This window comes from Photorhabdus noenieputensis, from assembly GCF_018448935.1.
In the GTDB taxonomy this organism is placed as follows: domain Bacteria; phylum Pseudomonadota; class Gammaproteobacteria; order Enterobacterales; family Enterobacteriaceae; genus Photorhabdus; species Photorhabdus noenieputensis.
Window position 1 is genome coordinate 230,686 of record NZ_RCWC01000001.1, and the last position, 115,343, is coordinate 346,028.

The 115,343-nt window shown below is 41.9% G+C and carries 123 protein-coding genes, 2 tRNA genes, 1 other RNA gene and 1 pseudogene; 88 read left to right on the forward strand and 39 right to left on the reverse strand.

All coding sequences use genetic code 11. The features are described 5' to 3' along the window. Positions 1 to 60: 60 nt before the first annotated feature. Entirely contained in the window at positions 61 to 1,380 is a 1,320-nt protein-coding gene (locus EAE91_RS01005; protein WP_214086878.1) for a collagen-like protein, read from the forward strand. 343 nt (positions 1,381 to 1,723) lie between these two features. Here the strand turns inward: EAE91_RS01005 and EAE91_RS01010 are convergent, their stop codons facing one another. Continuing rightward, a complete protein-coding gene (locus tag EAE91_RS01010) occupies positions 1,724 to 2,329 on the reverse strand; it encodes an HD domain-containing protein (RefSeq protein WP_214086879.1) in 606 nt (201 codons plus the stop codon). A gap of 14 nt (positions 2,330 to 2,343) precedes the next feature. Then, positions 2,344 to 3,333 (reverse strand): tRNA-modifying protein YgfZ, encoded by a 990-nt coding sequence (gene ygfZ / locus EAE91_RS01015; RefSeq protein ID WP_214086880.1) that lies wholly within the window; start codon positions 3,331 to 3,333, stop codon positions 2,344 to 2,346. Between the two features lie 176 nt (positions 3,334 to 3,509). Here ygfZ and sdhE point away from each other — a divergent pair, with 176 nt between their 5' ends. Both sdhE and EAE91_RS01025 read left to right on the forward strand, forming a co-directional pair. After that, complete coding sequence (gene sdhE, locus EAE91_RS01020; protein ID WP_214086881.1) at positions 3,510 to 3,776, forward strand: FAD assembly factor SdhE; 267 nt, start codon at positions 3,510 to 3,512, stop codon at positions 3,774 to 3,776. After that, on the forward strand, positions 3,757 to 4,173 hold the full coding sequence (locus EAE91_RS01025) for a protein YgfX (RefSeq protein WP_214086882.1): 417 nt from the start codon (positions 3,757 to 3,759) through the stop codon (positions 4,171 to 4,173). Before sdhE ends, EAE91_RS01025 begins: the two co-directional genes overlap by 20 nt. A gap of 21 nt (positions 4,174 to 4,194) precedes the next feature. On the opposite strand, the gene fldB is transcribed toward EAE91_RS01025, so the two are convergent. After that, positions 4,195 to 4,713 (reverse strand): flavodoxin FldB, encoded by a 519-nt coding sequence (gene fldB, locus EAE91_RS01030; RefSeq protein ID WP_214086883.1) that lies wholly within the window; start codon positions 4,711 to 4,713, stop codon positions 4,195 to 4,197. A gap of 231 nt (positions 4,714 to 4,944) precedes the next feature. Here fldB and xerD point away from each other — a divergent pair, with 231 nt between their 5' ends. From xerD to EAE91_RS01075, 9 genes are all read left to right on the forward strand, one after another. Next, positions 4,945 to 5,856 carry a site-specific tyrosine recombinase XerD gene (gene xerD / locus EAE91_RS01035; RefSeq protein ID WP_247982963.1) on the forward strand — a complete coding sequence of 304 codons (912 nt, stop codon included), beginning with the start codon at positions 4,945 to 4,947 and terminating at the stop codon, positions 5,854 to 5,856. Between the two features lie 23 nt (positions 5,857 to 5,879). Continuing rightward, positions 5,880 to 6,578 (forward strand): bifunctional protein-disulfide isomerase/oxidoreductase DsbC, encoded by a 699-nt coding sequence (gene dsbC, locus EAE91_RS01040; protein ID WP_110086730.1) that lies wholly within the window; start codon positions 5,880 to 5,882, stop codon positions 6,576 to 6,578. Between the two features lie 5 nt (positions 6,579 to 6,583). Next, on the forward strand, positions 6,584 to 8,317 hold the full coding sequence (recJ, locus tag EAE91_RS01045) for a single-stranded-DNA-specific exonuclease RecJ (protein ID WP_214086884.1): 1,734 nt from the start codon (positions 6,584 to 6,586) through the stop codon (positions 8,315 to 8,317). A gap of 157 nt (positions 8,318 to 8,474) precedes the next feature. Continuing rightward, a protein-coding gene (gene prfB / locus EAE91_RS01050; protein ID WP_214086885.1) for a peptide chain release factor 2 occupies positions 8,475 to 9,573 on the forward strand; the annotation gives its coding sequence in 2 pieces (ribosomal slippage) (positions 8,475 to 8,549 and positions 8,551 to 9,573; 1,098 coding nt in all). 9 nt (positions 9,574 to 9,582) lie between these two features. Next, complete coding sequence (gene lysS / locus EAE91_RS01055; RefSeq protein WP_214086886.1) at positions 9,583 to 11,097, forward strand: lysine--tRNA ligase; 1,515 nt, start codon at positions 9,583 to 9,585, stop codon at positions 11,095 to 11,097. Positions 11,098 to 11,240: 143 nt separating this feature from the next. After that, positions 11,241 to 11,314: transfer RNA gene (locus EAE91_RS01060), tRNA-Gly, on the forward strand. A gap of 246 nt (positions 11,315 to 11,560) precedes the next feature. Beyond that, entirely contained in the window at positions 11,561 to 12,184 is a 624-nt protein-coding gene (locus tag EAE91_RS01065; RefSeq protein WP_214086887.1) for a CatB-related O-acetyltransferase, read from the forward strand. 202 nt (positions 12,185 to 12,386) lie between these two features. Next, on the forward strand, positions 12,387 to 13,382 hold the full coding sequence (locus EAE91_RS01070; protein WP_214086888.1) for an Rpn family recombination-promoting nuclease/putative transposase: 996 nt from the start codon (positions 12,387 to 12,389) through the stop codon (positions 13,380 to 13,382). 99 nt (positions 13,383 to 13,481) lie between these two features. Further along, positions 13,482 to 13,727, forward strand: a complete 246-nt coding sequence (locus EAE91_RS01075) for an RpnC/YadD family protein (protein WP_214086889.1) — start codon at positions 13,482 to 13,484, stop codon at positions 13,725 to 13,727. Between the two features lie 400 nt (positions 13,728 to 14,127). On the opposite strand, the gene EAE91_RS01080 is transcribed toward EAE91_RS01075, so the two are convergent. Next, positions 14,128 to 14,895, reverse strand: a complete 768-nt coding sequence (locus tag EAE91_RS01080) for a DJ-1/PfpI family protein (RefSeq protein ID WP_214086890.1) — start codon at positions 14,893 to 14,895, stop codon at positions 14,128 to 14,130. A gap of 302 nt (positions 14,896 to 15,197) precedes the next feature. Here EAE91_RS01080 and EAE91_RS01085 point away from each other — a divergent pair, with 302 nt between their 5' ends. Beyond that, positions 15,198 to 16,169 (forward strand): GlxA family transcriptional regulator, encoded by a 972-nt coding sequence (locus EAE91_RS01085; RefSeq protein WP_214086891.1) that lies wholly within the window; start codon positions 15,198 to 15,200, stop codon positions 16,167 to 16,169. On the opposite strand, the gene prpR is transcribed toward EAE91_RS01085, so the two are convergent. Then, a complete protein-coding gene (gene prpR / locus EAE91_RS01090; protein ID WP_214086892.1) occupies positions 16,170 to 17,831 on the reverse strand; it encodes a propionate catabolism operon regulatory protein PrpR in 1,662 nt (553 codons plus the stop codon). 310 nt (positions 17,832 to 18,141) lie between these two features. Here prpR and prpB point away from each other — a divergent pair, with 310 nt between their 5' ends. The 4 genes from prpB to EAE91_RS01110 all read left to right on the forward strand — a co-directional run bounded on the left by prpB (position 18,142) and on the right by EAE91_RS01110 (position 23,729). After that, positions 18,142 to 19,032 carry a methylisocitrate lyase gene (prpB, locus tag EAE91_RS01095; protein WP_214086893.1) on the forward strand — a complete coding sequence of 297 codons (891 nt, stop codon included), beginning with the start codon at positions 18,142 to 18,144 and terminating at the stop codon, positions 19,030 to 19,032. 60 nt (positions 19,033 to 19,092) lie between these two features. Then, positions 19,093 to 20,259, forward strand: coding sequence for a bifunctional 2-methylcitrate synthase/citrate synthase (prpC, locus tag EAE91_RS01100; RefSeq protein WP_214086894.1), 1,167 nt, complete (start codon positions 19,093 to 19,095; stop codon positions 20,257 to 20,259). A gap of 61 nt (positions 20,260 to 20,320) precedes the next feature. Next, the gene (locus EAE91_RS01105; RefSeq protein WP_214086895.1) at positions 20,321 to 21,772 is read left to right on the forward strand and encodes a bifunctional 2-methylcitrate dehydratase/aconitate hydratase; all 1,452 of its coding nucleotides are present in this window, start codon (positions 20,321 to 20,323) and stop codon (positions 21,770 to 21,772) included. Positions 21,773 to 21,779: 7 nt separating this feature from the next. After that, the gene (locus EAE91_RS01110) at positions 21,780 to 23,729 is read left to right on the forward strand and encodes a propionate--CoA ligase (RefSeq protein WP_280520260.1); all 1,950 of its coding nucleotides are present in this window, start codon (positions 21,780 to 21,782) and stop codon (positions 23,727 to 23,729) included. 255 nt (positions 23,730 to 23,984) lie between these two features. Here EAE91_RS01110 and EAE91_RS01115 read toward each other — a convergent pair whose 3' ends face one another. Next, positions 23,985 to 25,616 (reverse strand): glycoside hydrolase family protein, encoded by a 1,632-nt coding sequence (locus EAE91_RS01115; RefSeq protein ID WP_214086897.1) that lies wholly within the window; start codon positions 25,614 to 25,616, stop codon positions 23,985 to 23,987. 990 nt (positions 25,617 to 26,606) lie between these two features. Here EAE91_RS01115 and EAE91_RS01120 point away from each other — a divergent pair. Together EAE91_RS01120 and EAE91_RS01125 are read left to right on the forward strand one after the other, a co-directional pair. Further along, a complete protein-coding gene (locus EAE91_RS01120) occupies positions 26,607 to 27,068 on the forward strand; it encodes a DUF2946 domain-containing protein (protein WP_244868585.1) in 462 nt (153 codons plus the stop codon). A gap of 144 nt (positions 27,069 to 27,212) precedes the next feature. Then, the gene (locus EAE91_RS01125; RefSeq protein WP_214086899.1) at positions 27,213 to 29,306 is read left to right on the forward strand and encodes a TonB-dependent copper receptor; all 2,094 of its coding nucleotides are present in this window, start codon (positions 27,213 to 27,215) and stop codon (positions 29,304 to 29,306) included. A gap of 62 nt (positions 29,307 to 29,368) precedes the next feature. On the opposite strand, the gene EAE91_RS01130 is transcribed toward EAE91_RS01125, so the two are convergent. Both EAE91_RS01130 and EAE91_RS01135 read right to left on the reverse strand, forming a co-directional pair. Next, positions 29,369 to 30,163 carry a glycoside hydrolase family 16 protein gene (locus EAE91_RS01130; protein WP_214086900.1) on the reverse strand — a complete coding sequence of 265 codons (795 nt, stop codon included), beginning with the start codon at positions 30,161 to 30,163 and terminating at the stop codon, positions 29,369 to 29,371. Positions 30,164 to 30,472: 309 nt separating this feature from the next. After that, positions 30,473 to 31,747 (reverse strand): bifunctional O-acetylhomoserine aminocarboxypropyltransferase/cysteine synthase, encoded by a 1,275-nt coding sequence (locus EAE91_RS01135; RefSeq protein ID WP_214086901.1) that lies wholly within the window; start codon positions 31,745 to 31,747, stop codon positions 30,473 to 30,475. A 566-nt stretch (positions 31,748 to 32,313) separates the two neighbouring features. Between EAE91_RS01135 and EAE91_RS01140 the strand changes: the two genes are divergently transcribed. The 8 genes from EAE91_RS01140 to EAE91_RS01175 all read left to right on the forward strand — a co-directional run bounded on the left by EAE91_RS01140 (position 32,314) and on the right by EAE91_RS01175 (position 42,919). Continuing rightward, a complete protein-coding gene (locus tag EAE91_RS01140; protein WP_214086902.1) occupies positions 32,314 to 33,672 on the forward strand; it encodes an MATE family efflux transporter in 1,359 nt (452 codons plus the stop codon). A 434-nt stretch (positions 33,673 to 34,106) separates the two neighbouring features. Beyond that, positions 34,107 to 34,568, forward strand: coding sequence for a hypothetical protein (locus EAE91_RS01145; RefSeq protein WP_214086903.1), 462 nt, complete (start codon positions 34,107 to 34,109; stop codon positions 34,566 to 34,568). A 24-nt stretch (positions 34,569 to 34,592) separates the two neighbouring features. Next, positions 34,593 to 35,363 carry a hypothetical protein gene (locus EAE91_RS01150; protein ID WP_214086904.1) on the forward strand — a complete coding sequence of 257 codons (771 nt, stop codon included), beginning with the start codon at positions 34,593 to 34,595 and terminating at the stop codon, positions 35,361 to 35,363. Further along, the gene (locus tag EAE91_RS01155) at positions 35,323 to 35,916 is read left to right on the forward strand and encodes a tetratricopeptide repeat protein (RefSeq protein WP_214086905.1); all 594 of its coding nucleotides are present in this window, start codon (positions 35,323 to 35,325) and stop codon (positions 35,914 to 35,916) included. The genes EAE91_RS01150 and EAE91_RS01155 overlap by 41 nt, the downstream gene beginning before the upstream one ends. 718 nt (positions 35,917 to 36,634) lie before the next feature. Next, positions 36,635 to 37,381, forward strand: coding sequence for a Slam-dependent surface lipoprotein (locus EAE91_RS01160; protein WP_214086906.1), 747 nt, complete (start codon positions 36,635 to 36,637; stop codon positions 37,379 to 37,381). Between the two features lie 95 nt (positions 37,382 to 37,476). Then, entirely contained in the window at positions 37,477 to 38,964 is a 1,488-nt protein-coding gene (locus tag EAE91_RS01165; RefSeq protein WP_214086907.1) for a surface lipoprotein assembly modifier, read from the forward strand. Between the two features lie 52 nt (positions 38,965 to 39,016). Further along, the gene (locus EAE91_RS01170; RefSeq protein ID WP_214086908.1) at positions 39,017 to 42,013 is read left to right on the forward strand and encodes a TonB-dependent receptor domain-containing protein; all 2,997 of its coding nucleotides are present in this window, start codon (positions 39,017 to 39,019) and stop codon (positions 42,011 to 42,013) included. Between the two features lie 81 nt (positions 42,014 to 42,094). Beyond that, positions 42,095 to 42,919, forward strand: a complete 825-nt coding sequence (locus EAE91_RS01175; protein WP_214086909.1) for an energy transducer TonB — start codon at positions 42,095 to 42,097, stop codon at positions 42,917 to 42,919. A 66-nt stretch (positions 42,920 to 42,985) separates the two neighbouring features. Here EAE91_RS01175 and EAE91_RS01180 read toward each other — a convergent pair whose 3' ends face one another. Next, complete coding sequence (locus EAE91_RS01180) at positions 42,986 to 43,441, reverse strand: acetyltransferase (RefSeq protein WP_214086910.1); 456 nt, start codon at positions 43,439 to 43,441, stop codon at positions 42,986 to 42,988. Between the two features lie 427 nt (positions 43,442 to 43,868). Between EAE91_RS01180 and EAE91_RS01185 the strand changes: the two genes are divergently transcribed. Further along, positions 43,869 to 45,818, forward strand: coding sequence for an autotransporter outer membrane beta-barrel domain-containing protein (locus EAE91_RS01185; RefSeq protein WP_214086911.1), 1,950 nt, complete (start codon positions 43,869 to 43,871; stop codon positions 45,816 to 45,818). 112 nt (positions 45,819 to 45,930) lie between these two features. Here EAE91_RS01185 and EAE91_RS01190 read toward each other — a convergent pair whose 3' ends face one another. Together EAE91_RS01190 and EAE91_RS01195 are read right to left on the reverse strand one after the other, a co-directional pair. Continuing rightward, on the reverse strand, positions 45,931 to 46,386 hold the full coding sequence (locus EAE91_RS01190; RefSeq protein ID WP_214086912.1) for a GNAT family N-acetyltransferase: 456 nt from the start codon (positions 46,384 to 46,386) through the stop codon (positions 45,931 to 45,933). 205 nt (positions 46,387 to 46,591) lie between these two features. Next, a complete protein-coding gene (locus EAE91_RS01195; RefSeq protein WP_065389050.1) occupies positions 46,592 to 46,867 on the reverse strand; it encodes a FaeA/PapI family transcriptional regulator in 276 nt (91 codons plus the stop codon). Between the two features lie 536 nt (positions 46,868 to 47,403). On the opposite strand from EAE91_RS01195, the gene EAE91_RS01200 reads away from it, so the two are divergent. The 6 genes from EAE91_RS01200 (at position 47,404) to EAE91_RS01225 (ending at position 52,553) form a co-directional block, all read left to right on the forward strand. Then, a complete protein-coding gene (locus tag EAE91_RS01200) occupies positions 47,404 to 47,799 on the forward strand; it encodes a fimbrial protein (RefSeq protein ID WP_214086913.1) in 396 nt (131 codons plus the stop codon). 832 nt (positions 47,800 to 48,631) lie between these two features. Then, positions 48,632 to 49,117, forward strand: a complete 486-nt coding sequence (locus EAE91_RS01205) for a bactofilin family protein (RefSeq protein WP_244868587.1) — start codon at positions 48,632 to 48,634, stop codon at positions 49,115 to 49,117. Between the two features lie 319 nt (positions 49,118 to 49,436). Continuing rightward, positions 49,437 to 49,973, forward strand: a complete 537-nt coding sequence (locus EAE91_RS01210) for a GNAT family N-acetyltransferase (protein ID WP_214086915.1) — start codon at positions 49,437 to 49,439, stop codon at positions 49,971 to 49,973. Positions 49,974 to 50,052: 79 nt separating this feature from the next. Continuing rightward, entirely contained in the window at positions 50,053 to 50,535 is a 483-nt protein-coding gene (locus EAE91_RS01215; protein ID WP_214086916.1) for a YhfG family protein, read from the forward strand. Between the two features lie 7 nt (positions 50,536 to 50,542). Beyond that, on the forward strand, positions 50,543 to 51,130 hold the full coding sequence (locus EAE91_RS01220) for a putative adenosine monophosphate-protein transferase Fic (protein ID WP_214086917.1): 588 nt from the start codon (positions 50,543 to 50,545) through the stop codon (positions 51,128 to 51,130). A 1,135-nt stretch (positions 51,131 to 52,265) separates the two neighbouring features. Beyond that, positions 52,266 to 52,553, forward strand: coding sequence for a gp53-like domain-containing protein (locus EAE91_RS01225; RefSeq protein WP_214051970.1), 288 nt, complete (start codon positions 52,266 to 52,268; stop codon positions 52,551 to 52,553). Between the two features lie 648 nt (positions 52,554 to 53,201). On the opposite strand, the gene EAE91_RS01230 is transcribed toward EAE91_RS01225, so the two are convergent. The 4 genes and pseudogenes from EAE91_RS01230 to EAE91_RS01245 form a co-directional block, all read right to left on the reverse strand. Continuing rightward, a complete protein-coding gene (locus tag EAE91_RS01230) occupies positions 53,202 to 53,411 on the reverse strand; it encodes a hypothetical protein (RefSeq protein ID WP_244868588.1) in 210 nt (69 codons plus the stop codon). Positions 53,412 to 53,747: 336 nt separating this feature from the next. Then, entirely contained in the window at positions 53,748 to 55,955 is a 2,208-nt protein-coding gene (locus tag EAE91_RS01235) for a DEAD/DEAH box helicase (RefSeq protein WP_214086918.1), read from the reverse strand. After that, entirely contained in the window at positions 55,952 to 57,268 is a 1,317-nt protein-coding gene (locus tag EAE91_RS01240; protein ID WP_214086919.1) for an ATP-binding protein, read from the reverse strand. Before EAE91_RS01240 ends, EAE91_RS01235 begins: the two co-directional genes overlap by 4 nt. 3 nt (positions 57,269 to 57,271) lie before the next feature. After that, positions 57,272 to 59,543, reverse strand: a pseudogene (locus EAE91_RS01245) (tellurite resistance TerB family protein). A gap of 357 nt (positions 59,544 to 59,900) precedes the next feature. On the opposite strand from EAE91_RS01245, the gene dinQ reads away from it, so the two are divergent. Beyond that, positions 59,901 to 59,972: a damage-inducible type I toxin DinQ gene (gene dinQ, locus EAE91_RS24870; protein ID WP_376744740.1), complete on the forward strand. Its 72-nt coding sequence runs from the start codon at positions 59,901 to 59,903 to the stop codon at positions 59,970 to 59,972. 557 nt (positions 59,973 to 60,529) lie between these two features. Here dinQ and EAE91_RS23990 read toward each other — a convergent pair. From EAE91_RS23990 to EAE91_RS01260, 3 genes are all read right to left on the reverse strand, one after another. Further along, positions 60,530 to 60,679, reverse strand: a complete 150-nt coding sequence (locus tag EAE91_RS23990; protein WP_247982962.1) for a helix-turn-helix domain-containing protein — start codon at positions 60,677 to 60,679, stop codon at positions 60,530 to 60,532. Positions 60,680 to 61,397: 718 nt separating this feature from the next. Continuing rightward, complete coding sequence (locus tag EAE91_RS01255) at positions 61,398 to 61,583, reverse strand: hypothetical protein (RefSeq protein WP_214086920.1); 186 nt, start codon at positions 61,581 to 61,583, stop codon at positions 61,398 to 61,400. A 45-nt stretch (positions 61,584 to 61,628) separates the two neighbouring features. Continuing rightward, positions 61,629 to 61,904: a hypothetical protein gene (locus EAE91_RS01260; RefSeq protein ID WP_214086921.1), complete on the reverse strand. Its 276-nt coding sequence runs from the start codon at positions 61,902 to 61,904 to the stop codon at positions 61,629 to 61,631. A gap of 312 nt (positions 61,905 to 62,216) precedes the next feature. Between EAE91_RS01260 and EAE91_RS01265 the strand changes: the two genes are divergently transcribed. Genes EAE91_RS01265 through EAE91_RS01275 form a run of 3 tightly spaced genes read left to right on the forward strand, consistent with a single transcriptional unit; the run spans position 62,217 to position 63,326 of the window. Further along, positions 62,217 to 62,870, forward strand: coding sequence for a 6TM ABC transporter family protein (locus tag EAE91_RS01265; RefSeq protein ID WP_214086922.1), 654 nt, complete (start codon positions 62,217 to 62,219; stop codon positions 62,868 to 62,870). Between the two features lie 30 nt (positions 62,871 to 62,900). Beyond that, on the forward strand, positions 62,901 to 63,110 hold the full coding sequence (locus EAE91_RS01270; RefSeq protein ID WP_214086923.1) for a hypothetical protein: 210 nt from the start codon (positions 62,901 to 62,903) through the stop codon (positions 63,108 to 63,110). A 24-nt stretch (positions 63,111 to 63,134) separates the two neighbouring features. After that, entirely contained in the window at positions 63,135 to 63,326 is a 192-nt protein-coding gene (locus EAE91_RS01275; protein WP_214086924.1) for a hypothetical protein, read from the forward strand. Between the two features lie 88 nt (positions 63,327 to 63,414). Here the strand turns inward: EAE91_RS01275 and EAE91_RS01280 are convergent, their stop codons facing one another. The 4 genes from EAE91_RS01280 to EAE91_RS01295 form a co-directional block, all read right to left on the reverse strand. Further along, positions 63,415 to 63,753 (reverse strand): hypothetical protein, encoded by a 339-nt coding sequence (locus EAE91_RS01280; protein WP_214086925.1) that lies wholly within the window; start codon positions 63,751 to 63,753, stop codon positions 63,415 to 63,417. Positions 63,754 to 63,776: 23 nt separating this feature from the next. Then, positions 63,777 to 64,064, reverse strand: a complete 288-nt coding sequence (locus EAE91_RS01285; protein ID WP_214086926.1) for a hypothetical protein — start codon at positions 64,062 to 64,064, stop codon at positions 63,777 to 63,779. 14 nt (positions 64,065 to 64,078) lie between these two features. Continuing rightward, on the reverse strand, positions 64,079 to 64,657 hold the full coding sequence (locus tag EAE91_RS01290) for a recombinase family protein (protein WP_214086927.1): 579 nt from the start codon (positions 64,655 to 64,657) through the stop codon (positions 64,079 to 64,081). A 540-nt stretch (positions 64,658 to 65,197) separates the two neighbouring features. Further along, positions 65,198 to 65,788, reverse strand: coding sequence for a hypothetical protein (locus tag EAE91_RS01295; protein ID WP_214086928.1), 591 nt, complete (start codon positions 65,786 to 65,788; stop codon positions 65,198 to 65,200). 102 nt (positions 65,789 to 65,890) lie between these two features. Here EAE91_RS01295 and EAE91_RS01300 point away from each other — a divergent pair. Further along, a protein-coding gene (locus tag EAE91_RS01300; RefSeq protein ID WP_214086929.1) for an IS1182 family transposase occupies positions 65,891 to 67,284 on the forward strand; the annotation gives its coding sequence in 2 pieces (ribosomal slippage) (positions 65,891 to 66,458 and positions 66,458 to 67,284; 1,395 coding nt in all). A 97-nt stretch (positions 67,285 to 67,381) separates the two neighbouring features. On the opposite strand, the gene EAE91_RS01305 is transcribed toward EAE91_RS01300, so the two are convergent. The 11 genes from EAE91_RS01305 to EAE91_RS01355 form a co-directional block, all read right to left on the reverse strand. After that, positions 67,382 to 67,792, reverse strand: a complete 411-nt coding sequence (locus EAE91_RS01305) for a hypothetical protein (protein ID WP_214086930.1) — start codon at positions 67,790 to 67,792, stop codon at positions 67,382 to 67,384. Between the two features lie 68 nt (positions 67,793 to 67,860). Beyond that, entirely contained in the window at positions 67,861 to 69,564 is a 1,704-nt protein-coding gene (locus EAE91_RS01310) for a site-specific integrase (protein WP_214086931.1), read from the reverse strand. 82 nt (positions 69,565 to 69,646) lie between these two features. After that, a tRNA-OTHER gene (locus EAE91_RS01315) sits at positions 69,647 to 69,749 on the reverse strand. A 2-nt stretch (positions 69,750 to 69,751) separates the two neighbouring features. Continuing rightward, positions 69,752 to 70,936 (reverse strand): site-specific integrase, encoded by a 1,185-nt coding sequence (locus EAE91_RS01320; protein ID WP_054480590.1) that lies wholly within the window; start codon positions 70,934 to 70,936, stop codon positions 69,752 to 69,754. Then, the gene (locus tag EAE91_RS01325) at positions 70,888 to 71,103 is read right to left on the reverse strand and encodes a hypothetical protein (RefSeq protein ID WP_046975048.1); all 216 of its coding nucleotides are present in this window, start codon (positions 71,101 to 71,103) and stop codon (positions 70,888 to 70,890) included. The genes EAE91_RS01320 and EAE91_RS01325 overlap by 49 nt, the downstream gene beginning before the upstream one ends. Positions 71,104 to 71,107: 4 nt before the next feature. Beyond that, the gene (locus tag EAE91_RS01330; RefSeq protein ID WP_011147665.1) at positions 71,108 to 71,278 is read right to left on the reverse strand and encodes a hypothetical protein; all 171 of its coding nucleotides are present in this window, start codon (positions 71,276 to 71,278) and stop codon (positions 71,108 to 71,110) included. A gap of 569 nt (positions 71,279 to 71,847) precedes the next feature. Next, on the reverse strand, positions 71,848 to 72,036 hold the full coding sequence (locus EAE91_RS01335; protein ID WP_011147664.1) for a hypothetical protein: 189 nt from the start codon (positions 72,034 to 72,036) through the stop codon (positions 71,848 to 71,850). A 51-nt stretch (positions 72,037 to 72,087) separates the two neighbouring features. After that, complete coding sequence (locus EAE91_RS01340) at positions 72,088 to 72,585, reverse strand: siphovirus Gp157 family protein (protein ID WP_011147663.1); 498 nt, start codon at positions 72,583 to 72,585, stop codon at positions 72,088 to 72,090. Next, positions 72,582 to 74,234, reverse strand: coding sequence for a hypothetical protein (locus tag EAE91_RS01345; RefSeq protein ID WP_312148887.1), 1,653 nt, complete (start codon positions 74,232 to 74,234; stop codon positions 72,582 to 72,584). The genes EAE91_RS01340 and EAE91_RS01345 overlap by 4 nt, the downstream gene beginning before the upstream one ends. A 121-nt stretch (positions 74,235 to 74,355) precedes the next feature. After that, positions 74,356 to 74,607, reverse strand: a complete 252-nt coding sequence (locus EAE91_RS01350; RefSeq protein ID WP_214086933.1) for a hypothetical protein — start codon at positions 74,605 to 74,607, stop codon at positions 74,356 to 74,358. 15 nt (positions 74,608 to 74,622) lie between these two features. Continuing rightward, the gene (locus EAE91_RS01355; protein WP_214086934.1) at positions 74,623 to 74,967 is read right to left on the reverse strand and encodes a hypothetical protein; all 345 of its coding nucleotides are present in this window, start codon (positions 74,965 to 74,967) and stop codon (positions 74,623 to 74,625) included. Positions 74,968 to 75,264: 297 nt separating this feature from the next. Here EAE91_RS01355 and EAE91_RS01360 point away from each other — a divergent pair, with 297 nt between their 5' ends. Beyond that, the gene (locus EAE91_RS01360) at positions 75,265 to 75,471 is read left to right on the forward strand and encodes a hypothetical protein (protein WP_214086935.1); all 207 of its coding nucleotides are present in this window, start codon (positions 75,265 to 75,267) and stop codon (positions 75,469 to 75,471) included. Between the two features lie 521 nt (positions 75,472 to 75,992). Here the strand turns inward: EAE91_RS01360 and EAE91_RS23995 are convergent. Continuing rightward, on the reverse strand, positions 75,993 to 76,364 hold the full coding sequence (locus EAE91_RS23995) for a hypothetical protein (protein WP_244868589.1): 372 nt from the start codon (positions 76,362 to 76,364) through the stop codon (positions 75,993 to 75,995). A gap of 141 nt (positions 76,365 to 76,505) precedes the next feature. Between EAE91_RS23995 and EAE91_RS01370 the strand changes: the two genes are divergently transcribed. From EAE91_RS01370 to EAE91_RS01430, 13 genes are all read left to right on the forward strand, one after another. Further along, a complete protein-coding gene (locus EAE91_RS01370) occupies positions 76,506 to 76,733 on the forward strand; it encodes a transcriptional regulator (RefSeq protein WP_041380257.1) in 228 nt (75 codons plus the stop codon). A 57-nt stretch (positions 76,734 to 76,790) separates the two neighbouring features. Beyond that, positions 76,791 to 77,240, forward strand: coding sequence for a toxin YdaT family protein (locus EAE91_RS01375; RefSeq protein WP_214086936.1), 450 nt, complete (start codon positions 76,791 to 76,793; stop codon positions 77,238 to 77,240). A gap of 14 nt (positions 77,241 to 77,254) precedes the next feature. Continuing rightward, entirely contained in the window at positions 77,255 to 77,482 is a 228-nt protein-coding gene (locus EAE91_RS01380) for a hypothetical protein (RefSeq protein ID WP_214086937.1), read from the forward strand. Between the two features lie 2 nt (positions 77,483 to 77,484). Further along, positions 77,485 to 78,237, forward strand: coding sequence for a helix-turn-helix domain-containing protein (locus tag EAE91_RS01385; protein ID WP_214086938.1), 753 nt, complete (start codon positions 77,485 to 77,487; stop codon positions 78,235 to 78,237). An 8-nt stretch (positions 78,238 to 78,245) separates the two neighbouring features. Continuing rightward, on the forward strand, positions 78,246 to 78,830 hold the full coding sequence (locus tag EAE91_RS01390) for an ATP-binding protein (protein ID WP_011147653.1): 585 nt from the start codon (positions 78,246 to 78,248) through the stop codon (positions 78,828 to 78,830). 1 nt (position 78,831) lies between these two features. Continuing rightward, positions 78,832 to 80,199 (forward strand): replicative DNA helicase, encoded by a 1,368-nt coding sequence (locus EAE91_RS01395; protein ID WP_214086939.1) that lies wholly within the window; start codon positions 78,832 to 78,834, stop codon positions 80,197 to 80,199. Between the two features lie 426 nt (positions 80,200 to 80,625). After that, the gene (locus EAE91_RS01400; protein WP_046975052.1) at positions 80,626 to 81,297 is read left to right on the forward strand and encodes a hypothetical protein; all 672 of its coding nucleotides are present in this window, start codon (positions 80,626 to 80,628) and stop codon (positions 81,295 to 81,297) included. 15 nt (positions 81,298 to 81,312) lie between these two features. Beyond that, positions 81,313 to 82,512, forward strand: a complete 1,200-nt coding sequence (locus EAE91_RS01405) for a helix-turn-helix domain-containing protein (RefSeq protein ID WP_046975053.1) — start codon at positions 81,313 to 81,315, stop codon at positions 82,510 to 82,512. Between the two features lie 100 nt (positions 82,513 to 82,612). After that, the gene (locus EAE91_RS01410; RefSeq protein ID WP_214086940.1) at positions 82,613 to 83,206 is read left to right on the forward strand and encodes a DUF1367 family protein; all 594 of its coding nucleotides are present in this window, start codon (positions 82,613 to 82,615) and stop codon (positions 83,204 to 83,206) included. Between the two features lie 15 nt (positions 83,207 to 83,221). Next, positions 83,222 to 83,482, forward strand: a complete 261-nt coding sequence (locus tag EAE91_RS01415) for a hypothetical protein (protein WP_312148875.1) — start codon at positions 83,222 to 83,224, stop codon at positions 83,480 to 83,482. Between the two features lie 24 nt (positions 83,483 to 83,506). Further along, complete coding sequence (locus EAE91_RS01420) at positions 83,507 to 84,022, forward strand: antiterminator Q family protein (RefSeq protein ID WP_214086941.1); 516 nt, start codon at positions 83,507 to 83,509, stop codon at positions 84,020 to 84,022. Positions 84,023 to 84,201: 179 nt separating this feature from the next. Next, positions 84,202 to 84,402 (forward strand): hypothetical protein, encoded by a 201-nt coding sequence (locus EAE91_RS01425; protein WP_011147645.1) that lies wholly within the window; start codon positions 84,202 to 84,204, stop codon positions 84,400 to 84,402. A gap of 100 nt (positions 84,403 to 84,502) precedes the next feature. Beyond that, on the forward strand, positions 84,503 to 85,546 hold the full coding sequence (locus EAE91_RS01430) for a DNA-methyltransferase (protein WP_214086942.1): 1,044 nt from the start codon (positions 84,503 to 84,505) through the stop codon (positions 85,544 to 85,546). A gap of 44 nt (positions 85,547 to 85,590) precedes the next feature. Here the strand turns inward: EAE91_RS01430 and EAE91_RS01435 are convergent, their stop codons facing one another. After that, positions 85,591 to 85,992 carry a YjaA family stress response protein gene (locus EAE91_RS01435; protein ID WP_046397427.1) on the reverse strand — a complete coding sequence of 134 codons (402 nt, stop codon included), beginning with the start codon at positions 85,990 to 85,992 and terminating at the stop codon, positions 85,591 to 85,593. A 160-nt stretch (positions 85,993 to 86,152) separates the two neighbouring features. On the opposite strand from EAE91_RS01435, the gene EAE91_RS01440 reads away from it, so the two are divergent. The 35 genes from EAE91_RS01440 (at position 86,153) to EAE91_RS01610 (ending at position 113,130) form a co-directional block, all read left to right on the forward strand. Beyond that, positions 86,153 to 86,335 carry a phage holin family protein gene (locus tag EAE91_RS01440; RefSeq protein ID WP_011147597.1) on the forward strand — a complete coding sequence of 61 codons (183 nt, stop codon included), beginning with the start codon at positions 86,153 to 86,155 and terminating at the stop codon, positions 86,333 to 86,335. After that, a complete protein-coding gene (locus tag EAE91_RS01445) occupies positions 86,319 to 86,855 on the forward strand; it encodes a lysozyme (protein WP_214086943.1) in 537 nt (178 codons plus the stop codon). Before EAE91_RS01440 ends, EAE91_RS01445 begins: the two co-directional genes overlap by 17 nt. A 92-nt stretch (positions 86,856 to 86,947) precedes the next feature. Then, a complete protein-coding gene (locus EAE91_RS01450) occupies positions 86,948 to 87,397 on the forward strand; it encodes a lysis protein (RefSeq protein WP_214086944.1) in 450 nt (149 codons plus the stop codon). 130 nt (positions 87,398 to 87,527) lie between these two features. Continuing rightward, positions 87,528 to 88,046, forward strand: coding sequence for a hypothetical protein (locus tag EAE91_RS01455; RefSeq protein ID WP_214086945.1), 519 nt, complete (start codon positions 87,528 to 87,530; stop codon positions 88,044 to 88,046). A 19-nt stretch (positions 88,047 to 88,065) separates the two neighbouring features. Then, positions 88,066 to 88,965 carry a Kiwa anti-phage protein KwaB-like domain-containing protein gene (locus tag EAE91_RS01460; protein WP_214086946.1) on the forward strand — a complete coding sequence of 300 codons (900 nt, stop codon included), beginning with the start codon at positions 88,066 to 88,068 and terminating at the stop codon, positions 88,963 to 88,965. A gap of 493 nt (positions 88,966 to 89,458) precedes the next feature. Then, positions 89,459 to 90,300 (forward strand): IS5 family transposase gene (locus tag EAE91_RS01465; RefSeq protein WP_149617651.1). Its coding sequence is split into 2 segments (ribosomal slippage): positions 89,459 to 89,801 and positions 89,801 to 90,300, totalling 843 coding nucleotides; the frame shifts between segments, so codons are not numbered across the junction. Between the two features lie 56 nt (positions 90,301 to 90,356). Then, positions 90,357 to 90,674, forward strand: coding sequence for a hypothetical protein (locus EAE91_RS01470; RefSeq protein ID WP_011147592.1), 318 nt, complete (start codon positions 90,357 to 90,359; stop codon positions 90,672 to 90,674). 78 nt (positions 90,675 to 90,752) lie between these two features. Then, complete coding sequence (locus EAE91_RS01475; protein WP_214086947.1) at positions 90,753 to 91,472, forward strand: terminase small subunit; 720 nt, start codon at positions 90,753 to 90,755, stop codon at positions 91,470 to 91,472. Between the two features lie 8 nt (positions 91,473 to 91,480). Next, a complete protein-coding gene (locus EAE91_RS01480) occupies positions 91,481 to 92,716 on the forward strand; it encodes a PBSX family phage terminase large subunit (protein WP_214087041.1) in 1,236 nt (411 codons plus the stop codon). Beyond that, positions 92,716 to 94,221 carry a DUF1073 domain-containing protein gene (locus EAE91_RS01485; RefSeq protein ID WP_214086948.1) on the forward strand — a complete coding sequence of 502 codons (1,506 nt, stop codon included), beginning with the start codon at positions 92,716 to 92,718 and terminating at the stop codon, positions 94,219 to 94,221. The genes EAE91_RS01480 and EAE91_RS01485 overlap by 1 nt, the downstream gene beginning before the upstream one ends. A gap of 85 nt (positions 94,222 to 94,306) precedes the next feature. After that, entirely contained in the window at positions 94,307 to 94,999 is a 693-nt protein-coding gene (locus EAE91_RS01490) for a phage head morphogenesis protein (protein ID WP_214087042.1), read from the forward strand. A gap of 17 nt (positions 95,000 to 95,016) precedes the next feature. Continuing rightward, positions 95,017 to 96,342: a DUF2213 domain-containing protein gene (locus tag EAE91_RS01495; protein ID WP_214086949.1), complete on the forward strand. Its 1,326-nt coding sequence runs from the start codon at positions 95,017 to 95,019 to the stop codon at positions 96,340 to 96,342. Between the two features lie 2 nt (positions 96,343 to 96,344). Beyond that, positions 96,345 to 96,821: a structural cement protein Gp24 gene (locus tag EAE91_RS01500; RefSeq protein WP_214086950.1), complete on the forward strand. Its 477-nt coding sequence runs from the start codon at positions 96,345 to 96,347 to the stop codon at positions 96,819 to 96,821. Then, positions 96,821 to 97,855 carry a major capsid family protein gene (locus EAE91_RS01505; protein WP_011147585.1) on the forward strand — a complete coding sequence of 345 codons (1,035 nt, stop codon included), beginning with the start codon at positions 96,821 to 96,823 and terminating at the stop codon, positions 97,853 to 97,855. Before EAE91_RS01500 ends, EAE91_RS01505 begins: the two co-directional genes overlap by 1 nt. Next, positions 97,856 to 98,182 (forward strand): hypothetical protein, encoded by a 327-nt coding sequence (locus EAE91_RS01510; RefSeq protein ID WP_214067735.1) that lies wholly within the window; start codon positions 97,856 to 97,858, stop codon positions 98,180 to 98,182. Positions 98,183 to 98,186: 4 nt separating this feature from the next. After that, entirely contained in the window at positions 98,187 to 98,636 is a 450-nt protein-coding gene (locus EAE91_RS01515; protein WP_011147583.1) for a DUF4054 domain-containing protein, read from the forward strand. Next, complete coding sequence (locus EAE91_RS01520) at positions 98,636 to 99,094, forward strand: hypothetical protein (protein ID WP_214086951.1); 459 nt, start codon at positions 98,636 to 98,638, stop codon at positions 99,092 to 99,094. The genes EAE91_RS01515 and EAE91_RS01520 overlap by 1 nt, the downstream gene beginning before the upstream one ends. Continuing rightward, on the forward strand, positions 99,091 to 99,462 hold the full coding sequence (locus tag EAE91_RS01525; protein ID WP_214086952.1) for a hypothetical protein: 372 nt from the start codon (positions 99,091 to 99,093) through the stop codon (positions 99,460 to 99,462). Before EAE91_RS01520 ends, EAE91_RS01525 begins: the two co-directional genes overlap by 4 nt. Beyond that, a complete protein-coding gene (locus EAE91_RS01530) occupies positions 99,462 to 100,004 on the forward strand; it encodes a phage neck terminator protein (protein WP_214086953.1) in 543 nt (180 codons plus the stop codon). Before EAE91_RS01525 ends, EAE91_RS01530 begins: the two co-directional genes overlap by 1 nt. After that, the gene (locus EAE91_RS01535; RefSeq protein ID WP_214086954.1) at positions 99,985 to 101,472 is read left to right on the forward strand and encodes a DUF3383 domain-containing protein; all 1,488 of its coding nucleotides are present in this window, start codon (positions 99,985 to 99,987) and stop codon (positions 101,470 to 101,472) included. The genes EAE91_RS01530 and EAE91_RS01535 overlap by 20 nt, the downstream gene beginning before the upstream one ends. Further along, a complete protein-coding gene (locus EAE91_RS01540) occupies positions 101,472 to 101,909 on the forward strand; it encodes a phage tail fiber protein (RefSeq protein WP_214086955.1) in 438 nt (145 codons plus the stop codon). The genes EAE91_RS01535 and EAE91_RS01540 overlap by 1 nt, the downstream gene beginning before the upstream one ends. Next, positions 101,909 to 102,316 (forward strand): hypothetical protein, encoded by a 408-nt coding sequence (locus EAE91_RS01545; protein ID WP_054480095.1) that lies wholly within the window; start codon positions 101,909 to 101,911, stop codon positions 102,314 to 102,316. The genes EAE91_RS01540 and EAE91_RS01545 overlap by 1 nt, the downstream gene beginning before the upstream one ends. Positions 102,317 to 102,524: 208 nt before the next feature. Next, entirely contained in the window at positions 102,525 to 104,636 is a 2,112-nt protein-coding gene (locus tag EAE91_RS01550) for a lytic transglycosylase domain-containing protein (RefSeq protein ID WP_214086956.1), read from the forward strand. Continuing rightward, entirely contained in the window at positions 104,636 to 105,457 is an 822-nt protein-coding gene (locus tag EAE91_RS01555; RefSeq protein ID WP_214086957.1) for a phage baseplate protein, read from the forward strand. Before EAE91_RS01550 ends, EAE91_RS01555 begins: the two co-directional genes overlap by 1 nt. Then, on the forward strand, positions 105,454 to 105,759 hold the full coding sequence (locus EAE91_RS01560) for a phage baseplate plug family protein (RefSeq protein ID WP_011147574.1): 306 nt from the start codon (positions 105,454 to 105,456) through the stop codon (positions 105,757 to 105,759). The genes EAE91_RS01555 and EAE91_RS01560 overlap by 4 nt, the downstream gene beginning before the upstream one ends. Next, a complete protein-coding gene (locus EAE91_RS01565) occupies positions 105,756 to 106,652 on the forward strand; it encodes a baseplate hub protein (RefSeq protein WP_214086958.1) in 897 nt (298 codons plus the stop codon). Before EAE91_RS01560 ends, EAE91_RS01565 begins: the two co-directional genes overlap by 4 nt. After that, positions 106,612 to 107,304, forward strand: coding sequence for a Gp138 family membrane-puncturing spike protein (locus EAE91_RS01570; RefSeq protein ID WP_214086959.1), 693 nt, complete (start codon positions 106,612 to 106,614; stop codon positions 107,302 to 107,304). The genes EAE91_RS01565 and EAE91_RS01570 overlap by 41 nt, the downstream gene beginning before the upstream one ends. Before the next feature lie 4 nt (positions 107,305 to 107,308). Beyond that, on the forward strand, positions 107,309 to 107,764 hold the full coding sequence (locus tag EAE91_RS01575; RefSeq protein ID WP_214086960.1) for a hypothetical protein: 456 nt from the start codon (positions 107,309 to 107,311) through the stop codon (positions 107,762 to 107,764). A gap of 313 nt (positions 107,765 to 108,077) precedes the next feature. Further along, on the forward strand, positions 108,078 to 108,638 hold the full coding sequence (locus EAE91_RS01580) for a hypothetical protein (protein ID WP_214067741.1): 561 nt from the start codon (positions 108,078 to 108,080) through the stop codon (positions 108,636 to 108,638). 3 nt (positions 108,639 to 108,641) lie between these two features. After that, positions 108,642 to 109,079: a type II toxin-antitoxin system YafO family toxin gene (locus EAE91_RS01585; RefSeq protein WP_036777850.1), complete on the forward strand. Its 438-nt coding sequence runs from the start codon at positions 108,642 to 108,644 to the stop codon at positions 109,077 to 109,079. Between the two features lie 70 nt (positions 109,080 to 109,149). Then, positions 109,150 to 109,506 carry a contractile injection system sheath initiator gene (locus EAE91_RS01590; RefSeq protein ID WP_214086961.1) on the forward strand — a complete coding sequence of 119 codons (357 nt, stop codon included), beginning with the start codon at positions 109,150 to 109,152 and terminating at the stop codon, positions 109,504 to 109,506. Beyond that, complete coding sequence (locus EAE91_RS01595; protein WP_214086962.1) at positions 109,506 to 110,747, forward strand: baseplate J/gp47 family protein; 1,242 nt, start codon at positions 109,506 to 109,508, stop codon at positions 110,745 to 110,747. Before EAE91_RS01590 ends, EAE91_RS01595 begins: the two co-directional genes overlap by 1 nt. Continuing rightward, on the forward strand, positions 110,748 to 111,353 hold the full coding sequence (locus EAE91_RS01600; protein ID WP_036777848.1) for a DUF2612 domain-containing protein: 606 nt from the start codon (positions 110,748 to 110,750) through the stop codon (positions 111,351 to 111,353). After that, positions 111,340 to 112,683, forward strand: a complete 1,344-nt coding sequence (locus tag EAE91_RS01605; protein ID WP_244868592.1) for a phage tail protein — start codon at positions 111,340 to 111,342, stop codon at positions 112,681 to 112,683. Before EAE91_RS01600 ends, EAE91_RS01605 begins: the two co-directional genes overlap by 14 nt. After that, complete coding sequence (locus EAE91_RS01610; protein WP_105397921.1) at positions 112,684 to 113,130, forward strand: tail fiber assembly protein; 447 nt, start codon at positions 112,684 to 112,686, stop codon at positions 113,128 to 113,130. It abuts the gene before it with no gap. A 136-nt stretch (positions 113,131 to 113,266) separates the two neighbouring features. Here the strand turns inward: EAE91_RS01610 and EAE91_RS01615 are convergent, their stop codons facing one another. The 4 genes from EAE91_RS01615 to smpB form a co-directional block, all read right to left on the reverse strand. Beyond that, complete coding sequence (locus EAE91_RS01615; protein ID WP_011147564.1) at positions 113,267 to 113,551, reverse strand: SymE family type I addiction module toxin; 285 nt, start codon at positions 113,549 to 113,551, stop codon at positions 113,267 to 113,269. 142 nt (positions 113,552 to 113,693) lie between these two features. Then, positions 113,694 to 113,879, reverse strand: coding sequence for an XRE family transcriptional regulator (locus tag EAE91_RS01620; RefSeq protein ID WP_244868593.1), 186 nt, complete (start codon positions 113,877 to 113,879; stop codon positions 113,694 to 113,696). A gap of 464 nt (positions 113,880 to 114,343) precedes the next feature. Beyond that, positions 114,344 to 114,707: a transfer-messenger RNA gene (ssrA, locus tag EAE91_RS01625) on the reverse strand. Positions 114,708 to 114,757: 50 nt separating this feature from the next. Further along, complete coding sequence (gene smpB, locus EAE91_RS01630; RefSeq protein ID WP_214051973.1) at positions 114,758 to 115,240, reverse strand: SsrA-binding protein SmpB; 483 nt, start codon at positions 115,238 to 115,240, stop codon at positions 114,758 to 114,760. Between the last annotated feature and the right edge of the window lie 103 nt (positions 115,241 to 115,343).

Consider the following 115,343-nt stretch of genomic DNA (forward strand, 5'->3'; position numbering starts at 1 on the left):
ATGGATAATTAATATATGAAGTTATTCTAAACGTATAAATTTAAACTTAGGAGAGTTCTCATGGATAAAATAAGAACGGTTGCTGAGACGTTGGCAATATTACATCAATATCATCACCCGTTTGGCTTGGAGCGACAGCCAAAGCAACTTAAGACCTCTGACTTTGACGGGTCGGTAATATTCTCTAACGATCTGAAAACGGCTACTGTGCCGCCTGCATTTTTTACAGTACAAACGATACAAGAGCTAAAAGCACTCAACGGCGTGCCTGACAGTCAGTATAGCTCTGGAAAAATGGAATCCCATCATCCGTTACCTGAACCGTTTTCTGCTGAACGGCTGGCAAACGTCCCGGCTAATCATATTGATTTGTGCAAGGCATTTAGTGCTTATATCTATGGTGATTCTGCTTTGGTCAAAGATTATGAAGAAATGCTCAATGCTAAGCGTTTTCCGATGAAAGTTGCGCTCTACAGTGGCGACGAGATTACTATAAGTAAAAATAATCCTTTGATTATTAAAGATAAAGATGACTGTGGCGAACCGGTTGTCTTAGTGTACAGCAAGATAACTATTGAACCGGAAGGCAAAGTGATTTGCTACACCAATGGCAGGATTGAAGCAAATGTTATTCAAGGTAGCTCATATGACCTTACCAGTAGAGGGAAAGATGGAAAAGATGGTGCTGTTGGTACAAATGGAAACAGTGGCGCTGATGGCTCTAAGGGTACTCCCGGGCTTCAGGATAAGCATAAGTGTATAACGAACCCTTCGCCAGGTTTTGATGGAACTCATGGTTCTTCGGGAGTGCGGGGAACGAATGGCGAATCGGCTAAGGCGGGGGATAAACTAACTATTGCGTGTCCTTATGTGAGAGGAACAGTAAATTTGTGGTCGGCGGGTGGTAATGGAGGTAATGGGGGTGATGGCGGTCATGGAGGTGATGGTGGTAAGGGGGGAGATGGGGGTTATGGCAGTTTCTTTGAGGTTATTGACTCTAATCATCGTCATATTACTACTAACTCACTGTGTCAGCAGTCTGGGCTTGGAGGGAACGGAGGAAATGGAGGCGATGGAGGAGATGGGGGTAATGGAGGTCATAGTGGGGATGGGGGAGACATATATTTTAGCTATTCCGAAGGCGATCCGCGCATCAATTGTGGGGCATTCCAAGGTTTTGCGGGAGCGGGTGGTAGGCCGGGATGGAGAGGGAAAGGCGGTGATGGTGGTTCTACATTAACTAATACTGGGAATGGAGGTACAACGTCGAATATTACCGGAAAGTTCGGTCAAGCGGGTATTGATGGAAAGTCGGGGGAGCCAGGAGAGCGAACAGGAAATGCGGGACGGATATATGTTAACGGCAAATTGCAAAACTGATTGCGATAAAGAAAGTTTGTTTCCGTTTCCTAAAGACAAACTGTTTGGAAACGAGGGAGCTAGAGTTTTCGCCTGTATCGCATTAGCTTATTGGGGATAGCGAGGTTGACTACTATACCCGTCATCTTTCAAGTTGCCTCTTTGTTGGCTGCACTCTCTCACCCCGGTCACATATTGAGGTGAATAATTTGGATGATGCTGTCAGAGTGTTAAGTTGGTGTTGGAACGTGCATTGTTGATTACCTGTCTAGTGTTAAAACGACCGTAGTTTGTAGTTAATTCAGTGCACTATGTGGTTAATGTGTGCACTGAATTCTGAACGCTCTCAAATTTTCGAGAAAAGTTATTTCAACCAACCTTTCTTCTGTGCGGTTTCCAATTGTGGCAGCAGATATTGCCATAATTCAGGATAGACATCGGCAATAAATTTATTGCGGTTAATTACTTGCTCAAAACGAATACCATCTTCTACCCAACTTTGCCCTTTATTATACAGATTCATCAGCATCGGCATTAGTCTATCCAGTGTAAGAGCAAAGCGGGCATCTTGGCTTTCTTCTGCTTCATACTCTTGCCAAAGTGACATAAAATGATTTTTCTGTGGCTCAGGGAGTAAACCAAAAAGACGGTCGGCGGCTTTAATTTCTTGTTCATGAATGGCTGCACGGGCTGCTAAATCGTAAACCATCACATCACCTGCATCAATTTCTACAATATCGTGAATTAATGCCATTTGAATAACCCGCTGGATATCCACCCCTTTTACATAAGGAGCAAAACTCATGGCGGCGATAGCAAAATGCCAACTATGCTCGGCTGAATTTTCCTGGCGATGGTTATCCAGTAACTTAGTTCGCCGTTGAACTTTTTTCAGCTTATCCAACTCCATCAAGAAACCGATGACATTCGTAAAAGGACCAAAATCAACGGCAGGTACTGCTAACGACATATAAACCTCATCAATTATTTTTCTTCATCGAGAGAATAAGGCAGAGGCTGAATGGTGAGTGAATGCCCTTCATCGTCACGGACACGGAATACACTATGACTTTCCATACCATTATTCATGACAACTTGTACCCAGACACTATTATCATTCAGCTTAACGGCAGCCAAAACGGTGCCTGTTCTCCGCCATTTATCTCCTAATTGCCATTCCAAATCGTCTCCAGCCATAGGAGTTTTGGTGGCATTGCCTGCCAGCCAGTACATGGCGCGTTTATTGGCACCGCGATATTTGGCGCGGGCCACCATTTCCTGACCGGTATAACACCCTTTTTTAAAACATATACCTCCTGCCAATGCTTGGAGGTTAGTTGCTTGAGGAATAAATTGCGCACTATTTGCGGCATCAATGACTGGGAAACCTGCTTCAATATCCAGAGCTAACCACTGTTCGCTGTTATTAAGCGGAGCTTGAAGTTTTTCTGTTAACTGTTCAGCGGTTGCGGTGTTTGTTATTAAGAGGAAACGTTCAGACGGCAAGGTAAAATGGAGCAAAGTCGTCGTTTCATGTGCAACGACAGCGTTATCAGCATCCGGCAAAGTTGGGAAGAAGTTGCTTAATGCTTCCCGGCAGTTTTTACCTGCAACACCGAGCAGTACCGCGTTTTCATCCTGAACGAGTGTAATTTTGGCGAATACGGCATATTTTTTCAGTTCTGTAAGCTGATTTTCCAGCACACTGCGACGCTCAAGATAAGCAAGTCCTTCACCACGATGGAAGAGGCGCAGATTACTCCACATTTTGCCTTTTGAGTCACAATGCGCACTAAGCACATGCTGATTCGTTGCAAGTGCGGAAATATCTGCTGTAACCTGACCTTGTAGATATTTTTCTGTATCCGCTCCAGTTGCGGTTACTAGGCCCCAGTCATCCAGTGATATTAATGTCAGGGGAAGGGTTGATGAAGACAATGGAGATTGTGAAGAGAACGGAGTTTTATAAGCCATGACACATCCTGCCAGTCAGATATTTGAGCCAATGATGCATAATGGTAAAAGAGCTGAAGCACAATGCAAGTAGTTATTATTGCTATTAGCTGGCATGATGCATGAGTTTGCCGGGCGACTCAATGGCTAATAGCGTTAAAACTAACAATGAGAATTAAAAAGGGGATTCTTTGAACATGGATATTGATAATAAAGCACGTATTCATTGGGCATGTCGGCGTGGAATGCGTGAGCTGGATATTTCAATTATGCCGTTTTTTAAGTATGAATATGACTCACTCAGTGATGATGATAAACGACTTTTTATTCGCTTGCTTGAATGTGCTGACCCTGATCTATTTAATTGGCTGATGAATCATGGACGCCCAGACGATGAAGAGCTATTTCGCATGATTAAACTTATTCAGAATAGAAATAAAGATCGTGGTCCTGTGGAAATGTGATCTCAGGGTATCTTGGCATACCCAGTTAATTTCCACCTGTGTTCATGGTGCAATCGCACTTATAGTGCTACTTGCTCCGTGGCCTGCGGATGATGCTATTTTCTGGATTTTCTGGCTTCCTTTAGTACTGTTGATTATTGCCAGTTGGGGGCGTAGCCAGAAAAATATCCGTAAATCACAAGGGCTTTTAGTTGTGCTCAGTGATAATAAGTTGCAATGGAAGAAGCATGAGTGGCGAATTATCCGACGACCGTGGCTGTGTCGTTATGGCATATTAATTACTGCTCAATCTTTTTATAACCAGAAAAAAATCTGTTTATGGGTCGCATCCGATGGTATGTCACAGGATGAATGGAGGCATATTAATCAACTGTTGTTGCAATATCCTGATATCTGATTGAGCTGAAATTTTCCTGATTTAAAGCAGAGGCTCCATTTCTTGCAGGATTTGCATACACCATTGCGATAAACGATCATCAGTTTGTTCATACTGGTTTACGTCATCTAATGCCAGCCCGACAAATTGTGAGCCATTATCCGTTAATGGTTTCGGGCTGGTAAATTCATAACTTTCGGTCGGCCAGAAGCCAATGAAATGTACACCTGAAGGGCGTAAATGGTGATATAGCATACCGAGAGCGTCAAGAAACCAATCGCTATAATCAATTTGATCGCCCATACCATACATGGCGACAATTTTCCCCTGTAAATCGAGGGAAGGAATTCGCTCCCAAATAGCCAGCCAATCTTCCTGTAATTCACCAAAATCCCATGTTGGGATGCCAAGAATCAGTACCGAGTACTCTTCCATTAATTCAGGTGCTGTTTCTTTGATATTGTGGAGATCAACTAAATCTTCACCGAGGATATCGCGAATTTTCTCTGCTACCATTTCGGTGTAGCAGGTGCTGGAGCCGTAAAAAAGACCAATCTTCATCATTAATCATTATGGTTTTTGAATATCTGGATTGGCATTGTAACAGAATAATTGCTTTTTCAGGCATATACTCGTCATCTTTCAAGTTGCCTCTTTGTTGGCTGCACTCACTACCCCGGTCACATCGTTTTCTATGCTCTCGGGGATTCGCTCCCTTGCCGTCGCGATGCATCTTGAAATCCATAGGGTATAATAGCCGGCAGAGATGTGAAGATTTAAGGAAAGTGTTTCGTGTCAAAACAACCAACTCAGTTGACTAATCCACTGATAGAACAATTTCTTGATGCTATCTGGTTGGAAAATGATCTCGCGGAAAATACGCTTGCTTCTTACCGGTTGGATTTACAAGCACTGGATAACTGGTTGATACATCATGGTCATAATTTATTATCTGTCCAGACGATAGATTTGCACTCTTTTCTGGCGGAACGCATGGATGGAGGGTATAAAGCCAGTAGCTCGGCGCGTTTACTCAGTGCTATGCGCCAGTTGTTTCTCTATTTTTATCGGGAAAAAATGCGGGAAGATGATCCGACAGCGCTTTTGTCCGCACCGAAATTACCAAAACGATTGCCTAAAGATTTAAGTGAAAAGCAAGTAGAAGATCTACTTCATGCACCCTGTACCGATCAACCGGTGGAGCTAAGGGATAAAGCCATGCTTGAAGTGCTTTATGCCTGTGGTTTGCGAGTATCTGAGCTAGTAGGGTTGACACTTTCCGATGTCAGCTTGCGTCAAGGCGTGGTGAGAGTGATTGGTAAAGGGAATAAAGAACGGTTAGTGCCTTTAGGGGAAGAGGCGATTTACTGGCTAGAGAATTATATGGAGTATGGGAGAGCCGAGTTGCTGAATGGTGCAACGTTGGATGTCCTTTTTCCTAGCAAACGGGGGCGACAAATGACCCGGCAGACTTTCTGGCATCGTATTAAACATTATGCGCTGCTGGCTGGAATCGATGCTGAACGGTTATCTCCTCATGTTTTGCGTCATGCATTTGCTACACATTTGCTTAATCATGGCGCTGATTTGCGAGTTGTACAGATGTTATTGGGGCATAGTGATCTATCCACAACACAAATATATACTCATGTAGCAACAGAACGGCTCAAATTGCTACATCAACAACATCATCCGCGTGGGTGAGCACGGATTTAAAGGAACCGAAAATGAAAAAAAGCGTGTTATGTTTCCCTCTTTTGCTGGCCTGGTTTAGCGGAAATGCACTTGCTGATGATGCTGTCCATAGAACAATGCAGAAACTAGGGATAAAAGCAGAAAACATCCAGCCATCACCTATTGTTGGTTTAAATACGGTAGTGACCGAGCAAGGGATCATCTATCTATCTGATGACGGGAAATATTTATTGCAAGGGCCAATTTATGATGTCAGTGGTAGCTCTCCTGTGAATGTCAGTAATCAATTGTTGATGAAAAAGCTGGAAGCAATGACAGATCAGATGATTATCTACAAAGCGCCAAAAGAAAAGCATGTTGTTACCGTTTTCACGGATATTACCTGTGGTTACTGCCATAAATTGCATGAAAACATGCAAGAGTACAATAAACTGGGTATTACTGTGCGCTATCTGGCGTTCCCCCGTCAGGGTATGCAGCACCAATCTGCTAAAGATATGCAATCTATCTGGTGCAGCGCAACACCGCAGAAATCATTAGATGCTGCGTTTAAAAACGAAGATGTTTCGCCAATTAAGAGCTGTAAAGTGGATATTGCTAACCATTACAAATTGGGTCTCCAGTTTGGCGTCCAAGGAACGCCAGCGATGGTCCTTAAGGATGGCAGTCTGTTAGGTGGATATATGCCGCCAGAGGCTTTGGCAGCGGCATTGGCGCAACGTGGTAAATAAGTTTAGTGAATATTGAAACACAACTCCGCCGCCGCCCGGTGGTGGATGACAGTCATCTTCCTCAACAGATTCATCCATTACTGCGTCGTTTATATGCTATTCGTGGTATCCAGCAAGCGAATGAATTGGAACGTGGCGTTCAAGGGTTATTGAATTACCAGCATTTGAGCGGTGTGGAACAGGCGGTGGCGCTCTTGTTGACAGCACTTCATGAACGTTGGCGTATTGTTATTGTCGGTGATTTTGATGCTGATGGGGCAACTAGCACGGCATTGGCGATCCGATCATTACGCTCGATGGGATATCGGCATCTGGATTATCTGGTGCCAAATCGTTTTGACGATGGTTATGGCTTAAGCTCGCAGGTAGTAGAAGAGGTCGTCAAAAAAGGCGCTGACCTAATTATTACCGTGGATAATGGTATCTCTTCCCATGAAGGGGTTGCGGCTGCCCATCAGCACCATATGAAAGTGATCGTCACGGATCATCACTTGCCGGGTGACGTTTTGCCGGCTGCTGATGCCATTATTAATCCCAATTTGCCCGATTGCTCGTTCCCATCTAAATCACTGGCAGGGGTTGGCGTCACATTTTATCTGATGTCGGCTTTAAGGGCGGCGTTGAGAAAAGATCAGTGGTTTGAAAAGCAAGGAATTGCTCTACCGAATCTGGCAGAAATGTTGGATTTGGTTGCGTTAGGCACGGTTGCCGATGTTGTACCTTTGGATGCCAATAACCGGATTCTGGTTTATCAGGGATTGAATCGTATTCGTGCAGGGCGTTGTTGCGCGGGGATACGTGCATTATTGGAAGTTTCCAAGCGTGATGCTTATAAGCTGACAGCCAGTGATTTGGGGTTTTTTCTGGGGCCAAGACTGAATGCCGCCGGTCGCCTCGATGATATGTCCATTGGCGTCACGTTATTGCTAACTGATGATATGGCAAAGGCGCGTCAGATAGCTTGTGAACTGGACGGTCTTAACCATACCCGTCGTGAAATAGAGCAGGGAATGCAACAAGAAGCACTGCAAATCTGTGACAAACTTGAACGTACCAGTACTGAGTTGCCTTATGGGCTAGCGCTTTATCATCCAGAGTGGCATCAAGGGGTAGTCGGAATTCTGGCTTCTCGTATTAAGGAACGTTTTCATCGGCCTGTTATCGCTTTTGCGCCAGCAGGGGATGGTATTTTGAAAGGTTCTGGTCGTTCAGTACAGGGGTTGCATATGCGTGATGCGCTTGAGCGGCTTGATACCTTGCATCCGGGATTGATACTCAAGTTTGGTGGTCATGCAATGGCAGCCGGTTTGTCACTTGAACAGGATAAATTTGAACAATTCCAGCGTCACTTTTCTGCATTAATGGCGGATTGGCTGGATATTTCGCAACTTGAGGGTGTTATCTGGAGTGATGGTAAATTAACGAATAATGAACTGTCATTGGACATTGCAGAGATGTTGCGTGATGGCGGTCCTTGGGGGCAGGCGTTCCCGGAACCAGTTTTTGACGGTAAATTCAAACTATTACAGCAGCGCATTGTTGGAGAACGTCATTTAAAAGTGATAGTGGAGCCATTAAACGGTGGACCGATGCTGGATGGGATCGCGTTCAACATCGATCCTACCCGCTGGCCGGATAACAGTGTCCGCGAAGTAGAACTTGCCTATAAACTGGATGTTAATGAATTTCGTGGCAACCGTAATGTACAGCTTTTGATCCAGCATCTCTGGCCTTATTAATCGTTTGATGGGCAGATAGTCAGTCACTGTCACGTACTCTTGTATGAATACGTGACAAATCTGTTGAAGTGCTATAAACCCGGTGTCGAATCCGTTACAATACGCGGTTCGAAAATTATCCATTTATCTACGACTACACAACGTAAGACACGAAAATATGTTTGAAATTAATCCGGTAAAAAACCACATTCAGGACCTGTCTGAGCGGACAACGGTTCTGAGGGGGTATCTTTGACTACGATGTCAAAAAAGAGCGTTTAGAAGAAGTTAATGCTGAATTAGAACAGCCTGATGTTTGGAATGAACCGGAGCGGGCACAGGCTTTGGGTAAAGAACGCTCCTCATTGGAAGAGATTGTTGAAACGATTGATCAGCTTGAGCAGGGACTGGAGGATGTACAAGGTTTACTGGAACTGGCAGTAGAAGCTGACGATGAAGAGACTTTTAATGAAGCTGTAGCAGAGCTGGAACAGCTTGAAGAAAAATTGGGTCAGTTAGAGTTTCGCCGCATGTTTTCTGGTGAGTACGACAGCGCTGACTGTTATCTTGATTTGCAGGCAGGCTCTGGTGGCACCGAGGCTCAAGATTGGGCAAGTATGCTGATGCGTATGTATCTGCGTTGGGCTGAATCCAAAGGCTTTAAAACGGAAATCATTGAAGAATCAGATGGTGAAGTTGCTGGCCTGAAATCAGCGACCATTAAGATCATGGGCGATTATGCTTATGGTTGGTTGCGTACTGAAACCGGTGTTCACCGTTTGGTGCGTAAAAGCCCATTTGATTCTGGTGGCCGTCGCCATACTTCATTCAGTTCTGCTTTCATCTATCCCGAAGTGGATGATGATATTGATATTGAAATTAATCCGGCAGACTTACGTATCGATGTTTATCGCGCGTCTGGTGCGGGTGGTCAGCACGTTAACAAAACAGAATCTGCGGTGCGTATTACCCATATTCCAACCAACATTGTGACTCAGTGTCAGAATGATCGTTCTCAGCATAAAAACAAAGACCAGGCGATGAAACAGCTAAAAGCGAAGCTGTATGAACTGGAAATGCAAAAAAAGAACGCCAATAAACAGGAAATGGAAGAGAATAAATCCGATATTGGTTGGGGTAGTCAAATTCGCTCTTATGTTCTGGATGACTCACGCATCAAAGACTTGCGCACCGGCGTTGAAACTCGCAATACACAAGCGGTGCTGGATGGTGATCTCGATAAATTCATTGAAGCAAGCCTGAAAGCTGGCTTATGAGGAACTAAAATGTCACAACAACAACAGGGCGCGGAACAGGCTCCCGATTTAAATAATGAACTGCAAACCCGCCGCGAAAAACTTGCCGCTTTACGGGAGAGTGGAATTGCATTCCCGAATGATTTCCGTCGTGAAAATATTTCAGAAGATTTGCACGCGAAATACGACGACAAAACTCAGGAAGAGCTGGAAGCACTGAATATTGAAGTGACGGTTGGCGGTCGTATGATGACACGTCGCATTATGGGTAAGGCTTCTTTCGTAACGCTACAGGATATGGGCGGCCGTATTCAGTTATATGTTGCCCGTGACGATCTGCCGGAAGGTATTTATAACGAACAGTTTAAAAAATGGGATCTGGGAGACATTCTGGGGGCTCGTGGCAAACTGTTTAAAACCAAAACCGGTGAACTTTCCATTCACTGTACTGAATTGCGTCTGCTGACAAAAGCGTTGCGTCCATTGCCGGATAAATTCCACGGTTTGGCTGATCAGGAAACTCGTTATCGCCAGCGTTATCTGGATCTGATCGCCAATGAAGAATCGCGCAAAACTTTCCAAATTCGCTCTCAGGTCTTATCAGCTCTGCGTAGCTTTATGGTCAGTAAAGGCTTTATGGAAGTGGAAACACCAATGATGCAGGTAATCCCTGGTGGTGCGGCGGCTCGTCCATTTATTACTCACCATAATGCGCTGGATATTGATATGTATCTGCGTATTGCGCCGGAGCTTTACCTGAAACGTCTGGTTGTTGGTGGTTTTGAACGTGTATTTGAAATTAACCGCAACTTCCGTAACGAAGGCGTATCTCCGCGCCATAACCCTGAGTTCACCATGATGGAACTCTACATGGCGTATGCGGATTACAAAGATCTGATCGTCCTGATAGAAGAGCTGTTCCGCACGCTGACGCAGAATATTTTGGGGAATACTCTGGTTAAATATGGCGAGCAGGAATTCGATTTCGGTAAACCATTTGCCCAAATGACCATGAAACAGGCTATTTGCAAATATCGTCCTGAAACCAACATAGCTGATTTGGATGATATGGATAAAGCGGTGGCTATCGCTGAATCTCTTGGTATTGAAGTGGAAAAAGGTTGGGGCCTTGGTCGTGTTCAGTGTGAAATCTTTGAAGAAACGGCGGAAAGCCACCTGATTCAACCGACATTTATCACTGAATACCCGGCAGAAGTTTCTCCGCTAGCGCGTCGTAATGATGCAAATCCGTTTATCACCGACCGTTTTGAATTCTTTATTGGTGGACGTGAGATTGGTAATGGCTTCTCGGAATTAAATGATGCCGAAGATCAGGCAGAACGTTTTGCTGAGCAGGTTCGCCAGAAAGACGAAGGTGATGACGAAGCCATGTTCTACGATGAAGATTATGTAACGGCTTTGGAACACGGTATGCCACCAACCGCTGGTTTGGGTATTGGTATTGACCGCATGATTATGTTGTTGACAGATAGTCATACCATCCGTGATGTCATTCTGTTCCCGGCAATGCGCCCGCAGAAATAACAGATTGAATTAAATTTCAACTCCCCTGTGGCATAGCTGTCAGGGGAGTTTTTATTTTCAACCGCTTGAAATATAGACAACTTAAACAGATATTGGCTTGCTGATGCCAACGAAGTCGCTATAATAATTTATGTTACCCCTAAGCGAGCGTAGTTCAATGGCAGAACGAGAGCTTCCCAAGCTCTATACGAGGGTTCGATTCCCTTCGCTCGCTCCAGTTTTGCATTCTTTCTAAAAAATGCTATCGTATTGAAAATATCTCTTTTGATATGATGTAAATTAAATCAAAAGAATTTACGAATGATAATCAATATAAGTTAATAATTAACTCATTGTCTAATATGAAAAGAATCCCGTTATTAAATCAACCCCGAATCAGCTAGGCGTGATGTATTTTGAATGTGGATACATCACCATAGAAAGCATTCTATGGTAAATGAATAATTAATAGAGACTATTTACCATGAAAGAAAAACATTGGTCAAAAATTCAATTTTTACATGAAGCTGTAACTAATCCGAATATTGTCATCAAAGGAATTCATAGCTATTATAGCGATTGCTGGAGCGGCGGTTTTGAAGAATCTGTCGTTCGCTATTTATACGGTGATAAAATCAGTCTTCAATGGGAGTCTAAATGGCCAATTGATAAATTGTATATTGGCGATTACGTTTGCATAGGTGCTGAAACTATCATTCTTATGGGTGGAAACAATACGCACAGAGCGGATTGGTTCTGTTTATATCCATTCATGGAATATATCGAAGAGGCGTATGTAGGCAAAGGTGACACGCATATTCATGATGGCGTGTGGCTTGGTATGCGTTCAATGATTATGCCCGGCGTTACTATTGGAGAAGGCGCTATCGTTGCTGTTAATAGCGTTGTCACTAAAGATGTTGAGCCATATAGTATTGTTGCTGGAACGCCTGCGAAATTAGTTAAATATCGCTTTGAGCCGCACATTATCAATGAGCTACTTGCGTTAAAAATATATGATTGGTCAGAAGAGAAATTTAATGCTTTAAAACCCTATCTCTGTGCTTCGGATATTAAGGCATTAAGATCTGCTGTAAGATCATATTGATGGGAATAGTTAATTAGTTCCGTAGAATAATTAATTAGGCTTGATTGGACTAATTAAATGTGATTTTTAAAACGTTCTATTATTGAATTATTTAACTGAAATGCATTAATTGTTAGTTTAAATACCGTTTCGGCATTCAAGCCGCAAACGGTATTTATTTAATATTACTTCAATATAAAAGAAAATATGCTACTATCCTCTTATGAAAAGAAAAAATACACCGACGCCACATGATGCTATTTTTAAAAAGTTTTTAAGTCATATTGATACCGCCAGAGATTTTCTAGAGATACATTTACCTGCGACATTACGGGCAGTTTGTGATCTTGATACACTGCGATTGGAATCGGGGTCATTTATTGAGGACAATCTGCGGGTACATTATTCCGACATCCTGTATTCACTAAAAACTACGCAGGGTGAGAGCTATGTGTATTGCGTGATTGAACACCAGAGTTCCCCGGATAAGATGATGGCATTCCGGCTGATGCGTTACAGTATTTCAGCAATGCAATGGCATCTGGAGCAGGGACATGAAAAATTGCCGCTGGTTATTCCAGTGTTGTTTTATCACGGAAAAATACGGCCGTATCCGTGGAGCACCAACTGGCTCGACTGCTTTGATGCTTCGGCTCTGGCGGAAGAGATCTATTCCAGCGCGTTTCCGTTGGTAGATGTGACGGTAATCCCGGATGATGAAATCCTGACGCACAAACGAGTTGCACTACTGGAAATAGTACAAAAACATATCCGGCAACGTGATATGGCGGAGTTACAGCAAGAGCTGACCATGTTGTTTGCGTATGATTATTATACATATGAGCTGCTAAAAAGCATGCTAAACTACATATTACTGGTGGGAGATACCGCCGATCCAGAAGGTTTTATCCGGCAACTGGCAGAACAGTTCCCGAAGTATGAGGAGGTACTGATGACAATAGCGCAAAGATTGGAACATAAAGCACGTCAAGAAGGGCTTAAGGAAGGGCTTCAAAAATGTCAAGAAGCACGCGAAGAAGGGCTTCAAGAAGGATTACAGAAAGGTGAAAAAAAAGGTGAAAAGAAAGGTGAAGAGAAAGGTGAAAAACGGGCGAGTCTGAAAATCGCGCGTGCATTGATGGATAATGGTATCGATCGTGAAACGATAATGAAAAGTACAGGGTTGAGCCAGAACGAACTTGAACAAATACATCACTGATTCGTGCTGAGAGCCTTAATCGGTATTTAAAGATTCGTGTTAGAAGAGGGGCTTGTCTGGTAACTGGCAGAACAGTCCCTGAAATATGAGGAGGTATTGATGACAATAGCGCAAAGATTGGAACATAAAGCACGTCAAGAAGGATATCAAGAAGCATGCCGAAAAGCATATCGAGAAGCATATCGAAAAGCATATCGAGAAGGATACAGAAAAGGATTACAGATAGGTAGAAAACTGGCGCTTGTGAAAATCGTGTATGCAATGATAGACAATGGTATAGACCATGAAACGATAATTAAAATCATTGTGATGAGCCGGAATAAGATTGAACAAATAGCTGATTAACTTATGCTGACACTTTATTGGCATGAAAATTCGTGTAAATAAGTGGGCAAAATTTCACATATAAGCGGTATATTATTTGGATAAGTTTGAAATCATACTTTTTCTGTCGGGTATTAAGCTTTTTAATTGAAATAGTATTTGAATAATTAAAGAATATTCCTCAAATAGAATATTCGAAACATCGTAATCCAATAAATTTTCTCTTGGAAGCGGCAACCGGATTGGTTGCCTATACCGTTTAATCTAAAAAAATAAATCTGGATTTATGCACCTATGAATTAGTCGTTCTTGGAACAGAAAGTATTGCCGTTATTGGTAAACGATCGATCGCTGAAATAAATCTGTTTAAGTTGTTGGCAAGGATAAAACAGATTAATTAAGCCATCATACGAAAATAGATTCAGTAGATATCTGATATTCTTTTGGCGCTTTTAATTAAGATTTCTTTGTAATCAGGTGTCTGTTTTTCCACATTGGAAAATATAGCTTGAAGCATGGCATGAGTTATTTCGTTGTCGGCGAATTCTGGCATGCCGCTATTGAACGGTGGTTCTGGGCTATATTGCATCGCTAGTTGGACTGCTTGGGCATATTTTTCACCTTTGATTTCAGCAAGCAATGTTAAACCGAAATCAATACCTGCGGTGACTCCACCTCCAGTAACCCGGTTCCTATCAATAACGACTCTTTTATTAACCGGTATTGCCCCGAATTCGTTGAGATCGTCTATCATCGACCAATGAGTTGCCGCCTGATACCCTTTTAGCAAGCCTGCGGCCCCTAACAGGATAGATCCTGTACACACGCTGGTGACCCAAGATGCTTTACTTCCCACTTTATGTATCCAATCAAGCATGTCTAATTCGGCAAGCAAAGCATAAGGATTTCCTGTACCGGGAACACACAAAATATCCACTTTATCTAACTGCTCAAACGTAATGCTTGGTGAGAATGATATGTGTGTCAGCTCAGTACGTACCGGAAGTAAATCGCGCCAGACATATTCAATATTTAACCATCCTCCTACTTCAAGAACTGTCGCGGGACCAATCATATCAAGTGGCGTCATGCCTGGGAAAATGACAAAAGCGAGAGTGGGTTTTTCTCCAGACGATGTATTCATTAATGAAGATAATGCCGCAGGATATTCCTTAGATGTGTTTTTCATGGAGAAGTTTTCCTTAATCGAGATTGAAAAGAGAACTGAAATTCATATGCCGCTATTGTTAGCGATCGCTGAATATCTGTATTCCCGGTAGTAAATTGATATACCCGTCATCTTTCAAGTTGCCTCTTTGTTGGCTGCACTCGCTCACCCCGGTCACATAGTTTGCTATGCTCCCGGGGATTCACTCCTTTGCCGTCGCGATGCATCTTGAAATCCATAGGGTATAGAACAACTGTAACCGTAAACCAATTGGCGTATATGCCAATATTGCGACGATTTACGCCAAGTGCCATAATTGCCTTATGGACATTAAAACTCTCTATTTTCTGATTTTCCCCAACGTAAATCTGCTGGACTTCTCAGGACCATTGCAGGTTTTTACCACAGCCAATGAGCTGGCAGAGAAGTTTGGTTACAGACGGCCCTACGCCATAAAAGTCGTGGCTTGTGATCCCGGACAGGTAATGACGCAGGCCGGAATAACTGTGCAGGCAGAACCTCTACCTAAGTTGGATTCTCCCGCCGATACTCTGATTGTTGCTGGGGGCATTGGCGTTGAGTCAGCGGCGAACCATCCGCCATTGCGTAATTGGTTAAAGGGACATGCATCGCTGACTAGGCGTATTGTGTCTGTATGCAGTGGGGCATTCATTCTGGCTGCTTGCGGGTTGCTTGATGGCCGCAGAGTCGTTACGCATTGGAGCAATTGCGCTGAATTGGCCCAACGTTACAGTAAATTGCGGGTAGAATGTGATCCTATTTTTATTCAGGATGGCCCGGTGTGGACTTCTGCCGGTGTCACCGCAGGCATCGATCTGGCTCTAGCCTTGCTGGAGGAAGATCTCGGTCATAAACTGGCACTGGATGTTGCGAGGAATCTCGTTATGTTTCTCAAGCGTCCTGGTGGACAGGAACAGTTTAGTGCTCCATTGGCATTACAAAGCAGTACGAGTAAATTTGCAGATCTGCACGCTTGGATGACTAACAATTTGGCGGGAGACCTTTCAGTGGCGGCTTTGGCCGCTCGTGCCAATATGAGTGAGCGTAGCTTCGTGCGTCACTACAACCAACATGCGGGGATTACGCCAGCCAAAGCGGTGGAGCGATTCCGCCTGGAAGCGGCGCGTCACCTTTTGGTTGAATCTACTCTGTCGCTCAAGTGTATAGCCTCCCGTTGCGGTTTTGGCTGTGAAGATACTTTACGCCGCAGTTTCTTCCGGGCGTTCAGTTGCACTCCACAGGACTACCGTAAACACTTCAAGACGACATTTTAGTTATTTATTCTCTTTCTCTGCCATCTCCTTCTTCAATCGTCGCCACAACGTAGTACGGCTAATCCCCAGATATTCCGCGGTTGCATGGTGATTACCAGAAAACCGTTTCAAGGTTTCATGAGCTGAAAGTGGTGCAACAAGTGAAGATTGTTGAGTTAAAGAAGGGAAATACTTCGTACTTTTTTCTGCCAGCTTGAGTGTAGATTGGCGCTCCGGTGAAAGCGCTAATATCAATTTTGGTGTTAAGGTATGCTCTGGATGAGCACTGAGGTATAACGTGAGCCGCTCCATAAGATTACGTAGCTCCCGGACATTGCCGGGCCAGTGATAGGCTTGCAATGTCTCCTGACAGGCAGCAAGCTCTTGCACTCTTGATTGTGATACCGGCAAATTTAATGCAGCAAATGCTCGTCGCAGATATTCCAGCGCCAATATACCAATATCGTGACCTCTTTCTCTGAGGGCTGGAATGTTGATCCGCAATACGCTCAGGCGATAGAACAGGTCTGTTCGAAAACGCCCTTCTTGAACCCAAGTATCCAAATCGCAATGTGTGGCGCAGATGATCCGAACATCAACGGCAATGGGGCGGTGTCCTCCTACTCTGACAACGGATTTTTCTTCCAGTACCCGCAATAGTCGTGTTTGAAGAGGCAGTGGCATTTCACCAATTTCATCCAGAAATAGCGTGCCTCGATGCGCAACTTCAAAAAGACCTGCTCGCCCTCCACGTCGTGAACCGGTGAAAGCCCCTTCTTCATAACCAAACAATTCAGCTTCCAATAGGGATTCAGCAATGGCACCACAGTTAACGGCGACAAACGGGCGTTGATGTTTACCTGCAATCTGACCATATCGCAGAGCGTATTCATGGTGAATAGCTTGTGCCACCAGCTCCTTCCCTGTACCACTTTCCCCTTGTATTAGCACTGTGGCAGGCGAGCGGGCGTATAGCATAATAGTGTTGCGCACATGTTCCATTACCGCTGAATCTCCCCGGATATCATTGAGAGTATGGCGGGTACGTAAACTATTCTCGGTTGAATAGGCAGAAATTGAAGCTTGGTTGAGCTTGGTCATTCTGGCGATATCCAATGCATCATGGAATGCCTGGCGAATAGAATCAGCAGAGTAGACGAAGACACCCACCAATTCAGCTTCATAGGCGAGATCGGTAATTAGCCCGGGACCGACAATTACTTTAATGCCGATGGCTTTTAGTGCATTGACTTGGGCCCGTGCATCTTCTTCCGTTACGTAACTGCGTTGTTCAATACGTAAGTTGAACCGTTGCTGAAATTCTTCTAGCGCAGGTAATGTATGCTGATAGGTGATAACACCAATACGTGAACTGATTTGTCGTGCACGGGCCAATGCCTGCATAAAATCAAAACCGCTGGCCTTAGCAATGATGACGGGTACTGACAAACGGCTTTTAAGATAGGCACCATTAGAGCCGGCACAGAGCACGGCATCACAACATTCAGTTGTTAACCGTTGACGAATATGTTGAACCGCATTTTCAAACCCAAGTTGGATCGGCGTGATATTGGCCTGATGATCGAACTCTGGTGTGATATCACGGAAGAGATCAAAAAGACGGGAAACAGATACTGTCCAAATGATCGGTTTATCACGTTCTGCTGATGGTGTTTCTGCCATGCTATTCCTCTATCTATATGCCTATATGATGTTTTCGCTTTTCCCACCACAATAATTCAATGTTTCGCAATTGTTTCGTTAATGTTTCATGGAAACGTAATTGATTCATTATGAAACAGATGGATTTCTCTATCAATGGTACTTTTCCACAAGCTAATAAATATCTTTAGTACTACTTTTCAATTAAAAAACAAAATATTAACTTTTTATTTTGTTTGTTTTTTTAAAGCCGCCAGCCATTTTTTATTTTATTGGTACGAATATTGCTAGATAACAAATGCGTTTCATTATAATAACAATGAGGTCATGTATGACGTTTTCCTCGGCCGGTTTGGCGTTTCGTCAGGCTATAGAAGCTGAATCCCCACTACAGGTTGTTGGTGCCATTAATGCGAATCATGCGTTGCTGGCGAAACGGGCGGGCTATAAAGCTATCTATCTTTCTGGTGGCGGTGTATCGGCAGGTTCGTTGGGTATGCCTGATCTGGGAATTTCAACGCTGGATGATGTGTTAATAGATATCCGTCGTATTACAGACGTATGCGATTTGCCATTGTTGGTGGATGCTGATATCGGTTTTGGCTCTTCTGCCTTTAATGTGGCCCGTACAGTGCGCTCAATGATCAAAGCAGGAGCTGCGGGGTTGCACATTGAGGATCAGGTCGGTGCGAAACGCTGTGGTCATCGCCCGAATAAAGAGATTGTATCCAAAGAGGAAATGGTTGATCGCATCAAGGCCGCAGTCGATGTCCGTACTGATAAAAATTTTGTCATTATGGCTCGCACCGATGCTTTGGCTGTTGAAGGATTAGCAGCGGCCCTTGATCGGGCGCAAGCCTATATCGAAGCCGGGGCAGATATGCTATTCCCTGAGGCGATCACTGAGTTACACATGTATAAAGCATTTGCGTCAACAACCAGGGTTCCTGTACTAGCCAACATCACTGAATTTGGTGCGACACCACTTTTCACGATTGAAGAATTGAAAAGTGTGGATGTCTCCATTGCCCTTTACCCACTTTCTGCTTTCCGGGCAATGAATAAGGCAGCCGAGCAGGTTTACACTACACTCCGCCGCGAAGGGACACAGAAGAGTGTGATTAGCATGATGCAGACTCGCAACGAGTTATACGAAAGCATCAACTACTACGATTTTGAACAAAAACTGGATCTGCTTTTCTCCCAGAAAAAATCTCAATGACGGACATCCCCACCTAATTTCGTCGTTTTATATGGCATAAAAACAGTAGAGGTGATACCCATGAGCGAACAGAACACGATGACTGAGTTAACCACTTTCAAGCCTAAAAAATCTGTAGCCCTTTCTGGCGTCAGTGCGGGTAACACGGCACTTTGTACAGTAGGAAAAAACGGTAATGATCTGCACTACCGTGGTTACGATATTCTTGATCTTGCAACCCAGTGTGAATTTGAAGAAGTTGCATACCTGCTGATCCACGAAAAATTGCCTTCCTACGCTGAATTGGCTGCCTATAAAGCGAAATTAACCGCATTGCGAGGTCTGCCGAGTAGCGTAAAGGCAGCACTGGAAGCATTGCCCGCCGCCGCTCATCCGATGGATGTTATGCGTACAGGCGTCTCCGTTCTGGGTTGTACGTTGCCAGAGAAAGACGATCACAACCTTGCGGGAGCGCGTGATATTGCTGACAGATTACTAGCTTCTCTCAGCTCCATGTTGCTCTATTGGTATCACTATAGCCACAATGGACGCCGCATTGAGGTAGAAACTGATGCTGAGTCGATAGGCGGACATTTTCTGCATCTTCTGCATGGTAAAAAGCCCAGTGAATCGTGGGAAAAAACCATGCATACCTCTTTGATCCTTTATGCGGAACACGAATTTAATGCCTCGACATTTACCAGTCGGGTTATTGCAGGAACTGGCACAGATATCTACTCCGCCATCATCGGGGCGATTGGAGCGCTGAGAGGGTCAAAACATGGCGGAGCAAACGAAGTCTCTTTTGAAATTCAACAGCGCTATGAAAATCCTGATGAAGCAGAGAGTGATATTCTGGCTCGTTTGGCGAGAAAAGAGGTCATTATCGGCTTTGGTCATCCGGTTTACACCATCTCTGATCCCCGTCACAAAGTGATTAAAAATGTGGCTCTGCAACTTTCTAAACAGGCAGGAACCACCAAAATGTTTGATATTGCGGATCGAATAGAAGCGGTGATGTGGGCCAATAAGAAAATGTTCCCGAACCTTGATTGGTTCTCAGCGATTTCCTATCACATGATGGGTGTGCCAACTGCAATGTTTACACCGTTGTTTGTGATTGCCCGCACAGCAGGATGGGCTGCTCACATCATTGAACAGCGTATTGATAATAAAATTATTCGTCCAGCAGCCAACTATACCGGACCAGAAAATCAAGTATTTACGCCAATTAGTAAACGTGGGTAACGCTATTTTTGATGCAGAAATAGAGATCCCTGTATGGGTGCTTTTTTAACAAGGAATTATTATGTCTACCTCTGTTGCAAACAATCGCCCTGAATATGATCAGGTCATTGTAGATATTGTGGATTATGTTATGGAATACGCCATCACATCATCCGTCGCCTATGAAACGGCTTATTACTGCTTTCTGGATACGTTAGGTTGCGGGTTAGAGGCCCTGGAATACCCGGCCTGTAAGAAATTGCTAGGGCCGATTGTGCCGGGGACAGTAGTACCCAATGGTGTACGTGTGCCGGGAACCCAATTTCAACTCGATCCGGTACAGGCGGCATTTAACATTGGTACGATGATCCGCTGGTTAGATTTCAATGACACATGGCTTGCCGCTGAATGGGGACATCCATCCGATAACCTCGGTGGTATTCTGGCAGTAGCTGATTGGCTATCAAGAAATGCCATTGCTGGTGGGAAAAAGCCTCTTACGATCAAAGATGTTTTGACGGGTATGGTTAAAGCGCATGAAATTCAGGGATGTCTTGCACTGGAGAATGCATTTAATAAAGTCGGTTTAGATCATGTCGTGCTGGTAAAAGTGGCTTCGACGGCTGTTGTTGCTGAAATGTTGGGGTTGAATCGGGAAGAGATCTTGAGCGCGGTATCGCTGGCTTGGGTTGATGGTCAATCACTGCGAACTTACCGTCATGCTCCTAATACCGGCTCACGCAAATCTTGGGCTGCTGGCGATGCAACATCCCGCGCGGTGCGTTTGGCTTTGATGGCGCAAAAGGGTGAAATGGGATATCCCTCGGTATTAACCGCAAAAACGTGGGGATTCTATGATGTTCTGTTCAATGGTCAGCCTTTTAAATTCCAGCGTGCCTATGGCTCTTATGTGATGGAAAACGTGCTGTTCAAAATCGCTTTCCCGGCGGAATTTCATGCACAAACTGCTGTGGAAGCGGCAATGAGCCTGCATCAACAACTGAAAAATGCGGGTAAAACGATCAATGACATTACAAAGATCACCATTCGTACCCATGAAGCTTGTATACGGATTATCGATAAGCAAGGCCCATTAAATAATCCTGCGGACCGAGATCACTGTATTCAGTACATGGTGGCGATTCCTTTGATCTTTGGTCGCCTTACTGCGGCGGATTATGAAGATAGCATTGCGGCAGATCCTCGCATTGATGCACTGCGGGAAAAAATAGTGTGTGTTGAAGATCTGGATTTTACCCGTGATTATCACGATCCGGAAAAACGCTCTATTGCTAACGCATTAACTGTTACGTTTACAGATGGCAGCCAGCTTGATGAAGTTAAAGTTGAATTCCCCATCGGCCATGCTCGTCGCCGTAAGGAAGGCATTCCATTATTGCTGAAAAAATTCAGCACTAACCTGGCACGTCAGTTCCCTGAAACACAACAGAAAAAAATCCTGTCTGTTTCCCTTGACCGTCCGTTACTGGAAAACATGCCGGTAAACGAATATCTCAATTTGTACGTTATTTAGATTTGTCATGCTATTGGCGGCCGCTCTCCCAAGTGCCGCTCTATCATCTACGGCAGCACTAGGAGAGATTATGTCATTCAACGCTTTTTATCAGCAATCTATTGATGATCCCAACACATTCTGGGCTGAACAGGCGCAACGTATTTTCTGGCAACACCCTTTTGAGCAAGTGCTGGATTATAACAATCCTCCCTTTGCTCGTTGGTTTTGCGGAGGAAAAACCAACCTATGTTACAACGCGCTGGATCGCTGGCTGGAAAGCCAGCCTGATGCTAAAGCGCTCATCACCATCTCAACAGAAACCAATAGTGAGAAAATATTTACTTTCAGGGAATTACATCAGGAAGTGAATCGAGCGGCTGCCATGATGCTCTCTTTGGGGGTTAAAAAAGGCGACAGAGTTCTGGTTTATATGCCGATGATTGCCGAAGCGCTGTTTGTTTTGCTTGCTTGTGCCCGTATTGGCGCTGTTCATTCTGTTGTCTTCGGTGGTTTTGCTTCCCAAAGCCTTGCTACTCGGCTGGATAATGCTGAGCCAGTGTTGGTGGTGTCTGCTGATGGAGGATCGCGCGGCGGCAAAGTCATTCCTTACAAGCCATTGTTAGATGAGGCTATTGAGCTGGCGAATCACAAACCCCGCCATGTATTGATGGTTAACCGTGGGTTGGCGGAAATGGTTTGGGTGCCGGAGAGAGATGTTGATTTCGCTACATTGCGGCAGGAGTACTTTGATGCTGACATTCCCGTAACTTGGCTTGAATCAAATGAAACCTCTTGTGTGCTCTATACTTCCGGCACGACGGGCACGCCGAAGGGGGTACAGCGTGATGTTGGTGGTTATGCTGTCGCACTGGCAACATCTATGGATATCATTTTTGGTGGTAAAGCGGGGGAGGTGTTTTTTAGCACCTCAGATATCGGCTGGATCGTTGGGCATTCTTATATTGTTTATGCTCCTTTAATTGCAGGAATGGCGACGATTATGTATGAGGGGCTGCCGATACGGCCAGATGCGGGCATTTGGTGGAAAATAGTAGAGAAATATCGAGTAACACGGATGTTTTCAGCACCTACAGCTATTCGTGTACTGAAAAAATATCCAATTGAATGTATTGGTAAATATGATATTTCATCGCTTAAGACATTGTATTTGGCGGGAGAACCGCTAGATGAGCATACCGCTCGCTGGATTGCTGAGGCTATTAATGTTCCGGTCATAGATAATTACTGGCAGACGGAAACCGGTTGGCCAATTATGGCGATTGCTCGCACGCTGGATGACAGGCCGAGTCGATTTGGCAGTACAGGCTTCCCGATGTATGGCTTTCATGTCAAGCTCATCAATGAACTGACTGGCGAGGCGTGCGGTGATAACGAAAAAGGGATGCTTGTTATTGAAGGGCCTTTACCTCCGGGTTGTATTCAAACTATCTATGGTGATGATACACGTTTTCTCAATACCTATTGGCGACACTTTGAGCATGCTGTTTATTCCACATTCGATTGGGGTATCCGTGATAGCGATGGCTATTATTTTATTTTGGGGCGTTCGGATGATGTGATTAATGTGGCTGGGCACCGTCTGGGAACGCGGGAGATAGAAGAGTGTATCGCCAGCCATGAAGATGTTGCCGAAGTGGCTGTTATTGGCATTAAGGATGCTATCAAAGGGCAAGTCGCGGTTGCTTTTGTTGTCCTCAAGGATGGGAAGGAGATCCAGAATGCCGAGCATTTTGCTGTTTTGGAAAAGGTTTTGATGGATTTGGTCAATAAACAAATTGGTAGCGTAGGCCGCCCGGCACGAGTCTATTTTGTTTCTCAGATTCCCAAAACACGTTCAGGAAAAATGTTGCGTCGAACCATGCAGGCAATATGTGAAGGGCGTGAGCCCGGTGATCTTGCTCTGATTGAAAATCCTACTGCACTGGAGGTCATTCGAGAGGCTGTTTTTTGTTAACAGACCTTGAAATTTGTAGCTCTAAGCCAAGAGAAAAGCTTGGTAGGTTTAATGATGGATATGCTAATGGAATTAAACGATTTAATAGTTAAACTTTTCGTTATTGGTTTGTTGGTAATTTGAAAATTTTATCCCGAAATTCATCTTCGCAGAACATGGTCGTAAACGTTCTAATGTCGCGTCTACGACCATGATGTAGTATAGAAAACTCAGCATATTAATAAGTTGCTGTGTTTGACTCAGCTAGTGAAATAATTATTGCACTAGGTAAAGTGGGTATTTTGTTGGATAGGAATCGTATTCAGCTAACGGAACCATCTTAATAGATGATTTATTATCTCTGATTATCTTTATTCCATTTACTGGCCATTTAGCGGAATCAAGAAGAAACGCGGCAGGTTGTCCAGTTGCGCCAATAACGGGAGCGCCGGTTTTTAATGAAGCGCCATATGGAATAGCATGGAAAATCTCAGGTGTAACTTCAACGAAGTTCTTAGTTAAAAATTGAATTGATCGAATGGAATCAGCTTGCAAACGTGTTCCAGATACAACAAATGTCAAAGGTAAACCGGCCGCTTTAATTCCATAACCTTCGTAGATATTCGCGACCTGACTAGGACGCATATTTTCACAGTTCATTCCAGCACTGACGTCGATACCAATATGCGCTAAGTCTGTAGGCGACCTACGAGGGAAATTACGCGCAGTCGCATTGATAACATCGATTGGCAGCGTACTGCACTGTCCGGTACTTGAGACAACTGAGTGCTTATCTGGTCTTGATACAATACCGGGACCTTCTACAGTGGAGGTGCTTAATTGGACATCATTGTAGATTTTCGTAGAGAAGTCTGGAGGATAAAAGCTTAAAGATAGTCTGGAGCCATCATTGTGGGCCACAATCCATGCACTGAGTGCATCAGAAAATTGCATATCGACGCTTACCCAATAGTTTTGCTGGTATCCGGTGTGATTCTCTTCCGTTTTTGTGACGAAGCCATTAGGAGTAAGTTCTTCCACTTCACTTTGAAAGGTTGGATCGGGAGATCTTAAGACATATTGCCCTCCGCCGCCGTAAATTTTATCTAGGGAATCTGCTCCGGTCGTATCGGTGTACATAAGGTAAAACATACCATTGAGATAGGATATGGATGGTTGCCCTGCTCCATAAGGATTTCCATCTAGCTTCTTGTTAGCGGGTAAGATTATCGGATTACCATTATTTGCACGTGTCCAGTTAATTCCGTCAGTACTTGTTGCGAGGCCAATTTTTGTTATACCTTCAGCATCAACGCGAACGCTGTTCCATCCACCATAATACATATAATATGTGCCATTAACTCGTATGACAGAGGGATCGCAAGTATGGACTTTATCGAATGCGGTCGCTTCCTTGTTAGGGGAAAAAACAATCTGGTAGGGGGCGCTACTTCCACGTGCGTGGAAAGGGCCATCAAGAGATGAAGATTCGGCATAGAAAATATGATCACCGGGATGAGTGCGATCGGAACCACACCACCACATCCGATATACCCCGTCCAACATCACGGAAGGCGCATAGTTGTATACCCCCCCCTTAACTACAGGACCGATAGAAGTTCGAATACCTGATGTTATTAAAGGTATTTCTGTTTGTGCTAATGATGGAGGAACCAATAATAATCCGCAGAGAATAGCCAAGCTTAAGGTGGCCAATAAAACATTTCGATAAATCACACGTAAATGGCGAAACAGCAATCCACAATAATGCAAGGAGCAAACTAAAGCATCATTTAATGTGGATCTGCGATTATTTGCCCGATCTGACATTTTAAGTACATAGTTATTGATATTTAATTGCTTGATGATGCCCCAAATTTTGGGGGCTTTTTTGATACACAAAGTCACAATTTTCTCCAGAGTTGTAAGTTGAAGTCACGGAGCGAGAAAAGTTCTTAGTAAAACCTCCCTCAAATATGCTCCTAAAAAAGATGCAATGGCTATTAACCCGCATTCGTCTCACTAAATTCAGTCGGTGATTGGTAACTTAACCTGTTATGCAACCGTGCTTTAGTTAGTGCATTGCATAATTAGTGCTGGTTTATGCGAGCAGTTCTTGTGCTGGTCTTCTGGCGTGCCTTTATAGGCATCTTCTTACCAATGTCACTATGACAAAACATTGTTTATCAGCGCTGATGTAGTGCAGAAATCTGCTGTCACATTGGTAGTTATAAAGGTAAATTTTTGTATCTTCATCCTTCCATCATCAAATCATTAGAGTTAAATAAATCAGTATAAAAAATCATATGGTCATTATTTGTTTGGTGGTGAATAACTGTTCAGGACAAAAAATGTTACATGAATCACAAAAAATATCAATGAGTTTATTTTTAAGACTATTCCTAATGAATCAATCAGAAAAATTCTGACTGAGGACTGACTCTCTTATTCTGTTTTATCGTGTGTTGTATTTCAGCCATAGAAAACGTAGCCTGCGTGTTCACAACCGTAAAAAGTTGCATAACTTAAGGTTCTTCTAATGAATGTTTTTTGTGGAGGATAAAAAATGCGGCTGTAATATGCAGGTCTATGGGTTATGTGGATAAGAGTTGATATGGAAACGGTATTATGTAGACATATTTGAGCCAAGTCTGCCTTATTTGCACGTGGGGAAATACTTTTGTTCGTGACGTTAATCTCTGCGATTTTACTCGATGTGCATGAAAATAACCCCGCAGATTTTAGAAAAACAACAAATTTTGCCGCTAAAACGACATTCCTGCATAAAGTGTTTTAACATTTGGTCATTAACTTCGTACAATCCCGTCCCTGAATGTGTTCTCTACGGAAAATAGGCTTAGTTTGTCACTGATCCAATTTTATACATCGCGGAGTCGTTTGCCAGCTTGGCTCGGTATATTCGCGATACTGATGTTGTTCATTGCGCCAGTGATCTCCCGGTCACTGGAACATGCGCGCATTGGTGAGGCTCATTCATCGAAAGTGGTCGATTGCCATAGGGTGATGTCATCTAACGATGATATACCTCGCAATATGTCTCATTTTGATGCTTTTTCCGCATCACATGCTACTAAGTCATATAGCACTAACCATCATGATGGCATGCAGATGGGTATGCATGCGGGTGGTGGTATGTCGATGTTGGAGGATATTGCCTGTGGATACTGCGTTTTTCTGATCCATATACCCATGCTGGATTTGGCGAATACACCGCTATTTTGGTCAACTTCGCTGACTTCACGGCCACCGCCGATTCAAACCGTAGCTTCATTTCTGCCGCACTTCATCTTTTCTGATTCGTTGCCTCGTGCTCCGCCTGAACAGCTCTCATCTCATTGATTTAAACATAATGAAATGTCCTGCTCATTGTTGAGTTAGGAACAGTTTGTTCATACCAAAAATGATTTGGTTGGATTCTATAACCTATTCCGTTGTTGATAGAAATATCACTTTGGAAGGTGGGTTTACATTTAAGGCAAGATGATGATGTTCGAAAAAAATATTTCTCATAAAAAAAATATGCTATCCCATTGTATCTGTTCGGCAATGCCACTTTTTCTACTCGCCGCTTTTAATGGCTATGCGGCTGAAACCGCATCAGATGCACACGACCATGTAAAGGGTGCAAAAACCAATGATGGGGATGTGATTACCGTAACCGCGCCTTTGTACTCTCCTTTGGCGATTGTCACCTCGCCAAAAACCCCCCGTCAGCCCGTTCCGGCAAGTGACGGTTCTGATTATTTAAAAACCATACCCGGATTTTCTCAAATCCGTAACGGGGGCACCAATGGCGATCCGGTATTTCGGGGAATGTTTGGTTCGAGGATTAAGCTCCTGACTGATGGTGCGGAAATGTTAGGCGCTTGCCCTGGCAGAATGGATGCCCCTTCATCCTATATTTCACCAGAGAGTTATGATTTGCTGACAGTCATTAAAGGGCCTCAAACGGTATTATGGGGGGCTGGTGCTTCCGCAGGGACCGTAAGATTTGAACGTGAGCATCCGCGCTTTGATCAGCCAGGGGTAAAAATCAATGCTAGTGGACTGACGGGTTCGAATGACCGTTGGGATGGTAATGTTGATGCTAGCATTGGTAGTGAATTGGGATATTTACGTTTAATGGCAAATAAATCCCGCTCGAATGACTACAAAGATGGTGGTGGGTATCGCGTTCCTTCACGTTGGGATAAATGGAATAGTGACCTGGCGTTAGGGTGGACGCCGGATAAAGATACGTTGCTTGAGTTCACCACAGGGAAAGGGGATGGAGAAGCTCGTTATGCTGGACGTGGTATGGATGGTTCACAGTTCAAACGTGAAAGTCTTGGTGTCCGTTTTGAGAAATCTCACATTGGTGAGGTGCTTGATAAGGTTGAAGCCCAAGTTTATTACAACTATACCAACCATATTATGGACAATATCACGCTGCGTTCCCCGAATAGCCCCATGTCGATGGGGATCTCTTCTTCGGGTTGTAAGCATGGATGTGGTATGCATATGAATATGAACCACGGTATGTCGATGCAACTGGATCGTCGCGTTGTCGGGGGGCGAGTTATGGGCACTTGGCTATGGCAAGACTTTAAATTGGAAAGCGGCGCAGATACACAAACCAATACCCACCGTAATAAAGCAGGTAATGGCTGGCAAAAGGATGCGCAATTCTATAATTATGGCCTATTTAGTGAGCTAACTTGGTATGCTACAGAACAGAGCGAATTAATAACCGGTGCTCGTCTTGATCGCAGCCGAGTAAAGAAATTTACGAGTAATAGTGAAAAAGAGCGTAATGATACTTTACCGAGTGGTTTTATGCGCTTAGAGCATACTTTGGCTGATATGCCAATGATGTTTTATGCCGGTATTGGTTATACCGAACGTTTCCCTGACTATTGGGAACTGTTCTCGCCTACCTATGGTCCGGCGGGGAGTGCCAGTGCTTTTGATGGGGTAAAAAGTGAAAAAACCACGCAGCTTGATATTGGTGCTCAATATACCGGGGAACGTTTTAATGGTTGGGTATCCGCCTATATAGGGCGTGTAAATGATTTCATTTTATTTAGATATAGCCCGACAAACGCCCGTATTAGCCAGGCTGATAATGTTAATGCCAATATTATGGGGGGAGAAATGGGCTTCGGTTATCAATTGGCAGATCATTGGAAAACGGATGCCAGCCTTGCTTATGCTTGGGGAGAAAATAGGACGGATAACAAGCCGATGCCTCAGATCCCACCTCTGGAAGCTCGCTTCGGATTGACCTATGAGCGTGGTGATTGGAGTAGTACCGGCTTGTGGCGATTGGTGAGCAGCCAGCATCGGATTGCCGTGGGGCAGGGGAATGTTGTCGGCAAAGATTTTCAAGATAGTTCAGGTTTCGGCGTGCTTTCTGCCAACGTTGCCTATAAGGTTAACAAAGATATAAAAGTGAGTGCTGGCATTGACAATATCTTGGATAAAGAATACAGCGAACATCTCAACCTTGCCGGTAATAGCACCTTTGGTTATTCAGCGAATACCTCAGTGAATGAACCCGGCCGGACGGTGTGGGCGAAAATAGGTGTAAAATTTTAATGATAAAGTGGCACCCAATAATTGGGTGCCAATTATTTATTTGCCCTTTTCCATATCGATGACTATTTCTTATTACCGATATATGGATAAACTTTTACATAATCAACATCGAATGTTGCGGTTGTTGTATTTATCGGGCCATAACCTTGTGCTGGATAACTGCGCGGTACTTCGGAGCTCAAAATAATATATTGGTTGGCGATTGAGATAGGGACTTGATTTAACCCTGGCAAATTTTGGGGAATATCATCAACATAAAATGTATAGCCACTCGGTGTCCATGCCACAGCAAATTTGTGGAATTGACCATCGGTAAGTTTACTGGTAGACAATCTCTTTGACCACTCCTTATGAGCGCTGCCATAACCATTCCAGTGAATAGCGTGATCATATTGATCCTGTGTCGCTTCGGCTAAATGTTCAAATACATCAATTTCGACACCTGATTTTTCTGGATTTGTTAAATCGAGGCCCATTGTCGGTGACTGGACCCAGAATGCAACTTGATTACCTTCTGCACGATTAAATCTGATAGCGGCTTCCCAATAGCCATATGATTGTAGAAAACTTTTTTGTGTTGAAATCATGCCACAATAATTCTGTAGCTTACCGGAAGAACTATCGGAATAGGTTTTTATGGTTAAATGGCCATTTTGTACAATAACCGCTGATTGAATATTAATACAATTTTTTCTGACACCCAGGCCACGGTAATCCCATTTTTGCGTATTAAGCGTTGTGCCATCGAAATTATCTTCAAATGACGGTGTGGGGCTGAATTCATTGGGGATTTGTGCTAGAGCATATCCACTAAACAATGTGCTTAATAACAACGTATAGGCTAACTGAATTTTCATCTATTTTCCTTGTATATTTGATGTGAATAATCGTTATTTATCCGAGAGCTATTATTGATTTCCTCTTGTCACGGAGATATGAGTTACTTTATCGAATATTGGCGACAGCGTTACCGATTTAATTTATTACCCCCATGCTTTTCGTTTTAGTTATTCAGTATGGTGTTAATATTGGTTGATAAAAATGAAAGGTAATTAAAGTCGGCAACATGGGTTGGGAAAAAATAATTGAGATAGGTAGAATAAAAAAACAGTGAATATCGATGAATAAAACCCCGTTCGTCAGAACGGGGTATATGACAATTTAAATTATTTCGATGCATCCAGAGCTTGGGCAAGATCGGCAATAATATCGTCGATATGTTCAATGCCGATTGATAAGCGAATCATATCCTGTGATATGCCGGCTTTAATTAACTCCTCATCATTTAATTGGCTATGCGTTGTTGACGCTGGATGACAGGCGAGTGATTTAGCATCGCCAATATTAACCAGCCGCACAATCAATTTTAGTGCGTCAATAAATTGCGCACCGGATTGTTGCCCGCCTTTAATACCAAAAGAGAGGAGCGCTGATGGCTTCCCACTTGCATATTGTTGAGCCAGTTGATGTTCTGGGTGGTTTGGTAACCCGGCATATTTCACCCAACTCACTTGAGGATGATCTTGCAAATAATGAGCGACTTTCAGCGCATTTTCAGTATGACGCTCCATTCTTAATGCCAGTGTTTCCAATCCTTGCAAGATAAGGAAAGCGTTAAAAGGCGACAATGCAGCGCCCATATTACGTAGCGGCACCACACGGCAATGCCCGATAAATGCTGCCTTACCGAATTGCTCGGTATAAATGACGTTATGATAGGAGGGATCTGGGGTAGTCAATATAGCAAACCGTTGCTGATATTTTTTCCAGGGGAAATTGCCGGAATCCACAATGATGCCGCCAATAGAGTTGCCATGTCCGCCCATATACTTGGTTAAAGAGTGAATAACAATATCAGCGCCATGCTCGAAGGGGCGACAAAGCACAGGCGTAGCGACGGTATTATCAACAATTAAGGGGACGCCATGACGATGAGCGACTTCGGCAAATTTTTTCAGATCAACAATATTACCGGCCGGGTTACTAATAGATTCACAAAATACCGCCTTGGTACGATCATCAATCAGTGACTCCAAGGCTGCAATATCATCGTGTTCAGCAAACCGAGTCTCAATCCCGAATCGCGGCAGTGTGTGAGCTAGCAGATTATGAGTGCCGCCATATAACTTAGCAACAGATATAATGTTATCTCCAGCGCTGGCAATGGATTGAATCGCACAGGTAACAGCCGCCATGCCAGATGCAACCGCCAAAGCAGCGATTCCTCCTTCGAGTAAAGCAACCCGTTTTTCTAATACATCATTAGTCGGGTTCATAATGCGGGAATAGATGTTGCCCTCAACCTTTAAATCAAATAGGTCGGCACCGTGTTGGGTATCGTCAAATGCATAGGATGTCGTTTGATAGATAGGAACGGCGACGGCTTTGGTGGTTGGATCAGGGGAATATCCGCCGTGGATAGCAAGAGTTTCTGGTTTCATTTTCGATCTCTTTTTTTACGGTAAGATGACATATATCTTTAATGAATAGGTGTAAGCGGCTTTTGTTAAAACAAGCCTTACTTACTATTGTTCATAAGGAATTGCTCACAAAAAACTTGATTTATCTCTCTTTTAGATTGATGAACTATTAGAATAGATATCTGTATAGACATGATATTTCCGTTAATTCTTTATCAATTAAAGAAATAATTTGAAAAAGTTATTAATTATCTGCTTTACTATGCTGGTATCTTTATTTTTTAATAATGTGGATGTTATCACATAATACTTCAATAGTTTCAGCCAAGTAACATTAACTATTAAAATATAAAATTGGAACAAAATACTTAAATAAATATTCAATCTTTTATAAAGATCACAAAAATTTCTGTGAAATAGTTAGTTTTCGTTAGATTGCTTTAATTTATTTATTCACTGTTGCCTGAGAGAAAATAGAAGGTATACTCGTGACTCTAATTTTTTCAGACTTTTTTAAATGATTTTGGTCGTAATTTATTGTTAGTATGATCAATATTGGCACTAACCAATAAATTAATGGGATTCTTATGGCTAAGTTTTCAAACCGGCGGGAGTTAAAACAACTTTTATTTTTCTCTTTCCCTATCATCGTTAGTCAGATAGCACGCACAGCAATGAGTTTTGTTGATATTGTGATGTCTGGTCACTATGCTACGGCTGATTTAGCCGCGGTAACATTAGGAAGTAGTATTTGGTTTCCTATATTTGTATTAGGATATGGGACGATTATCATGCTGGCGGCAGATGTAGCCAAGCAAAAAGCACAACATGATGACGAAGGGATTAAAGCCAGCCTTAAAAATTACTTGTTTCTGGCGGTGATACTTTCGATACCAATAATTCTTTTATTGATGTTAGTTAGCTGGTTACTTTCGTTCATCGGTATTGATGAGCATATGTTAAAAATTACACAAGGCTATGTTATTGCTCTGGCCTGTGGTGTGCCTAGTGTTATGATATTTAATGTTTTTCGTTCATTTCTACAAGGATTGGAAGACACAAAAATCGCAATGTATTTGTCTGCGGGTTCCTTATTATTGAATATACCATTAAATTACATATTTATTTATGGCAAACTGGGTTTGCCAGCAATGGGGGGCATTGGCGCGGGTATTACCACTGCAATTATTAATAATCTAATTGCTGTATTCCTGATTATCTATTTCTTGCTAAAGAAAGAATATCGTCGATATAGGATAGATTTTAGTTTACCGAAATATAATGATTTGATTAAGACTTTTTATATTAGTATGCCAAGTGGATTGGCTCTTTTTGTTGAAATGGTTTTTTTAGATGTGATTGCGATAACCGCTGCTCCTTTAGGCGCTCAAGTCATTGCTGCGCATAATATTATGCTGAATATTACCTCTATCATCTATACCATAACTGGGGGGATTGCAGCCGCTGTGACGGTGAAAGTGGGTTCCTATATTGGGAAAAGAGATAGAACAGCATTAACAGGGACTATAAAGATCTCAATTGCTTTAATTTTATCTATTTCCGCCGTTATTGGCGTTTTAATCTACTATTTCGCAGGTTCATTTATTTCGCTCTATACGAACGACAATGGCGTCATAATAATTGCGCTAAACATAATCTTTCTGTTATGCCTGTTCCAATTCTTTGACTCTTGTCAGGCGGCTTTATCCGGTATTTTACGGGGTTTTCATGATACCCGATCGGTATTTTACGCGCCGTTATTCGGTTATTGGCTAGTGGGTTTGCCATTAGGGTTTGTTTTGGCTTTGACAGACTGGGTAACCGAGCGTATGGGAATTATAGGGTTTTGGTATGGATTGGTTTTGGGCCTTCTGGTGAATGCTATTTTGCTGTTTATCATTTTAAGGGTTAGACAGAGAGGAATGATTTCTCGGTTAATTTCCTAATTTACACATGATATAGTACATTGATCATAAAATTTATACATATATATTTATTTAAATGAAAATGTTTCTGTTCTAAATTAATTTGGTTATTTTTTATTTTAATTTGTAATATAAATATAAATATAAATATAAATATAAATATAAATATAAATATAAATATAAATTGACTGATTTGTTATTTGGATGATTATATTATTATGGAATGATTTTAATGTTATTGAAAGTGATGAATGGACAGTAAAACTGTTATTCAAAATAAATGTAATACATATAGGAGTTATTATTATGATATAAATAAAGTTCGTTATTATGCTAATAGATAATTTTGCATGAAAAATTATCTATTAGCTTAAAGTTATAAATAGATGATAGTGGATTCATTACAAAATTACTCTGTTAAATAATAATCTAATGACTAAAGAGACTCATTGAAAATGAAAAATTATACCCCTAAACATTACGTTGTTAAGAAAATAGAAGATATGTCTATGACCACACAGATAGACTCAGATTCTCTGAGTCAAGCTATGTATTATCCTAATTCAGTTACTATCCATGCAGCCCCAAGAGGATCTGCAATACTTAATGATGCTCCGTCGAAATTTGGTCACGTTTTTATGACGGTTACAAGTTATGATAAGGATACTGGTAGATTGGGATCAATTACTATAGGGTTAAGTATTGGAGATAGTATTTGGACGCCAAAAGATAATCTTTCTTTTAATGACTTTATTAATTATCCAGAGGCATCTAGTCTGACTATTATCTCAGGAAATTATCCACATTATCAGAATGTGGCTAGACTTTACCAAACAGTTAAAGATTATAAAGAAGGAAAGATAGCTCCTCCAGATTATCATCTTGGAGCTTTTAACTGTATTCATTTTATTAAATAATTGACTGAAAATGCTGGAATAAATTTGAGCTTGGGATCTACTCCTGATAGTGTTGCTGAATACATAGAACATATTGCTAATGGATATAGAACACCTATAGTAATAGATCTTGATGGAGATGGTGTTAAGACGATTTCCATTGATTCAGGTATAAAATTTGATTTTGAAGGTAACGGAGATAAGGTTAAGACTGGTTGGGTAAATGAAAATGATGGTTTTTTAGTTCTTGATAGGAATAATGATGGTATAATTAACAATGGAAGCGAGCTATTTGGAGAGGAAACCATACTTTCTTCTGGTGAGAAAGCGAAAAATGGTTTTGAAGCTTTACTAGACTTGGATTCTAATAAGGATGGTATATTGGATGCTAATGATTTATGGTGGTCTTCTCTAAAGATATGGCAAGATAAGAACCGGGATGCTTATACAGATCAAGGTGAATTGAAAAGTATGGAGGAAGTTGGAATTGAATCTATTAATTTGAACTATAAAGAAATTGAGTATTTTGATTCTGAAGGGAACTATCATGGTTTGGCGTCATCTGTTAATTGGAAGGATGGCAGAAATACAGATATTGTTGATGTTTGGTTTACACAAGGTGAAAGTAGTCACTTTTCTCAGGATAATAAAATTGATAAATTAATCAGCTCTTTGGAGAGTTTTACAGAACAAAATAGTGATGTGGTCATTGAAAATATTCAGGGTGATCTCATTCAGCCGCAGAATATTCTAGTAAATAATTTAGGACAATATCATGAAGTATATTATTTTGATGATGGTTTTATTGGTTTCTAATGCATATGCTGAAAATATAGAAAAATATATTCCGAAAACAGTGTTTACAGGAATGAACTATGAGGATAAGGAAATTACTCTGAAAACACCCAGAACCGTCGAGGAGTTTCATAACTTAGAAAAATTGGCAGAAAAAGGAAGTGCAGATGCTAATTTTTTGCTTGGCCGTTTATATAGCGATAGTGCATTAGCAAGATCTGAAAGAGATTATAAAATGGCTAAGTATTATTATGAGGAAGCTTTGAGATTAGATAGAAATCATATGTTGGCTTTATATTGGTTGGGTGGAATTTATAAGTATGAAGGTAGAGATAAACAAGATGTGAAAAAAGCAATAGAACTTTATGAAAGAGCAGGTAGTTTGGGTCTTATAAGGGCATATAACAGTATTGCTGTCACTTATTTACATGGAGATGGTAACGTTCCACAAGATTTAGAGAAAGCGAAAATATATTTCCAAAAAATAGCTGACATAGGGGATAAAGAAGCTATATTTTCTTTAGAGCATTGGGATATCATACTGATACAGCTAGGATACAAAGAACCTGAATGATGTTCGTATTACAGTATCATATTTATATAAATTCCCTGTCGAGAGATAGGGGATTTTTCTGAGTTTATTTAAATGACTTATTTAATCCTTTCATGCTAGATTAAAATAGTATCAATATTGTCATTTAATAGTTTATTTGGCAAAAAATTGCTCTCCAAGATCGTGGTTATTCAATCTTCATCAATGGTAGATGATATTTAGTTGAAATTTAAATCATATTGATAATATGTTTTCTTTAGTGAAAATATATTATCAATTTTTTCTATTCTTCATAATGATTTCTATATTTAAATCATTTAGGTAATAAATGGTTTTTTTATTTTCTCTTCTCATTGTTAAATATTAATTAATGTGAAATAGCTAATTTTATACCATATAGTAACTATTTAAATAATAACTATTAAATTAATTTTTTATTGAAATAATTTCTTATTCATCTATCTATGTGTATTGATATTTTTACACTCATTATTGGGTGGTTCATCTAAGATTATATCCATTATTTCATTAAGGTTATTGTGAATATTTATTTAATAATTAAATAGTTATCTATATTAATTGCCATTCTATACAAATAGATACAATTGCTTTATGATAATGATTATCATTTCATTTTTTATTAAAAGTACGTTAATATGCGCGCCAGTCTTCGGACGGTACTAAAACTATGTAATTAAGCAATCTCTAACATTTAATTAGTTAACATAAGGAATATGCTATGAACAAAGTTAAAGTGTTAATTGCAGTATTAGGTACATGTGGGTTAGTAACACAGGTAATGGCTGATCCAGGTTTTGGGCAAACTCAAGATTTTAATGAGCAGAAACAAAGTATTCGGGTAGGTGTGACTGATCCACGTGGTGGCGGTCATCCGACTCCGGGTGGAGAACCGGGAATAGGGGTTCAGTCTATTGCGGGTGGTAAGATTACTAGCTTCTCAAATCTTGTAAGTTATGCCGCAGCGGATGCAAATGGAATTCACAAAATTTCTATGCCTGGATCGGGCAGCCATAGTGGGATGGGGGTATTTAATTTTAGTAAAGTGGCTAACGCTGATGTCTATTTTGGTGAATGGTCACAAACTGGCAAGGTGGATGATACTACTCATACCGCCTATTATTCCGGTAAAGATGTCACGACTAATTTACCTACCGGTGGTATTGCAACTTATACGGTTAAAGGAATTAACCAATATAGTGGTAGTAATGCCCTACATGGGACATTTACTGCTGATTTCGGTCAGAAAAGGCTTACTGGTTCAATAGCAAATAGTGCATTGACTGTTGATATTAATTCCAGAATTAGAACAGATGGTTCATTTTCGGGTAGAGCAACTGCTGGAAATGTTGTCGGTACAAACAGCGGGCATTTCTTTGGTGATAATGCTGCTAGTTTAGCAGGGGCTGCTACGTTTGCTTCGGACCATAGCAAAGATACTGCCTTTGGCGGAACTAAGAACCCATAATATGAGTTTGTGGTGACTGGATAAGACAAAGTTCATATGGGCTTTGTCTTATTTTTGTTTATTTTTGGTTCGACAATTAAGCAGTGATATTAACGATGTTAAATACCCCAATTGTTCGTTTTACTTTACTCATTAGTTGTTTGTTTATAAAGCCATCTCTGGTGTTGGCAGATGAAGATACCGGTAGAAGATTGTGGCATAACGTACAGCGGAATTTACAGGATCAAGAAAAAGCGCTGGTTACGGATGAAACCGTGGATAAAAAAACGGATCATTTATCGATAGTACTCAATGGTCAAACGTTTAGTGTTGAAAATAATGTGAATGATATTGGCCAGGCGCTCTATTTAGCCATTAATCATCAACAAGTGAAGGATGTCGAGCGCTTTTTGTTGATATACCAGAAGTTACCTGGACATGATACTCAATTGGTCCATTTTGCGCAGGCAAATCTGGCGCGTTCTCAGGGGGATTTGGTAGCAGCAGAACTGCATTATCAGGCCATCTTGCAGCAACAACCTGATTTTACCCGGGCTAAATTAGAGTTAGCCAGGGTCTATTATGAGAATCAAAAAAATAGGGAAGCCAGTTTACTATTTAATGAGATTTCAGCAGTTAGTCGCGATAATGAAAATAAATTACCACCAGCAGTCATTAAGAATATAACTAATTATCAGGAGGCGATTAATTTGCGTAATTCCTGGCGTGGATCTTTCTCCGTGGGATATATCTTTAACGATAACACGAATATGTCGCCGGATAAGCCTCCTGTTTGCACTATCTATCATGAAAATGGTAAGTGCGCGGTTGAACGTAATTTACCTATGGCAAAGAAAGCAAATGGTATTAGTTATGACGCTACGTTGCGTAAGATATATCCACTAAGTGGTCACCACGGTGTTTTTTTACGTTCGATGACTTATGGGGAAAGTTATCGTCATCACAGTGAGGAAAATGAAAATACCACTTCTACTTATTTAGGTTATAGCTATAAAGCACAAAAAGATGATTTCCTAATAGGGCCAGTAGTTGAGTTTAATTATATTGGTAATGATTCCCGTTATCGTACTACGGGAGTGAAAACCGAATGGATGCATATTCTATCTAAAAATCTGGCATTAAATTTGGAAGGTGAATATAAGCAGTTTCGTTATCATAAACTTTATAATCATAATGACGGTAATATGACTTCTGTTTATGCTACCTTATCTTATTATTTAACTGATCAAACCATTACCTTTGCGGGTGGTGATTGGGTTAATAAAACCAGTGTTGAAAAAGCGGATGATTATCAGCAAAAAGGCGTGCGAGCAGGCATTTCTACTCAATTGTATCCGGGAATTAATGCAGTAGTATTTACTGCATTGCGCCAACGGCAATTTGGTGATTACAGTGTACCTTTAAATGCGCGTCGTAAAGATAATGAACAATTCTATGCGGCAATTGTGAGTATGCCTAAATTTGAGATTTTTGGTTTAACCCCAGTAATTACTTATCGATTTAGAAAAAATAGTAGTAATGTTGATTGGCTCTATTCCTATAATAAGAATGAAGTGTTAGTCAAGTTTGAAAAGTATTTTTGATACTGGTTGAAGTAATAAGTTATTTCAATCCACACTATGGCAGATAATGATTATGTATAAATTAAATAATAAATATAGCAAAATAACATTCATGCTGGCATTGGCTTACAGTATGATGCCTTATTGCTCTGATGCAGAAACACTAATAACTTCGGCTCAGTCATCTAAACAGCCTGCTGAAAATAAGGCTGACCTTGGTAAAATTAACGTTTCAGCTACCAGTGAAAAAGATGAGGCAGGTTATGATGCGGTTTATGATAAAGATATTACCAATATTTACTTGGGTAAGGACTTGGTAGAACGCTATAAGGGGGCTTCACCGGCGGATGTTTTAAAAAGCGCGGTCGGCGTATTTAGTGGTGATTCGAGAAACAGTGGCGCATTAGATCCTAATATTCGAGGTATTCAGGGGCAGGGACGGGTGCCTGTTACCATTGATGGTACTGAGCAGGCAATTACCACTTGGCGTGGTTATAACGGTGCGAATAATCGTAACTATATTGATCCTAACCTGATCAGCAGCATTGAAATAGAAAAAGGCCCATCACTGACACGTGGAGTAAAAGGTTCGATCGGTGGGGCGGTAATGATCAAAACTTTGGGTATTGATGATGTGGTACCAGTAGATGAACGATTTGGTATTAACTTGAAATTAGAAACCAGCAGTAATGCTGTTAAGGAACGAGTGCCGCACTTGGAATTGGGACAAGATTATCGAGATATTCCCGGTTTTACTAAGGGATTTAATTATGTTGATCCGGCATTAGAAATTACCCCCAAGACTTCGAAAGATAATAAATTATTGGGTCTGAAAGATAATGCGATACGTCTGGCGATAGGTACCCGGCAGGAATATTTTGATTTAATGGCAGCTTATAGTTACCGCAGTAAAGGAAACTATTTTGCCGGCAAGGGTGGCGCTCATCGCTATGATGATCCCATCAGTAAAGAGGATATAGAGATCCTTGATGGTGGTACCCGGTCATATGATCCTTATTTGCCTTTTGTCGCACGTATATATCGTCCGGGAAATGAAGTGCCGAATACCTCCAGTGAAATGGAATCTTGGTTGCTTAAAAATAACTGGTACCTGGCTAATCAACAGACGATTGGGTTTGGTATTCGCAATACTAAAACGATTTATGGGGAGATTATGCCTTCGCGTCTGGGGTGGGTTAGGGCTGAAAATAATGTTGTACCACAGTGGCCGCTGGCGAATGTACATCAGCAGGCATTTAATCTGGATTATAAGTGGAAACCTGACGGGAACAAATGGGTTGATTTTGATATGAAGTTTTGGATTACCCGTACTATCAGCGATACCAATACTGCCGGGGGATATCCACGTGAACCGCGAGAGCGGGATGAAGCTTGGGATGTGGGTAGTCAGGAAAGAAATCCGAATAAAGATGGTCGTCTGGTCGATACTGCTTCTACCAATGCTCATAATAATCGTTGGGGTGTTGATCTCTCTAATGCTTTCCAATTGACTTCAAATTTAGATTTAACCTTGTCAGCCAGCCTGCAACAGGAACGTTTAGGTTCTCATGATGATTATGAAGGGAAGAATTTTTCTAGTTTTCGGTCGCCACCAAGAAAAGGGCGCCGTCAGGAAAATAATATTGCCTTTAATTTTGACTGGCGTCCTACTCCGTGGCTGGCATTAAGTGCCGGTGCTAGACGGGTAAGCTATTGGTCTAAAGATGATTTTTTAAATGAACGTTTAGCTGCCCGTGATATTGGTTATAGTAAGGATAAAAAGCTGGTTGGCCAAGGGTTACGATATTTGAGAACACTTACTGACCGGGAAGCTGAACTATATAAAAAGTTTGATGAATGTTTTGAGTGTCTAACTGATGATGAATTTGACGAATATAACTCAAAGAATTTTACAACATCAAAAGAACGAGATTCAATTCTGCGTCCTATGGTACCGGTAGAGGTGCTTTGGAAATATCATGGCGATGGTAAGTTATATAAGCAAGATAACCCTTATTTCAATGGGGAACTTGATATGAATGAGCGTCTTATTGATCCTGTGACGAATAAAGAAGTGTATAAATATGAATACAGTGCTGCTCAACAGAATAGCCGTTATATTGATGATTCTGGAGAAATATTGAGTACTGGTGATAGTGGCATTTATAAAGCAAAAAGTGAACAGGAACGTTGGTCTAAACAACCTAAACGTAAGGATCATGCTTGGGCACCGGTATTTTCCGCAACGGCCTATGTGAGTGATAATGCACGTATTTATACCCGTTATGCCGAAGCAGTACGTATGCCGAGTATCTTTGAAGATACTGTTGGCTTTTCTTCCGGCTTAACTGATAAACCTACACGTGCCTTTAAACCTGAACGTAGTAAAACAGTGGAAGTGGGTTATGTGCATGATTTAAGTCAGTTATTGGGTGCGGAACGTAATGCGGATATTAGATTCGCTTATTATAATACCATCATTGAGAATGTTTTTGACCGTGACAGTAACTTTGTATTTACTCAATTAGATAAACAGAAATTATCCGGTTTAGAAGTACAAGGACGTTATGATAACGGTAGTTTCTTTACCCATTTTGGTCTATCTTATAATCTTAAAAATAAAGTTTGTGATAAAACCGCATCGCTTATGTTAGATCTAAGAAACCAATTTGGTGTTCCTGAATGTATTGATGGCGGTTTTCCCGGTGGTTTTTTAAGGACAACTATTCCACCTCGTTATTCTCTTAATCTGAATATCGGTGGCCGGTTATTAGATGAAAATTTAGAAATCGGCAGCCGAGTGTTATACCACAGTAGCGTGGAGAATAAGGATGAAAAATGGTTAATGAGGAAAATGCCCGCTGTTTATAAAGGGATAAATAATAATCCGATGCACTGGAATTCAGTGATGACTATAGATGCTTATATTAATTATCAGGTTACGCCAGATGTAGTCGTTGAATTATCTGGCACGAACTTAACCGATCGCTATTATCTGGACCCGTTAACACGTTCCATGATGCCAGCACCTGGGCGGACGTTTAAGCTTAGTGTCACCAGTCGGTTCTGACTCTTTAAAGGAGATTTGTCGGTTGCCGTTAAGCGCGCTGGCAATCTCCATAGATAACGAACGGAAAGATGGCTTGAAGTTATGATGAAAAATCGTTTTTATATTGGCTTGTTTGCTTCCTTACTGTTACATGCGGGTATTGTTGGGTTTATGGCGCGGCATTTACTGCGTGATGACAGTGCGAATAATCAATCAGTGAATTCGCCAATAATCAGTATGTCAATAGAAATGGTTGCTTCGGCAGCACCGGCAGGACAGGAACAACCTGTAGAACCGGAACCTATTCCGCCCCCGTTACCGCCAGAGATAGTGGTAGCGGAATCACCACATGAGGCAAAAATAGTACTCAATAAGCCAGCGAATAAGCCACGGAAACAAGAACGCCTGAAGCCACCGCCAGAAAAACAGGCAGATGCTAAACCGAAGAGCAAACCTCAGCCACAGAAAGAACCGGTAGAAGATCCTCAACCAAAACTGGCAGAGCGTGGGCGTAAACTGGGAGCAGAGCAAAATCATCCAGAGCAAACGGAAGGCAACTCTCAGTTAGCGGGGAGAGATACTGCGGATTCACAAGCTGGTGCCCGTCAAGCGACGACCAGCCAACCGATGACTGGCGTGGGAGCTGATGAGTTACAAAGCTATCAGGCGGCCTTGCGTCGTGAAATTGAAAAACATAAACGCTATCCGCGTCGGGCTAAGAAGATGAAGCAGCAGGGGATAGTTCAGGTCAGGTTTAGCTTGCTGGATAGTGGCGATTTGACGAATCACCAATTAGTGCAGAGTTCAGGCGCTGATGAATTGGATCGGGCTGCTCTTGCGGCTATCCAACAAGCTCGGTCAGTAGGGCTGAAACCGGCTGGTTTGCCAAGGGAGCTTACTTTAGCAATAGAATTTAATTTGAAATAAATAAGGGCTTGGGCAGCGAAGATACTATTGCTGCCCTGATAATAGTGGCGTCATATGAGGGGGAAGTTAGATCGTTTCGGCGTTCGGCCGTTCAATTCGCATATGTAATAACGGAAATGGATTACCTTGACCATCAATTTCTGATCGACTGAAAACTTTGAATCCTTGGTGCTGATAGAAACCCACTCCCTGAGCATTTTGTTCATTAACATCGAGTTCATTGACACCTAATTCGGTGATAGCAAAATTCAGCAGTGTTTTGCCGATGCCTTTACCACGGGAATTTGGTGAGATAAACAGCATTTCAACCCGATGCTGATCAACACTAATAAAACCCTCAATTTCGTGTTTGTCATTTATCGCTTTATAAACAGTCAGCGCCGGTAAATAGGTATGCAGAATTAATGGGCGTAGTTGATTAATATATTCGTCAGATAAAAAGTCATGTGTTGCTCGTACCGAGGCTTCCCAGATTTCTATCAATTTATTGAAGTCGGCCTTTATTGCTTGCTGAATTCTCATATTTATTCTTCTTAATCTTTTATTTCTCTAAACCGATGATGAATTAACACTATCACGTTTGTTGTGATGGATCGCTTCAGATATTACTCAGACTTAGCCATTATTCTTATCAGAATCTTCTTCTGTCTGTTTTGTGATCTATTTCATGAAACTAAGAGGAGAATAAAATCAAATTGGTCTAATATTACTTTTTATAGATAGTTGAATTTTAACCAATTTGGTTAGTTGAACAATCAAACAACACTAAACATTAAAACCTAAAAAAACAATGTGGGATTCTCTCTATAACTAACTATAATGAGGTATTGGTTAATCAAAAAGGGGATTGCGTCATATCTCATTAACGTAGTTTCTATTTAGATTGATCATTTCAATTGAACGGCTAGTTCAATGATAAATATAAAATAACTTCTTGAGGATCATATTAATGAAAAGGGCATTTATATTTACACCAGGCATGTTAGCACTTTCGATAAGTGCAATTTCGAATGCACACACTTATGACCATCTATATGTTTTTGGTGATAGCTTGAGTGATGGTAGAAAAGGTCATCGATACATGATAAATGGTAAAACCAATGAGTTGTATAATGATCTTATTGCTCAACATTTAGGGACTAAACTGTTGCCTTTCGATGAAGGTGGGACTAATTACGCAGTGGGTGGATCGACTGCTGTTCCTGATTTAAACAAAGATAACAATACTCAAAATCAAGTAGATAATTATTTGGCAAGCCACGGTGGCCGTGCTGATCCTAATGGCATGTATATTCACTGGATTGGCGGTAATGATCTTAAAGCTGTCATGTTAGGGGGAGATCCGAGAATTGTTGGAAGTAGCGCGATGGAAGCCTCGGCACAGGTGCATAAACTTCTTGATGCGGGAGCTGGGATCGTTATTGTACCTACTGTTCCTGATATCGGTAAAACACCAATGATTATGAAAGCCGTCGTTTCTCAGGGACTCACTAAGCTCCCGATTTCTCTCACTCCTGGCCAGGTTGAGGAATTAAATGATATGATCCGTGCGGGCATGAATGAATATCCAACCATAAATGAAGATACTCGTTCTCAAGTTATCCAAGGTATCTTTGAAAAGCTTGCGGCCAAGGCTTCAAATGGAGATGCTAAAACAGCGGAAGAATATAAGCGACAATTACTTGATAAGTATAACGAAACGAGCAGCAAAGCCTCAGGATTGGTTAACGAGTACAATAAATTAGAAGATACCGCACTTAGCAAGAAGGGCGGCAATATTGTTCGGGTTGATGTTAATGCGCTTTTGCATGAAGTCATTGATAATCCTTTACGCTACGGTTTTTCCAATACTTTAGGCTATGCTTGTGTTCGGGATAGGGAGGCTAATTCCTGTAGTTCTGATGATACCGGTTTTGATGCCAGTAAATCCTTTTTGTTCTCTGATGATTTTCATCCAACTCCAGAAGCACAGCGTATGGTCGGTCAGTACACTATTTCAATCCTTAATGCTCCACATCAGGTCATGTCACTGACGAATACCAACAATGTGCCGGTGAAAGGAGCGCTTGCCTCTCTTGACAACCGTTTGCAACAGCTACGTAGCGTAGGTAACGAGCAGGGTAAAATAGGCGTATTCGGTGGTTATAGTGGTAATCACAACAGTACACTGACACTGGGTAGTGACTATCAACTTACGGATAATATTCTGTTAGGGGGAATGATTTCGCGTTATCAGGATAAGCGCTCAGTGAATAATTTCCGCGCTGATGGTCGTGGTTACGTATTCACCACTTATGGCTTATGGCGTTACTACGATAAAGGTTGGATTAGCGGCGATCTTCACTATTTGGACATGAAATATGAGGATATTACGCGCGGTATCGTGCTCAATGAGTGGTTGCGCAAGGAGCATGCTTCGACTACCGGCCATCAGTGGGGAGGACGCATTACCGTGGGTTGGGATATTCCGCTGACATCTACGGTTATGACCAGCCCGATTATCCAGTACGCTTGGGATAAGAGTTATGTTAAAGGTTATCGTGAATCAGGTAATAGCAGTACGGCTATGCATTTCGGTAATCAACGTTACGATTCTCAGGTCGGAACATTAGGCTGGCGTCTGGACACCAATTTCAGTCGTTTTAACCCCTATGCTGAAGTTCGGTTTAACCACCAGTTCGGCGATAAGCATTATCAGATTAGTAGTGCCATTAACTCAACTCAGACATCTTTCGTTAGTAAAAGCCAAAAGCAGGACACTAACTGGCGTGAATATGTAATCGGTATGAATGCTGCTATTACAAAAGATTGGGGCGCTTTTGCGTCAATATCGCGCAATGATGGTGATGTTCAGAATCACACTTATGCTTTCAGCCTAGGTGTTAATGCCAGTTTCTAATTTCTGATTAATAAAACAGTAGCTTCCTGCTTATTGCGATAGTGTGGCTATTGTCGTAGTTATGCCCGATCACCTCGTCGGGCATTTTTCATGACTAATTGATATGACTATTTTATCGCTTGGGCTGTTTGTAAATATCTGGTCGAACAATTTGCCAAACAAAATTTTCTTCGTTTATCGGGGAATAACCCATTTTTTCATACAGCCACGGTGCCAAAGAAGTGACTAGCATAATATGACGAAGCTGTGCTATTTGGGGATGTTCCTGGCAACATGTCATTAACCAACGCCCTAATCCCAATCCGCGATAATCCTCCAAAACAAAAACATCAATAAGATAACCAAAGGTTGTGAAGTCAGTCACAATACGAGCAAATCCTATTTGCTGAGTATTGTTATACAGACCAAAGCTCAAGCTATTTTCGATCGACAACTTAACGGTCTCCTTGTCGATTCCTTCTGCCCAAATGGATTTCGTCAGAAACTGCTGTATGATCGTGATATCTAATTTATTCTTATCTGTAGAGACAACATATCCATCCTTTTCCCAACGATGCAATTTTTCCATTCTGACTTCCTCTGAAATAAAATGATAATAATTGATTATGATATCTCTGCGCTTGAATGCGTTGTTGAGATGTTTGTAATGGAAAGAATATAGCGATTTGAATGAATAACACCATAGGGCCGTATGTTGTCTCTTCAAGTTTTCGACTATATAGACAGGCCCTACTGTACAGAACAGACATCCATTTATTCAGATTTGCTTGACATTAGATAGACTTAATTTTGTCTTCCGGTATATACCACCGGAGAGAGTTCTTAATGGGAGATGGAGTTACCATAACTAATCCTTTGTTAGCCAGTTTCAATAACAGATAACGCGCTTTGTAGATGGTGAAATCGCATTGTTCTGCTACATCACGTGTGCTAGGCCATGATTCTGGTGGGGGAGCCGCTTGCATTTTCCGAATAGTACATAATTCGGATATGACATTGAGTACTTGATCCGTCTGGGAAGGTTGAGTCGAATCTTTCCGGTTTTCCATATTAACTCCAGGCTTTATTGAACCCAGTTGGATATCTTGGGCAATTCGGATAATCCAACGGTTAATTTCAACACATGAGGGCAATCTGAATGCTCTCCAGCCATAAAGAATTGCCGGATATATCCTGTTTTGTCAAGGTTGGTTTTTGTACGATGTAGATCAATTATATCGAAAAATTGAAATTTTAGATCTTTTAATTTGAAAAACAAACTGCATAAAGTATTTTATACTTATATAGATATAATTTGCGACACTATAGATCGCAAATGATCGTATTGAAATGTTATCTAAGTGTTTTGTTGTGAAATTATTTGAATTTGTATTTTTTGTTTTTATTAATTGAATTATTCTGTAATACTTGAAAGGTCGATAAGGTCATTGTTCATATGTAAATATTTTTTATGATTTATTCCTTGTGCCAAATTTTTCTAATCTTCATAAGATTAAAATAGGATTGACAATGAAATTATTTATTTAAAATATGTTTTTGTTTTATGCTGATATTAATCGTTATTAGATAATCGTAATAATTAGAAATGAAACTGAATAAAATTATAATAGCGACCATATTAATATTGGGTATTGTGTCTATTATAAATAAAGCCGATCGAAGTTATATCACAGTGACCTTTAATGGTGCTATTATTGCTGTACCTTATTCTACCGATCAGGATCTTCTTGGTAAGACTATCAATCCAGGAAGAATTTCCGATATAATATTGAAAAAGGTGAGAGCTTCAACTCGTAAAAGTCTTGAGAATCATTTGGTAAATTGCAAATTACAACCAGTAGCTCATCAGTTATTATCCCGGGCAACATTGAAAATATTGCTGGCCTTACCTTGGATGACTAACAAGGCTGATAAATCGCCGAAATTGTGTCAGCGAAAGAAGCTTCATGTATTCAGATTAATGATAAATTTTACTTTCTAATGGTTATTTTTTGATTATGAGACACGTGAAATCTGATTATTTTCAATAAAATTTTGGTGTTTAAGTTATTCCTACTATATAATTTTTCATTCATTATATCTCCCAATATTGAATTATTTTCATATCAATCTTATCTCTTTTTTATATTAACCATTTTTTATAGTGATATAATTTAAATGAAGAAGTTAGGATTATTGCTCCAATCTATAATTCATCTTATAAACTTGTAATGGAATCATTTATTCATAAAAATGATTAATTTATCGGATATTAATTGTGTTTTTATCGTGCAATAATATTGATGTTATTAATAAATCAATTTATTTGTATAAATAAAATGCTTATTAGATAAATATCAGTAGATATTAATTGAGAAAGATTCTTATAACATATCATTTGTAAATAAAATTCAACATTAATGGCGTGACTTTATTATTGATTTATGTTAACAATTATAGAAATAAGGTTTCTATTTTAATGTTAATTTTTCCTTATTAATGGTTATCGAAGAATGAATATAGGTTTTTAACCGTTTAATAACGTTGTAAATACCTGCTTTCCTTTAGCATTGATTGTTATCTGCTCTGTTAAAATAGTGATTTTGGTTTTGTATTTTCTAACGAAAAAAGCATGAAAAATAACAAAAACGTGAACAAACATGGCAAAACATCGTTTTTCGGACAACATTTTTTTGAGCTGTATATGGATCATGTGGAGCATTGCTCTGGGGTTCTATCTGGCTGGTAACCTTTTTGGCTGTGCAGTAACAGCGATTCTCTCTCTTTTGGCGTTAATATTTTGCTTTATTCACATGAGGTCGAGATTAAAAACTATGTTTGGAAAAAAATCAGAGGCAGTGGCTGTTGAGTCTGTGTCTCAATCGGTTGATGATAAAAAGAACGCTAGTGCGGAAGCTCGTCGTTGTACTATTGTTGCCAAAAGCTCGGTATTTAAGGGCGATATTGATGTAGAAGGTGATATACAGATCTGGGGCAAAGTGATTGGCAATATCCGGGTGAAAGAGGGGGCGATCCGCATTATGCATGCAGGACGGGTTGAAGGTGAACTTAGTGCGCCGGAAATCATTATTGATGGTGACGTTGAAGGGACCTGTTGTGCTGCGACGTTGGATATTCTTGAACATGGTGAGCTGCGTGGAATCAGTCGTTGCAGCAGTATGTCCATCAAGCGTGGAGGCTTGTTTTTTGGACAATCGGAGCAGGTTGAAAACAAAACAGCATCGGAACGTGTTGTACCGATAAAAGATACCAATAATGATAAATCTAAAGATAAGGCCACAGTAAAAACAAGTGCCTGATAAACCGGGCCCGTGTGACATCTGATTCAGATCCTTCCGGCACGGGCCACTTCCTTGTTAGTTTTTAACGAATTGCTCTATTTCCTCTTTAGTTTTGTTTACTATAGTAATCTATTTATACCCTATGGATTTCGAGATGCATCGCGACAGCAAAGGAGCGAATCCCCGGGAGCGTAGCAAACTATGTGACCGGGGTGAGAGAGTGCAGCCAACAAAGAGGCAACTTGAAAGATGACGGGTATAATTACTCTGATTAAAGTATGTGGTTTGTAGCATGATAGGTACCCTGTTTGTTAATTAATATTGGGAAGAGAAGAAGATGACTGTGGTGTTGGAAACGGACAGATTAATCATGCGTGCATGGAGAGAAGAAGACAGATTACCATTTTGCCATTTGAATAATAGCGCAGAAGTTATGGAATATTTTCCTGCTACTTTGACGGCTGAACAGAGCAATACGATGGTGGATACGATTATCCAGAGATTTGAGCAACAGGGAGGTTGGGGATTATGGGCTGTGGAGCTGAAAGAAACCGGGGATTTTATTGGTTTTGTCGGTTTGAATATTCCTGTGGCGGAATTACCGTTTTCACCTTGTGTCGAAATTGGATGGCGTCTTGATAAGCCATTTTGGGGTAAAGGTTATGCCAGTGAAGCCGCGCGTAAAGCTTTGGATTTTGCCTTTACCCAATTAAAACTTGAGGAAATAGTTGCATTTACGACAATTTCTAATTTTCGATCTCAAAGAGTTATGGAGCGTCTTGGTATGGAAAAGGATGAAAATACTTTTTTACATCCTTTATTACCGGATGGACATCCGTTGCATGAACATGTGCTTTACCGGATTCGTCAATAATAGCGCGATTCTCTTTTCTGGTTCTCGTTACTTTGATGTTTTATACTATCATTGCATAGATTGTATCTTGGAAATTCAAATGAAATATGAATTAGCTGTTATGGCGGCCTTGACTAAGTTAAATCATCCTAATACGCGTTCAATTGTAGAAGCGACAGGGATATCTGAACGTAAGGTACAACAGGTTTTGCAAATATTGCAACAAGACTTAGAAGTAAAAATTAACCGTATTAGGGATGGGAAGGTCAGTTATTTTGAAGTTATTTCTTGGGGGATATTTGAAAGCGGTCAGGCGATTAACTGTAAATTGAGCGATTTGGATCTGGCTAAGTTTAAATATTCCCGTCAGCAAGAGAAAGGTATTAGAAATCAAAAGAATAGAAAAACAATAATGACAACTTATAATGAAAAAAAACATTATTTTGACAGTGTAAAATTAAAAAATTATAGAGAGAGCATGCGTCTTGAAGGGATAAATATTGTTATGAATAATTTGCCTGAAACACCGAAAGAGCAAAAAAATCTTAAAGATAAACTAATTAGAAAGTATAGTTTACAATGAGGTAATTATGATAGATAAATATGGAGCAGGGCAAGATCCTTACACATACCCGGATATCGACACACTTATTAATAAATTAGGTATTCGTGATCCTGTTGTGCTTGAACAGGCAGAACGGGAACTTACTGAACTTGCTATATTGAATATTTCATTCCAGGAACCGCCTTACGATTTGGTCTTTTGGTGTCAACTTCATAAACAGATATTTTTTGATTTATATGATTGGGCTGGTCAGCTAAGGATAATTGATATATCTAAAGGGGATACCCGTTTCTGTCATGCCAAATGTATTGAGATGGAAGGAAATAGAATATTTAATATGTTAGAGAATGAAAACTATCTTGTGGGATTAAATTATCAGGAGCTTATTAAAAAACTTGCTGAATATTATGCGGAACTAAATGTGATTCATCCTTTTAGAGAGGGAAATGGGCGAACACAGCGGCTATTATTTGAATATATTGTTATAAACTGTGGATATAAAATCTCTTTTGAATCAATAAATGCTAAGCAGTGGATTGAAGCTAATATTTCTGCTTATCAATGTCGCTATCAACCATTAATAAAAATTTTCGAAGATTGTGTTTCTGTTTAATATTTCTGGCTGTGTTATTGATTATTTATAAATATGGATTTAAGAAATAATAAACTTAAATAGGCAGAAAAATAGCTTTAATTATGGCCTTATGTTAGTTGCTATTAGATTATATCTTATTAACGAAATTTTCTCATCTAAAATAGTTCCCTGTAGATAATTTTATATTTTATTCGATTTAATAATTGTGCAAATCACTTAATTTTGATTAGATTTATTTAGTGTGCTGGACGATTAGAATAATTGAATTGTGTAAAGATATATTATTATGAATAAGAGTGATAACCACATGATAAAGTGACAAGAATAGAATTATTCCTGTCACTTTTGCTTGCTATTGGTTGATTTAAAAGCAAGCCATTGAGAAAAAAATACTATAAAGAGCTATCGGTCCACATATTTGAGTACATTTGATCAGTGGCTTATCGCTTTGCAAACAGATAGTTGCGAACACCGGATTGGAGGAGAAAGTGGTAATACTTAACGCTAAAAGGCAAGCTGATAACTTCTTCATCGTTGGTACCTCATCAGGGGTTTATTAGAGTCAAATAATTTATCTGAGTTACTAATTATTGTTCAATAAAAGATAATAAGTTCCCTTTTCGTATAATTTTTTATTGTTTTGTTGAAAATCTGTTGAAGTAGCACGGGTAGATTTGTGACAAAAGATGGGTAAATAACTGCTATTGATTAATAATAATGAATTATTCAATGTTGATTTTTTGCTATTTTATCTTTTAATGTATTGTTTTTATTATTTTTTGAATGGCGATACATTCATTTCATATTAATATTGTGAAGGTTGAAATAAAAATTTTTATTTATACTATTGCATCCATATTTATATGACAGATGCAGCGGAGCATCACATAAGAGAAACAGCAGGAAGTGGGAAGGTAGGTTTCTGATATTATTAATAAATAACTTTGTATATTTTTTGTCTTCAAAATTATTTATTAATATTAATTGCTCGGTAAAGGATTGTCACTATTAGCGATAAAAATAACTTATCATACTTTATTTAAGATCTACTATAGTTAAAGAGAATCATCAATGCATGATTTATGTAATTAAATGATTTAGTCGGTAGATCTCTTTTGAAGAAAATATTAATTATTAACCTTAAGGAGAGTCCATGATTAATATCACTGAAAATACCGCTCTAAAAGCCGTAAACGGTTGGTGGAAATGTGGCGATACCGGAATAATTTATCAATGGGGATATAATCCGAAAGGAGGCCCTGGGCAAATTACAATAACATATCCAATCCCGTTTCCTACAGCATGCTTATCTATGCAAGTTAGTGTCTATACCAATGGTACTCCAGCGGATAACTACTCGACAGTTTATGAATTTAATGCTGCCGGTGCTGTAATTGGGCGTGACGTTTTAGGTTCATATTGGTTCGCAATAGGATATTAAGTAATATGTTATTACAGAGGGGATTAATATATTCTAGCTTTGGAATTGAAGAGAAGTCATATTGAAAGCTACTTAGTGAACTGCTCCCATAATATTGGATATCAATCGATACATAGGGAGCGGTTTTTATAGAATGTTCGTCGGAAATTAAATTAACCATTGTCTGTTATTATCCGGTTGAATATGAAGGAAAAAAGATTACGACTGGAAAGATGGTGGATAATAAACACGTAAAATACGCTTATCTCTGAATAGAGCATTATATCAAATGTTATCTATACACTTTAAGGCGTGAATTTATTAATCCAGAGATAAAATGTCTGATTAAGGCGAGGGAGATAGATAAAACCATTCGCAAGCTCAGCTTAGTACGCAATGGGTTGAAACATATCGCAAATTGTACTGCACCTGAGTATATGCAGTGTCCTGAATTTCAGAAAGTCTTAGCTAAAGCCCAATTTCTGTCGCGTTTTGAAGTGTACTCCTCTAAAAGCCATTCAGAGGTAACCAACGAAGCATCTTCTAGTGTGGGTTTAGCTTATTCTTCGAAAAAATCTTTTTTCGATTTACTGTTCATTTGGTGGTTTTTATCTTTATTTTTATAAAGATACACGGTAAGTAAATGATGAAGGGTGAACAATGGATTTTTTACCCTTCGAGATAGTTTGAATATCTATGGGATTGAATTTCATCACCATTTATTATTGCGTAATGATATTTATTATCGTAAGTCTTAACGTCAACCCCTGTTATATTTTTCACCGTTTCTAATAACTTGTTAATATCATGCCAGCCTTTAAATCCTAGCGCTTGACCAAGTGTAGTTAATGTAAAGGGATAATTAGCATTGAAAGCCATTCCGTCAGAAGAGTTTGAGATTCCATATAATTTCGCTAGTTAGCCTTCAGACTGACTGATGTTAGATAAAACTCTATAATCAACTTGTAATGAACAGGCCGTGGAGTTGCTCCCGCTAAAACGGACGCGTTAATTCACTAACCGAGCGTTGTATTTAATCCTAGGGGCAGGTCATTCGGTAGTGAAATGCCACCAAGAATAAATTATCAGTATTTCATTATGTTAAATGTCAAGAGTGTTGGAGGTGCAAAGTAGCTATGTGATGATAATTTGTTCAGATTCGTTGGCCCGAGCGGATGTGTGAGAGTTATATAATCTCTTTAGGCAACCAATCTTTCATAGAGCCTTTTGGATTTGTTCTTGTATCCACTGAGCAGTCCCTTCAATATCGAAAGCTCTTAATCCGTATCCCTGAGTGAGCAATGCTTCGGGTAGATATTGGTCATATTTCTCAAGGTATTTCTCTGGAACACTTTCGGCAAGACGGGTTTCGGATGGTAGTCCTTCACGAAGCATGCTGGTTAACGCTTGCATGACCTCCGTCACCGTGGTCTTTTCAACCTCAATAACACCAGAAAACGCTCCAGCTTTGAAACCCCGATGAATCAGCAATGCCGATAACGTGTTTACGATTCGATCTCCTAGCCAAGGGAAAATGCAAACATTCTGCCCTTGCTGAATAAGACATTCTGATGCAAGGTTGTTGCTACAGAAACTATACAGACCTTCGTCAAAGAGATTTCTGGCAGCGGTATCGGCAAAGTCGGCTTTACGTTCACCAACTGTAATCCGGTAGTCGCCCTCCCGGTAGATGGTGAGCATTTCCTGCCGGACGACATCATGTATGGACATGCCTTCACCGCCAAATAGAGGCGGCTGTCCTCCTTTCGTCGCTTCGACGTAAATCACCTTTTTATCGCTGTCGATATCAGTCACTTTCCAGCGTCGTCCACCGAAAATAATATGCTGTTCAGGTATTAATGGCGAATCCACAGGAATCGAACCTAACGTTTTATTGCCTGCGACAATACGAAACTCTTCAGGTGTGCGGAACACGGCATAGAAAGTGTACTGATTAACCTGTTGTTCGCCTTCAAGACCTAGCACTAACTCGCCGCTGGAGAGTTGTGTTAAAAACTTGTGTTCCCCCATATGCCGCAACAGCATTTTAAAATCATTAGTACTGATGTTCTGAAACGGTCCGTGCTGGCAGAGCTGCGACCAGAGCTGATCCGCGCGTACGCCACCCCACTGCGCGACGATGGCCAGAATCTGATGAAACAGCGTGGAATAATGCATCTGTCGGGTATCGGCTGGTTCAAACCATTTGCTGCCGATGAGTAAACGTATCATTGCCAGCGACTGGACTAGCTGTAACCTCAGTTGATCAATTATGCCTGACGTCGGCGTCAGTTCATGTTCAGGAATCAACATTCTCAGCACTGCGGCAGAGCCACGCCTGCCAGAACGACCCATGCGCTGACGCAGGCTGGCAACAGAATGTGGTGCAGTGACCTGTACTACAGAGCTGACTTTACCGATGTCGATGCCCAGTTCCAGCGTCATCGTACAGATGGCGGTGGTGGGCAGGTTGCCTTTCTGAAGCCGTTGCTCAAGTGTTTCGCGCAGATCTCTGGACAGGGAGCCGTGGTGAGGAAAGAACTCGTTGGGAACGATGTTCGCTTCACTGAGATCGCTGAGCGTAGCGGCAATACTTTCGGTACGCTTACGGCTGTTGGCGAACACCAGATGGGAATCACCACGGCAGAATCGAAAGATATCGTGACAGATTTGTGCCTCTGCCGAAGGTAGTTGTTCTTTCCCGATGGTTGACAACGGCTCCTGATACCCCTTGACTTGCAATTGTAAAGTGGCATGGCTCTGAGTGTCGGTGATGATATCACAGGGCAGGCACTGATTCGGCCGCAGGGATAATGGCACTTTTCCCAGCTCTCCCAGCGTTGCGCTTAACGCTACTCTGGGAGCCGGATTGTTCACCCTTCCCAGTAAATGATCGATCCGGTTCAGCAGAGAGAGGAGTTGCATACCTCGCTCAGAGCCGATGAAGGCGTGGAATTCATCAATGACTATATAGGCAAGAGGCGTGAAAGCTTGTTTTACCCAGCCAGCGTTGCGGATCAACATCGCTTCCAGCGACTCCGGGGTAATAAGCAGAATGCCGGAAGGATTTTTCTTTGCTTTTAGTTTTTTACTTTGTGCCACATCGCCGTGCCAGGGCGTGACAGGCATCTCCAGCGCATCGCCCAAGCTTTCCAGTCGCCGGTGCTGATCGTTAATTAAAGCTTTAAGCGGGCTAATGTATAAAATACCGAAACCGTTCTGGATATCCGCGATAGCAGAGCAGGCGGGCAGGAAAAAGGCTTCCGTTTTACCCGCGGCGGTGGCGGCGCTGATCAGCACGTCCCGATCCCCCGCTAATACCGGTGGGATTGCTTTTTTTTGCAGAGACCGGAGGTCAGCCCATCCCTGTCGATATATCCACTTCTGTATGCGTGGATCCAGCCGCTGGTATTCACTCATCATAATCTGAAATCGGCCAGACCGTCCTCGTCAGTATCATTTCCTGAAGATATCTCATCCATATCACTGGGTTTTTCTTCTGAGATAGCTACGTTGGTAATTAGCTGCGACCAGTGAATGTCCGGGTTTTGTTCCAGCACGGCGAGCATATCTAGAAATGCTTTAATCGTATTTCTCGGTGTGCGGAAATAGGCATCGCCGATGGTGTTGCTACAGTGGCGTAAAAATGCTGTCAGCGCATCGTCGGGAACCAGATAGTTATCCGTTTCACCGCTTGCATAAACGTGGCGAAGATTTTTCAACAGAATGTAGAGTTCCTCTGGCGTCAGGTTGGCTAAATGCAGAGAAGGGGATGAATAGTCAATCACGCCTGCTCGTTGGGCAAAGCTGTTTTCCGCCAGCCGCGACTGGAGCGCTTCGTAGCTGTATAATCCTTTACGCGGATCAAATAGGAACTCCGGTGTGCCGCCAAGCAGAAAACCAATATGCTCTGCGGTTCCCTGAAGGCAATCATTCAGGATACGCAGTATCTGCTCATAGTTAGCGACCCGGGCCTGTGTGTTATTGAGCTTGTACAGATTCACCATTTCATCCAGATTGACCAGCAGACCGGCATATCCGGCCTGGCGGACAAACAGGCTCATCAGCTTTAACGAATCGTAGAAAGAGGCGTCAGAAATAATAGTGCGTACGTTCAGATCGTTCCGTGCGTCGGTTTTTGTGGTGTATTCGCCTCGCAGCCAGCGAATAGCATTCGATTTTAAAACCTCATTATCCTGCTCATGACCCTGCCAGTAACACTCGATTACTTTAGCGAAATCATAACCGCCAACCATTTCGGACAGTGCGGTGAGTTTTTGATGAATAATGACAGGAACCGGTGTGTTTGTGCTTTCTGCTTCCTTTCGAGCTTTCGTAATAAAGCGCTCGACCACGCTTAGTAAAGCATTGCCATCCGGTTTATTTCGGGTGGATAAATTTTTCATCAGTTCAGAGTAGAGGCTCCGCGCCTGCCCGCCTGAAGCATGGATACGGCGATCCGGGGACAAGTCGGCGCTTACCGTCACCAGCTTTTTTTCTAAAGCAATTGCTCGAACGACGCTTAAAAAGAATGTCTTACCTGAACCATATTCCCCGATAATCAGACGGAATCCTGCACTGCCATTGGCGATGCGTTCGATATCCTGATACAACGCTTTTATCTCGTTGACCCGGCCAACCTGAATATGCTGAATACCTATTTTAGGTGTAACACCTGACTTCAGTGACTGAATAATAGCGTCTCTTTCTTTAAGACGGATGCGAATGCCAGACATAAATTATCCTTTGAGTTCTTGTGCGATTTCCAGGTCAACGTAAATATCATCATCGTCATCGAGAACCGGGGCGTCAACCAGTTCATATGACCAGTCATTAATGACTTCAATTGCGCCGCCCACCATCAGGTTAAATTGCTGGCATAGCTCGGCAACTTCGTTTCGCGTCCAGCGTTCTTTTTCCAGCAAACGTTGGTACAGCCGGTTATGCGCTTCATCAAGGCCAGTGGTCGAGTGTGTCGGAATGTCTACTGGTGGTACTTCTTCGGGATCATCTTCGGCAAAGATTGTGTTCAGCAACTGACGAACGTCTGTCGTGTCCGATTCATGGCGGGCAAGAACATTCTCATTGAGAGAAAATGTACTCTTCACACTTGATGTGACCTGCATGGTGGCCTGCGATGTTTTTTCTGCTGTTGACAGACGATGGATATCACTGGTAACGGTACTGCTGTCCAGCCCAAGGCTGGAGTAAATTTTTTCCAGCTGTTTAATTTCTCCCGGATCAATTTTACCGTCGGCGCAGGCGACGTTGATAATAACGTTGCCGATAGCTGATTTCTCTTTATCGTTAAGCTGCTCGATTCTGGCTTTCAGGCCCGCCATACTGGCAGGCGTATTAAGTCGCCAGATCAGGTAAGCGTGCAGCGAGCGTTTTTCTGTTGGCGACAACGTGTTGCGCAACCATTGCGCCTAACCGGAGCGCCACAGAAACGGACATGAATTCTGTGGAAGGTGTGAAGAATTCACCGTGTCCTTCTGCAAATAAAACAATATTACCGTCTGGTCCCGGTTTGACATAGTGATAACGCATATCTGGTACTATGCCGTAACCTGCCCGCTGAGCGAAATTCTGCATCAACTCCGCTTCTTTTTTATTGATCTTGTCTGGCACTGACATATCCAGCCGGGCCCAGAAGCTTGCAACCGTTGCCAGTCCTGAATTTTCCAGAATCCTTTCGTTAGCCCAGCTTTTAAAACCAGCGAACATTTGTTCTGCATCTTTAGTAAGGATCTCATCGGGAAGGAGCATAATGGCGGCGACATCGCTACGTGAGGTGTCCTTTTTACCAAGATAGCGGCTGTAGGCATCCAGAGCGTTGGTACAGGATTCCGCGATTTGTATCAGTTTTTTTACCGGAGCTCTTAATACACTGGGATCGGGTAGGTCAGGAAGCTCAATACGAATCCCCCGGAGCGTACTGTTTGCGGAGGCATAATCCAGTTTCAACCGGGTCTTGTTCGGTTTAACCACAAGACCCTCACCAAATTTTTTGACGTAGCGTTGTTTAAACAGGGCGGCAAATTCTTCTGCACAACGGCGCGCCGGAGTTCGTAGCGTATATTCGGTATAATATTTTACCCATGCCAGAGCCAGATCTGCTGAAATAGGCCCTCCCTGAGCAACAGTTGTGGCCAGATGAAACCGAAATAGCAGCGAGCTTCCCGAGGCAAAGTATTCGTTTTCATTTTGTATGAAGATGACATCAGGCCGGAGAAGCGACATTGTTTCTATTAATTGAGTCGAATAACGACGGAAGGAGTTATTTGGCTGAAATATGGCCCTCAGGCGCGATACCTCTTCAAATAACGCTCTGAATTCATTATCAGAAATGGCTTCCTGCATCCCGTCAGCCAGTATGCGACGCTCAAGACCGTAAAAATAGATAAAAACATAGCCTATGGGGCAGCTCGCATCGCTTCGGTCGCTTGCCAGCCAGTCAAGATAAGCACCGCGGCAGAGTGGAGATAGTGTTGAAAAGCTAGGCCAGTATCCCAGCGACTCATCTTCGTAATGTCTTGTTATGGACTGGATGGGCAATGCTTCGTTGACCAGAGAGGCATCTGAACCATCATTATAAAAATATCCATATTCTCTTGATGAATATGTTTTTAACTGTCCGCCAAAATAAAAATTACCGTTATTAATGACGATATTTTGAATGGTGATGCTTTCTCCCGGTTTGATCCACCGCGCTGGCGTCGTATTACGTCGGGCTGCGGTTTCTCGCGGCTGCTCGCAACTGGTACTGTATTCAACAGTTATCCCATTAACGAGAGTGAAGGTTGCCAGTTCGTCATCGTCGGATGCTTGTGGATACCGAGAAGACATATTTGTCACATTATTGGCTGGTTTATTAGGAAATTTTTGCTGGGATGAGTTATTTGATTTACTGATGTTTCTGCCGTTCGATCTGGTTGAAGTTGATTTTTTCTTTTTAGAATACAAAAGACAGATAACAACTAGTGTAATAAAAAATATCCAGAAGCTCATTCCTGCACCCATCATCGCGGATGACACTTCCACATGTAGCTTTTTAATCGGGGGAAAGCGTCAGCATAAATTGAAAGACATTTAGCAGAATCATACCGTTTCGTCGTGGGAGTACAAGCAAGAACGCCACATTATCTAAAGAATGTTGATCACCTACTCTAAGGAATGCAGTATAAATCGAATGGATTGAAACAGAAGTATTCTCCTGTGATTGGGTGAATATCATCCCATTTGTATGAGCTTTTTTACGCTATGACATAGGTTGATAACACAGATGAGGGCCAGTCGGACAGGCAGCGTAAAGGCAATGGCTGGTTAAGTCGTGCTCCTAACGGGAGCAAACGGGTGAAAGCATTTATTGACATTGCTATCATCGTTCTCAAAGCGTTAATCGCGCTTTTAGAGCTGATCCGTGCATTTCTGAAATAGATAACGGAAACGTAGCTAAGGCCATCGAGGCCACCTCCCGGTGGCCTTTAACATTTACCGCCTTTGATAAAGCAAGTCATTTTTGTTTAAGTGACCTAATATACTGATCTAACAGCTTAAATTTGGTAATTCCTATTGGATTTGAATCCGTGTTTAAGTGATTATTGCTTCGGTAGTATGGGAGAATAGCCAACAGAATTAGTGTAGTTTATTGCAAGTCATACACATAATAACATTGGGGTGCCTTTTTAAATGCGATATCAATTAGTGCTACGGGGTCGTGTTCTGATGGTCTGAAATATAATTATCTCGCCCACAACATGCGGGCTTTTTTACACTTTCATAGAGCTTGAATACAATTCTGATATTAAAGCATGGGCAGTGAGTGTAATAAAAAACTGATAATTCAGCGTGTTATATTAGTTTGGTGGTTTAAAAGTTGTCGTTACATTTTCGGATATAGAAATAACTTATGTGATATCAGGATTGTTTGGTAAATCATTTCGGACGGTTCGTTTGATAGGCTGCTTATTTTCATCAAAATACCGACTGGGCCATCATATCTCAGCAGGTGTGACACCAATTTCCTGAGCAATCAGTAATTCCCCTTTAGGCCAGGAGTGAGTTAAAGCATTTGCTAATGTTGAAGAGCTTAAGCCGTGCTTTATGATAGAAATTAGAATAGAGCGCGGCTTTACAGGATACACAGAACTGAAATTATTTTCTCCTTTAGCATTAATGGCAAGGAGAAAGTGAAAGCTTAAAGTGTGCTTAACTCATTAATATGCGCCGGGTTACGTTCAAGCATCTTAAGTAGTTTCAATGATGAACCAGAAGGCAGAAGGAATGCGACGGTGCAGGTAGTGTCCATTGATGCCCATAAAATTAAAACCAGTGGACGCAAGGTGGACATTGGGCAAACAAAAAGGGCTACACTTTAGTGTAACCCCTTGATTTATTTGGTGGAGCTGGCTTGAAGCGACACCAAATACTAACTGTCTGATTCTTTGAGCAATGTAGCGGGAATCAATGTCACACCACTATGTCACATGTCCAATACAAAAATCAAGACATCGGCTTAATCACGTGGGTGCAATGGGGATGATCAGGAATTTTAGGCGTTTTGTCCCAGTTGCCATCCTCATAAGAGGTAACTAATAATTTGAGTAGATGACTGACGTCATGAGAACGGCCTGCAAGAACTTGTGAGCACGGTGATGATGCTTGCTCCTGCGACGATGGGGGAACAAAGCATTCGTTGTGTCCCTTTGCTATCTCGATTTCTAATACGGCTTGGTTGTAGAACCGACTAAACTGTGTTCTGGTTAAACGTCCTGCCCAGCCACTAGCAAAGACTCTGTTATCCCCTGAATGGATTGATGTATAACGTGGAATACGAGCTTCAACAGCTCTAATCGCTTCATCTCAGCGCAATTCACCTTTTGTGAGCTGAGATAAAATTGCTCTGAACTCTTCTACCCTGCCTGCTCCTTCGGTCGCTTTGCCCGGAATCTTTTTACTGGCAATAAGAGATAACATTTTTTCTTGGAGTTCTTGGTTGTTGCCTAAAGCACTAGGTATTTCATTAAAATCAGAAGCATAAGTGATCATGTAGGATTCCTTGCTAAATTAATGAAAGTTACAGAGTGTGGATGGTTATCCACGAGGGTTTTGGAGGTAATACTCGTTCAGACCATCGGTGTAACCTTGGTAATAGGCTACTCTTGGGCTTCTATGGCGAACTTCAGCCGCTTGGCTTTTTAATATGGAGTCAATAGCCGTAGCAGCGCTAGGCTCTTGGTTTGATACCCCCGCCTGAAATCCCAGTTCGTATACACATCCGGCACATTTATGACGGAATGGATAGCTCTGATCCTCTGGAAGAGCGGCAAACATTGTGTCGTAGCGGTGTGGTGCTTGGCAGGTAGACATGAAAAACCTCATAGGCTAAAAACAGTACTCTTGATATGAGTATGGTTTCTTTTTCATTCAAGATGCTGCGGTTGTATCTCTCCTCTTCTTTTACAAAATGTGAGGCTAGTCACTTTTAACAGATGATACTAATGTTGTTAGTTAATCATTTATTTTGCAAGCAACTTACTGTTGTTTAAGGTGAAAGGACTTGAGTAATACATCACTGGTGATGGACTCTTGAAGCTCTGTTTCATGTTGTTTTTATGAGACAATATATGTAGCGTTTATACCCACATTATTCCAGAGTGTTGCTTTCTTAGGGAGAATGAGTTGAGTAGGACTGACGAGGAAATAAAGCAAGCAACTGCGATTTTCGCGGTTTACAAAGCGGAGATTGATAAGCGTGAACTATCAAACACCGACAATTATGACAAAAATATTCTCACTTTGTCTTCAGCCGGGCTAGCTATATCGCTGACCTTACTAAAAGATATTGTCAGTAAGGAAGGGCCTACACTTGTGGCTTTTCTTTACTTGTCGTGGACTTTTTTTGGGCTTGCTATCCTATCAACCATTGCTAGTTTTCTCATTAGTAACAAGGCATTAACTAAACAGCTGTCTATAGCTGAACGATATTATATTGATGGAGATCAAAATGCGTTCAGTGAAAAAAACAGCTGGGGAAAATTCACGTCGCTGTTGAACTGGCTTTCAGGTAGTTTCTTCATATTGGCTATCATTTCGGTGATTGTATTCGGTTTAACTAATTTTTCTAAGAGGTTGGTAGTGGACATTGATAATTCAAAAAAATGCGTGGTAAGCGATCTTAATGAAGAACAAGTAGTACCAAGAATGCAACAACTTCCTATTGATAAGGGGGCTGCAATTCCTGCTATGCCAAAAGTTCCAGCACCCAATCCCTCTCCGGTTAATCCCGTAGTTGCACCAAACTCACCAGCAACCCCCACGACGACAAAGCCGTGATAACCAACATTAAACCTCTGGAGTTAAGTTATGAGTGATAAAGACAACACTAATTTGAACCTTGTAGTTAGCATGGAAGGACACAGCGTCCCAACAATGCAGCGTGTGTTTGTTGGCAATGGAGCTAGTGTTCCTGTTATGCAAGCTGTCCCTTCCACCGGGCAACAGTCTTCGTCATCAACTGGTCAAAATATCCCTCAAAATGATAATAGTTCTCAAAAGAATTCAACCTCTTCTTAATATCAATGCGTTAGAAGGAAAAGCATGAGCAAGAGAATTAGTAATACAATTCGCATGGTTGTTGGAGATGGCGCTATCATGCCTAAGATGGTGAAAACACAGTCAGCGAATACTGAAAAACATGGTGCAACAATACCCAAGATGCAGCCAACACCAGCACAGAGTACGGGTACTTCGTCGAACGCTCAAAAGTCGTCAGGCGACGCTAAAAAATAGCCATGCTATTTGGCTGTATGAATTACAGCAAGTTAATCGGACGTGAATTCAACTCCCGAACTGGAGCTGAATTCGCGTCATGTTATTGCTACTGCCAGTCGCAAGACCTCCAGTCGCCCTGATCCCACAGATAGAAGTGAATGGCGTTATCCTTGACCCATGTCCGAATTTTGGCTCTCACATCACCGTTACTGAACGTAAGCACGGCCCGCTCGCGGTCCTGTTGTTCAAATGATCTAAGGGCAAGTGTGCCGAAGCCTTGAACCTTGAAGTAGCCATCCTGCCAAGAATTATTTATATGAAGTGTGCCTTTCACATTGCTTGGACAGCTCAGATCAATGACTTGGTCTTCCAACGATGATGCTGTGGCGAGACTGGATGCAGAGAGCAATAATGCAATTGTTAAAGCCTGTGTCGGTGTTCTCATCGTATTTTCCTTAAAGTGGGCAGTTAGGGTATTTTTGTCGCGATACATGGAGCCCATCTACCATCCGTGTCTCTGAGATAGAATGCTGGTTCGCTATACCTGATCTGTATTTTTGCTTCCGTATGAGCATCGGAGAAGACTAACGTTATCTGTTGGTCGGTTTCGTTTTCCGTGTGCTCAAATGGCAGTGTCATCACTCCCTCGGCAGTCAGTACGTCATCTTTAATCGTTGCATGAATGCCATTCGCACAACGGAGCCAGACATTGATGGTCGGTGCTGCGAAGGTGTTCACGTTATAAAGTAAGGCCATCAGTAAGCACCCCTTTAGTCGCTGCAATGCTTGTTCTCCAGTAAGTCGGGTCTATTAGCCCGGACGATGCGATAAATGCTAGTAATGCCTATTCCTAACCGATGGGATATTTCCGGCTTACTCAGCCCCTTTTCTAGCAGCTCAATAACTTCCAGTGCTTTACTGCGAGCAGTTGCTTTGCGGCCTTTGTACTTGCCCTTGAGCTTTGCCAGAGCTATCCCCTCGGCCTGACGTTCCAACATCATTTCACGCTCGAATGTGGCAATAGCCCCGATCATCGTCAGCATCAGCTTTCCTGTAGGTGTGGCTGTGTTGATGCCAATATTGAGGATATTCAGGGCCACCCCTTTACCCTGAAGGTATTCCGAGACTTCCAGTAGATGGCGGGTATTACGGGCAAGGCGATCCAGTTTTGTTACCTGAACCACGTCGCCCTCACGAACAAACTCCAACATTGCATGTAGTTCTGGACGGTCATCTTTTGCCCCGCTGATTTTCTCCCTGAATATCTTTTCGCATCCGGATAGCGCTTCGAGTTGTGTATCCAGACTTTGCCCGGTAGTAGACACACGGGCGTAGCCAACTGTAGCCATATGAGCTCCTTACCCTGCCAATAGACCATGCTATGCTGCAAAGACCTGCCAAAACACCAAAACAACCCAGTGGCATGACCTCAACGGGCATTCCATCATTGCAGTGGTGGCAGATCTTTAGGGCATGGTTACTGGCAGGGAGAAAGTGGTTGGTTAGATTGAGGAAACGTCTCGGGGAGTGAGCATGTTGATGATTGTTTCAAGTAGAGCTGTGGTAAAGGCAACCAAGCCAGTTATCAGTGCCGGGACAATTACATCACGTATAAACATAGTGCCTCCTGTTGTGGTTAACACGTTGCTTATACCGACGATAGGTTGACCTGTTGACCGAGGGCGGTGACACTTTTCAAATGATGTGAGATCTGCCAAAAGGTTGATGCTGTAAGCCATTACTTTAAAGTAACTCGCCTATGGCAACTGAATCCCTATACATTTAAAGAAGCTATAGGGCTGTATTGCGGTGGGTTTCGGGGGTTACGGCGTTTAAACCCACTGCAATCCCCATGCTATCAACGTTTCGATGTAACCTTGTTCAAACGATTAGCTTGATTTCAGGTTACTAAGGATGTGCTCGACGTTTTTGGCTGGCAGCCAACGGTGAAGAGCTGTAGCGAATGATACCAGTGGCACCTGTAACTGGCGTTGCTTCTTTGTTCTGCCGTCATTACAACGTATGCCACATTTTTTCAGAGCCTCTTTAATGCCACGCAGCGGCTGTTTCTCGTGAGTGAGCATATCTGCATTCATGTTCTTTCTAGAATCATATGCATTCATTGCCGAGTTTGAATCAATGATGAGTGAATCGCCTTCGACGGTACGACAGGCGGTGATGATTCCGTCCAATAAAGCTGATTCAAAGCCAATAAGGCGATTGTTATCACGCACTAGATCGAACCAATCATCGCTTTCATCATGTTTGACCCTGATGATTGTCGTGTGAGGAGCCTCTTTTTTGATTTCTGTATATCTAATCAGATCGGCTGCCTTGTTTGGTGCTAAAGCGTGCTCTTCTTCGTCAAACTCAATGAGGTACAAGTGGTAGTTTGAACTGTCCTCATTACCATTCCAGTAATGTTTTACGGCAAAATCAACGTAGTACTTGCCATTGCACATGCGATGCTGGGAATACAATTCATAATCACCGTAGGTGATGCAGATTATTGACAAAGTGCTGGTTTTTTATCCGACACTTTGTTTTAATTAAGTTCCGTTCACTCAACGGAGCTTGCCACCATGTTAAGAACACCCCCTCTCCAGACTTTCCCGCCCGAAACGCTCTCGCTTGACGAGCTGGTCCCTAAAAATCATTTAGTCCGTCAAGTCGATGCGGCCATTGATTTCGAATTTATCCGCGAATTAGTCGCCCCGTTGTATTGCCACAATAATGGCCGTCCTGCTATCGATCCGGTCATGCTGATTAAAATGATGTTACTCGGCTACTTGTTTGGCGTCCCCAGTGAACGCCGTCTGGTACAGGAAATTCAGGTTAATGTGGCTTACCGCTGGTTTCTGCGCCTCGGACTGACAGAAAAGGTCCCTGATGCCTCAACCCTGAGCCAGAACCGCCGCCGCCGTTTCAATCATACCGCGGTCTTCCAACAGATTTTTGACCACATTGTTGAACAGGCGATAGCCAAAGGATTTGTGGGCGGACACGTACTCTATACCGACAGCACCCACCTGAAAGCCAGTGCCAATCCGCATAAATCGGAGAATGTCATGCGGTCGGTTCCCCCCGGTGCCTATGTTGATGCCCTGGATAAAGCCGTCACTCAAGACCGGGCGGCAGCCGGAAAAAAAGCCTGAAGCCAGCCCTTAAGGAACGGCAGAGAAAGACGAAGGTCAGTACCACCGATCCGGAAAGCGGGTTTATGCACCGGACCAACAAACCCAAGGGGTTCTTTTACCTTGACCACCGTACCGTGGATGGGCAAGTCGGTATTATCACCGATACCTACGCCACACCGGGTAATGTCCACGACAGCCAGCCTTTTATCAAACGTTTGACGCGTCAGTTAGAGCGTTTTGCTCTCAGTCCCCTTGCGGTTGGGTTGGATGCGGGCTATTTTACGGCCCCGGTTTGTTATCTGACGGAACAGTTAGGCATGACGCCCATTATCGGTTATCGCCGCCCAAACAAGGGACCGAACACCTTTCAGAAGAAACATTTCACCTATGACAGGCAGCAAGATTGCTATGTCTGCCCGCAGGGCGAAAACCTGATTTATACCACAACCGACCGTCAGGGATACCGGCATTATCAAGCGCCGGCAACTCTCTGCCAGAGCTGTCCGCAGCGTGATGCCTGCACTCACGCGAAAGGCGGAAAAATGCTAACCCGCCATGTCTGGGAGGCCAGTAAAGAGCAGGCCAGAGAAAACCGATTAACCCCGTGGGGGAAGACGCTCTACAAACGAAGAAAGGAGACGATAGAGCGTAGTTTTGCGGATGCGAAGCAGCATCACGGGCACCGCTATGCCCGTTTTCGTGGGTTGCAGAAAGTGCAAATACAGTGTCTCCTAGCGGCAACAGCCCAAAATATCAAGAAGATAGCCTTGCTGGTCGCAAAGCTATGTTGTTTTTATCTCTGGAGAGCGAGTATTTTATTGCAGGAGAAGCGAAAATAGCGCCCTGGCGGGGGATTAAACCGGGTTAATGAGGAAAATGGATGGCATTATGATTCATAATGAAAGGAACAAACCTCGTTAAAAATAACGAGGTTTGTCAGCGGTCTGAATCACCGTAGGTGATGCTTGTAAGTTCGGCATCAATAAATTCACGGAGTTTGTGACCAAAGACAACCTCTCTCCGACTTAGCCCTTTTGGACGAGAAAGCCTGATACCAGTGTATTGTTCGACCTTCTGAGCAACTTCTAGATGCTTGTGATTTCGGGAACCGTAAGTCAGTAAGACTAAGGCTGAACGGGCTGAAATCCACGTATCTTTGCCGATTTGGTCATGTAGAACGGCACCTATCTCACGAATTTCACGCTCGAAGATGTCACTGGGTAATTTTTGAACCATGCTCTGGCTGGTTTTATACCAAATAGCCCTTGAACCACGGGGCTTCGGTAGGTTTTTAAACAGCATATAGAGGTTTAATTGCCATTTCCGATCCTCGGTCTGGCGAAACATTCTGTGACGAGGATGGGGGCGATCGAGCGGCGTATAAAGTTTGTTATGGCTAGTAATGTGATTCATCGTTATGCCCTCCCGTTCAACTGGTGGAACATGCTTAACAATGTGTAAGGCTTCACGTCTGAGACGATCTCACGAAATTCAATCGAGTTAACCAACCCCTGCATAACTTGTTGTTCTTGATGCAAAGAATTTCCATAATTGCTGGTTTTGTGGCCCATCAATCTGCAAACCCTCTCGTCAGACTCAGTTAGAGCTGCGATCTTATCTCTGAAGGTATGTCTAAATCCATGTAATGTAACGTGTTTTGGCTGATTAAGCTCTTTTCTGAAATTTCGGATAAACCATTCACTAGGTTTGGCAGAGTATCCATCCTGAATGACAGGAATGTTTGGAAACAAGCGAGCGTCACTACCTGTTTTTTCTTTCAAGTCATTGACGAATCTTAAGAAACCAAATCTGATTAGTTCATTGTGCAAGGGGATGTACCGTTTTGCATTAGGCGTTTTAAGCCATTGATCATCGTGTCGTTTATCAATTCGGATACACGGAACTTCACCAACTGTTTCAATATCATCAATGTACAGCTGAGCAATCTCTCCGGCACGCATCCCCGTAAATAGGCAAATCAAAGGTAAGAAGAAATGGTGTGGGTGCTGAACTTTGCTGGTCTTGATCCCAATATGATCAGTAAACAAAGGCTGACTGAATACCTTTTTGGCTTCGTCATCCGTAGCGGCAGGGCGATCATCTTTGTGATTTTTCTTTGGCTGGGGGATGCCCTTGCTTGGAAATGGGCTCGTGTTGATATGTTTTCTGTCTACAACCCAATCAAAGAACTGAGCGATTTTTCCTTGATGCCCGCTGGCGGTAACTAAGCTAATCGGTGAGCCGTCATTAGCTTCAATGAGTTCGCGTAGATTGGATTGCAGTAGCACCTCTTTTTTAAGCCCTAGCGGGAGTTTTGACAGGCTTTCGTAGAGTTCTCTCCCCATCGAACCCGTGATGGTGTGTACGTGAACATCGCCGAAAAAGCTGATAACTAGAGCCCTGTACCAGTCATATTTGTTTGTGGTTTTCCGTGAGTGTCCTCTGACTTTGTTTTCTTCGGCATATTTTTCGAAAAGTTCAGAAAGTGAAGGGCTTTCATTGATTTCACTGATGCCAATGGATAAAGGGGCTTCGGTGGAGAATGAATTGCTCAGGCGTGATTTGCGTCCGAGAATGATGTCTCTGGTATCACTTAAGGACTGAATTTTACCCAACGCAACCTCGCGGGCGATAAACTGAATATCAGAATCACTTAGAGATGCCCTGAGATGAGGCAACTTATCAAGGATGATGTCAGCTTCTGATTGGCGAGTATCTGGCCTGTTGTCTAACTTTACCCGCCTGCCCAAATCTTCTTGCAACATATCAATGACATGAAGAATATCGTCAACGTCTGTTCCTGTTCGTTCTGAGCGATCAAACCAGCGTTCTGTTTCTTCTGCTGTCCACTCCGCTATTTGGGCTTTAAGCGCTAAATCGATGGCATTCTTTTGTTGGTCATTCATAGTTTTGCTCTTCTGGCTGGGGGCCCCCAGCGAAGCGACCATTTTCATACAAAGTGTATGTGTGCGGAGGGCCAGAGTCTGAGCAAGAACAAGATCTGCTGTTTGTAGACTAAATCTGAATTCGGTAACACAGCCCTGCAACGTAATACGCTTTCTGAACCACCAGCGATGGTTTCGCTTGTAGAGGTAATGGGGGATATTGTTTGATGGCATATGGTACACTCCTGAGTCACAGTTGTGCCACACGCCCAAAGAAAAACGGCCTGAATCTCTAAGAGAATTAAGCCGTTAGGTTTGGTGGAGCTGGCGGGAGTTGAACCCGCGTTAATTGTTTTGCATCTTATTGTTATAAATAATATTTTTATGAAATATCTTCGCTGCGTATCCTTTGCAGCTCCTTTCATGTCCCACCACTGACCTGTTTGGGTTTGTATGTGCTGCCGTCATAGTCTTTCAGATATGATCCATAATGTCTGAAAAGCATCTCTGGGCCTTTATGTCCCATTTGAGCGGCAAGCCAGAAAAGATTAACTCCCTGGCTAATGTGTTTTGTTGCAAATGTGTGCCTTGTCTGATATGGGTTGCGATACCGAATTCCAGCCTTTCTCAGTGTAGGCACCCAGGCTTTTTTACGAATTGCATCTGCACCTGCCCAAGCCTCGCCTGTTTTAGGATCTTCAAATATCACGTTGCCTTTCATGAAAGTGAATGCCTTCTGATTTAATAGGGCCGACATAGCGTCAGTGTTCAGTTCGACTTTTCTGGTACCGGCTTTTGTCTTCGTTCCTTTTATTATTCCCACAACTTTTGCCGACTGGACATGTGCGGTTTTGCCAATAAAGTCGATATCTTGCCACCGAAGCGCACATAACTCGGAGCTTCTAAGTCCTGTATGTATCGCAAAAAGGAATAAATTTTCCCATTGCTTTTGTTTATTGCCTGCTGCTGACAGTAATGCAGTAACCTCGTTAGGAGATAGGGGGTCAACAATATATTCGCTATCATTTTCTATTCGTTCAGTTTGATACCGTGATGCTGTGACTAAATTCACAGGATTCATACTAATCAGGCAATCAGTAACTGCTTCATCTATGGCGCTTCGTAAAAATGACAGATTGTTCCTGATTGTTTTCAGAGCAGTTGATCGTTTTTGAATCCAAGTTTTTAATATTGCTGGTGTTAACTCTATAACGGGAATTTTATGTAATTCAGATAGAGCAGTTTTACATTTTTTATATCCATTAATTGTGGATGGTGATAAATTTCGGGTTTCACAGATTTTTAAATACTCATCTAAATAATCTTTTATTGTTCTACCTTTATTGACATTTCCGAATATTTTTAGACGTGATGAATTAGGGAAAAATTCAGCATAAATAAAAATATCCCGTTCAATTTTATTGTATATTTCGCCGAGTTTACGCTCGGCATATTTAATATTTTTGGGCGTCACTTCCAGATTTGAGAGGGGTTCTCGGCATTTAACCCCCTTATATGTAAAAGAGATATTTATAGTTTCACCAGAACGATGTTTCCTTACTGTAATGCCTCTGGGCAATTTGCTATACTGTTTTTCCTGGCCCACTTAGCTACCTCATTTAAATCAATCCAGCGTTCCTTAACACCTTCAACTTTCAGTACATGTACGCCATCAAGCCAAACACCGCGCTGAATGCGTTTATTAATTGCATCAACTGTTTCCCCTGTTGCATAGCAATAAGTGGATATGGGAACACATTCAATATTTACCATTTATTTACCTCACATGGTTTTGCCTCATCATTGATATAATGATCAGATCAACGGCAGCACAAACACGGGTAATATCACCTTGATTGCAAGATGTATTTTTGACACTGGCTGCTAATCTTCCCAATTTGATATCGAAGTTGGTTAATAACTGTTGTCCTGGTTGCCAGGGTTGCATGATGGTTCTCCGGTCAATGGATTTACCATCATGCTATTCATTGTGTTACCTGATTTCTGATTAAGCTTAATCAGTTTTGAGTGTGAATTATGGCCTCAATGGGTAAACACTCAAAAATTCCAGGGCCTTGCATCCCCATATCTGCTATGCAATTTTTTTCATCCTGGTAAATATGGCCGTAAGGAATGTACTGGCAGTTTATCGAAGAACATACAAGTAGAAACAGACCGTATATCATTTTCGGTCCCTCATTTTCTCGATAGCTTGAGAATTGGATACTGGAACTATTTTAACGTCAAATGGGAAATCATAGAGTACATTACAACTCCTATCGATAATGATGATCCCATTGCGACCATCAGGTAGCGTTAATTTAACAATTTCATTTTTGCTGTGTGAATGTCTTAACATTGGTCTGTCTCTTTTAATTTACCTTCAATTTCGCATTCTGCTGCATGTTTTTTATCTAATAGACACATGACGAGAAATACAAACGTAAATTCTACATGCTTGTCGGATTTATTTTTTGATATTATTCCCTTGTGTTAATTTAAGGTAATGTTAAATATCTAATGGAGGTAATGTTGATTATTTCCAGTTAATTCATTTTCCATTGAGGCCAGTAATTTATTTTTTAACTGAGCAATGATTTTCTTTTCTTCATCTGTAATATCTTGACTTTCTCCTGTTATCCATTCTACTTGGTATTTATTTAGGTTTTCATCAAATGAGATAATGATTTCTAATCGTGCAGCCATAAATCACTCCATATTATTTATTGTCCCAGTATTTGTGGGATGTAATGAATATTAACGTACTTGCAGGCTTCTCTGGCCGATTTCAATATGAGCTCCCGGTACATTGATACCGTTTTCAATAGCTTCTTTGATAGCTTTTTTGTCCGGGGCGGTAATTGTCTGCACATCAACTAACTCATCAGGTAATTTTGACTCATCATCAATGATGACATTCATAATACCTTTTCTGGCTGTGAACGTGTTTCTGGTAGTTCGTAGTGAATCCATGCCCGCTTTCAGTAAACAGTCCAGCGCATACTTTTTTAGGTTTTTTACTTGCCTTTCGAATGATTTTTTACGGTCAGTGAGTCGCTTAGACTCATCCGCAAGAATCTTGGCTTGGCCTTCTATATTGCGAACATGGATCATGATAGCGTCAAGTTTATCACCGATAGTACATTCGATACTTTCAAGTGTATCGGCGATATCTTCTGGCGAGAACTCGCCGGTTTCTACCAACTGTTGTAATTTTTCATAATCTGCTGCTAATGCAATTGCGGTTGTGGTCATTGGTTTGCCTCTTCTAATTGGGTTAAACATTCTTTCTCTATTTCATTCAAGCGACGCAGACGACCAGATAAGTACTTTTCATAATCCTTGTCTCCTTTGGCCTTGGAATTGCCTAAATGAATGCTTAATTCACGGATAAGGGTAGATGCTATGCCGCGAATTTCATTTTTGCTGACAGCGGTGCGCATAGTTTCTGTATTACGGGTGAACTTATCGTCTAGTTCCTTGCGTAATCTGACTAGATCCTCGGCCTTATCACTGGCGGCTTTGATTTCAAATTCAATATTATTGTCAGCCAGATATTCAGGGTTGTCATGCATACCCATAAATACATCAGCAGAAAATCCAAGCATCGATAACGCTTTCTTTATAGCATCGGTGAGTGATTTCTTGATGGCCTCTCCATCTGTTTTAATTCCATATTTGGTTCTGTACATGTATGGTGTCGCACCATAACTTTCAATTTCAGCACAAATGTCACATTCAACCAGATACCAAAAGAGAATTTTGATAGAGTGATTTTGTTCACATATTAATGTGCCGTCAGAATCACGTAAGAATCGGCTCCCAATTTGTTTATTTTTGTCGTCATAGATAGGTTCTGACATGGGTGCACCATTGATCAGTTTTTCTTCTGTGACATTACAGCCCCATCCATAGCCGAATGGTCCGAATAATTCTGTTGCCCGCATAAACATATAGTTACTGTTTATGCTTGTACCGTTGAACCCCATCCCCTCCAATGGTTTTGTAAAGTGAGGATCGGTACGTTGGACTGCCTTCCAGATACGGAGATTAGTTTGCTGTTCATCGCCTTGTGTCTTGATAGTTTCTTCCAGCAAATTGGCCCGATGTTGGAAGTTATCATCATTGGTGCTCAGGGTGGCGACAGGAGGCAATGAGGTGATTTCATTATCCGCCGTAATGTTGTCTTGTGCGGTCTCTTCTACTGCTTTGTCCTCTTCGATTTGCTTGGTTTTTCTGGTCTTGAGAGACTTGGCTTCGCTTTTTTTTTCTTTAACCTGTAGCGCCGCCTGTTGGGTTTCAACTTCATCTGGAGTGACATCTGTTATTGAGGCTTCTGATGTTGACACCGGATAATTGGAAACCTTGGGTTTCTCTTCTGGTAATTCAACGGGTATGTCGGTATCACTTAAAGTACAGTTTAAGAATTCCTTAATAGCGACGGCATCGGTCAGAAATTCAGGGTGGTGTTTACCTTCACGTACGACTCTGAAAAGCGTTTCCCGTGGAATGGACAGAGCGTCGGTTCTGATACGAAATGCGGTAGACCACTGACGCCATGCTTCATTGTTATTTTTTATCAGTTGCTTAGCTTCTTTCATACTGTGTGACATAATCGCCCAGCAATGAAAGTCACCGTCTAGTAATGCCAGTGCAATTTCCAGATCTAACGTGGCGTAAGTGTGATTAAAATCACGTGTAGTAATAGATGTGTTTTTCTTTGGTTCGAGCGTTCTAGCCTGCCATGTGGTGCCGTTGAACTCGTATTCAGTAGCAAATTTTTCATCAAATTTACCAATTGGTGGGCGAGGGAAGCCTTGTATATCTTTACAAATAATCGGTTTTGATGTGTTGAAGTTGCTCATATCGTCCGCGTACTCTTCCCCAAGGTAAACAATGGCCATAGCTTTAGCCATTTTTTCGGAATTGGCTTCGAGTGTAATTGCAAGTGGTACGGCTCCATTTTTTTGAGCTTTTTTTGTCGGCTCAAAGACACAGATATATGTGAACATTGGTCTTGCCTCTTTAATAAATTGCTTTTTTTGTCAATCTTATTGCTGCCTTAATCCCGGCTTTTGGCATTTTGACTTTTGGATATAATCCCTTGACAGCATTTGAATAAACCATTCCTGTCGTTGGGTAATATTCAACTCGCCTTTTGCCACCGATAATAGATATATGCATAGTTGCGTTTGTTGTATCGCTATTATTTTCATGCTCAATAGCAATTAAACCATTATCTAGGATTAAATTAATTACATCATTTATGTTTTTCATAAATACACCTGAGCCTTAATCAGGTATTTTTTCATCAGATTTAGACATTGGTTTTTCTTCAATGCATAACAATGATTGAATATGGCCCTCAAGTTCATAGGCTTTAGCATGAGCTTCCGCAAGAACTTTGTTTTGTTCTTTTTTTAGAGTATCAATTTGTGAATTTATAAAGTCTGGATGACTAATATTTGGATACGGGATTTCTATATCATGAATAGCGACAACTGTACCAAAGATCGATGCATTTCCGTGTTTACTTGCATCATGTGGTAAGACTGTGATGTTCATTTTTCGTGAAATATTATTTTCGATAGCGTGAACATAGAGCTTTACTTGTATTGTTTCTTGTTGTGCTTTCATAGCAACTCCTGATATATTGTTAGTGATCAATGATGGAAATCATTGGTCTTGCCTCTTCTAACGAGTTGGTCCTCGTTAGTAGAAACTCCCGGTTAGCTTTGGTCGGCGATCCGGGGTAGAAGAACCCGCCACTTCGGTGGGTTTTTTTACATCTGTTGATTCTTTGTTTTTCCCCATATTGGTATTAGTTGGTACGGATTGATCAACGATAAATACCATTCAGAGGTTATGGTTTTAACAAATGTTTCAAACAGACCGATGAATTGGCCTAATTTGATATTCTGCATATCATTACACATGAGAACTGTTGTTCGATTGGTTAATGTGCGGGTCTTTCCCCGCCGTCCGTTGATTCACGCAGTTTCTAAGAAACCCGGCAAGAAGAACCGTAACGCATCAACTGCCAGTGTTTTTGTACCATTCCCACCGCTGGCTGGGGAATCCTGGTGTTGGTTGATCTTTCCTGTTCCACTTTCTGGTAAATACAGTTGTTATATGTGGTAATCATGGCAGGTCACATTGAACCCTGCTCTTCTCCTCCCTCATGACAATTGAAACTGTAAATTCGGTTTTGAACACTTAACCTAAACGGCTGCTGTGCCGTGCTACTGATTAGCAAATCATCTACCTCTTCGTATGTCGGTAGCGACTACTCCGTGGGCGTCCTGCCTGTTTGCTGTTGAAATTGAGTTTAGTAATTGATAAACGAAAAGTAAAGTAAAAATTAAATAATAAGGAGGGCTTATCAAAGTGTTAAGTTTAACCATTTGATTTATTTTAATTTTTATATTTATTTCAAGGTGTGAACTGAATGAATTTTCCCTTGGTGATAGCACTGTGAAATAGGGTGGCTAAGATAGTTTTAGAGATTTGCTATGCATATAGCATGATAGTTTTTGGGTGTTGGCTGAAGGTTAATTAATTTTTGGATTGGGTGATTGAGGTTAACGGTTTATTCCGTAGGGTTCAGGGTAAGATGAAAATCTTGTTGATAAATAAGAAAAAAGTCGGATGGTGACTTTTTTCTATGCTTTCTTTTGCCTCTTTTTATGTAATAATTCTTCTAGTAAATTATCATAATGCCGTTTTTTATCTTCAAGATTTTTTATCAGATCATCGGCATCACTATCTGGCAGTTCGTCGAATAGGTCTAGAAGAACTTTTTGCTTAGGAGTCAATGTTACTTGTAGTGGACTTCCTAATTGGTGGGGGTTTGTATCGGCGTCTAAATAACCATCTGGCATTCGATAGTCTTGTTCTAAACGTCTTGCGGCTTTTTCGCCGAAAGATGCTTTACCATTCATAAGCTGTGACAAATAACTCTTCTCTTTTTCAGGAAGAGTTTTATCGGAAAACCAATCTCTTAGGCGTTGTTGCCTGATGTTCTTCATGCTCATTTTATTTATAAGAACCTATGTATCTAGGGATTTAACTATTTTTCCTACCAGTTAAATTGTGATTAGTATTCACTAAATAAGCAAATGCTTGACAAATGTTTAGTATTTATTAAACTTTCTGTATTTCTAAAAGGGATAGTTATGAAACTAAATGATTACATTTCTAATTTAAAGCGAGGTGAAGCCAAACTTCTTGCTGAGAAGCTTGGGGTATCCAGTTCCTATTTATCGCAAATGGCACATGGTTATGCTCCAGTTCCTCCCGCCAGATGTTTTGATATAGAAAATGCAACCAATGGAAAAGTGACAAGACAAGATCTTCGTCCCCATGACTGGCAGAAAATATGGCCTGAAATAAATGCTAACTGAGCCGTCAGTATAAAAACTGATTCTCAATAATCAATATTGCGACAGGAGACGTAAACAGTGGAACAAAACATCAACGCCCTGAAAGCCGAAGTTGAGGCGTGGGCGGCAGAGAAGGGGCAGGAGTATGTAGCAATAGAAATAAGCCGAATGTACTTCTTGCTTTGTGAAAGAGCGGTATCAGCCAAGTTGCATCCCATTGAAATAAATGGGAATGCTAATTGGAAAGCTATCAATAACAACAGGCAGCAAATTTTCAGGTGGTTGCGCAGTGATTCAAGGGCTGCACGAAGAAAAGTATCAGAGTTGTTACCCGCTATCCAATCAGCCCTTCCACTTGAACGCAAAGCCAGAGTTAACGGTGAAACAACTAATTATTTGATATCTGTTGCGATTCGTGAATTTACGGCGGTGATAATTGCAATCCTATTGGGAGGTTTAGGAGGTAATGACGTATCACAACAAATAACCGTTGCGATATCAGCACTGAATGCTTTGACAAACGTTTAAAAGAGGCAAGACCAATGCTTAGAACCATAGAAAAGATCACCTATTGTAATAAGTTTCGTCTGAATGGTGAGTTTGTAACTATAGAACAACTCTCAGAAATTTATGAAGAAGGATGTAGAGAAGCTGCGTTAAATATCTGGGAACAGTATGAACGGCAAAAGGCCAAATTGCTGGGGGAGTCTCTTACCTTTGAACGGTGTAAGTCAGTTTGCCGTCAGATTGCTAAAATACTTGGAGCTTGATTATGAGTATGTCATTGATGGTAAAAGCTATGAGTATCAAAGTTGGTAATCCACTTCGTAAATTGGTACTGATTAAGTTGGCTGATAACGCTAATGACCAGGGAGAGTGCTGGCCGTCAGTTGCTTACATTGCTGAACAATGCGAAATATCAGAACGTTCTGTTCAAAATCACATTAAGCAATTGGTAAAAGATGGCATTGTCTGTGTTACAGAACGGAAGACACAAAATGGACTGAATCAATCAAATGTCTATTTCCTGAATCTGGATAAATCCAGTCATGGCTATAGTGAAAATGTTGCACCATATGGTGCATCTCTTGCACCCAGTGGTGCAAATTCTGCGGGGGTTAGTGGTGCAGGAGATGCACCCAGAACCAGTCACCCTTTTGAACCAGTCACGGAACCTAAAACCCCCCTTACCCCCCGTAAGGGGAGACGGGAGAAATTAAAATTCGATCCCATCACGGCAAAGCCTAAAAACGTTAGCGATGAAGTATGGGCTGATTGGGTCACTTTTCGGCTAGAAATTAAAAAGCCGCTGACAGAAACCATGTGTAAGCAGCAAGAGAAAAAACTAGCAGATTGCACGAATCCTGATTCAGTGATTTGCACGTCAATTGCGAATGGGTGGCAAGGGTTGTTTCCTGAAAAGTCTCAAAACATCAAACCTAAATTTACTCAAAATACGCATACAGGCTATGAGGGTATAACCTACGAACCACAGGATTCTTATTGGTCAGAAAATATTGATTAGGGGGAGAAATGAACTCTAATAGCTTACTTGACAGTATCAACATTGCCCCACGTTTTGAACATGCCAGCTTTGAAAATTATCAGCCTATAAACAAAGCTGCTCAACATAATCTGAAGATCTGCCAAAGTTATGTTCAGACTTGGAAAGAACGCAAAGTTGCGGGTGAGGGGATCATCATGTGTGGCCGTCTTGGTACCGGGAAAACTCATCTGGCTGTTGCGACATGCCGTGAAATAGTCACTCAGAACGGTATCAGTGCGTTTATTACAACCGCATCACGTATTATCAGGGCATTTCGTCGTTCATGGAGTAATGATGCTGACACCAACGAGTTCGAGACACTGAGGTTTTACAGTGAGTTGGATTTGCTGATCATCGATGAGATTGGCGTTCAATACGGCACTGAATCAGAGCGAAATATCTTGTTTGAGGTGATTAATAACCGATATGAAGATTTATTACCAACGATCCTGATCAGTAATTTGCCAATGAATGACCTGCCGGTGTTTTTAGGGGACCGAGTATTAGATCGTGTGTTACAGGGTGGGGTAGTGTTGGCTTTTGACTGGGATAGTTACCGGAGGGGGCAGTAGTATGAATGAGCTCAATCTAGAGTCTGCGGTTATAAGCGGATTGTTGTCAGGTGGTGCAACGCAGGATGCTTATGATGTTTTTGCAACGTTGTCAGAAGAGGCGTTTAGTTCAAGTTTTTTGCGTCGTGTCTACGTTGAAATCAAAAAACAAGCGTTCAGTAGTTCCCTGATTGATCCGATATTCATCGCTGAGGCTATGAGTGGAGATGGTAATACATTAGCTAATATCCTGGAGTTGAGTAAGAGTCCTGTTTGGAATGCAAACCTGAAAGGCTATGCCAATAAAGTTAGTGAATATTGGTATGTTCGGCGGGTTACAGCAGTGATCAACGCTGGCCAACAGGCGTTACTGGAAACTAAAAATCATACTCAAGCACAACATGTTATAACGGGCTTTATGTCCACTATGGGGGAGCTAATACGAGATACTGGCAACCTGGCTCCCGTGCACATCAAGACATTGATTGAAGGGTACATTGACATACTGGGGAGGCGTAACTTAGGTGAGGATAGTCGCGGTATGATTATGACAGGTATTGAGCCATTTGACTCGTTGACGGGGGGATTTAACCCAACTGATTTAATTCTCATCGGTGGTCGTCCCGGAATGGGCAAAACAGAACTGGCACTTTGCATGATTGAGGGTATGACTAGGAATGGAGGGGCGGTATTGCTGTTTTCAATGGAAATGGCAGCACAACAAATTACAGAACGTATAGTTGCTGGTTCTGCCCAGTTGTCAGTTTCGAAATTGAGACGTGGTGAATTTTATGATGAAGATTGGGCTCGTATATCTAACGCAATAAGCGAGTTAATAGATCGCGATATTCATATTCTTGATGCTAGTGAATTAAGCGCTGAACAGATATGTGCTATCAGTGAAACGCATAAGCGCAGGTACCCGAATCTGAAAGGTATTTTTGTTGATTATCTTGGGTTGATAGAAAGGCCCAAAGCCGAGCGTAATGACCTTGCTATCGCTCAAATATCCAGGGCCCTCAAGGGACTAGCTAAGCGATTGCATACACCTGTTACAGCATTGAGTCAGTTATCAAGAGACGTTGATAAACGGCCTATACATCAGCGTCGTCCTGTTGCAGCGGATTTACGAGACTCAGGTAACCTAGAGCAAGATGCAGATCGAATTATTTTTACTTATCGTGATGTTGTTTATAACCCACTAAGTCCAGCCAGAAATTATGCCGAGATTATTTTGGATAAGAATCGTCACGGTGAAACCGGAACCATATTCCAGGAATTTAAAAACGGGCATTACTTACCAACTGATCAAATTGTTGCTGCTGAAATATGTCGTACACAGCAACAGGCTAAACAAAAAGAGCGCCGATACGCAGACAAAGCATTTTAACTAAAGACCAAAAGAGGCAGATCAAAATGACCATAAACAGTAAACTGATTTTATTAGATAATTTGGGTAGTTATGAATTATCCCGTTTTGGGTGCAGTGCTGAAAGCATCGTTATCTTACAAATTTAGACTTAAAAGCTAGTCGATTCAACGTAAACGCCAGCAGGATGCTGGCTTTACCAAAATTGCTGGCGGATAACTAGGAGCTGGAGATGCTGAAGCGCAATTGTACTCTTCGACGGCGGGAGAAAGCCTTTCTGTAGCTGAATATTGTTTTTCTAGTGAAGTGGCCTGATGGAACACACTGGGATGGTATAAGAGTTGAAGTTGTATTTGTAACGTACAAATTACATATCAAGTATATTGCTTGCGTTCAAAACGAAAAAAAAATACCATAAAATCTGCTTAACGCAATCAGGGTATCTAAATGAGCATTAACGACACACAAAGTGATATTACCGATTTGATAATAAACGCTTTCAGGCGTGATTTTTGGCTTAACGTACAAGATGCATTATATGCTAAGTATGCTGCAGCACAGGAAGTAACTGTAGGCAATATATTAAAACTTGGTGAACCGGAGCAACGTAGATTTAGGCCTCAGGCTAGGCACTATGGCCTTAATTCAGCATTGAGGGAGGCCGCAAGTCGCTCTGGTTATCTTTGTTACGATGCTGATACATCCCCGAAAGGGGAGCATTACATTATTATCGATTCAGAAGGTGTTAAAATTAGCCGTATTGGGTTAAATCACGATGAGCGCCATATAAGAGGTGCTAAACATCGTTCATTGATAGCCCAATTGAATGAAAAATTTGAAGGCTATACCCCAGATCTTTTTAGAGAAGAAGATAGTAAACATCATAATGACATTGATACGTTAGGTGTGTTGTTAATAAATATTAATCCACCATATCATGAATCTCAGGCTAGCATGATGGATTTAAGGATTGTGGTTCCTTTTACCAATATGAAAGGTTTTCACTATAATAAATCTGTAACGGAGCTTTTAGCCCTCTATACTGGAGAGAAGAAGATAGTCATTCCTGATATGGTTTTACCTAAGCTCAAGAAGCGCCTGAAGGATCAGGAAAAATAGAATAGGTGAGACATTATGAGAGTGGGAATTTCTGGTTTCCAATCTGAAAGGTTGACACAGATAAGAGAAGCGAGGGGATTATCGAAAATTAACCTTGGTAGGTTAGTAGATCGTTCGCCATCAACTATTACCAAATGGGAAAACGGTAATCATTCCCCCGATGCAGAAGTATTGCATAGCTTAAGTCAGATTCTTAATTGCCCGGTAAGTTGGTTCACAAAGCCTATTGTTAAGTACGAAAAAAAACCAGTATTCTTCCGAACACTTTCAACCACGGCAAAAGACTTATGTATCGCCTCAGAGCGATACATGGGGTGGTTTCAAGAGTTATCATGTAAGATGCAAGAATATCTTGATTATCCAGAGGTTAACATTCCTCATCTTAACGTAAAGGATTACAGAGCGATAGATGATCAATTGATTGAAAGAATGGCTTTTGAGTGTAGGAAAGCTTGGGGATTAGGTATTGCACCGATAGATGATCTATTACTGGTAATGGAGAATGCGGGGATAGTCTGTTCCAGATTTGAACAAGGTAGTTCTGTAATGGATGGCTATTCTCAATGGAATGATTTAGAGAATAGACCGTATGTGGTTTTAGCTAGTGATAAAGATAACTATTATCGTAGTCGATTTGATGCTGCTCATGAATTAGGTCATATAGTCTTACATCGATATATAAATAAATTTGATAATATCAATTTTAATCCAATAGAAGAGCAAGCACATAAGTTTGCGTCGAGTTTCATGCTGCCGGAAGAGTCATTTTCTGTAGAGCTTCCTCCATATCCTACATTACAGAATTTCATATCTCTAAAAAATCGCTGGGGGATGTCAGCACAATCTATGATCCTTAGAGCGAGAAATTTAGAATTAATATCTTCTCTGGAATATCAGAGGTTATATAAAAATATTTCTGCTAGAGGTTGGCGAAAAGGAGAGCCGCTTGATGATCTTAGAAAACCAGAGTCGGTTCGTTTGTTACCTAGGTGCTTAAATCTATTATTGGATTCTAGAACTTTTAGTAAAAAAACACTTCTTGAGGAATTTGGTTTCCCAAAAGGAGATTTAGAGGATTTATGTTCAGTTCCTAAGGGATTCTTGTCAGAATCACAGGTACTTGATTTCCAATCCAGAATACAATTGAAGAATAGTATTAATATATCTACTACACAACAAGATACAAACGTCGTCAATTTATTTAATAGAAAGTAAAATTGGGAATTAATACTAACACCTGTTATTCTGTTCGTATCGGCCTGAACATCTGATAACCTAAACAAAAGCTGCTGTGTCATAACTTTGAGGATAAGTAATGACGCAGCATAGTTTTATCAAAATTTCGAATGACACCCTGAGACCTGCGACTCCCGCAGCCAGGGAATACCTGCACTCCAAAGTGAAGTGGGGCGATGTGCTCTATGCGGATTTTAAGAAAGCACGTAACCCGCGTTTCCATCGTAAATATTTTGCCCTTCTGAATCTCGGCTATGAATACTGGGAACCTGCTGGGGGTACCATTTCCCCGGAAGAGAAAGCGCTTGTGCGTGGCTACGTACAATTTCTTGCACACTTCGCGGGCAGTGAAGATGTCTTACAATCCGCTGCGGATGAATATCTTGCTGGCATATCTAAAAACCGAGCCCAGAATATTACTGCCACTAAATCCTTTGATGTCTTTCGGCGCTGGGCAACAGTGGAATCAGGGCACTATGACATTTACGAAATGCCCAACGGCAGTCTGTACCGTGAACCTCGTTCAGTCAGTTTCGCCAAAATGGAAGAGATGGAATTTCAGGAGCTTTATAAAGATACATTAAACGTGCTTTGGAACTTTATTTTGTATCGCAATTTCTCGACCCGAAACGCCGCTGAACATGCAGCTTCTCAGTTGTCCGATTTTATGTAATGAGAGGCAGAGCCAATGGCTAAAAGTGAAAAACAGTGGCTTTCTAATGTGACATTACTGGGATGTATCTGTTGTCGGAATATGGGGTTGGGAGTAACACTTGCGGAAATTCATCATGTGAGAGCGGTACAAGATATGGCCCAAAGGGCTGCTCATTTCTCCATTCTGCTGCATCCTCGCTATCATCGAGCGTTTGCATCCCACGGGCTTTCATGCGGCACCGAAGACATGGCAAGCAATCCACAGTATGGCAACGGAACTATTGCCCCAAGTTAAAAGGGAAGTTGAAGAGGTACGGTTATGTCGGGTGTGATATTTTCAACGGATGGGCTGCAATTGACTCAGGCACAAGAAATTTGGTTGCAGGACTGGTTATCCAAGTTCGGTGCATGGGTGTATTCTGGCAGGCTTAATAAACGTCAGAGCAGTATGATTGCTGAGCTTATGGCGACGGTAGAGCTGAGAGGTTATCCAGAACGTCCGATATGCAATGATGATGACGGAATGTTAATCGCTAGGGTAGTAGACCATATTTACCACATTGATCGGGTTGCATTTGGGATGTTGCTTAGTCGATATGTTTATTGTGTATCTGATAGAGCAATTGCCAAACATTATCATGCAACGGTTCAGCCAAGAATTATGATCCGCAGAAATGGTATGTTGCGTAAGCGAAAGCCATCAATGTCAACTTGTCGGCGTGAGGTTGAGGAAATATTAAGAGCAACGGAATATTTGATTTATCAACCATTGCAATATGCCTTTATAAGACGGGAACAGGAAAGAAAATCAAGACTTTTGTCACGAACGTGTTGACATCTTTGAACTTATGAGCCACTATTTCAGTATATGTTGTGATAGTAGTATTCGTGACTGATAGCCTCGCCCAGTGCGGGGTTTTTTATTGCCTGAAATTCAGATAAGACTTGCTGTTGTCATTGGTCAGAGTTACATGTGTGTCTATGCACAATAACTGACCAAAGGTTTAAATTATCATGCTAAAACATGAAGATATGACAACAACAGCCTCATGTGTTTTAGAAACAGTACCAATGTATGACTGGGTTTCTATTCCCGATGTTTCAACTCTGACGGGGCTATCAACACCGCGTTGCCAATTACTTTTAACTCAATTTTGTCTGGCTGGCTTGATGGAAAGCCGGGACAACGACACCTTTTTCAAGCGTTGCCTTTGATGGGGTGACTTCTTAAGCGGTGAAATGGATGGCTGGTGGAGTTGACGACACCAGCCATTCGCCTGTTCTGTGCTAACCAGAGAGTAAGCTAGTATCGATTATGGAAAATATTGTGAATTTAAGTGGTATCACATTAATTAATGACGACTCTCTACGATTTATCAAAACGTTACCAGACAACTGCATAGACTTAATCGCCACCGATCCCCCCTATTTTCGGGTAAAAGAGTGTGGTTGGGACAGACAATGGGAGGATGTAACGGCTTATCTTGCGTGGCTGGATGAAGTACTGACTGAATTCTGGCGTGTGCTGAAACCCAACGGCAGTTTGTATATATTTTGTGGTTCGCGTTTGGCGTCTGATACGGAAATCCTTGTTCGTGAACGGTTCAATGTGCTTAACCACATTATCTGGGCAAAACCTTCTGGTCCGTGGCGCAGGCAGAATAAAGAAAGTTTAAGGGCTTATTTCCCTTCTACTGAACGGATCATATTTGCTGAACATTATCAGGGGCCTTATCAACCTAAAGGTGATGGGTATTTCCACAAATGCCGCGAACTTAAGCAATATGTCTTTAAACCGCTTGTGGACTACTTTCGCAATGCACGAAAGGCGTTGGGTGTCACAGCAAAAGAAATTAACGCTGCCACGGGAAAACAGATGGCCAGTCACTGGTTCAGTGATAGCCAGTGGCAATTACCCAATGAAGTGGATTACCAAAAACTGCGGATATTGTTCGCTCGAATAGCCAGAGAAAAACACCAGAACGGAGAATTAAACAGGCCATATCATGAGTTAGTAGAATCTCATCTTACTTTGTCACGCCAATATGAGGAATTGAGTCTGGAATATGGGCTGCTGCGCCGTCCGTTCTCGGTGACGGTAGATGTGCCTTATACTGATGTCTGGTCTTTTCCACCTGTTCAGTATTACCCAGGTAAACATCCTTGCGAAAAGCCGGCAGACTTGATGGCGCATATTATCCGATCCAGTAGTCGGGAAGGGGATTTGGTGGCGGACTTCTTTATGGGATCGGGCTCAACACTAAAAGCGGCCCTGAAGCTGAATCGTAGGGTCTTGGGTGTAGAATTGGAAGAAGAGTACTTTAACCAAACTAAGCGGGAAATTGGGGTAATAATATGAATAACTACCTCGTTGCGGTGGAGGGGTTATTTGAGTTTCTCTCATTAGTTATTATGGCCAAATAGTGAATTGTTGGATAGTATTTGGCGGATTTCATTGTCAGAAAGTGGTTGTAATCTCGGTGAACAGAGATTAACTTTTTGACTTGAAGTAATGCTCTTAGCGAGATCTATATAAGCTCTAAATTCAACTTGGCTGTGTCCACCTTCATTCATTTCCATCGGCTGAATAATCACATGATGGTTTGACAAAAAAAAGTTATACCAAGTATTTTTTCTCACTTTCTTTATTAATTTTTTAAGCAAAAACATTGCAGGTATCATTTGCCCTAGTAATAAACGAGATGTGGTAAAGGGAGTGTCGGGGGTACCAGAGACTTCTTTACCAGTGCTGACGTTGCGAACAACAATTTTATTAATATATAGTCGTATGTAAATTAAGCTCATAAAAATGTGTATGTCAGGTAATTCAAATTTGTTGCAAGTATACGTTCTTCTCTTAATGCAGTGAAGTCTGATGCTTATTGAGTCTTTTAAATCAATACAGGGCAAATCAGCCCAAGTAATTAAATTAACTAAATGATCACTCCATCAGTGGGATGGAATTATGCGTATGGACAAATACACCAGCCCCACTGCATACACTTGGGGCACATTTACAGCAATGCTTGGTGCTCTGTCGCTGAACGACTGGGCCATCATTATTGGCATTATCTGCACTGTTGGCACCTTTGGGGTCAACTGGTACTACAAGCATCGGGAGCTTAGCCGCAATGACAAAGACCAGTAAGTTAAGTGCTGCGGTTATCGGTCTGGTTCTCTCTGGTGCAGGTGCCACGGCGATATTGTCTCAGTTCTTGGACGAGAAAGAGGGTAACCGGCTATCAGCGTATCAAGATGCGGGGGGAGTCTGGACAATCTGCCGAGGTGTTACTCGGATTGATGGAACTCCCGCTCGTCAGGGGATGAGGTTAATGCCGAATCAGTGCCGTGACCTCAATGCACAAGAAGCAAAGCAGGCTATTGCATGGGTAAAACGCAATGTGCGGGTGCCATTAACTGAACCTCAGATAGCAGGTATTGCCAGCTTTTGCCCATATAACATTGGCCCATCGAAATGCTTCTCTTCCACATTCTATAGAAAGCTGAATGCCGGAGATAAGAAAGGCGCTTGTGCTGAGATAAAACGTTGGGTATTTGATAATGGTCGAGACTGTCGACAGACCAAAGGGCAGGCAAACGGCTGTTCTGGTCAAGTTGAGCGACGTGACCAGGAATCGGAATTAACTTGCTGGGGGCTGGATGAATAGACATTCGTTGGCCAGGATATTGTTTCTGTTTGGTTTTGTTCTTACTTTGATAGGTAAAGATGGATGGGGTTGGTTTCTGGGGTATTGTTGCTATGAAATTTAACTTTCATTACTACACGATACTAGCGTTGATCCTTATTTCATTGACAGCGTATTGTTATCACTCTGAGTTACAGAAAGAGCAACGTGTTACAAAGCAGCAGCAAGAAGACATTCAGCAACTCATAGACACTATCGACTATCAGAACTCTCACATCACGATGTTGAACGAGTTGGATGTGAAACATATGAAGGAACTTGCTAATGCTAAATCTGAAAATGATGCTCTGCGTGATGATGTTGCTGCCGGTCGTCGTCGGTTGCGCATCGCGGCAACCTGTAGTCAAAGTGAAGCAGGTTCCCCCTCCGGCGTGGTTAATGCAGCCAGCTCCAGATTGGAAGACCCCGCTATCAGGGATTATTTCACTCTCACCGAAAGGGTAACAATGATGCAGGCACAATTAGAGGGCTTGCAAGACTATGTTAGAACCCAGTGCCGATAATCATCTGAATAACTGATGTTTTTTTCTTGAATATATTGGCATTATTTATCAATATAAATTTATTATTCGGTTTTGAGTTAAATTGATGTATACTGTTTTTTTATACAGTTATGGTGAAGGGAGGTGGAAAATGTTTTTAAGCAAACTTGCTCGCTTTGCATTAACTGCAACTTCTGTGGCTCCTGTATGCATCACATTGGCTTATTTGGCTTTCATTCAAAAAAACTACATTATGCTTGGTGTGTATATAACTATAGGAGTGATTAGTGTCTTTCTCTGTATTATTATATTGAAATATTCTATTCATCATTCAGGTCGAACAAAAAAGAATATAAAAACAGCTACTCCAGCTAATAAAGAAGTAACTAATTACTTTTTAACATATTTATTTCCATTGCTTAGTGCGTCCGGGACATTTTTTGACTGGAAAATTGCTGCATTCTTTTACATTAGTTTGCTTGCTTATGTTTCTTTCTCTGAAGGTTATAGCTTTAATCCGTTATTATCATTCTTCGGTTATAAATTTTATGAAGCAGAGGACGAGACAGGTATTAGTTTTGTATTGATTACCAAAAGGGATTTATTTTTAGTGAATAACGACAGGTTAGATGTTATAAAGCTAACAGCTCACACATACATTGTTGTTTAATTCAAAAAGGAAATTACTTATGGAATTATTTGCTATAACCGACACTAGTAAAATTGTGAGAGTTGTCACAGACTCAGAGACGCAAAAATCTGTAAACACCTTGTTTAAAAAACAAAAAGAATATTTTGAAAATAATTATACGACATCTGTAGAATTTAGTGGTGGTTATATTACCAGTCCTGTGGAGTATTTTTGTATTGATAATTTTGATGATGTTATAGGTGTTCTTGATGCAATTCAGACGCCTACCTCCATTCAAGAGTGGAGTCCGCAGGAGATATCTATTTTTAATATAAAGGCTCTGTTTTCTGGTGAAATTACTTCATCTGAAACAGAAGATAATATAAAAGCTTATCTTCAATGTTTTGATAAAAGACAAATAATAGATAATAAAAAAACATTGTTTCATAGTGTACTTCAAGACAAAAATACCTTTAAGCTATCTGATTCTGATGGTTTGGTTATCGATAATAAGCTAACCGCAATACTTGAGGGTAATAAATTAAAATTTAAAAGTTTTCATATGTTGAGGCGAGTATTCGATGTTGATGGGTATTTTAAAGAGGCCACTGATGATGATTTAAGAGAGTTTTCTAATCATGATCATTTCCATATTTCAAATAATTTTGACCTTACAAGTCTTGCTGATACAGTAATAAGAAAGAAAGTATCATTAATAAATAAATCAAGAGTCTTAGAGAATTATACTGTGGATGCTTTATTAGCAGCAGCTAATGAAAATGGAGTGGTTTTTGATTTAGATATACACGAAGATAATGGCAAAAGGAAAATTGCAATGCCACAAGAGAAAAAACACATTAAGAGGCTATTGTGTTTTCTGGATGAAGATTATTTTACCTCGCAGATTACTCAAACATTATACAGGACAAACTCTAAGAAAAAGGTTAATCAATCTTAATGAATGGTTATTCCTCCGGTACATAATAGCCAGTAAATAACTCTAAAAACTCAACACCCCAATCCATCACATCTGTGGTGGTTTTTTATAGTGGAATATTTGCAACTAACTCTTGTGGCAGAAAAACAGATTAAACCATTTACTACTGTGTAACTTGCAAGCTTAGACATAAGTGCACTGAAGTTGTCAGCTTGCTGAGGTAGTTTTTTTAGTGAATCATCTATCTTTTCGATGGTTGATTTAAAACTCATTACAGACTCCTTGAGAGTGTTTTTGTTCATGGAAAGATAAAACTACCTATTTTTAACATGAAATAAGTTGAGACAAGTCACTTAATGAAATTAAAGCTAAGAATGATAATTTCATCTTTTAAACAGTTACGTTAATACCGATAATTCATGCTACTGCCTGTTCCTATCGCGTACTAGGCTGTGTCCCTTAATATCAATTAATAGTATTATTATCTGATTGATTTCGATGCAGGAACAAAATGGTGGCACGTTACGACATTTCTGATGATGCTTGGATATTGATAGAATCTTGTTTGCCCCCTGTACGTTCAGGGCAGGCAGGACGTCCACATGTTGAACACCGCAGTGTGATGAATGGGATGTTCTGGGTGTTATGTTCAGGTGCGCCGTGGCGCGATTTGCCTGAACGCTACGGTCCCTGGAAAACGGTTTATAACCGATTTAACCGTTGGTCAAAATCAGGCATTATCAATAAGATATTTAACCGATTACTGTCCATTCTGGATGAAAAATGCCTCATAGACTGGTCTGAAATTTGTCTGGATGGCAGCCATGTTCGTGCCAGTAAAGATGCTGCCGGGGCGAAAAAAAACATCCCGATATCGCTGACGATCATGCGTTGGGTCGCTCACGCGGTGGTTATGGCACCAAAATCCACCTGGCAACTGACGGAAAGGGCTTCCCACTCAACCTGATGTTGACGGCAGGCCAGGCCCATGAGAGTCAAACGGCTATTCCTTTGCTCGATGGCATTGGCGTCCAACGCAAGAATGGTTTTATGAAACGGCGTGGCAAAGCGGTGTTGGCAGATAAAGGCTATTCGGGAAGAAAACTCCGCGGTTACCTGCGCAAATTGAGAATAAAGAGCATTATTCCTTATAAAATCAATGAAAAAGGGAATAGTGATGGTCGTACACAATTTGATGAACAGGCTTATTGTGACCGTAATGTTGTCGAACGCTGTTTTGGTTTTTTGAAAGGTAATCGACGTATTGCAACACGCTATGAAAAAACAGCACGAAACTATCTGTCGATGGTGAAATTAGGCTGTATTCGACTCTTTTGCCGGAGATTATATAATTAAGGGACACTACCTAGTGATAATGCTGATGTATAATCCTTCCATGCAAGGAGGAAGTGATGTTAAAAATATTCAATTGCGTAAAATTTATCGGATTGCTGATTGTTTTTATTTTACCTTGTATCGGGTACTCGGAAACCCAATACGTAGATCCTATGACAACATGTCTAAATGATTATGTCCTTCCTAAATTATCAGCAGACATACTGCCTGAAAAGTTAGTGGATGATGCTTTTATTACGTGCAAATCTCAGGTTGATGAGTGGCTTAAGCCTTTTGAGGCTATTGATAAACGTGAAGAAAACTATAAATCTATGCATGATTTTTATGTTCGAATGGTAAATATCAGACGGAAAGCCGAATTAAGCAATAACTGAATGATGATTATTTGTTATTGAATAAATATTGCATGTTGACCACCTTCCACGGTGGTTTTTATATTTTAAGGGAAAGAAATGGCAAAAAATACTGACTGGGAGGGAATAGAGCGTGATTACCGTTCTGGCTTTCTCTCAATCAGGGAGATTGCCAAACAACACGGTATTAGTGATGCAGCGATTCGGAAGAGAGCGAAAACTGAGGGATGGGTTCGCACTATTGTTGAAAGTACGCAGTGCGGACCTGATGCGAACCAAGCGGAAAGTCAGGTAGCAAGTAGCACCAGTAATATCTTGGAGTCTGAAAAGTTCGCAGAGAGTTCGCAAGGAACCGCAGGGATTCTAAAGCCGCAATACGAACAGTTTGCTCAAAACATAGCGGCGGGTATGCCGATGAAAGAGGCGGCAATTTGTGCGGGTTACTCTCCAGCCCGTGCTGATTCTCAATCATCCATATTGATACGCAGACCGGAAATAAAAGCCCGCATTCGAGAACTGAGAAACGAAGCGGCGTTGCTTGTTTCATTCAATGCTGGACACTTGGCTGAATTGTCGTTTCGTGCTGGGAAGGAAGCGTTAGCAGATAAGAAATTCGGGCAGGTTGCCCCAAATATTAAAAATGCCGCGCAACTTACCGGTATCGATATGAGCAGCAATAAAACTGAGGTCAATGTTGATCTCGCTGGTCTGAGTTATGGCAAGGTCTGTATTGTCACGCCTGCCAATTGCCCGGCTGATGTCTGGTCAACATATATGGAGAAACTGCGCGAGGGAAAACAGGTAGCCCAGTCATCATAGATGGTGTTCTGTACGCTTTTAGTAGTGACTGGGCGACAGAAGTTTTATATGACCGAGCATTAGGTTCTGTTCGTTGGCGTTGGACATATGGCGGGCGTGGTGGCGGTAAATCGGTAGAGATTGCTCGTGCGCTGGTATTGTTGGGTGCTATAGAACTGATGACGATTCTCTGTGCCCGTGAATTCCAGAACTCAATCAATGATTCTGTTCTTGCCCTGCTTGAAGCACAAATCATTGATCTTGGCCTGTCCCACTTCTATAAGGTCAAAAACAACGAGATTGAAGGTCGGAACGGCACTCGTTTCACGTTTAAAGGTCTTCGCAACAATATTCAAAGCATCAAGTCGATGCATGGCATTAAGATCTGTTGGGTTGAAGAGGCTCAGACCGTTTCGCAAGATAGTTGGGATATTCTTGGGCCAACTGTACGTGCTAATAAATCCGAAGTCTGGGTTTCTTTCAACCCTCGCGAGGAAGAGGACCCGACATACAAACTGATGACCCGGCATCAGGAAGATCCCCCTGACGGTGGCGTTATTATTCGAAAAGTTAACTATTGTGATAACGCCTTTTTCCCTGACGTACTCCGGCAGGAAATGGAATATTGCAAACGCATCGATTATGAAGCGTATGAGCATATTTGGCTTGGGTTACCAAAAGCACTCAGTGAAGCGGTTATCTTCTCTGGGAAATACCGTGTTGAAGCATTTTCTGATGAGCTATGGCTAGAAGCTGACCGACTTTTCTATGGAGCTGACTTTGGTTTCGCTAATGACCCGTCCACACTGGTTCGCTGCTTCATTATTGGTACCAAACTATATATCGAATATGAAGCCTATGGAGTAGGCGTTGAATTAGATGAAATGCCCCAGTTCTATGATTCGGTGCCGCTTTCTCGTAAATGGCCCATTCATGGGGACAGTAGCCGACCGGAAACTATCAGTTACTTATCACGCCAGGGGTTCGTTATCGATGGTGCCACAAAATGGCCGGGGAGCGTTGAGGATGGGATCACTTACCTAAAAGGGTTTGAAGAAATCATTATTCATGAACGCTGTAAACACATGATTGATGAGGCAAGACTCTATTCATACAAGACTGACCGACTGACCGGTGAAATCCTGCCGGTGGTGCTCGACAAACATAACCATTTATGGGATGCGGTACGTTATTCGCTGGATGGTTATATCACAGGCAAAAACAACCCACTTCGTATATCTAAAAATCTGTTGGGGCGAATTTAATGTTTTTCAAATTCAGACATAAAAAGAAAGCGGAGGCTTTGCCAGTTGAACAGGATATTGATCAAGCATCACCTCAGCCAATGAACATACATCCGGATACTGTCGGATCGATAACAGAGAGAAAAGTAGCTCGGCCTGTTGAACCATACAGGCCCCCTCCCGGTGTTGTTCCTACTGAACAGTTATCCGCATTAATGGCAATGGATTCTACACCTTATGAATATATGACGGGTACAGGTGGTATATCGGGAGATGTGGGTTTCCCCGGTTATCCTTATCTGGCCCAACTGTCACAATTACCCGAATATCGGAAAATGGTCGGCACTATTGCAGGGGAGATGACTCGTAAGTGGATAAAGCTAACGTCAGTGGGGGATAATGACAAATCAGATAAAATCAAAGCGCTTAATGAGGCTATTGAAAAATTCCACGTTCGTGAACGGTTAAAAAAAGCCATTGAACATGATGGTTTTTTTGGGCGAGGTCAGATTTACATTGATGTTCGCACGTCAAAAGGCGTGCTTGCTGCAACCGATCCGGTTGAACTTGAGTCTAGATTATTTCTGTCACCCAAAAAAATCACAAAGGGGAGTCTTATCGGCTTTAACGTCATTGAGCCAATATGGACATATCCGGGGATTTATAACGCTAGCAACCCGTTGAGCAATGATTTCTATAAGCCGTCAAGTTGGTATGTGATGGCAAAAACTGTACATGACAGTCGTTTGATTACATTTATCACCCGGCCATTAACCGATATGTTTAAACCTGCGTATAATTTCGGCGGCTTATCACTGACTCAGATTGCAGAGTTTTATGTACAAAACTGGTATAGGACACGTGATAGCGTATCTGATTTGATCCATTCATTCTCTGTGTCTGGATTTAAAACCAATCTTCAATCGACGTTGCAAGGACAGACGAAGAATCCCGATCAGTTAATTTATCGTGCAGAATTGTTTAACAAGATGCGTGATAACCGAGGGGTAATGATGCTGGATAACGAAGAGGAGTTTTTCCAGTTCAATACACCGCTAAGTGGCCTTGATTCACTGCAAGCCCAGTCTCAGGAACATATGAGTTCAGTCAGTAGCATACCGTTAGTGATTTTTACAGGTATCACACCGAGCGGGCTAAATGCGTCATCTGATGGGGAAATCCGTGTTTTCTATGACTTCATTGCTACTTTGCAAATGTTAGTGAAAGATGGACTGGCACGAATGATTGATATTATTCAATTATCCGAATTTGGCGAAATTGATCCTGATATTAGCTTTACATTCGAACCGCTGTATCAAATGAATGATGAACAAAAAGCCAGCATACGTAAGACCGATGCAGATGCTGATTCAGTATTAATTGCTGCAAATGTGATTAGCACAGATGAAGCCCGCGAACGTCTAGCCAACGATGAAAACAGCCCGTATCACTCTCTGGAAATCAATGATGAAATCGACAAAGAAGACGACATCGAAGAAGAGGACAACACGGAAAACATCATCTGATCCCCTTCAAACACTCCGACAAATTAAACCTAATGTCGGTGTTCGTGTGTGGTACAGCAAGCAGTTATATAAGCTGGTGGATGAGATGAATAACTCAGTGATTTACTGGGTATCCGCCAACTATAAGAACAGCGGTGCAGCAATGGCAATGGATGTTAGCCCGGAGATGTTGATGCGTTCAGCAATGCGAAAATTAACCCGGCGTTGGTTAAAGCAGTTTGATGCTTTAGCTGACAAGCTGGCGAAAAAATTCGCGGCTTTATCAATGGATAACATGGATGCGTCGTTAAATCATGCGTTAGATGCGGTACATATTTCGATACCGTTCACGATGACGACAGAAATGAATAACGCGCTACAGACGGTCATTGGTGAGAATGTTGGGTTGATTAAAAGTATTCCACGGCAATATTTATCCCAAGTTGAAACACTAGTGATGCAATCAGTAGCAAGGGGGCGTGATCTTGGAACGTTGACAAAAGCCTTGCAAGAGCGTTACGACATTACTAAGCGCCGAGCAGCCCTGATTGCTCGTGACCAGAACAACAAAGCGACTTCTGTTATGCAATCTGCCCGGCAGCGCTCAATCGGTTTTAAGACGGGCGTTTGGCGGCATAGTCATGCAGCAAAAAAATTTCGTCAATCACACTTGAAAGCGGATGGTAAAGAGTTCGATTTATCAAAAGGGCTTTATATTGACGGAAAATGGATCATGCCTGGTGAAGAAATCAATTGCGGGTGTGGTTGGCAAATCGTCATTCCTAAACTAACCAACTAATTAATCCGAGAAATATTATGAATCACGGTCTGGCGTTAGATCGGGCTTCTGTACGCTCATACGACAGAGATGGGCGTTTGCATGTTGCTGAAAGTCCTATCTCTAAGGCGACGGTATCATCGTATTACGGAAGAGAAATCCCGAACTGGCAAGGGTTAAGGCTTGATCCTAATCGTATCTACAAACTGTTGCGTGCCCCTGATGAATTAGAGAAAGGGGTTGCAACTTTCAATAACCTGCCGTTATTGAAAAAACACATTCCCGTCACGGCGGCCAAACCTTCAACAGAATTGATTGTTGGTACAACGGGATCAGATTCCATGTTCGATGGTACATACCTGAAAAACAGCCTGGCAATTTGGGATGCTGAATCTATAGCGGGTATTGAATCGGATGAACAAAAAGAATTGTCAGCGGCGTATCACTACGTCGCTGATATGACCCCCGGCACGTATGACGGCATTCATCATGATGGCGTTATGCGCGATATCGTCGGGAACCATGTCGCTCTTGTTGAAGAAGGGCGAGTCGGTGCAGATGTTGTTGTCTGCGATTCCCTCCCTCTGGAGTTAAAACACATGAAGTTAAATAAAAAAATGGTGGCTGTCGCTGTACGTGCGGCGCTGGGGGCATACTTGCAGCCGAAATTAGCACAAGATGCTGTACCAAAAGAAATTGCCTCATTACTGAAAGCGGGTGGGAGCGCGAAAAGTATAGCGGAAGCGGCGAAAAACAAATTCGGTACCCTTCTGGCTCAGGATATGGAAATCGACTCAGAGGAGCTTGCCTCAATCATTGAAGCTGTTGCTGATGATGCGGAGACACAGGAGCCTGCGGAGTTACCCGCGCAGGACGATGATATCTGTGCGCAAGTGCTTGAGCTGCTTGCAGGTAAATTGCCAGAGGAAGACCTGGAAAAAATCCGGGCGTTAATTTCAGGCACTCCCGCGCAAGACGATGATCCCGATAATAAACCAGAACCAAAGGAAGAGGATAGCGTCAGTAAGCCCGCAATGGATGCTGCTATTCGTGCAGCTACTCGAAAGGCAGAAAAAGACACAGTGAATCGCATTAATGCTATTCGCATTGCTGAGGCTGAGGTTAAACCCCTCATCGGTGATGTAGTAGCAATGGATTCTGCTGACGAAATTTACAAGGTTGCGCTTGATGAGGTGGGTGTTGATACAGCCGGCGTTCATCCGTCCGCTTATCGCTCTTTAGTGAAAATGCAGATCGGCATAGCAGAGTCAGCAAAACTTAAAGCCCGCCTAGCAATGGATTCTGCTGCTATAGATTCTTTTGAAAAACGTTTTCCCACCGCATCTAAATTAGTGAGGATTTAACTATGGGTTTTCCGAACAAAATTAATCACTATCCAGCCCCCGGCATTGAGGGAGCATTTGCCAGTACTAACCCTGGTGCCACTTTGTTAGCAAGGGACGGCACGCTGATTGCGGGTAACGATGGAGTAACTGTTGGGCGTTTTGCCTGGGTGATTGATGGTGTCGTTTCGAACAAGGGGGCGGGTGCCCCGTCTGGTTTTGTGGGGCGTGACGGACAAGCGTCTATCACTCTTTGGCTGGGAGAAGCATCCATGCTGATCCAACCCGGACGTGAAGTCACTTTATTTACTGCGGGTGATTTTACGGTACGAACAAGCACTCCCGCAAAAGTTGGGGATAAGATTTACGCATCCTTAAAAACGGGTGAGGTGCAGGCCGCCGCAGCGGGAAAAACTATCACTGATTTTATCGAAACTAAATTCGTTGCCGGTACTGCTGCTGGTGCGGGTGAATTAGTTAAAATGGGGACCTGGAGCTAATGAAACGACACACAGATTTTCAATATATTGAAGGGGAATACGGCATTGTAGTACCACAGGCCGTCGATTACTTAAATCCCCAATATGCTCGTAACTATACGTTAGCTATGGATGCACAGCCAGCTATGGTGACCGTGAGTAACGCCGGTGTTCCTGCGTATCTGACTAACTATCTCGATCCTGAGTTGGTTCGTGTGTTGGTCACGCCGATGAGAGCGGCTGAAATTATCGGTGAAAATAAAAAAGGTGACTGGACAACGCTGACAACCCAGTTCCCGGTTGAAGAATCAACGGGTGAAGTGAGCTCATACGGTGATCACAGCAATAACGGCATGTCAGATGCTAACGTGAATTGGGTGGAACGCCAGAGCTATCATTTCCAAACATTTACTGTCTGGGGGGAGCGTGAGCTGGATATGTACGGTACGGCCCGTATCAATCGAGCAGCGCAACTTAATACCGCAAGCGCATTAACCCTAAACAAGTTTATGAACAAGTCTTATTTCTATGGTATTGCGGGGCTTAAAAACTATGGACTGTTGAATGATCCGGGGTTAAGCGCACCGGTGGTACCGGCTGCAAACGGAAAATCCAATGGTACAACGTGGGAAACCAAAGACGGGCAGGCAATTTATGACGATATTTCCCAACGCCTATTTAAGCAGCTTACAAAACAAACAGAAGGGTTGGTGGAACGAACAGAGCCATTGAAACTTTGCATGTCGCCAACAGCGGAAGTCAATCTGACAAAAACTAACCAGTACAACGTTAATGTTACCGATCAATTGAAAAAGAATTTTCCGAATCTGACGATTGAAACGGCGGTTGAATACAGTACGGAAGCGGGGGAACTGGTTCAATTGATTGCTGATACGCTTGATGGTGAAAAAACGGCTTATGCCTCATTTACTGAAAAAATGCGGGCACATGCGGTTGTTGTGAGCTCATCCAGTTTTAAACAAAAGAAATCAGCCGGTACGTGGGGTGCGATTATTCGTTATCCACACGCTATTGCACAAATGTTGGGGGTTTAAATGGTGGCAGTCATTGTGGGGTGTAAATTGCCTCACGGGTTAACGATTGAAATTGATGGGAATAGCGTGACGCTAAACGGGATAAATTCATCAACAATTATTGGTGGTTATGGGCTGACATATGATGTTGATAAAGCGTTTTTTGACAAATATCTGGAGCTCTATGCAGATACGGAATTAGTCAAAAATGGGCTTATTTTTGCCCAGGAAAAACTCAAAGAGGCTCGGACGGAAGCTGAGGAAAAAGCCGGGTTAAAGAACGGGTTAGAGCCTATCGATCCCCAAAAACCGGGTAAGAATATCGAGCAGCGAAAAGAAGAGGATTAAGCTAATGGGCTTTGTTGTCGTTTTTGATGTCGTGAAATTTCGCACTCGTTACCCGGAGTTTTCTTCTATCAGTGATGTCCTGCTGGATACCTATTTTATTGAAGCAACACTCTATCTTAACAATACGGCCCAAAGCCCAGTTAGTGATCTTGAACAACGAATACTGTTGTTGAATATGCTTGTTGCTCATATTGCCGAACTTAATCGTTTATCTGTTAGCGGAACAGCGGCCAATCCGCTCGTGGGGCGGGTTAGCAGCGCAAGTGAGGGATCTGTTTCCGTTTCGGCTGATATGGGCGTTGTGAGTGAACGTGCTGCTTGGTTCTTGCAGACAAAATACGGGGCTATGTACTGGCAGGCAACAGCGCAATATAGAATTATGCGTTACGTCCCCGGCAGCTCTCCCTCTCACTATCCGTCATATTACTATCCACGGACTCAATGGAGGCGCTAATGTCGAACAGTATCGAGGGCGGTGATGCAGCAAAACGCTACTTAAAGCAATTAGCTAAAAGAGTGGGTGAAGGCCAAAAATTGCGGGTTGGTTTTTTCAAAGACGCGACTTATCCCGATGGCACCTCAGTTGCAATGGTGGCAATTAGTAACGAGATTGGTGATCCGAGGCGTAATAGACGACCCCGTCCGTTTTTTCGTAACACTATCAACGAACATGCTAATGAATGGGGTGATGTGCTTGCACAGGGCCTGAGTGCTAACGATATGAATGGGGATGCAGCGTTACGGATGACCGGGGAAGTTATCAAGGGGCAAATTCAACAATCTATTCGTTCTTTCACTTCACCGGCTAATAAAAAATCCACTATAGCTAAAAAGGGATTTGATGCGCCGTTACGTCACACCAAACACATGCTGAACAGTGTTGATTATGTGGTTGATGAGGGGAGTGAATGAACCTGCACAATATTGTATCTGGTGCTGTTGGGATTGTTAATCCTCACTCACCTGGAGAGATACGGGTAAGTGTGGGATATGATATTGCACCCAGTGGTAAGCAAGTCCCGCGCTACATCACAACACCCGTTACCGCACAAATCCAGCCACTGACTTTTACTGATCTACAACATACGAACGGCTTGAATATTCAGGGAGTGCTCAAAGCGGCTTATGTGAATGGCAATTTTAATGCCGTCAACCGCCCCAGACAGCAAGGGGGTGATCTGTTGATTATTAATGGTGAAGAGTGGTTGATAGTGCAGATTTTGGAAGAGTGGCCGAATTGGTGCAAATTCGCTGTTACATTGCAGCGTGGGGAACAATAGTGGTGACGATAAGTGTAACGCAAGACGATATAACAACCGCATTACGCGGTTTTTTAATGGCCTTAATACCCAGGCGTAGCGTTATTTTGTCTCAGATAAATCGCTCACCGATGCCAGATGGCGATTTTATTGTTATGACACCATTGAACAGCACGGGTTTATCAACAAGTGTAGTGATCTATAACGCACCAACAGCGGCAGGTATGGGAAAAAGTTTAATCACTCGGACGACACGTTGGACATGTCAAATTGACTGTTACGGTCAGTTCGCTCATGAGGATGCTTACATTATTGCAACGACGGTGCGCACTGAATATGCGATTGAGCTATTCAAGAGATCAGGTATCGATATGGCACCACTTTATGCCAGCGACCCGATTCAGACGACGATGATTAATGGTGAACAGCAATATGAGTCGCGTTGGACATTTGAATTTACTGCTCAAATCAACCCTGTTGTGACAACAGAACAACCATTTTTCGACAGTATTACGCTGAACACTAAAACAGTGGAGTCTATTCATGGCAATTCCAATCAGTAAAGATGTGAGAATTAATCCGGGGGTGCTGTCGGCAGTGGGTAATGCTGTTGATCTCAATGGGTTATTACTGACAGATAATATATATGCACCTGTTGGTGTGGTGTTGTCGTTCTTGACTAAAGAGGATGTGGCGGCATATTTCGGTGGTGCATCCGAAGAATATAGCATGGCGGCTATTTATTTTTCAGGGTACAACAACTGCACAAAGACACCTGGCCAATTGCTGTTTTCCCGATTTAATCGAGCGGCAGTATCGGCCTGGTTACGTTCAGGTTCTTTTAATGGGGTGACTATTACTGATCTGCAAAAAATGTCCGGTGTGTTGAAACTCAATATCAATGGCACAACAATAAATGCTGCAATCAATCTCGATGGGGTTAAATCCTTTGCTGATGCAGCAAAGAGCATTGAAACAGCGGTTGGCAAGGCAGTAACGGTTGTGTTCGATACCACCCGTAAAGCTTTTATCATCAATGTTGTCTCTGGCAGCATTAAACTGGAAGATACAAATATCACCTATGGTACTGGTGATGGGGCCGAGGCTCTTAAGTTCACTGGCGCACTAGGAGCAACGGTTTCTCAGGGGGCTACAGTGTCGGCGGTTCCTGATCTATTCGCTGTGATTAAAACGCAGTCTCAGCAATGGGCAGGTTTTACGACGGTATTTGAATGTACAGATGAACAGCATCTTGCATTATCCGCATGGGCTAGTAGTCAGGTATATCGCTATTTCTATGTTGCCTGGACAACAAGCGGCACGGCAAAAGTGAAAGGCAGTCAGGAAACTATCGCCCATAAAATTATTGGCATTCACAGCTACGGGAGTGTCGTTCCTGTTTTCTGCTCTGATAATATGAAACCGGCAGCAGTATTGGGTTATGCGGCGGTGCTGGATTTTGAGCGAACGGAGGGACGTGTTCCGTTTAAATTCAGAGAATTGAACGGCCTCCGTCCTGATGTGATCGATTCTGATGTTTATGATGCATTGATTGCTAATGGATATAACTTCTATGGCAATTATGCCGCTAATAACATCACCGAAAATTATTGGGCTGATGGCACAATAACCGGTGATTTTAAGTGGTTAGATTCCTTCTGTGGTCAAATCTGGCTGAATGCGAACTTACAGGGGGCGGTTATTGCCTTGTTCAAATCCAACAAGACTGTTCCTTATAACACGGCCGGCCGTGCGCTGGTGGAAGCCTCGATGAGTGATGTTATCCAGCGGTTTAAGTTGTGGGGCGGTATCCGATCGGGCGTAACATTATCGGCTGTACAAAAACTGGAAATTATTAATGCTGTGGGATCTGATGTTTCAACGTCAATAATCGCGAAGGGTTATTACTTGTATATTGGGGAAATGTCTGCCTCTATGCGTGCAAATCGCACCAGCCCAAGCTGTACACTGTGGTATTGCGACGGAGGCAGTATTCAGAAATTCGAAATGGCATCTACGGAGGTTCAATAATGTCAGACACAATCACTTCTGCTGATGCGGTAATTACCCTGACTGTGACCAATTTATACCCGTCTGGTGTGCAATTACAGGGATTTGCCGCCGACAACATTTTCGAAACTGAGGCGTTGGATTTGGCTGAAACGGTACGTGGGGCGGACGGTAAACTGTCAGCGGGTTTTATCTACGGCAATATCAATCAGACGATTCATATTATGCCTGATTCAGAAAGTCGCACCATTTTTGATACCTGGGCAACGACATCACGTACTAGCGTCGCGGTGTTCAGATGTAATGCGACGGTTATTCTTCCGGCCATCGGGCGTAAATACACATTGGTGAACGGCGTTCTGAAGCAATGGAAAACCATGCCGGACGCAGGAAAGGTTTTACAAGCGGTGCAGGCCGTCATTGAGTGGGAATCAATAACAGGTGAGGCATATAGCTAATGGCACGTAAAGAAACCTTCATCACTATGAATGATGATAATCGCGACAAAGGAAAGCTTTTTTACATTCAGGAAATGCCCGCTTCGCAGGCTGAATGGTGGGCTATTCGTGCATTGATGGCAATGGGGAGAGAGGGGTTGGATATCCCCGATAATTTTCGGGATTTGGGCATGGCTGCATTAGCGGTGGTTGGATTGAAAGCAATTTCTCGCATTGCTCCTGATGAAGCCAGGCCACTACTTGATGAACTGATGGGTTGTGTGCAGATGGTTCCGAATCAGGCAGATAAAAAAATCAAACGCGAACTGATCGACAGTGACATTGAAGAAATTGTTACCCGGCTGAAATTACGTGCAGAGGTGCTTAAGTTACACGTGGATTTTTTCAAAACCGCCAACCAATCGTAATCCCGCCGCGCTATTCCAGCATCTCAAGACCATTCGGTATCGTCGGTTATACAAATGTCCCAGGCACAATAGCGACCGTTATCTCATCAGGAAAAGCAACTCTCCATGAGCTGGATACAGTTTATGGCGTGGAGGACCTTTGGCAGTTAATAGAGATTATTCAGGTCGATAATCACAATGCTTACGTTTTACAGCAGGGTAAAAACTGATGGCAAACATTATAGATGAACTTGTTATAACGCTGGGGCTTGATGCGGCTGAATTTAGCGCAGGTGAAACTGCAGTGATTGCCGGGATCGGTGGGTTGGCTCAGGTTATGCAAAAACTGGTTGACTCGTTTAATGATGGTGAAAAGAAAACCAGCAAATCATTAGACAAAACCGGTAAGAAAACCGAAAAAGTGGCAAAAGAAATGGAGGCGGCAGGAAAGAAAGCTTCCTCTTTCTTTTCCAGCATAAAGAGTCAGATCTTGGCTTTGGCGGGTGTCACGGTCTCACTCGGTGGACTGAAAAGTTTTGTGACCAGTTTTGCCGGCAATCTCAATCAGTTAAGTACTGCCGCTGATGCGTTCGGCATGTCGGCCAAAGCGCTTGATGGCTGGACAAAAGCAGGTCAAGCATTCGGGGTCAGTGCAAATGAGATTGTGGGGGCATTTTCACGCATTAATGATGCTAAAGCCCGACTAAAATCAGGTGTTGCGCTTGATCCGGCTCTTGAGACGCTGTTAAAAACGGCATCACAAGCGGGTGTGGATATTGATATTGCCTCAGAAAGCACCGAATCTATCATGCGTAAGCTGAGCGGTGTTTTTCCCAGACTTAATAAAGATCAACAGCAAGCTTACGGTGGTGAACTTGGGTTCGGGTACGCCGCGCAACAGTGGTTCTCATCCGGTCACGCACTCAAAGATGTGGATAAATTTACAGCCAGTTCGGGTGTGGATGATAAATCTGTTGCTGCCGCGCGTCGTTTTCGTGAACAGTGGACAGAGATAAGCCAGAGTTTTGAGAAAACAGGCTACATTCTGTTTAATGCCCTTTTACCATATATCAATGATTTCAATATCTGGCTAAAAAATTTAGCCGATTGGATGAATAAGCATCCAGAAGAGATTAAAAAAGCGGTCAGTGGTTTTCTCGATAAGATGAGTTTTATTATTTCAGTCGCTAATCAGGCCGCAGATGCGGTAGGCGGTTGGGGTAATGTCATCATTGGTCTGATCGGGTTGAAGTTTGCGGGGTGGTTATGGGGAATTTATCGCGTGGCTTCGTCCATTTTGAAAATGGGGAAAGGTAGCGGCGGATTGTCAGGCAAAGGGGCTATAGGGAAAGCCGGGATATACGGCGCTATCGGGTATGCGTTATATGATCCTGTGGAGTCAGTCGCGACTTCGATTATTGGGCAAGAGACAAAAAATATACTGGATTCATATGGATTGTATCTGGCAAGCGACTGGACACCTTTTTTTAGTAAAAAAGAGTATGAAGCCTATCAGGCAAAACTAGATGGTAAAGCCTCTAAGCCAGATACGGCCGTAATCAAAGAGGAAGAAAAGCGCAGCGAAAACGACCGTATCATTCGGGTTGAGGATGAACGACAGCAGCGGCTGGAATACAGTAATAATTGGTTAAAAGCTGCGTTAGATAAGCTGACCGATTCAATTAATAAATTGATTGATTCGCTCGTTCCTCAAGTTTCGGCCTCTGAAGTGTCACCGAACACTACCGGCATGAAATTACTGGGTTGGCTATCACCAAAATTAGCACAACTTGAGCAGCAGTTCGGGTTACCGGAGGGTTTGTTACGTAGTGTTGCCATGATGGAATCGGGAGGCAATCAGTATGCTGTGTCTAAAGCAGGTGCCAAGGGCTTATTCCAGTTTATGCCAGGTACAGCCAAACATTTTGGGTTAATGGATGATGATGTTTTTGATCCGGTAAAATCTTCGGAAGCCGCGGCAAAATATTTATTTCAGCTAATGAGAATGTTTGACGGAGATTTGAGTAAAGCACTGGCGGCTTATAACTGGGGACAGGGAAATGTTATACGGAAAGGATTGGGCGCTGCGCCAAAAGAAACCCGCGATTATATCCCAAAGGTATTGGCGAATATGCCACAACTGGGGGCTCATGTGGCCGCTCAGCGTTATTCGAATACGGTAAATAACAACCGTACCTCCTCTGTTTCTGAGAGTTATCACATCGGAACTATTCAAGTCAGCTCTAACGCTAACAACGTAAAAGGCGTGGTTAACGATGCCCGGCAGAAAATAGGTGGATCAACGCTGGCAACAAGCTATTCAACGGGGGTAACTGGATAATGGCATTCTCTCTCAATCAAACAACGGTACTTAGTGCGTTCCGTAGCGGCAACCTGTTATCTGCCGTTAACAGTATGATATCTCTTGGATATGGTATTTATTATGCATCCGGGCAGAGAGTGGGTGATAAGCCGTTTACGCCCACGTCATTCATTGCAGTAGAAGTCACACGAGAGGCGTCAATCACCACTGCGCCGATAGAGAAAGGCGGCTATACATCATACAACAAAGTGCAGCGGCCCGGTGAAGTCCATGTGACATTTTCGTTTGAGGGGTGGACCGGTTTTTCTGGTTCCGTGCCTAACTTAACAAACCTCACCCTGACGTCCCGTTCTGATGTTCTTGAAGCGTTAGATAAGATGGTATCCAGTGCTGAAATTTACGACATTGAAACACCTGATACTACGTACACAAGTTATGATTTGATTAAGTACGATTTTCGAATAAGGCAGGATAACGGTGTTACCTTACTGATTGTGACCGCAGTTTTCCAGGCGGTACAAGACATTGCCGAAGTGAAAATGAGCAGCAATGTTGCTAACAAGTCGAATACAACAAAGAATGAGACGGCGAAAGGCCCAAGTAAAAATACCGAACAATCAACAGGTTCAACAAAACATGCCACACTATCCGATGTCAAAAAGGCTCTGACCGGATTGAAAAAATCCGTTTCCAGTGCTGCAACGCAAGTTGCTGATAAAGTTTCATCCGGTTTCAAGCGTGCAACAGAGACGATTACCGGTCCATTAAATGATTCTGTATTGAATGCCACCAACCATCTCAATGATGCAGTAGAAGAATTATCGAGGAAATTAACGTGATTGAAATAGCGATCAGGGCAGCTAAGGCTCAGGAGTTCACTGTGACCTTGAATGAGCAGTCATGCATGATACGCCTCAATCAACGTGGCACAGGTTTATATATGGATTTAACCGTCAATGATAAACCTGTGCTACAGGGAGTTGTGTGCCTCAACTGCAATAAAATTGTCCGTTACAGTTATTTACGGTTCCAGGGTGAATTGTTTTTTGCTGATCTGGATGGTTTATCTGATCCCCATTGGGAGGAGCTAGGGCAACGCTACAAATTATATTACCTTTTTCCAGGAGAGGTGACTCAGTGACGTACAAACAACACAATATCACAGTTGAATTTCAGCTAGTTGACGGCAAGACATTTGATGATAGCGGTAACAATATACTGACTATCGAAAACGCACGCGCTTATGTCAACATGGCGGCGTGGGGCGGCATATCAGGGACACAAATAACATTACAAATCTGGGGTTTAACAACCAGCCAAATGGCAACGTTGAGTTATCGCGGGATCTGGATTGGTAGTGCGAAATTCAACTTAATGCGTGTATGGGCGGATGGTCATGCCATATTTGAGGGTTTTATCAGTGATGCCTATGCAGATTTTAATCAGTTACCCGATACTCCCCTGACGATAACGGCCAGTATGATGCTTGGCCTAAGAGCAAAGGAAGTTGAACCGTTCACTGCATCGGGAGATGTGGATATTATCGATATTATTACTGCGATGGCTAAAAAAGCGGATCTGACGGTTGAAAATTATGGTGCCACAGGTGTTATCTCCAATCCTCATTATACAGGAAATGTTGTTAATCAAATCCAACAGGTGGCAAATGCGCTAGATATAGACACTGACTTCGGGATTGATAAAGTGACTATTTGGCCTCATGGTCAACCGAAAGTTGAAAAACTGCTGCTTACGTCTCCAGAATATGGGCTAATTGGCTATCCCATATTTACTGGCGTGGGAATAACAGCAACTACCCTTTTCAGTAATGAAATTATTTTAGGTCGTAAGGTAAAAATAGAAACCTCTTTGCCGAACGTTAGCGGCACTTATCTGATAACAGGGGCGGAACACTACCTTACCTCCTGGCTTGATGGTGGTCAGTGGCATACATCTTTTAGTGGCACTACAGTGAAAACAGAGGATAAAAACAATGACAAAGCTGACAACAAAACCAACGGACATAAACAGTGAAGCGAATGCTTTTGATTTTGTCATGAGGCAGTTTCTTAGTCAGCATGTTTTTATCACTTTGGGCCTTGTTATTAAATCGAGCGGGAAAACCGTAGATGTAAAGCCGATGGTACATAATATGACGGGAGCAGGGAGAAAAATCGAGAATGGAATAATCTATAATGTTCCAGTATTTCGTCTTCAGCGTGGTAACAGTGCTGTCATTATGAATCCTGTGGTTGGTGATATTGGTTTAATTGCCATTTGTGATCGTGATATTAGCAGCATCAGAGCAACAAAAGCACCGGCATTACCGGGTTCAAAAAGAACGCACAATTATTCAGACGCAATTTATCTGGGGGGAGTTTTAAACGCAGAACCACAACAATATGTTGAATTCGTAGATAATCAGATAAATATTGTTTCACCGAATAAAATTAACGTAGTCGCTCCGACAACGGAAATGACTTCATCAAATTCAATCACAATGAACTCACCATCTATTATATTAAATGGTGCGGTTATTCAAGGTGGTGGCGGTAACGGTGGAAATGCAATATTCGGCAGTACCGTAACAGCGAAGGGCGAAATTACAGGAAATGGGGTTAAACTTTCATCACATGTGCATGGTGGTGTTGAATCTGGTGGTTCGAAAACCAACAGTCCAGAGTAAAAATATGTATAGAAATCTAACATCAAATATTATTGTCGCAGGAGCTTTGTTTGCCTGCGTGTTTAGCGCCGGAGCAAAAAACAGTGACACTTCTCGGCAAGAAAAGATATCCGCTATGTGTATGTCCCAGTCTATATTACAGCAGTATGCCGCGAGTGCAGGGCTTAACTATATAGATCCGTCCACCCTCGCAGAAGAGGTCCTGTTACAAACAGGAAGTTACTCGACTGAAAGCCCGGTATATAAAGCTCAAAAGGAAGATGCTGTAAATCAAGGAAAAAAATTGATGCTAAAAGAGAAACAAGTAATGAATATTATCCGGTATTACTATGAGGATCGTGATGAAGCAATGTTGTCGCGGGGGGAAGGGGTTTCATCCGTTTTTCAGCAGCTATGTATCGTTAATCCAAAACGTTATCTTCCTAGCTACAACGCGTTAAAAGCAGCGGGAAAAATATAGAATCGAACGGTTCAAGAACCTATAAACCCCAGTCGTGTTGGTGGATAAAGTCATCTTCGGCTTACAGTACAATATTGTTGCGTATTTTCATCAGACGTATGACATTCATGACAAAATGATGTCAATGTGATGCTATTTTTCTAAATCTTGCTTTTAACGTTCGTTATCTTCTGGAATAAGGCTTACATAGGTGGCTAATTGTCATTTACTGCATGGTTGTAAGGTTCAGAATAGTGGTTTAATATGATACATAGTGACACATTATGACTGTTTGTGACTCACTATAACAAACTATTTGATAAGGTAGAACGTCATGAATCTATCACTAAGGAATTGTTTAGCAGTAGTTTTATTCGGAGGAGTGCTGTCGGTTCCTTCATTCTCTGCTGGTTATGTGGATTCGAGGGACGGTTGTAGTATGCTTAGCTTTAAAGTAGGTGAAACTATCTGTAGTCTGGATGATTTGAAAACTCAATATCAAGAAAGAAGAGAGATTGTTGATTCATTAGCTAATGAAATTAGCCAATATTATTTAAATCTCCTAAGCCTTGATGAAAGTCAAATTCGTGGTATTTTGCTTCAAAACGATATAGAAATTAATAAGGCTTGCGAAACCACAATGAGAGGATTTGAGCAGGGGCTCAAAGCTATGTTGAAGCAAGATCGATCCGATGAAGAAAAACAAGAAATGAGGATGTATCTGAAATCTATAGCAAAGGCCAGATTTGAGATAACTCGTCTTAATGATTTTTCTCGTCAATTATTTACTTTGCCTAAGATTTATAAAAGCGATATAAATAAAGCTGCTCTATCAGAATTGGCTGCTTATACAACCAAAAAGATTGAGTCTGGGAATTTTTCATTTACTGGGTGATAAATGGAACAAGTGGATGTATCAATAAACGAGTATACGAGGAAAGATTTTTTTGATGACGTCTTCCTAAAGCATCCAGATCTTGAACAGGCTATTCTGCAAGATTTTAAACACTATAAAGAAACCGGAGAAGTCCCTGATTATTTTGGTAGGGATGTTGCTTACACTCAGCCAGAAGCAGCATATAAATCATGTATGATGCATATTCATCTTTGCTTTCCGCCTGATTCATTCCCCACAAATAGGGTTCAGTATTATAGAACGTGTAAATCAAATAGCCCAGAAAATGATGCTTGTCTAGTATATGTTCAAGGTCTTTTGGAAGAAAACAAATATTCCTTATTGGCGATAATGCATCCTGATGCTCATGGAAAAGCTAGAAATCCCAAGATAATGAGTTATCTGGCAAGAATAGCTCAGGATTTCAGAGATAATAACTAAACCGTCTAGTACGGTTTTTTTCATATCTGGCCGCGTAATTGCGGTTTTTTTATTTCTATAAGGTACGAAAATGCAAACTCGTTCACTTCTGCTTGATACCGAGTCATGGGATTTAACGTTAGATGATTCTGGAAATATCGCCATTACTGATAATCCCTATTCTGTAGCGCAGGATGTCGCTTGTGCCTGTAGTACATATCTGGGGGAGTGCTGGTATGACACAAAATTGGGTATTCCTTATTACCAGCGAATTTTGGGACATTGGCCGGGAACTCAGCTAATCAACAGCAAAATGCAACAAGAAGCAATGAAGTTACCTTATGTTCAATCTGCCACTTGTAAAGCTATAAATGGGAAGGAGAGAACTATTACGGGCATGATGACAATAACGGACTCGAACAATCAATCAACGGTGGTAAATTTCTGATGACTAACTCTGTAGTACTGACAACAAGTGTTCCAGGTGTAACCTTTACAAAGACGGGTCTAACTGTGCCCGACGAGGTTGATATTTTAAATGGGCGGTTAAATGATTTGGCTACAGCAATGGGTGGTGCAATGAGTACGAGCTTAACAACACCGCAAGGTCAAATAGCAATGAGTGATGCGGCTATCATTGCTGACAAGAACGATCAGTTACTTGCTATTGTCAATCAAATTAACCCGGATTATGCAACCGGACGTTTTCAAGATGCTATCGGACGAATTTATTTTTTAGATCGAATTCCAGCATCGGGAACAACGGTAACAGCAACATGCACTGGGTTAGTTAATACAGTTATTCCAATTGGTAGTATTGCTCAAGATAAAAAAGGGTATCTTTATCATTCAATAACAGAGGCTAAGATCCCTGACAGTGGCTCTGTTGATGTTGTTTTCCAAAACTCAACAACAGGGCCGTTAGCATGCAAAATTGATGACTTGAACTCGATTTATAGCTCGGCACCCGGCTGGTCTGGTATCAGTAATGCGAATGCTGGCGTACCTGGCGCAGATGAGGAAACCCGCGCTAATTTTGAGTATCGTCGTAAACAATCTGTTGCTAAAAATGCGACAAACTCATTACATGCCATTTATGCCGCAGTATTAGAAGTAAATGGCGTGGCAGACGCATACGTTATTTCAAATGATACTTCGGTAGTAAAAACGGTCGGGGTATCAAAATACAGAATAGCGCCGAACTCTATTTATAGTGCTGTGTATGGGGGAAAAACTGAGGATGTCGTTAGAGCAATCTGGAAGAAAAAGCCTCCAGGTATTCCTACGAACGGAAATACAACTTACACAATTGTGGATGATGAAAACTATGTTCAGCCTTACCCCGAATATGAAATTAAATATGTGATACCCGCGCCCATTCGTGTCTATGTTGACGTCTCACTTGCGAATAGCGATTACCTTCCTGCTGATATTGAAACACAGGTTAAGTCAGCTATAGCGCAAGCATTTAACGGAGAAGACGGTGGAACGCGAGCAAGAATAGCATCTACATTATTTGCTGGTAGATATTATTCAGGCATTTATAACATAGATACATCGAGTGTTGATATTTACAATATTACGCTTAGCCGTGACGGTATTACTTATTCAACATCAATTAGTTTTGGTATTGATGAAATCCCAACGCTTGACGTTGATAATATATCTGTGAAATTAGTAGGTTCATAAATGGAAAATGTGGGAGCAACTATTCTTGCTCAGTATGCCGCTAGTCCAAAACTCAACTCACTTATTCTAAGCTTCAATGCTGCTGTTTCCTCTGCTGAATTTATTAATACATTTTACGATCTGATTTGGAACATTGACACAGCAAATACTTACGGACTGGATGTGTGGGGAAAAATAGTGAATGTCAGCAGGCGGCTGACTGTTAATGAAAATGTAAAATATATAGGTTTTGGTGAAGCTTTACTGAATGTTCCGACAACGACAGATCCAAATCCATTTGACCAAGCACCATTTTATTCCGGGGAGTCAAAAACAAAAACTATTGAGCTATCAGATCAGATGTACCGAAAGCTAATTATGATGAAAGCCATGTCAAATATATCTGACTGCACTATACCAAACATCAACAGAATGCTTGTTTATATGTTTAGCGATAGTGGACGTGCATATATCACTGATGATGGAAATATGAAGATGAGTTATGTATTTGAATTTCAGCTATCAACAGCAGAATTAGCAATTGTTCAAACATCGGGAGTACTGCCTTACCCGGTTGGTGTCAGTGTCGCAATCGTTCAAAGGATACCAACAAATGAAATCAACTGAAAAACCTAATCTTATTGCTGTTCCGTTTGCGAGCGCCGGAGACTATAACGAGATTGCAACAAAATCAACTGAAAGCAGCTTGGCAAAAGGAGTAGCTACGTATCCGAGCGGTTTTCCCCCGTTAACGATGACAGCAATATCTGCTGGTGGAATTCCTCCATCTGGCAAGGATATGAACGGGATATTGAATGATATTACTACCGCAATACGTTATTCAATGTCTGGTGGTTTGTATTCATATAATGCTGATTTTAGTGCTGCCATTGATGGTTATCCTAAAGGGGCCATTGTTGCCAGTTCTGATGGAAGTAAAATTTGGTGGAATGGGGTAGAAGATAACAATACAGATCCGGATAGTACATCAGTTTCCGGTTGGAAAAATCTACTAGCAGATCCTAATGGGTTATTTCTACAGAAAGCTAATAACTTATCTGATATTAATAACAAAGCGACAGCGCGTAATAATTTAGGACTGGGAGAGATTGCAACTCAAGATTTTATTCCTGACGCCACACTTATAGAAAAAGGCATCACCCAACTTACAGACAAGACAGGTAACAGTAATACCCTTGCAGCAACTCAGAAACTTGTTTCTGATGTGAATGATAATGCCAATAATAAGCTCGCTAAAAATCAAAATGGGGCAGACATCTTCAATAAAACTGAATTTGTAAAAAATATCGGTTTATCGGAAATGGTGGCGTTGGCTAAAGGGGCGGTGCCGAATAGCCGGAAAATTAACGGGAAGCCGTTGACCGGGGATATTAGTCTGAATGCTGGGGATGTGGGAAGTTATGCTAAATCTGAGAGCGATAATACTTTCTTACGCATTTCTAGCAATAAAACCGCAACCGTTGGCAATTTACTGATTGACAGTAAAACTCCTTTTCCTAAATTGCGTTTCAAATCGAAAGATGGATATATATTGGGAATTAACGGTTCTGAAGGGAAATTGTTGCATATCTATTCTGACGATCCCAAGAATCAGCGGCGTTATAATATATTAACGCCTGAGAGAAGTGGTACTCTTGCATTACAAAATACAGCTATGAAATCCGAAAATGGTTGGTGGCAATGTGGAGATACGGGGGTAATTATTCAATGGGTTAAAGTCCTATCAGCTCAACAATCATGGATAAAGGTAAATTATCCAATTTCTTTTAAAAATAAGCTTTTTGGCTATGCTGCAAGTATGTCGAGTATCAATACATCAACTGGCCACACATTAGTACGTAATGCAACACTATCGACATTTGAATATCAAGCAGGTACTCCCAACAATGATGAGAATCCAGGCAAAGTTGTACATATATTATTTTGGGGGGTATAAATGGTCTATTTCTCCAGAAAAGAATGTGTTTTTTATAATGAAGCTCATGAAGAGTGTGTTGAAATAACAGTAGAAAAACACAATGAATTGCTTGACGGTCAATCACGCGGGTTTGCTATCGTCAGTGATAAAGAGGGTTATCCAATTCTTACAAAGCAAGCACCGTCTGTTTATCACAAATGGGATAGTGAAAAGTGGATAATATCAGAAAGTGATAAAATAAAGCTTAGACGGGAACAGCAACAACAAGCAGAACATAAGAAACAGCAACTTATGTTCACTGTAAGTAAACAGATCGCTCCGTTACAAGATGCTGTAGATTTGGGGATGTCGAGTGATGAGGAAAAATCGCTGTTAGCAGAGTTAAAAAAATATAGAGTATTATTGAACCGCATTGATGTTAATTCAGCGTCAGATATTAACTGGCCCGAAAAACCCTTAGAATAATGGAATCAGGGCCAATTGAACGTTTAGATAAGTCTAATCAAATATGGCTTTTTTGCACTACTCTGACTGAATCGTCCTTTAAATGTTGGATAACCATCCAACATTTAAAGGTGTAGTCCATTTATGTTTTAGTCTATTAGGTAATCATCAACCCACCAGGATAATACTTAATCCAATCAATAGCAGCACTGGGGTTAAATGGCTCAATGCTCAGTCCTTCCAGGCATTGCCAGAGTTCCTGGGTGTTCTGGGCTGTAATAACAATACAGTCCGGCATCACCCGGATTTTTAGTGGCATTCCGAAGGTAAATCCTGCCTCCTGTAACCATTTTCCTTTTAAAGAAATGCCGTTTTTAGCTACCTTGCCAAAACGTTCAGCTTGGGAAATTCGGCGAATTGTTTTATTATCGCGTTTAGCCATAATTAACTACCTTATATAGTTAGTTGTGGTAAGCAGGGTTATCGGGTGCCCGCCCGGTAGCTCTGCGTCAGTGGAAATAGTTTCTCAATGTTGAATTATGAACTATAGGTCATCTTTCTGCAATAAAAATGTGACCTATAGTTTACCTGGGCTTTTTGTTTTCAGGCAGTCCATTGAGGGCGTCATTCCAGTGTTGATCCCGTTCTATATTATTCACTATTTTGCTGATCCATGTTTCTGATTTGCCCCACCGTATAGCCAGTTCGCGGCGCGTCCAGCCTTTTCGTTTCATTTCAGACTTAAACAATTCTGGCGATATACGTTTCAAAATTACTCCATAAATATAAACTGTTTATCGACACATCATAGTATAGCCATTTCGCCGATAGGGTGACATTGGTAAATAAAATGACCGCTTAAGTGGCACAAGCCGAACTCCATGAACATAGGATATGCCACACCAGAAATATCTATCACTAAGGTGATTGTTATATGAAGTTGGGTTACATGCATGCGTCAAAAACTGACGGTATCAAGTGCTGGATTTATGAATAATGCCCTATGAGGCAAAGATCTGGTGAGGCATTTTATTTTGCACTATGAATTATAAAATAGAGGTAGTTGCTGTGCTACAGACATAAAAAAACCAACCTAATCATGGTTGGTTTTTCCAAAAGCTCCGCGGCTCCTTTGCGTATCCTTTTGTGTCCCTTCATTGTCCGGTCAGTGTCCAATCAACTTTGCTAACTCACTGTTTTTAAAGCTGTTGTCCTATCACTGTCCCTACTAAATTGGTGGAGCTGGCGGGAGTTGAACCCGCGTCCGAAATTCCTACATCCTTGGTACTACATGCTTAGTCTAATCTTTACATTCGCTTGCCAGCTGCGGACAGACACGCCACTAACAAACTAGCCTGATTAGATTTAACGCTTCAACCCCAGGCAAGGCATCCACGCGATCTCTTTTGGGTTTGACCTCTCTTGATCCCCGTCCTAAGAGCGGAGGCTAGGGAGAGAGGGCTCTGCGCAGGTTATTAAGCTGCCAGTGCGTATTTTTCGTCGTTTGCGACTATTTTTTTGCGGCTTTTTACGAGGCCAACCGCCCCTCGGCATGCACCTTGGGTTTCGCGAATCCCGTCGAATCCAGAATCAGCCCCAAGTGTCTTAAAAGCAAGTATATCAGAATACTAAACTATAATGCCAGAATTTATCGCCCAGAATTCTTCATAATACGTGCTTTGTCTAATTTCCATTCACGTTCTTTAATGTCCGAACGTTTGTCGTGTGCCTTTTTGCCTTTTGCTACGCCAATTTTGACTTTGCACCAGGCGTTTTTCCAATAAAGAGATAAGGCAACAACGGTATAACCATCACGATTGACTCGGCCATATAATGAGTCAAGCTCGCGCTGATTAAGTAAGAGTTTGCGTGAACGCATTGGATCACAGACGACATGGGAAGAAGCTACATTTAACGGGGTGATGGTGGCACCAAAAAGATAAGCGTCTCCATCTTTGAGCAAAACGTAACTGTCGCTGATGTTGGCTTTACCAGCGCGCAGTGATTTGACTTCCCATCCTTGTAACGAGAGACCCGCTTCAAATTCTTCTTCAATGAAGTATTCGTGACGAGCTCGTCTATTCATGGCAATGGTTGCCGAACCGGGTTTGTGTGCTTTTTTCTTTGTCATAGTGTATGCATTATACTGAATGCTTTGGTGAAAGAAATCTTTTCCCGCACATATTTGCTGATTAATGAGTGTTTATTGCATTATACGCTGACAGATTTTTCTT

What these genes read in the sequence shown, in the direction of transcription:
- EAE91_RS01555 (WP_214086957.1), top strand. Translation starts at nt 104,636, where the DNA reads ATGGCATTCTCTCTCAATCAAACAACGGTACTTAGTGCGTTCCGTAGC.
- EAE91_RS01260 (WP_214086921.1), bottom strand. Translation starts at nt 61,904, where the DNA reads ATGTCTACCTGCCAAGCACCACACCGCTACGACACAATGTTTGCCGCT.
- EAE91_RS01205 (WP_244868587.1), top strand. Translation starts at nt 48,632, where the DNA reads ATGTTTGGAAAAAAATCAGAGGCAGTGGCTGTTGAGTCTGTGTCTCAA.
- EAE91_RS01430 (WP_214086942.1), top strand. Translation starts at nt 84,503, where the DNA reads ATGGAAAATATTGTGAATTTAAGTGGTATCACATTAATTAATGACGAC.
- EAE91_RS01220 (WP_214086917.1), top strand. Translation starts at nt 50,543, where the DNA reads ATGATAGATAAATATGGAGCAGGGCAAGATCCTTACACATACCCGGAT.
- EAE91_RS01455 (WP_214086945.1), top strand. Translation starts at nt 87,528, where the DNA reads ATGTTTTTAAGCAAACTTGCTCGCTTTGCATTAACTGCAACTTCTGTG.
- EAE91_RS01275 (WP_214086924.1), top strand. Translation starts at nt 63,135, where the DNA reads ATGAGCAAGAGAATTAGTAATACAATTCGCATGGTTGTTGGAGATGGC.
- EAE91_RS01360 (WP_214086935.1), top strand. Translation starts at nt 75,265, where the DNA reads ATGAGAACTGTTGTTCGATTGGTTAATGTGCGGGTCTTTCCCCGCCGT.
- EAE91_RS01125 (WP_214086899.1), top strand. Translation starts at nt 27,213, where the DNA reads ATGATGTTCGAAAAAAATATTTCTCATAAAAAAAATATGCTATCCCAT.
- EAE91_RS01395 (WP_214086939.1), top strand. Translation starts at nt 78,832, where the DNA reads ATGAATGAGCTCAATCTAGAGTCTGCGGTTATAAGCGGATTGTTGTCA.
- EAE91_RS01415 (WP_312148875.1), top strand. Translation starts at nt 83,222, where the DNA reads ATGGCTAAAAGTGAAAAACAGTGGCTTTCTAATGTGACATTACTGGGA.
- EAE91_RS01235 (WP_214086918.1), bottom strand. Translation starts at nt 55,955, where the DNA reads ATGATGAGTGAATACCAGCGGCTGGATCCACGCATACAGAAGTGGATA.
- EAE91_RS01540 (WP_214086955.1), top strand. Translation starts at nt 101,472, where the DNA reads ATGTCAGACACAATCACTTCTGCTGATGCGGTAATTACCCTGACTGTG.
- prpB (WP_214086893.1), top strand. Translation starts at nt 18,142, where the DNA reads ATGACGTTTTCCTCGGCCGGTTTGGCGTTTCGTCAGGCTATAGAAGCT.
- EAE91_RS01175 (WP_214086909.1), top strand. Translation starts at nt 42,095, where the DNA reads ATGATGAAAAATCGTTTTTATATTGGCTTGTTTGCTTCCTTACTGTTA.
- EAE91_RS01595 (WP_214086962.1), top strand. Translation starts at nt 109,506, where the DNA reads ATGACTAACTCTGTAGTACTGACAACAAGTGTTCCAGGTGTAACCTTT.
- EAE91_RS01515 (WP_011147583.1), top strand. Translation starts at nt 98,187, where the DNA reads ATGGGCTTTGTTGTCGTTTTTGATGTCGTGAAATTTCGCACTCGTTAC.
- EAE91_RS01580 (WP_214067741.1), top strand. Translation starts at nt 108,078, where the DNA reads ATGAATCTATCACTAAGGAATTGTTTAGCAGTAGTTTTATTCGGAGGA.
- prpR (WP_214086892.1), bottom strand. Translation starts at nt 17,831, where the DNA reads ATGGCAGAAACACCATCAGCAGAACGTGATAAACCGATCATTTGGACA.
- EAE91_RS01135 (WP_214086901.1), bottom strand. Translation starts at nt 31,747, where the DNA reads ATGAAACCAGAAACTCTTGCTATCCACGGCGGATATTCCCCTGATCCA.
- EAE91_RS01105 (WP_214086895.1), top strand. Translation starts at nt 20,321, where the DNA reads ATGTCTACCTCTGTTGCAAACAATCGCCCTGAATATGATCAGGTCATT.
- EAE91_RS01575 (WP_214086960.1), top strand. Translation starts at nt 107,309, where the DNA reads ATGTATAGAAATCTAACATCAAATATTATTGTCGCAGGAGCTTTGTTT.
- EAE91_RS01200 (WP_214086913.1), top strand. Translation starts at nt 47,404, where the DNA reads ATGAAACTGAATAAAATTATAATAGCGACCATATTAATATTGGGTATT.
- EAE91_RS01520 (WP_214086951.1), top strand. Translation starts at nt 98,636, where the DNA reads ATGTCGAACAGTATCGAGGGCGGTGATGCAGCAAAACGCTACTTAAAG.
- EAE91_RS01085 (WP_214086891.1), top strand. Translation starts at nt 15,198, where the DNA reads ATGGACATTAAAACTCTCTATTTTCTGATTTTCCCCAACGTAAATCTG.
- EAE91_RS01330 (WP_011147665.1), bottom strand. Translation starts at nt 71,278, where the DNA reads ATGCAACCCTGGCAACCAGGACAACAGTTATTAACCAACTTCGATATC.
- EAE91_RS01240 (WP_214086919.1), bottom strand. Translation starts at nt 57,268, where the DNA reads ATGTCTGGCATTCGCATCCGTCTTAAAGAAAGAGACGCTATTATTCAG.
- EAE91_RS01425 (WP_011147645.1), top strand. Translation starts at nt 84,202, where the DNA reads ATGCTAAAACATGAAGATATGACAACAACAGCCTCATGTGTTTTAGAA.
- EAE91_RS01165 (WP_214086907.1), top strand. Translation starts at nt 37,477, where the DNA reads ATGTTAAATACCCCAATTGTTCGTTTTACTTTACTCATTAGTTGTTTG.
- EAE91_RS01405 (WP_046975053.1), top strand. Translation starts at nt 81,313, where the DNA reads ATGAGAGTGGGAATTTCTGGTTTCCAATCTGAAAGGTTGACACAGATA.
- EAE91_RS01010 (WP_214086879.1), bottom strand. Translation starts at nt 2,329, where the DNA reads ATGTCGTTAGCAGTACCTGCCGTTGATTTTGGTCCTTTTACGAATGTC.
- EAE91_RS01310 (WP_214086931.1), bottom strand. Translation starts at nt 69,564, where the DNA reads ATGCCATCAAACAATATCCCCCATTACCTCTACAAGCGAAACCATCGC.
- EAE91_RS01615 (WP_011147564.1), bottom strand. Translation starts at nt 113,551, where the DNA reads ATGGCTAAACGCGATAATAAAACAATTCGCCGAATTTCCCAAGCTGAA.
- EAE91_RS01290 (WP_214086927.1), bottom strand. Translation starts at nt 64,657, where the DNA reads ATGGCTACAGTTGGCTACGCCCGTGTGTCTACTACCGGGCAAAGTCTG.
- sdhE (WP_214086881.1), top strand. Translation starts at nt 3,510, where the DNA reads ATGGATATTGATAATAAAGCACGTATTCATTGGGCATGTCGGCGTGGA.
- EAE91_RS01080 (WP_214086890.1), bottom strand. Translation starts at nt 14,895, where the DNA reads ATGAAAAACACATCTAAGGAATATCCTGCGGCATTATCTTCATTAATG.
- EAE91_RS01490 (WP_214087042.1), top strand. Translation starts at nt 94,307, where the DNA reads ATGAATAACTCAGTGATTTACTGGGTATCCGCCAACTATAAGAACAGC.
- EAE91_RS01355 (WP_214086934.1), bottom strand. Translation starts at nt 74,967, where the DNA reads ATGAAAGCACAACAAGAAACAATACAAGTAAAGCTCTATGTTCACGCT.
- EAE91_RS01445 (WP_214086943.1), top strand. Translation starts at nt 86,319, where the DNA reads ATGACAAAGACCAGTAAGTTAAGTGCTGCGGTTATCGGTCTGGTTCTC.
- EAE91_RS01570 (WP_214086959.1), top strand. Translation starts at nt 106,612, where the DNA reads ATGACAAAGCTGACAACAAAACCAACGGACATAAACAGTGAAGCGAAT.
- EAE91_RS01210 (WP_214086915.1), top strand. Translation starts at nt 49,437, where the DNA reads ATGACTGTGGTGTTGGAAACGGACAGATTAATCATGCGTGCATGGAGA.
- prpC (WP_214086894.1), top strand. Translation starts at nt 19,093, where the DNA reads ATGAGCGAACAGAACACGATGACTGAGTTAACCACTTTCAAGCCTAAA.
- EAE91_RS01495 (WP_214086949.1), top strand. Translation starts at nt 95,017, where the DNA reads ATGAATCACGGTCTGGCGTTAGATCGGGCTTCTGTACGCTCATACGAC.
- EAE91_RS01170 (WP_214086908.1), top strand. Translation starts at nt 39,017, where the DNA reads ATGTATAAATTAAATAATAAATATAGCAAAATAACATTCATGCTGGCA.
- EAE91_RS01410 (WP_214086940.1), top strand. Translation starts at nt 82,613, where the DNA reads ATGACGCAGCATAGTTTTATCAAAATTTCGAATGACACCCTGAGACCT.
- EAE91_RS01380 (WP_214086937.1), top strand. Translation starts at nt 77,255, where the DNA reads ATGCTTAGAACCATAGAAAAGATCACCTATTGTAATAAGTTTCGTCTG.
- EAE91_RS01155 (WP_214086905.1), top strand. Translation starts at nt 35,323, where the DNA reads ATGAAGTATATTATTTTGATGATGGTTTTATTGGTTTCTAATGCATAT.
- EAE91_RS01500 (WP_214086950.1), top strand. Translation starts at nt 96,345, where the DNA reads ATGGGTTTTCCGAACAAAATTAATCACTATCCAGCCCCCGGCATTGAG.
- EAE91_RS01270 (WP_214086923.1), top strand. Translation starts at nt 62,901, where the DNA reads ATGAGTGATAAAGACAACACTAATTTGAACCTTGTAGTTAGCATGGAA.
- EAE91_RS01475 (WP_214086947.1), top strand. Translation starts at nt 90,753, where the DNA reads ATGGCAAAAAATACTGACTGGGAGGGAATAGAGCGTGATTACCGTTCT.
- EAE91_RS01335 (WP_011147664.1), bottom strand. Translation starts at nt 72,036, where the DNA reads ATGGCTGCACGATTAGAAATCATTATCTCATTTGATGAAAACCTAAAT.
- EAE91_RS01545 (WP_054480095.1), top strand. Translation starts at nt 101,909, where the DNA reads ATGGCACGTAAAGAAACCTTCATCACTATGAATGATGATAATCGCGAC.
- EAE91_RS01075 (WP_214086889.1), top strand. Translation starts at nt 13,482, where the DNA reads ATGACAATAGCGCAAAGATTGGAACATAAAGCACGTCAAGAAGGATAT.
- EAE91_RS01145 (WP_214086903.1), top strand. Translation starts at nt 34,107, where the DNA reads ATGAAAAATTATACCCCTAAACATTACGTTGTTAAGAAAATAGAAGAT.
- EAE91_RS01305 (WP_214086930.1), bottom strand. Translation starts at nt 67,792, where the DNA reads ATGTTTCGCCAGACCGAGGATCGGAAATGGCAATTAAACCTCTATATG.
- EAE91_RS01400 (WP_046975052.1), top strand. Translation starts at nt 80,626, where the DNA reads ATGAGCATTAACGACACACAAAGTGATATTACCGATTTGATAATAAAC.
- fldB (WP_214086883.1), bottom strand. Translation starts at nt 4,713, where the DNA reads ATGAAGATTGGTCTTTTTTACGGCTCCAGCACCTGCTACACCGAAATG.
- EAE91_RS01110 (WP_280520260.1), top strand. Translation starts at nt 21,780, where the DNA reads ATGCTATTGGCGGCCGCTCTCCCAAGTGCCGCTCTATCATCTACGGCA.
- EAE91_RS01460 (WP_214086946.1), top strand. Translation starts at nt 88,066, where the DNA reads ATGGAATTATTTGCTATAACCGACACTAGTAAAATTGTGAGAGTTGTC.
- EAE91_RS01450 (WP_214086944.1), top strand. Translation starts at nt 86,948, where the DNA reads ATGAAATTTAACTTTCATTACTACACGATACTAGCGTTGATCCTTATT.
- EAE91_RS01370 (WP_041380257.1), top strand. Translation starts at nt 76,506, where the DNA reads ATGAAACTAAATGATTACATTTCTAATTTAAAGCGAGGTGAAGCCAAA.
- EAE91_RS01195 (WP_065389050.1), bottom strand. Translation starts at nt 46,867, where the DNA reads ATGGAAAACCGGAAAGATTCGACTCAACCTTCCCAGACGGATCAAGTA.
- dsbC (WP_110086730.1), top strand. Translation starts at nt 5,880, where the DNA reads ATGAAAAAAAGCGTGTTATGTTTCCCTCTTTTGCTGGCCTGGTTTAGC.
- EAE91_RS01005 (WP_214086878.1), top strand. Translation starts at nt 61, where the DNA reads ATGGATAAAATAAGAACGGTTGCTGAGACGTTGGCAATATTACATCAA.
- EAE91_RS01130 (WP_214086900.1), bottom strand. Translation starts at nt 30,163, where the DNA reads ATGAAAATTCAGTTAGCCTATACGTTGTTATTAAGCACATTGTTTAGT.
- EAE91_RS01140 (WP_214086902.1), top strand. Translation starts at nt 32,314, where the DNA reads ATGGCTAAGTTTTCAAACCGGCGGGAGTTAAAACAACTTTTATTTTTC.
- EAE91_RS01225 (WP_214051970.1), top strand. Translation starts at nt 52,266, where the DNA reads ATGATTAATATCACTGAAAATACCGCTCTAAAAGCCGTAAACGGTTGG.
- EAE91_RS01605 (WP_244868592.1), top strand. Translation starts at nt 111,340, where the DNA reads ATGAAATCAACTGAAAAACCTAATCTTATTGCTGTTCCGTTTGCGAGC.
- EAE91_RS01550 (WP_214086956.1), top strand. Translation starts at nt 102,525, where the DNA reads ATGGCAAACATTATAGATGAACTTGTTATAACGCTGGGGCTTGATGCG.
- EAE91_RS01435 (WP_046397427.1), bottom strand. Translation starts at nt 85,992, where the DNA reads ATGAGCTTAATTTACATACGACTATATATTAATAAAATTGTTGTTCGC.
- EAE91_RS01345 (WP_312148887.1), bottom strand. Translation starts at nt 74,234, where the DNA reads ATGGCCATTGTTTACCTTGGGGAAGAGTACGCGGACGATATGAGCAAC.
- EAE91_RS01215 (WP_214086916.1), top strand. Translation starts at nt 50,053, where the DNA reads ATGAAATATGAATTAGCTGTTATGGCGGCCTTGACTAAGTTAAATCAT.
- smpB (WP_214051973.1), bottom strand. Translation starts at nt 115,240, where the DNA reads ATGACAAAGAAAAAAGCACACAAACCCGGTTCGGCAACCATTGCCATG.
- EAE91_RS01510 (WP_214067735.1), top strand. Translation starts at nt 97,856, where the DNA reads ATGGTGGCAGTCATTGTGGGGTGTAAATTGCCTCACGGGTTAACGATT.
- EAE91_RS01280 (WP_214086925.1), bottom strand. Translation starts at nt 63,753, where the DNA reads ATGAGAACACCGACACAGGCTTTAACAATTGCATTATTGCTCTCTGCA.
- EAE91_RS01070 (WP_214086888.1), top strand. Translation starts at nt 12,387, where the DNA reads ATGAAAAGAAAAAATACACCGACGCCACATGATGCTATTTTTAAAAAG.
- EAE91_RS01390 (WP_011147653.1), top strand. Translation starts at nt 78,246, where the DNA reads ATGAACTCTAATAGCTTACTTGACAGTATCAACATTGCCCCACGTTTT.
- EAE91_RS01470 (WP_011147592.1), top strand. Translation starts at nt 90,357, where the DNA reads ATGTTAAAAATATTCAATTGCGTAAAATTTATCGGATTGCTGATTGTT.
- EAE91_RS01590 (WP_214086961.1), top strand. Translation starts at nt 109,150, where the DNA reads ATGCAAACTCGTTCACTTCTGCTTGATACCGAGTCATGGGATTTAACG.
- EAE91_RS01190 (WP_214086912.1), bottom strand. Translation starts at nt 46,386, where the DNA reads ATGGAAAAATTGCATCGTTGGGAAAAGGATGGATATGTTGTCTCTACA.
- EAE91_RS23995 (WP_244868589.1), bottom strand. Translation starts at nt 76,364, where the DNA reads ATGAGCATGAAGAACATCAGGCAACAACGCCTAAGAGATTGGTTTTCC.
- EAE91_RS01350 (WP_214086933.1), bottom strand. Translation starts at nt 74,607, where the DNA reads ATGAAAAACATAAATGATGTAATTAATTTAATCCTAGATAATGGTTTA.
- EAE91_RS01585 (WP_036777850.1), top strand. Translation starts at nt 108,642, where the DNA reads ATGGAACAAGTGGATGTATCAATAAACGAGTATACGAGGAAAGATTTT.
- EAE91_RS01420 (WP_214086941.1), top strand. Translation starts at nt 83,507, where the DNA reads ATGTCGGGTGTGATATTTTCAACGGATGGGCTGCAATTGACTCAGGCA.
- EAE91_RS01180 (WP_214086910.1), bottom strand. Translation starts at nt 43,441, where the DNA reads ATGAGAATTCAGCAAGCAATAAAGGCCGACTTCAATAAATTGATAGAA.
- EAE91_RS01160 (WP_214086906.1), top strand. Translation starts at nt 36,635, where the DNA reads ATGAACAAAGTTAAAGTGTTAATTGCAGTATTAGGTACATGTGGGTTA.
- EAE91_RS01285 (WP_214086926.1), bottom strand. Translation starts at nt 64,064, where the DNA reads ATGGCCTTACTTTATAACGTGAACACCTTCGCAGCACCGACCATCAAT.
- EAE91_RS01230 (WP_244868588.1), bottom strand. Translation starts at nt 53,411, where the DNA reads ATGGCTTTCAATGCTAATTATCCCTTTACATTAACTACACTTGGTCAA.
- EAE91_RS01325 (WP_046975048.1), bottom strand. Translation starts at nt 71,103, where the DNA reads ATGGTAAATATTGAATGTGTTCCCATATCCACTTATTGCTATGCAACA.
- EAE91_RS01485 (WP_214086948.1), top strand. Translation starts at nt 92,716, where the DNA reads ATGTTTTTCAAATTCAGACATAAAAAGAAAGCGGAGGCTTTGCCAGTT.
- EAE91_RS01185 (WP_214086911.1), top strand. Translation starts at nt 43,869, where the DNA reads ATGAAAAGGGCATTTATATTTACACCAGGCATGTTAGCACTTTCGATA.
- EAE91_RS01610 (WP_105397921.1), top strand. Translation starts at nt 112,684, where the DNA reads ATGGTCTATTTCTCCAGAAAAGAATGTGTTTTTTATAATGAAGCTCAT.
- EAE91_RS01340 (WP_011147663.1), bottom strand. Translation starts at nt 72,585, where the DNA reads ATGACCACAACCGCAATTGCATTAGCAGCAGATTATGAAAAATTACAA.
- EAE91_RS01525 (WP_214086952.1), top strand. Translation starts at nt 99,091, where the DNA reads ATGAACCTGCACAATATTGTATCTGGTGCTGTTGGGATTGTTAATCCT.
- EAE91_RS01065 (WP_214086887.1), top strand. Translation starts at nt 11,561, where the DNA reads ATGAAAGAAAAACATTGGTCAAAAATTCAATTTTTACATGAAGCTGTA.
- ygfZ (WP_214086880.1), bottom strand. Translation starts at nt 3,333, where the DNA reads ATGGCTTATAAAACTCCGTTCTCTTCACAATCTCCATTGTCTTCATCA.
- EAE91_RS01505 (WP_011147585.1), top strand. Translation starts at nt 96,821, where the DNA reads ATGAAACGACACACAGATTTTCAATATATTGAAGGGGAATACGGCATT.
- EAE91_RS01255 (WP_214086920.1), bottom strand. Translation starts at nt 61,583, where the DNA reads ATGATCACTTATGCTTCTGATTTTAATGAAATACCTAGTGCTTTAGGC.
- EAE91_RS01600 (WP_036777848.1), top strand. Translation starts at nt 110,748, where the DNA reads ATGGAAAATGTGGGAGCAACTATTCTTGCTCAGTATGCCGCTAGTCCA.
- EAE91_RS01440 (WP_011147597.1), top strand. Translation starts at nt 86,153, where the DNA reads ATGCGTATGGACAAATACACCAGCCCCACTGCATACACTTGGGGCACA.
- EAE91_RS01535 (WP_214086954.1), top strand. Translation starts at nt 99,985, where the DNA reads ATGGCAATTCCAATCAGTAAAGATGTGAGAATTAATCCGGGGGTGCTG.
- lysS (WP_214086886.1), top strand. Translation starts at nt 9,583, where the DNA reads ATGTCACAACAACAACAGGGCGCGGAACAGGCTCCCGATTTAAATAAT.
- EAE91_RS01385 (WP_214086938.1), top strand. Translation starts at nt 77,485, where the DNA reads ATGAGTATGTCATTGATGGTAAAAGCTATGAGTATCAAAGTTGGTAAT.